Annotated in this window: 107 protein-coding genes and 1 pseudogene (2 of these 108 cut by a window edge); 43 read left to right on the top strand and 65 right to left on the bottom strand. The window is 57.4% G+C overall.

Translation table 11 applies throughout. The features are described 5' to 3' along the window. From tilS to rpsB, 17 genes are all read right to left on the bottom strand, one after another. A protein-coding gene (gene tilS / locus ABIE61_RS03460) for a tRNA lysidine(34) synthetase TilS (protein ID WP_354406761.1) crosses the window boundary here: on the bottom strand, positions 1-269 show its 5' end (the start). 1,015 nt of this gene lie to the left of the window's left edge; only the first 269 of its 1,284 coding nucleotides appear in the window; the start codon lies at positions 267-269; its stop codon lies off the left edge, out of view. 19 nt (positions 270-288) lie between these two features. After that, entirely contained in the window at positions 289-1,248 is a 960-nt protein-coding gene (gene accA / locus ABIE61_RS03455) for an acetyl-CoA carboxylase carboxyl transferase subunit alpha (RefSeq protein ID WP_091826890.1), read from the bottom strand. An 89-nt stretch (positions 1,249-1,337) separates the two neighbouring features. After that, positions 1,338-4,835, bottom strand: a complete 3,498-nt coding sequence (gene dnaE, locus ABIE61_RS03450; protein WP_091826889.1) for a DNA polymerase III subunit alpha — start codon at positions 4,833-4,835, stop codon at positions 1,338-1,340. Next, the gene (gene rnhB, locus ABIE61_RS03445) at positions 4,828-5,436 is read right to left on the bottom strand and encodes a ribonuclease HII (RefSeq protein ID WP_354406758.1); all 609 of its coding nucleotides are present in this window, start codon (positions 5,434-5,436) and stop codon (positions 4,828-4,830) included. Before rnhB ends, dnaE begins: the two co-directional genes overlap by 8 nt. Beyond that, the gene (lpxB, locus tag ABIE61_RS03440) at positions 5,423-6,583 is read right to left on the bottom strand and encodes a lipid-A-disaccharide synthase (RefSeq protein ID WP_354406756.1); all 1,161 of its coding nucleotides are present in this window, start codon (positions 6,581-6,583) and stop codon (positions 5,423-5,425) included. Before lpxB ends, rnhB begins: the two co-directional genes overlap by 14 nt. Before the next feature lie 8 nt (positions 6,584-6,591). After that, a complete protein-coding gene (gene lpxA, locus ABIE61_RS03435) occupies positions 6,592-7,362 on the bottom strand; it encodes an acyl-ACP--UDP-N-acetylglucosamine O-acyltransferase (RefSeq protein WP_175527647.1) in 771 nt (256 codons plus the stop codon). A 2-nt stretch (positions 7,363-7,364) separates the two neighbouring features. Further along, complete coding sequence (gene fabZ, locus ABIE61_RS03430; protein WP_091826885.1) at positions 7,365-7,802, bottom strand: 3-hydroxyacyl-ACP dehydratase FabZ; 438 nt, start codon at positions 7,800-7,802, stop codon at positions 7,365-7,367. After that, positions 7,789-8,853, bottom strand: coding sequence for a UDP-3-O-(3-hydroxymyristoyl)glucosamine N-acyltransferase (lpxD, locus tag ABIE61_RS03425; RefSeq protein WP_091826884.1), 1,065 nt, complete (start codon positions 8,851-8,853; stop codon positions 7,789-7,791). Before lpxD ends, fabZ begins: the two co-directional genes overlap by 14 nt. 9 nt (positions 8,854-8,862) lie before the next feature. Further along, positions 8,863-9,357 carry an OmpH/Skp family outer membrane protein gene (locus ABIE61_RS03420; protein WP_354406752.1) on the bottom strand — a complete coding sequence of 165 codons (495 nt, stop codon included), beginning with the start codon at positions 9,355-9,357 and terminating at the stop codon, positions 8,863-8,865. A 9-nt stretch (positions 9,358-9,366) separates the two neighbouring features. Beyond that, a complete protein-coding gene (gene bamA, locus ABIE61_RS03415) occupies positions 9,367-11,655 on the bottom strand; it encodes an outer membrane protein assembly factor BamA (protein ID WP_354406749.1) in 2,289 nt (762 codons plus the stop codon). Between the two features lie 50 nt (positions 11,656-11,705). After that, a complete protein-coding gene (gene rseP / locus ABIE61_RS03410; protein ID WP_354406746.1) occupies positions 11,706-13,064 on the bottom strand; it encodes a sigma E protease regulator RseP in 1,359 nt (452 codons plus the stop codon). Between the two features lie 10 nt (positions 13,065-13,074). Beyond that, the gene (locus ABIE61_RS03405; protein ID WP_354406744.1) at positions 13,075-13,878 is read right to left on the bottom strand and encodes a phosphatidate cytidylyltransferase; all 804 of its coding nucleotides are present in this window, start codon (positions 13,876-13,878) and stop codon (positions 13,075-13,077) included. Continuing rightward, positions 13,872-14,636, bottom strand: coding sequence for a polyprenyl diphosphate synthase (gene uppS / locus ABIE61_RS03400; RefSeq protein WP_091826879.1), 765 nt, complete (start codon positions 14,634-14,636; stop codon positions 13,872-13,874). The genes ABIE61_RS03405 and uppS overlap by 7 nt, the downstream gene beginning before the upstream one ends. A 36-nt stretch (positions 14,637-14,672) precedes the next feature. Next, complete coding sequence (gene frr / locus ABIE61_RS03395) at positions 14,673-15,230, bottom strand: ribosome recycling factor (RefSeq protein WP_091826878.1); 558 nt, start codon at positions 15,228-15,230, stop codon at positions 14,673-14,675. Beyond that, a complete protein-coding gene (gene pyrH / locus ABIE61_RS03390; RefSeq protein ID WP_091826877.1) occupies positions 15,223-15,978 on the bottom strand; it encodes a UMP kinase in 756 nt (251 codons plus the stop codon). The genes frr and pyrH overlap by 8 nt, the downstream gene beginning before the upstream one ends. Before the next feature lie 96 nt (positions 15,979-16,074). Next, positions 16,075-16,935 (bottom strand): translation elongation factor Ts, encoded by an 861-nt coding sequence (tsf, locus tag ABIE61_RS03385; RefSeq protein ID WP_206836354.1) that lies wholly within the window; start codon positions 16,933-16,935, stop codon positions 16,075-16,077. Between the two features lie 105 nt (positions 16,936-17,040). After that, on the bottom strand, positions 17,041-17,775 hold the full coding sequence (gene rpsB, locus ABIE61_RS03380; RefSeq protein ID WP_091826875.1) for a 30S ribosomal protein S2: 735 nt from the start codon (positions 17,773-17,775) through the stop codon (positions 17,041-17,043). 290 nt (positions 17,776-18,065) lie between these two features. On the opposite strand from rpsB, the gene map reads away from it, so the two are divergent. After that, complete coding sequence (gene map / locus ABIE61_RS03375) at positions 18,066-18,839, top strand: type I methionyl aminopeptidase (RefSeq protein WP_206836356.1); 774 nt, start codon at positions 18,066-18,068, stop codon at positions 18,837-18,839. 24 nt (positions 18,840-18,863) lie between these two features. After that, a complete protein-coding gene (locus ABIE61_RS03370; RefSeq protein ID WP_354406739.1) occupies positions 18,864-21,563 on the top strand; it encodes a [protein-PII] uridylyltransferase in 2,700 nt (899 codons plus the stop codon). An 11-nt stretch (positions 21,564-21,574) separates the two neighbouring features. On the opposite strand, the gene ABIE61_RS03365 is transcribed toward ABIE61_RS03370, so the two are convergent. Together ABIE61_RS03365 and ABIE61_RS03360 are read right to left on the bottom strand one after the other, a co-directional pair. Beyond that, positions 21,575-22,036 carry an LPP20 family lipoprotein gene (locus ABIE61_RS03365; RefSeq protein ID WP_354406737.1) on the bottom strand — a complete coding sequence of 154 codons (462 nt, stop codon included), beginning with the start codon at positions 22,034-22,036 and terminating at the stop codon, positions 21,575-21,577. Further along, positions 22,036-22,731 carry a FlgO family outer membrane protein gene (locus ABIE61_RS03360; RefSeq protein ID WP_354406734.1) on the bottom strand — a complete coding sequence of 232 codons (696 nt, stop codon included), beginning with the start codon at positions 22,729-22,731 and terminating at the stop codon, positions 22,036-22,038. Before ABIE61_RS03360 ends, ABIE61_RS03365 begins: the two co-directional genes overlap by 1 nt. A 139-nt stretch (positions 22,732-22,870) precedes the next feature. Here ABIE61_RS03360 and ABIE61_RS03355 point away from each other — a divergent pair, with 139 nt between their 5' ends. After that, the gene (locus tag ABIE61_RS03355; RefSeq protein WP_354406731.1) at positions 22,871-24,079 is read left to right on the top strand and encodes a flagellar assembly protein T N-terminal domain-containing protein; all 1,209 of its coding nucleotides are present in this window, start codon (positions 22,871-22,873) and stop codon (positions 24,077-24,079) included. Between the two features lie 55 nt (positions 24,080-24,134). Then, positions 24,135-24,329, top strand: a complete 195-nt coding sequence (gene zapB, locus ABIE61_RS03350; RefSeq protein WP_354406728.1) for a cell division protein ZapB — start codon at positions 24,135-24,137, stop codon at positions 24,327-24,329. A gap of 47 nt (positions 24,330-24,376) precedes the next feature. On the opposite strand, the gene ABIE61_RS03345 is transcribed toward zapB, so the two are convergent. Then, positions 24,377-25,036: a YiaD family glycine zipper/OmpA-like lipoprotein gene (locus ABIE61_RS03345; protein WP_354406725.1), complete on the bottom strand. Its 660-nt coding sequence runs from the start codon at positions 25,034-25,036 to the stop codon at positions 24,377-24,379. 206 nt (positions 25,037-25,242) lie between these two features. Here ABIE61_RS03345 and ABIE61_RS03340 point away from each other — a divergent pair, with 206 nt between their 5' ends. After that, positions 25,243-27,159, top strand: a complete 1,917-nt coding sequence (locus ABIE61_RS03340; protein ID WP_354406722.1) for a beta-ketoacyl synthase — start codon at positions 25,243-25,245, stop codon at positions 27,157-27,159. A gap of 26 nt (positions 27,160-27,185) precedes the next feature. After that, the gene (locus ABIE61_RS03335) at positions 27,186-27,584 is read left to right on the top strand and encodes a hypothetical protein (protein WP_354406720.1); all 399 of its coding nucleotides are present in this window, start codon (positions 27,186-27,188) and stop codon (positions 27,582-27,584) included. On the opposite strand, the gene ABIE61_RS03330 is transcribed toward ABIE61_RS03335, so the two are convergent. From ABIE61_RS03330 to ABIE61_RS03310, 5 genes are all read right to left on the bottom strand, one after another. After that, a complete protein-coding gene (locus ABIE61_RS03330; RefSeq protein WP_354406718.1) occupies positions 27,578-28,363 on the bottom strand; it encodes a TatD family hydrolase in 786 nt (261 codons plus the stop codon). The two genes, ABIE61_RS03335 and ABIE61_RS03330, sit on opposite strands and share 7 nt — an antisense overlap. Continuing rightward, positions 28,364-29,941: a peptide chain release factor 3 gene (locus tag ABIE61_RS03325; protein ID WP_354406716.1), complete on the bottom strand. Its 1,578-nt coding sequence runs from the start codon at positions 29,939-29,941 to the stop codon at positions 28,364-28,366. Between the two features lie 112 nt (positions 29,942-30,053). Beyond that, positions 30,054-30,944 (bottom strand): GTP cyclohydrolase FolE2, encoded by an 891-nt coding sequence (gene folE2 / locus ABIE61_RS03320; protein ID WP_354406715.1) that lies wholly within the window; start codon positions 30,942-30,944, stop codon positions 30,054-30,056. Positions 30,945-31,079: 135 nt separating this feature from the next. Beyond that, positions 31,080-34,160 carry an efflux RND transporter permease subunit gene (locus tag ABIE61_RS03315; protein ID WP_354406713.1) on the bottom strand — a complete coding sequence of 1,027 codons (3,081 nt, stop codon included), beginning with the start codon at positions 34,158-34,160 and terminating at the stop codon, positions 31,080-31,082. Continuing rightward, positions 34,160-35,233: an efflux RND transporter periplasmic adaptor subunit gene (locus ABIE61_RS03310; protein WP_354406711.1), complete on the bottom strand. Its 1,074-nt coding sequence runs from the start codon at positions 35,231-35,233 to the stop codon at positions 34,160-34,162. The genes ABIE61_RS03315 and ABIE61_RS03310 overlap by 1 nt, the downstream gene beginning before the upstream one ends. Before the next feature lie 153 nt (positions 35,234-35,386). Here ABIE61_RS03310 and ABIE61_RS03305 point away from each other — a divergent pair, with 153 nt between their 5' ends. From ABIE61_RS03305 to ABIE61_RS03295, 3 genes are all read left to right on the top strand, one after another. Continuing rightward, complete coding sequence (locus tag ABIE61_RS03305; protein ID WP_354406709.1) at positions 35,387-37,018, top strand: methyl-accepting chemotaxis protein; 1,632 nt, start codon at positions 35,387-35,389, stop codon at positions 37,016-37,018. A 322-nt stretch (positions 37,019-37,340) separates the two neighbouring features. Next, positions 37,341-38,192 carry a formate/nitrite transporter family protein gene (locus tag ABIE61_RS03300; RefSeq protein ID WP_354406707.1) on the top strand — a complete coding sequence of 284 codons (852 nt, stop codon included), beginning with the start codon at positions 37,341-37,343 and terminating at the stop codon, positions 38,190-38,192. Positions 38,193-38,260: 68 nt separating this feature from the next. Then, complete coding sequence (locus ABIE61_RS03295; protein ID WP_354406705.1) at positions 38,261-39,988, top strand: bifunctional protein-serine/threonine kinase/phosphatase; 1,728 nt, start codon at positions 38,261-38,263, stop codon at positions 39,986-39,988. An 89-nt stretch (positions 39,989-40,077) separates the two neighbouring features. On the opposite strand, the gene nirD is transcribed toward ABIE61_RS03295, so the two are convergent. The 3 genes from nirD to ABIE61_RS03280 form a co-directional block, all read right to left on the bottom strand. Continuing rightward, positions 40,078-40,416 (bottom strand): nitrite reductase small subunit NirD, encoded by a 339-nt coding sequence (gene nirD, locus ABIE61_RS03290; protein ID WP_354406703.1) that lies wholly within the window; start codon positions 40,414-40,416, stop codon positions 40,078-40,080. After that, entirely contained in the window at positions 40,416-42,962 is a 2,547-nt protein-coding gene (gene nirB / locus ABIE61_RS03285; RefSeq protein ID WP_354406700.1) for a nitrite reductase large subunit NirB, read from the bottom strand. The genes nirD and nirB overlap by 1 nt, the downstream gene beginning before the upstream one ends. Positions 42,963-43,225: 263 nt before the next feature. Continuing rightward, the gene (locus ABIE61_RS03280; RefSeq protein ID WP_354406698.1) at positions 43,226-44,497 is read right to left on the bottom strand and encodes a nitrate- and nitrite sensing domain-containing protein; all 1,272 of its coding nucleotides are present in this window, start codon (positions 44,495-44,497) and stop codon (positions 43,226-43,228) included. A 184-nt stretch (positions 44,498-44,681) separates the two neighbouring features. On the opposite strand from ABIE61_RS03280, the gene cobA reads away from it, so the two are divergent. After that, the gene (gene cobA / locus ABIE61_RS03275) at positions 44,682-45,539 is read left to right on the top strand and encodes a uroporphyrinogen-III C-methyltransferase (RefSeq protein ID WP_354406696.1); all 858 of its coding nucleotides are present in this window, start codon (positions 44,682-44,684) and stop codon (positions 45,537-45,539) included. Here the strand turns inward: cobA and ABIE61_RS03270 are convergent. From ABIE61_RS03270 to ABIE61_RS03260, 3 genes and pseudogenes are all read right to left on the bottom strand, one after another. Further along, on the bottom strand, positions 45,485-46,240 hold the full coding sequence (locus ABIE61_RS03270) for a 3'-5' exonuclease (protein ID WP_354406693.1): 756 nt from the start codon (positions 46,238-46,240) through the stop codon (positions 45,485-45,487). The genes cobA and ABIE61_RS03270 overlap by 55 nt on opposite strands. Continuing rightward, positions 46,240-48,129, bottom strand: a complete 1,890-nt coding sequence (locus ABIE61_RS03265; RefSeq protein ID WP_354406691.1) for a DUF294 nucleotidyltransferase-like domain-containing protein — start codon at positions 48,127-48,129, stop codon at positions 46,240-46,242. The genes ABIE61_RS03270 and ABIE61_RS03265 overlap by 1 nt, the downstream gene beginning before the upstream one ends. A 5-nt stretch (positions 48,130-48,134) precedes the next feature. Continuing rightward, positions 48,135-49,762, bottom strand: a pseudogene (locus tag ABIE61_RS03260) (BCCT family transporter). A 195-nt stretch (positions 49,763-49,957) separates the two neighbouring features. On the opposite strand from ABIE61_RS03260, the gene ABIE61_RS03255 reads away from it, so the two are divergent. Next, complete coding sequence (locus ABIE61_RS03255; RefSeq protein ID WP_354406689.1) at positions 49,958-51,232, top strand: ATP-binding protein; 1,275 nt, start codon at positions 49,958-49,960, stop codon at positions 51,230-51,232. Further along, the gene (locus tag ABIE61_RS03250) at positions 51,229-51,765 is read left to right on the top strand and encodes a response regulator transcription factor (protein ID WP_091826856.1); all 537 of its coding nucleotides are present in this window, start codon (positions 51,229-51,231) and stop codon (positions 51,763-51,765) included. The genes ABIE61_RS03255 and ABIE61_RS03250 overlap by 4 nt, the downstream gene beginning before the upstream one ends. A gap of 11 nt (positions 51,766-51,776) precedes the next feature. Here the strand turns inward: ABIE61_RS03250 and ABIE61_RS03245 are convergent, their stop codons facing one another. From ABIE61_RS03245 to ABIE61_RS03230, 4 genes are read right to left on the bottom strand one after another with little or no spacing between them, the layout of a single operon-like run. Next, complete coding sequence (locus ABIE61_RS03245; RefSeq protein WP_354406686.1) at positions 51,777-52,445, bottom strand: energy-coupling factor ABC transporter permease; 669 nt, start codon at positions 52,443-52,445, stop codon at positions 51,777-51,779. A 17-nt stretch (positions 52,446-52,462) separates the two neighbouring features. Then, positions 52,463-52,915: a ribosomal protein S18-alanine N-acetyltransferase gene (gene rimI / locus ABIE61_RS03240; RefSeq protein ID WP_206836417.1), complete on the bottom strand. Its 453-nt coding sequence runs from the start codon at positions 52,913-52,915 to the stop codon at positions 52,463-52,465. Continuing rightward, positions 52,908-53,738: a uracil-DNA glycosylase family protein gene (locus ABIE61_RS03235; RefSeq protein ID WP_354406684.1), complete on the bottom strand. Its 831-nt coding sequence runs from the start codon at positions 53,736-53,738 to the stop codon at positions 52,908-52,910. Before ABIE61_RS03235 ends, rimI begins: the two co-directional genes overlap by 8 nt. 7 nt (positions 53,739-53,745) lie before the next feature. Beyond that, on the bottom strand, positions 53,746-55,287 hold the full coding sequence (locus ABIE61_RS03230; RefSeq protein WP_354406682.1) for a 2-isopropylmalate synthase: 1,542 nt from the start codon (positions 55,285-55,287) through the stop codon (positions 53,746-53,748). 171 nt (positions 55,288-55,458) lie between these two features. On the opposite strand from ABIE61_RS03230, the gene ABIE61_RS03225 reads away from it, so the two are divergent. Next, a complete protein-coding gene (locus tag ABIE61_RS03225; RefSeq protein WP_354406679.1) occupies positions 55,459-56,616 on the top strand; it encodes a MalY/PatB family protein in 1,158 nt (385 codons plus the stop codon). Positions 56,617-56,622: 6 nt separating this feature from the next. Here ABIE61_RS03225 and epmA read toward each other — a convergent pair whose 3' ends face one another. Next, complete coding sequence (gene epmA, locus ABIE61_RS03220; protein WP_354406676.1) at positions 56,623-57,591, bottom strand: EF-P lysine aminoacylase EpmA; 969 nt, start codon at positions 57,589-57,591, stop codon at positions 56,623-56,625. A gap of 169 nt (positions 57,592-57,760) precedes the next feature. Next, positions 57,761-58,327 (bottom strand): elongation factor P, encoded by a 567-nt coding sequence (gene efp, locus ABIE61_RS03215; RefSeq protein ID WP_091826850.1) that lies wholly within the window; start codon positions 58,325-58,327, stop codon positions 57,761-57,763. Between the two features lie 136 nt (positions 58,328-58,463). Between efp and epmB the strand changes: the two genes are divergently transcribed. Then, the gene (gene epmB / locus ABIE61_RS03210; protein ID WP_354406673.1) at positions 58,464-59,486 is read left to right on the top strand and encodes an EF-P beta-lysylation protein EpmB; all 1,023 of its coding nucleotides are present in this window, start codon (positions 58,464-58,466) and stop codon (positions 59,484-59,486) included. Between the two features lie 88 nt (positions 59,487-59,574). Beyond that, positions 59,575-60,105: a hypothetical protein gene (locus ABIE61_RS03205; RefSeq protein WP_091826848.1), complete on the top strand. Its 531-nt coding sequence runs from the start codon at positions 59,575-59,577 to the stop codon at positions 60,103-60,105. Positions 60,106-60,122: 17 nt separating this feature from the next. On the opposite strand, the gene ABIE61_RS03200 is transcribed toward ABIE61_RS03205, so the two are convergent. Further along, on the bottom strand, positions 60,123-60,446 hold the full coding sequence (locus ABIE61_RS03200; protein WP_354406670.1) for a DUF1820 family protein: 324 nt from the start codon (positions 60,444-60,446) through the stop codon (positions 60,123-60,125). Between the two features lie 175 nt (positions 60,447-60,621). Between ABIE61_RS03200 and miaB the strand changes: the two genes are divergently transcribed. The 5 genes from miaB to lnt are packed head-to-tail and all read left to right on the top strand — an operon-like array spanning position 60,622 to position 65,798. Next, a complete protein-coding gene (gene miaB, locus ABIE61_RS03195) occupies positions 60,622-61,965 on the top strand; it encodes a tRNA (N6-isopentenyl adenosine(37)-C2)-methylthiotransferase MiaB (RefSeq protein WP_354406668.1) in 1,344 nt (447 codons plus the stop codon). Positions 61,966-61,985: 20 nt separating this feature from the next. Next, positions 61,986-62,975: a PhoH family protein gene (locus ABIE61_RS03190; protein WP_354406665.1), complete on the top strand. Its 990-nt coding sequence runs from the start codon at positions 61,986-61,988 to the stop codon at positions 62,973-62,975. Further along, a complete protein-coding gene (gene ybeY / locus ABIE61_RS03185) occupies positions 62,972-63,436 on the top strand; it encodes an rRNA maturation RNase YbeY (RefSeq protein ID WP_354406662.1) in 465 nt (154 codons plus the stop codon). Before ABIE61_RS03190 ends, ybeY begins: the two co-directional genes overlap by 4 nt. Further along, positions 63,433-64,269: a CorC family transporter gene (locus tag ABIE61_RS03180; RefSeq protein WP_354406660.1), complete on the top strand. Its 837-nt coding sequence runs from the start codon at positions 63,433-63,435 to the stop codon at positions 64,267-64,269. Before ybeY ends, ABIE61_RS03180 begins: the two co-directional genes overlap by 4 nt. A 17-nt stretch (positions 64,270-64,286) precedes the next feature. Continuing rightward, positions 64,287-65,798 (top strand): apolipoprotein N-acyltransferase, encoded by a 1,512-nt coding sequence (lnt, locus tag ABIE61_RS03175; RefSeq protein WP_354406657.1) that lies wholly within the window; start codon positions 64,287-64,289, stop codon positions 65,796-65,798. Here the strand turns inward: lnt and ABIE61_RS03170 are convergent. Continuing rightward, positions 65,733-66,287 carry a zinc ribbon-containing protein gene (locus tag ABIE61_RS03170; protein WP_091826842.1) on the bottom strand — a complete coding sequence of 185 codons (555 nt, stop codon included), beginning with the start codon at positions 66,285-66,287 and terminating at the stop codon, positions 65,733-65,735. The genes lnt and ABIE61_RS03170 overlap by 66 nt on opposite strands. Before the next feature lie 249 nt (positions 66,288-66,536). Here ABIE61_RS03170 and leuS point away from each other — a divergent pair, with 249 nt between their 5' ends. From leuS to ABIE61_RS03150, 4 genes are read left to right on the top strand one after another with little or no spacing between them, the layout of a single operon-like run. Continuing rightward, entirely contained in the window at positions 66,537-69,125 is a 2,589-nt protein-coding gene (leuS, locus tag ABIE61_RS03165) for a leucine--tRNA ligase (protein WP_354406654.1), read from the top strand. Between the two features lie 12 nt (positions 69,126-69,137). Continuing rightward, positions 69,138-69,641, top strand: a complete 504-nt coding sequence (locus tag ABIE61_RS03160) for an LPS-assembly lipoprotein LptE (protein WP_354406652.1) — start codon at positions 69,138-69,140, stop codon at positions 69,639-69,641. Next, positions 69,638-70,675, top strand: coding sequence for a DNA polymerase III subunit delta (gene holA / locus ABIE61_RS03155; protein WP_354406649.1), 1,038 nt, complete (start codon positions 69,638-69,640; stop codon positions 70,673-70,675). The genes ABIE61_RS03160 and holA overlap by 4 nt, the downstream gene beginning before the upstream one ends. Positions 70,676-70,734: 59 nt before the next feature. Then, on the top strand, positions 70,735-71,079 hold the full coding sequence (locus ABIE61_RS03150; RefSeq protein WP_354406647.1) for a c-type cytochrome: 345 nt from the start codon (positions 70,735-70,737) through the stop codon (positions 71,077-71,079). On the opposite strand, the gene trmL is transcribed toward ABIE61_RS03150, so the two are convergent. The 4 genes from trmL to glnA all read right to left on the bottom strand — a co-directional run bounded on the left by trmL (position 71,049) and on the right by glnA (position 75,713). Continuing rightward, positions 71,049-71,507: a tRNA (uridine(34)/cytosine(34)/5-carboxymethylaminomethyluridine(34)-2'-O)-methyltransferase TrmL gene (gene trmL, locus ABIE61_RS03145; protein ID WP_354406644.1), complete on the bottom strand. Its 459-nt coding sequence runs from the start codon at positions 71,505-71,507 to the stop codon at positions 71,049-71,051. The genes ABIE61_RS03150 and trmL overlap by 31 nt on opposite strands. Before the next feature lie 42 nt (positions 71,508-71,549). Beyond that, positions 71,550-72,995 carry a nitrogen regulation protein NR(I) gene (gene ntrC / locus ABIE61_RS03140; protein WP_206836467.1) on the bottom strand — a complete coding sequence of 482 codons (1,446 nt, stop codon included), beginning with the start codon at positions 72,993-72,995 and terminating at the stop codon, positions 71,550-71,552. Then, positions 72,964-74,052, bottom strand: coding sequence for a nitrogen regulation protein NR(II) (glnL, locus tag ABIE61_RS03135; protein ID WP_206836470.1), 1,089 nt, complete (start codon positions 74,050-74,052; stop codon positions 72,964-72,966). Before glnL ends, ntrC begins: the two co-directional genes overlap by 32 nt. Before the next feature lie 254 nt (positions 74,053-74,306). Next, complete coding sequence (glnA, locus tag ABIE61_RS03130) at positions 74,307-75,713, bottom strand: glutamate--ammonia ligase (protein WP_206836473.1); 1,407 nt, start codon at positions 75,711-75,713, stop codon at positions 74,307-74,309. Between the two features lie 355 nt (positions 75,714-76,068). On the opposite strand from glnA, the gene ABIE61_RS03125 reads away from it, so the two are divergent. The 5 genes from ABIE61_RS03125 (at position 76,069) to ABIE61_RS03105 (ending at position 79,744) form a co-directional block, all read left to right on the top strand. Next, positions 76,069-76,425, top strand: a complete 357-nt coding sequence (locus ABIE61_RS03125; RefSeq protein WP_354406639.1) for a hypothetical protein — start codon at positions 76,069-76,071, stop codon at positions 76,423-76,425. A gap of 94 nt (positions 76,426-76,519) precedes the next feature. After that, complete coding sequence (gene typA / locus ABIE61_RS03120; protein ID WP_354406637.1) at positions 76,520-78,328, top strand: translational GTPase TypA; 1,809 nt, start codon at positions 76,520-76,522, stop codon at positions 78,326-78,328. A 108-nt stretch (positions 78,329-78,436) separates the two neighbouring features. Beyond that, positions 78,437-78,928 (top strand): YehS family protein, encoded by a 492-nt coding sequence (locus ABIE61_RS03115; protein WP_354406635.1) that lies wholly within the window; start codon positions 78,437-78,439, stop codon positions 78,926-78,928. A 181-nt stretch (positions 78,929-79,109) separates the two neighbouring features. Next, positions 79,110-79,301, top strand: coding sequence for a glutathionylspermidine synthase family protein (locus ABIE61_RS03110; protein ID WP_502915027.1), 192 nt, complete (start codon positions 79,110-79,112; stop codon positions 79,299-79,301). A 17-nt stretch (positions 79,302-79,318) separates the two neighbouring features. Next, the gene (locus tag ABIE61_RS03105) at positions 79,319-79,744 is read left to right on the top strand and encodes a glutathionylspermidine synthase family protein (protein WP_354406630.1); all 426 of its coding nucleotides are present in this window, start codon (positions 79,319-79,321) and stop codon (positions 79,742-79,744) included. A 41-nt stretch (positions 79,745-79,785) separates the two neighbouring features. Here the strand turns inward: ABIE61_RS03105 and ABIE61_RS03100 are convergent, their stop codons facing one another. From ABIE61_RS03100 to ABIE61_RS03090, 3 genes are all read right to left on the bottom strand, one after another. Beyond that, on the bottom strand, positions 79,786-81,294 hold the full coding sequence (locus ABIE61_RS03100; protein ID WP_354406629.1) for a surface lipoprotein assembly modifier: 1,509 nt from the start codon (positions 81,292-81,294) through the stop codon (positions 79,786-79,788). A 151-nt stretch (positions 81,295-81,445) separates the two neighbouring features. Beyond that, entirely contained in the window at positions 81,446-82,360 is a 915-nt protein-coding gene (locus ABIE61_RS03095; RefSeq protein ID WP_354406627.1) for a Slam-dependent surface lipoprotein, read from the bottom strand. A 59-nt stretch (positions 82,361-82,419) separates the two neighbouring features. Continuing rightward, a complete protein-coding gene (locus ABIE61_RS03090) occupies positions 82,420-85,683 on the bottom strand; it encodes a TonB-dependent receptor domain-containing protein (protein ID WP_354406624.1) in 3,264 nt (1,087 codons plus the stop codon). Positions 85,684-85,936: 253 nt separating this feature from the next. Here ABIE61_RS03090 and ABIE61_RS03085 point away from each other — a divergent pair, with 253 nt between their 5' ends. Further along, positions 85,937-86,752 carry a Crp/Fnr family transcriptional regulator gene (locus tag ABIE61_RS03085; RefSeq protein ID WP_354406621.1) on the top strand — a complete coding sequence of 272 codons (816 nt, stop codon included), beginning with the start codon at positions 85,937-85,939 and terminating at the stop codon, positions 86,750-86,752. Between the two features lie 10 nt (positions 86,753-86,762). On the opposite strand, the gene ABIE61_RS03080 is transcribed toward ABIE61_RS03085, so the two are convergent. Genes ABIE61_RS03080 through ABIE61_RS03065 form a run of 4 tightly spaced genes read right to left on the bottom strand, consistent with a single transcriptional unit; the run spans position 86,763 to position 90,629 of the window. Then, positions 86,763-87,998: an NnrS family protein gene (locus ABIE61_RS03080; RefSeq protein ID WP_354406618.1), complete on the bottom strand. Its 1,236-nt coding sequence runs from the start codon at positions 87,996-87,998 to the stop codon at positions 86,763-86,765. A 56-nt stretch (positions 87,999-88,054) separates the two neighbouring features. Then, complete coding sequence (locus ABIE61_RS03075; protein WP_354406616.1) at positions 88,055-88,840, bottom strand: ABC transporter ATP-binding protein; 786 nt, start codon at positions 88,838-88,840, stop codon at positions 88,055-88,057. Then, a complete protein-coding gene (locus tag ABIE61_RS03070; protein ID WP_354406614.1) occupies positions 88,840-89,634 on the bottom strand; it encodes an ABC transporter permease in 795 nt (264 codons plus the stop codon). Before ABIE61_RS03070 ends, ABIE61_RS03075 begins: the two co-directional genes overlap by 1 nt. Continuing rightward, positions 89,634-90,629 carry an ABC transporter substrate-binding protein gene (locus ABIE61_RS03065; RefSeq protein WP_354406611.1) on the bottom strand — a complete coding sequence of 332 codons (996 nt, stop codon included), beginning with the start codon at positions 90,627-90,629 and terminating at the stop codon, positions 89,634-89,636. The genes ABIE61_RS03070 and ABIE61_RS03065 overlap by 1 nt, the downstream gene beginning before the upstream one ends. 207 nt (positions 90,630-90,836) lie before the next feature. On the opposite strand from ABIE61_RS03065, the gene pip reads away from it, so the two are divergent. Next, a complete protein-coding gene (pip, locus tag ABIE61_RS03060) occupies positions 90,837-91,787 on the top strand; it encodes a prolyl aminopeptidase (RefSeq protein WP_354406609.1) in 951 nt (316 codons plus the stop codon). Positions 91,788-91,798: 11 nt separating this feature from the next. Then, positions 91,799-92,248: a D-aminoacyl-tRNA deacylase gene (gene dtd, locus ABIE61_RS03055; protein WP_354406606.1), complete on the top strand. Its 450-nt coding sequence runs from the start codon at positions 91,799-91,801 to the stop codon at positions 92,246-92,248. 8 nt (positions 92,249-92,256) lie between these two features. Here dtd and ABIE61_RS03050 read toward each other — a convergent pair whose 3' ends face one another. From ABIE61_RS03050 to pomA, 3 genes are all read right to left on the bottom strand, one after another. Further along, entirely contained in the window at positions 92,257-92,712 is a 456-nt protein-coding gene (locus tag ABIE61_RS03050; RefSeq protein WP_206836492.1) for an OsmC family protein, read from the bottom strand. 113 nt (positions 92,713-92,825) lie between these two features. Further along, positions 92,826-93,758 (bottom strand): flagellar motor protein MotB, encoded by a 933-nt coding sequence (locus ABIE61_RS03045; RefSeq protein ID WP_354406603.1) that lies wholly within the window; start codon positions 93,756-93,758, stop codon positions 92,826-92,828. 11 nt (positions 93,759-93,769) lie between these two features. After that, the gene (gene pomA, locus ABIE61_RS03040; protein WP_354406601.1) at positions 93,770-94,528 is read right to left on the bottom strand and encodes a flagellar motor protein PomA; all 759 of its coding nucleotides are present in this window, start codon (positions 94,526-94,528) and stop codon (positions 93,770-93,772) included. Between the two features lie 182 nt (positions 94,529-94,710). On the opposite strand from pomA, the gene ABIE61_RS03035 reads away from it, so the two are divergent. The 3 genes from ABIE61_RS03035 to dxs are packed head-to-tail and all read left to right on the top strand — an operon-like array spanning position 94,711 to position 97,630. Next, positions 94,711-94,950, top strand: a complete 240-nt coding sequence (locus ABIE61_RS03035; RefSeq protein WP_354406599.1) for an exodeoxyribonuclease VII small subunit — start codon at positions 94,711-94,713, stop codon at positions 94,948-94,950. Positions 94,951-94,952: 2 nt separating this feature from the next. Next, the gene (locus ABIE61_RS03030) at positions 94,953-95,849 is read left to right on the top strand and encodes a polyprenyl synthetase family protein (protein WP_354406598.1); all 897 of its coding nucleotides are present in this window, start codon (positions 94,953-94,955) and stop codon (positions 95,847-95,849) included. A gap of 2 nt (positions 95,850-95,851) precedes the next feature. After that, positions 95,852-97,630, top strand: a complete 1,779-nt coding sequence (gene dxs / locus ABIE61_RS03025) for a 1-deoxy-D-xylulose-5-phosphate synthase (RefSeq protein WP_354406595.1) — start codon at positions 95,852-95,854, stop codon at positions 97,628-97,630. Here dxs and ribA read toward each other — a convergent pair whose 3' ends face one another. The 10 genes from ribA to glyA form a co-directional block, all read right to left on the bottom strand. Beyond that, entirely contained in the window at positions 97,631-98,239 is a 609-nt protein-coding gene (ribA, locus tag ABIE61_RS03020; protein WP_091826822.1) for a GTP cyclohydrolase II, read from the bottom strand. It lies immediately after the preceding gene. Positions 98,240-98,285: 46 nt separating this feature from the next. After that, positions 98,286-98,759, bottom strand: coding sequence for a phosphatidylglycerophosphatase A family protein (locus ABIE61_RS03015; protein WP_091826821.1), 474 nt, complete (start codon positions 98,757-98,759; stop codon positions 98,286-98,288). Further along, positions 98,752-99,729, bottom strand: a complete 978-nt coding sequence (thiL, locus tag ABIE61_RS03010; RefSeq protein WP_354406591.1) for a thiamine-phosphate kinase — start codon at positions 99,727-99,729, stop codon at positions 98,752-98,754. The genes ABIE61_RS03015 and thiL overlap by 8 nt, the downstream gene beginning before the upstream one ends. A 16-nt stretch (positions 99,730-99,745) precedes the next feature. Further along, complete coding sequence (nusB, locus tag ABIE61_RS03005; RefSeq protein WP_091826819.1) at positions 99,746-100,222, bottom strand: transcription antitermination factor NusB; 477 nt, start codon at positions 100,220-100,222, stop codon at positions 99,746-99,748. 2 nt (positions 100,223-100,224) lie between these two features. Then, positions 100,225-100,698, bottom strand: coding sequence for a 6,7-dimethyl-8-ribityllumazine synthase (gene ribH, locus ABIE61_RS03000; RefSeq protein WP_091826900.1), 474 nt, complete (start codon positions 100,696-100,698; stop codon positions 100,225-100,227). An 11-nt stretch (positions 100,699-100,709) separates the two neighbouring features. Next, a complete protein-coding gene (gene ribBA / locus ABIE61_RS02995; protein ID WP_091826818.1) occupies positions 100,710-101,828 on the bottom strand; it encodes a bifunctional 3,4-dihydroxy-2-butanone-4-phosphate synthase/GTP cyclohydrolase II in 1,119 nt (372 codons plus the stop codon). 17 nt (positions 101,829-101,845) lie between these two features. Beyond that, positions 101,846-102,514 carry a riboflavin synthase gene (locus ABIE61_RS02990; protein WP_354406587.1) on the bottom strand — a complete coding sequence of 223 codons (669 nt, stop codon included), beginning with the start codon at positions 102,512-102,514 and terminating at the stop codon, positions 101,846-101,848. Next, positions 102,514-103,659, bottom strand: a complete 1,146-nt coding sequence (gene ribD, locus ABIE61_RS02985) for a bifunctional diaminohydroxyphosphoribosylaminopyrimidine deaminase/5-amino-6-(5-phosphoribosylamino)uracil reductase RibD (RefSeq protein WP_354406585.1) — start codon at positions 103,657-103,659, stop codon at positions 102,514-102,516. The genes ABIE61_RS02990 and ribD overlap by 1 nt, the downstream gene beginning before the upstream one ends. After that, positions 103,652-104,113 (bottom strand): transcriptional regulator NrdR, encoded by a 462-nt coding sequence (gene nrdR, locus ABIE61_RS02980; RefSeq protein ID WP_354406583.1) that lies wholly within the window; start codon positions 104,111-104,113, stop codon positions 103,652-103,654. Before nrdR ends, ribD begins: the two co-directional genes overlap by 8 nt. Positions 104,114-104,211: 98 nt before the next feature. After that, on the bottom strand, positions 104,212-105,468 hold the full coding sequence (gene glyA / locus ABIE61_RS02975) for a serine hydroxymethyltransferase (protein WP_354406581.1): 1,257 nt from the start codon (positions 105,466-105,468) through the stop codon (positions 104,212-104,214). Between the two features lie 243 nt (positions 105,469-105,711). Here glyA and ettA point away from each other — a divergent pair, with 243 nt between their 5' ends. Then, positions 105,712-107,370 (top strand): energy-dependent translational throttle protein EttA, encoded by a 1,659-nt coding sequence (gene ettA / locus ABIE61_RS02970; RefSeq protein ID WP_354406579.1) that lies wholly within the window; start codon positions 105,712-105,714, stop codon positions 107,368-107,370. 88 nt (positions 107,371-107,458) lie between these two features. Here ettA and ABIE61_RS02965 read toward each other — a convergent pair whose 3' ends face one another. Next, on the bottom strand, positions 107,459-108,568 hold the full coding sequence (locus tag ABIE61_RS02965; protein WP_354406578.1) for a GGDEF domain-containing protein: 1,110 nt from the start codon (positions 108,566-108,568) through the stop codon (positions 107,459-107,461). A 160-nt stretch (positions 108,569-108,728) separates the two neighbouring features. On the opposite strand from ABIE61_RS02965, the gene ABIE61_RS02960 reads away from it, so the two are divergent. After that, positions 108,729-109,112 carry a PilZ domain-containing protein gene (locus tag ABIE61_RS02960; protein ID WP_354406575.1) on the top strand — a complete coding sequence of 128 codons (384 nt, stop codon included), beginning with the start codon at positions 108,729-108,731 and terminating at the stop codon, positions 109,110-109,112. Here the strand turns inward: ABIE61_RS02960 and radA are convergent, their stop codons facing one another. Beyond that, positions 109,113-110,486, bottom strand: a complete 1,374-nt coding sequence (gene radA / locus ABIE61_RS02955; protein ID WP_354406573.1) for a DNA repair protein RadA — start codon at positions 110,484-110,486, stop codon at positions 109,113-109,115. Positions 110,487-110,624: 138 nt separating this feature from the next. Here radA and ABIE61_RS02950 point away from each other — a divergent pair, with 138 nt between their 5' ends. From ABIE61_RS02950 to ABIE61_RS02925, 6 genes are all read left to right on the top strand, one after another. After that, complete coding sequence (locus ABIE61_RS02950) at positions 110,625-111,902, top strand: O-acetylhomoserine aminocarboxypropyltransferase/cysteine synthase family protein (RefSeq protein ID WP_354406570.1); 1,278 nt, start codon at positions 110,625-110,627, stop codon at positions 111,900-111,902. Between the two features lie 58 nt (positions 111,903-111,960). Further along, a complete protein-coding gene (locus ABIE61_RS02945) occupies positions 111,961-112,503 on the top strand; it encodes a glutathione peroxidase (RefSeq protein ID WP_354406567.1) in 543 nt (180 codons plus the stop codon). 98 nt (positions 112,504-112,601) lie between these two features. Continuing rightward, positions 112,602-112,835, top strand: a complete 234-nt coding sequence (locus tag ABIE61_RS02940) for a type II toxin-antitoxin system Phd/YefM family antitoxin (RefSeq protein ID WP_354406564.1) — start codon at positions 112,602-112,604, stop codon at positions 112,833-112,835. Further along, complete coding sequence (locus tag ABIE61_RS02935; RefSeq protein ID WP_354406562.1) at positions 112,832-113,233, top strand: type II toxin-antitoxin system VapC family toxin; 402 nt, start codon at positions 112,832-112,834, stop codon at positions 113,231-113,233. The genes ABIE61_RS02940 and ABIE61_RS02935 overlap by 4 nt, the downstream gene beginning before the upstream one ends. A gap of 73 nt (positions 113,234-113,306) precedes the next feature. Continuing rightward, the gene (locus ABIE61_RS02930) at positions 113,307-114,752 is read left to right on the top strand and encodes a DUF3375 domain-containing protein (RefSeq protein ID WP_354406561.1); all 1,446 of its coding nucleotides are present in this window, start codon (positions 113,307-113,309) and stop codon (positions 114,750-114,752) included. 16 nt (positions 114,753-114,768) lie between these two features. Next, positions 114,769-115,343: the 5' portion of a DUF4194 domain-containing protein gene (locus ABIE61_RS02925; RefSeq protein WP_354406559.1), read on the top strand. It continues 25 nt past the right edge of the window; 575 of the gene's 600 nt are visible here — the first part of the coding sequence; its start codon is at positions 114,769-114,771; the stop codon falls past the right edge of the window.

Genomic DNA, 115,343 nt, shown 5'->3' with positions numbered 1-115,343 from the left:
TCCGAATCGGAGTCAGGTGTCACCCGGATCAGATTGAAAGGGATATTCAGCCGGCCACACTGCTCACGACAGTGTTCGGCCCAAAGCGCCGAACCGGCCTGCAGCTGATGATCGATATACAGAGCTATAACCGATTGCGACGGTGCAAGCCGTTGCAGCAGGAAAAGTAACAGGGAGGAGTCCAGCCCACCGCTGAGTGCAACCACCCAGCGGCGGACTTTTGGGCAGGTATCAAGCTGCTGCCTGAGCCCAACAAGCAGGTCAGACACAACGCCCGACCCGGTGCTATCAATCTTCGAACACACCGTAGGACATCAGACGCTGATAGCGGCGCTCCAGCAGTTCTTCAGCGGGCAGGTCCGCCAGACGATCCAGAGTTTCCAGCAGGTGTTTTTTCAAATTTGCCGCCATCAACTCGGGGTTGCGATGCGCACCTCCCAGTGGCTCGCTGATGACTTGATCCACCAGACCCAGCTCGTGCAGGCGCCCGGAGGTGATGCCCATCGCCTTGGCGGCATCAGAGGCACGCTCTGCACTTTTCCAAAGGATGGACGCGCAGCCCTCCGGTGAAATCACGGAGTAGGTACCATATTGCAGCATCAGCAGTTCGTCACAGACACCGATTGCCAGTGCACCGCCAGACCCCCCCTCACCGATTACGGTGGAGATGATCGGGGTGTTCAACTGTGACATCTTCGCCAGGTTGAATGCGATCGCTTCCGACTGACCACGTTCTTCGGCGTCGATCCCCGGATAGGCGCCCGGGGTGTCGATGAAGGTCAGTACCGGCAGTTTGAAGCGCTCTGCCATCTCCATCATGCGCAGCGCCTTGCGGTAACCTTCGGGGCGCGGCATGCCGAAGTTGCGGCGTACCTTTTCCTTCACTTCGCGGCCTTTCTGATGACCAATCACCATCACCGGGCGACCATCAAGACGGGCCAAACCACCGACAATCGCCTGATCATCGGCAAAGTGACGATCGCCATGGATTTCGTCAAAGTCGTCGAAGACATGTTGGACGTAGTCCAGCGTATAGGGGCGCTGCGGGTGGCGCGCCAGCTGGGAGATCTGCCAGGCCGAGAGATCCTTGAAGATCGATTCGGTCAGACTGCGGCTCTTGTCCTGCAGTTTTTCCAGCTCATCACCCAGATTCAGACCGTCAGTACCTTCGTTGACGTGACGCAATTCACTGATCTTGGCTTCAAGTTCTGCGATCGGCTGTTCGAAATCCAGATAATTGGGGTTCATGCGGGTCTGCTTCTGTTCTGTAACATGGGGCCCGGGGGCACTGAATAATTGCACGATTTTAACGGTTGCGCGGGTGGATCACCACCCCATCAGTCATAACACAGGCGCACAGCCTTGTTACCGAACTGTTCCTTCAACTGCAACAGCAGCTCATCAGTCGGCGAGACGGACCACTCACTGCCCAGCCAGACCCGTGCCTCGGCGTCTTCACGACGGTACCTCAGCGCCACGGACAGGCTGATCAGCGGGCTACGCCCCTTCGCCAGAGTATCAGCCAGCTGTCGTAACTGGCGCGGCCCAAGCTGGCGGGTATCGCACTGCACTTCAACACAGCGCGCCTGTGCCGCACGTATCTGAGCCATGCTTTGCACTCGATTACAGCGTACCTTGAGCCCACCATTGTAGTCATCCTGTACCACTTCGCCTTCTACTACCAGAACCGCGTCCTTGTTGATGACGGTGCGGGCTTCTTCATAGGTATCACCAAACAGAGTGACTTCAAGCCGCGCACTGCGATCGTCCAGGGTCAGGAAACAGAGGTTATCGCCCTTTTTGGTCTTCTTCAGCCGCATGTCGACAACAAGACCGGCCATCTTCTGGCTGCGACCACGATCTGGCTGAATCTCCACCAGCTTACGACTGACCAGATGTTTCAGCTCCGCTTCATACTCATCGATCGGATGACCAGTAACGTAGAGCCCCAGCGTATCCTTTTCGCCCTGCAGGCGCTCCTTGTCGGTCCAGTCACGCGCCTTGTGAAACTCGGCATAGGGGTCCGAGGGCGCTTCAGCCTCCACCGCGCCGAACAGGTCCATCATGCCGGCATCTTCGTTGCGCGCACTCTGATCGGCCGCCTTCAATGCGGCCGGAATCGCATCCCAAAGAACTGCACGCGAAGGGCCCACACTGTCCAGTGCGCCGCACCTCACCAGCGCCTCCAGCACTCGCTTGTTGAGTTTGCCTGCCCCCACCCGCTCACAGAAGTCAAACAGGTCACGGAAGGCACCCCCTTCCTGACGGGCACGCACGATGGCTTCCACCGGGCCTTCACCCACCCCCTTAACGGCCCCGAGGCCATACACCACTTCATCGGCGTCGTTGACGGTGAACATGTATTCACTGTCATTCACGTCCGGCAGACGTACCGTCAGTTTCATCTGACGACACTCTTCGATGAAGATCACCACCTTGTCGGTGTTCTGCATATCGGACGAGAGCACGGCGGCCATGAAGGCAGCAGGGTAGTGCTGCTTCAGCCAGGCAGTCTGGTAGGACACCAGCGCATAGGCCGCCGAGTGGGACTTGTTGAAGCCGTAACCGGCGAATTTTTCCACCAGATCGAAGATATTGCCCGCCAGGTCCTTGTCGATTCCCTGATTGGCACACCCTTCCAGGAAGATGCTGCGCTGCTTGGCCATCTCTTCGGGCTTTTTCTTGCCCATGGCACGTCGCAGCATGTCGGCGCCGCCAAGGGTGTAACCCGCCATCACCTGGGCGATCTGCATCACCTGTTCCTGATACAGGATGATGCCGTAGGTAGGCTCCAGTACAGGCTGCAAGCTGTCGAGTTGGTAATCAGGGTGCGGCCAGGCCAGTGGAGCACGGCCGTGCTTTCGGTTGATGAAGTCGTCCACCATCCCTGATTGCAGCGGCCCCGGACGGAACAGGGCCACCAACGCGATGATATCCTCAAACCGGTTTGGCAAAAGACGGCGAATCAGATCCTTCATGCCGCTGGATTCCAGCTGGAACACCGCAGTAGTCTGGGCACTCTGCAGCAGCTTAAACGTATCAGGATCTTCCAGATCGATGGTTTCGATCTCAAGCGCGGCTTCACCGGTTTTCCTGCGCTTGCGATTGATGGTGTCTAACGCCCAGTCGATGATGGTCAGTGTACGCAGGCCCAGAAAGTCGAACTTCACCAGACCCGCTTCTTCCACATCGTTCTTGTCAAACTGGGTCACCAAACCCTGACCGTATTCGTCACAGTAGGTGGCGGAGAAGTCGGTCAGTTTGGTGGGCGCAATCACGACACCGCCGGCATGTTTGCCGACGTTGCGGGTGACGCCTTCCAGCTTGTAGGCCATCTCCATGATTTCCTGCGCTTCTTCGCTGCCATTCACGAAGTCGCGCAGAGTTTCCTCCTGCTCCCAGGCCTTGTTCAGAGTCATCCCCACTTCAAACGGGATCAGCTTGGAGAGGCGGTCAGCCAGACCGAAGGGTTTGCCCTGTACTCGTGCGACGTCACGTACCACCGCCTTGGCGGCCATGGTGCCATAGGTGATGATCTGCGATACCGCGTCGCGACCATAGGTGCGCGCCACGTAGTCAATCACCTTGTCACGGTTATCCATGCAGAAATCGATATCGAAGTCAGGCATGGACACACGTTCCGGGTTCAGGAAGCGTTCGAACAGCAGGTCATATTCCAGCGGGTCCAGATCGGTAATCTTCTGCACATAGGCCACCAGAGAACCGGCACCAGAGCCGCGCCCCGGCCCTACCGGAATGCCGTTTTCCTTGGCCCACTTGATGAAGTCCATCACTATGAGGAAGTAGCCGGGAAAACCCATCTGAATGATGATATCCAGCTCAAACTCCAACCGCTCTTCGTAGGGCCTGCGCCGCTCCTGATAGTCCGGCGCATCCTTGTCGAGCAGAAATGCCAGTCGTTCCTCCAAACCTTCCCAAGACACCTGACGGAAGTAGTCATCCATCAACATCCCTTCCGGCACGGGGTAGCGCGGCAGGTAGTACGTTCCCAGTTCCAGCTCGATGTTGCAGCGCCGAGCGATCTCGACCGTGTTTTCCAGTGCACTGGGAATGTCACTGAACAACTCGGCCATCTCATCAGCGGAACGGAAGTATTGCTGATCGGAGTAATTGTGCGGTCGTTGCGGATCATCCAAAGTGCGACCCAGGTTGATACACACCCGAGCCTCATGGGCCTCAAAGTCATCCTGCTTAAGGAACATCACTTCATTGGTGGCCACCAGCGGGCAGCCCGTTCTTGCCGCCAGTTCAACACTGGCATGCACCAGCGCCTCATCACCTGAGCGTCCGGTACGCTGAACTTCAAGGTAAAAACTGTCCGGAAAGACCTTACGCCAGCTGTCGAGGATTGCTTCGGCATTGCCGCTTTCGGATAGCAGCGCCCGGCCTATCTCGCCCTGACGCGCACCGGACAGGGCAATCAGGCCTTCAGCCTTTTCCCGTATCCACTCCACCTTGACCAGCGCACGCTCAGGGTCAATATTCTGCCCTTCGGCATAGGCGCGGGATACCAGCTCCATCAAGTTGCGATAACCCTTGCCTGTACGTACCAGCAGGGTCAGCCGAAAGGGCTCACCCTCGGGCTCAATCGGGTTTTGTACCCATAGATCAACACCGCAGATCGGTTTGACGCCAGCGCCCAATGCCGCCTTGTAGAATTTGATTAAGGCAAACAGGTTGGTCTGATCAGTGACAGCAACGGCCGGCATTTTCTGCGCCGCTGCGGCGGCCACTAACGGTTTGATTCTGACCAGACCGTCGAACAGTGAATATTCGGTATGTACCCGAAGATGGACAAAGCGTGGATCAGACATGGGGCTCTCGGTTCAATTGTTCTCGCACCGGGCGAAAACTGCGTCGATGCTCAGGCAGCGCACCCAGCCGGGACAGCGCTTCAAGGTGTTCGGGCGTCGGGTACCCCTTGTGTCGTGCAAAGCCGTATTCAGGGAATTGCAGATGCAGCTGTTGCATCTGACGATCCCGTTCAACCTTCGCCAGAATCGAGGCTGCGCTGATTTCGGCCACACGGGCATCACCCTTTACAACAGGCTCCGCCGGGCAAGACAGCACAGGGCAGCGGTTACCGTCAATCAATGCATAATCGGGAGCGACCTGGAGTCCGGCCACGGCGCGTTGCATCGCCAACAGGGTGGCATGCAGAATATTCAATTCATCGATTTCAGCTGGGCTGGCTTTGGCAACACACCAGGCCAGGGCACGCTCGCGGATCAATTCGTACAGATGCTCCCGACGTTTTTCGCTGAGTTTCTTGGAGTCGGCCAGCCCGTCAATGGGACGTTCCGGATCCAGAATTACGGCCGCTGCCACCACATCCCCCACCAGCGGGCCGCGACCGACCTCATCCACACCCGCGATCAAACCGCTGGGGCGAAATATAATCTCAGTGTTGTGCATGGCGGGTCTCCAACAGTTCCAGCACGGCATCAGCGGCACGCTCACTGGCATTGCAGCGCAGCTCAGTGCCGATAGCGGCAAAAGTTTGCTCAACGCGGTTTCGATAGGCCTGATCTTCCAGCGCACGCAGCAGCAGCGGTCCAAGCACCTCAGGCGTCACCCTGCCCTGCAACACCTCCGGTACCATCTCCTCCTGTGCCAGCACATTGGGCAGCGAGATCCAGCGGCTCTTGATCATGCGCGAATAGATTGAGTAGGTCAGGCCGGCCATTTTGTACGCCACCACCATTGGCTTCTGCAGCAGACAGGCCTCAAGTGTGGCCGTACCGGAAGCGATCAGAATCGCATCGGCCAGCGCCATCACTTCACGAGAGCCTTGCAGTACCAGTTTCAGATTCAGCTCGGGATATTGCTGTACCTGCTGCGCCAATTGTTCATAGCGGCGCTGATTGGCCGCCGGCAGAATAAACTCCACCTCCGGACGCTGCCGTGCCAGCCAACGCGCCGTTTCAAGGAAGGGTTCGGCCAGATATTTCAACTCCGAGCCGCGACTGCCGGGCAGCAGAGCGATCAATGGCCCCTGATCGGCACGGTCACGGCCATAGCGCTGACGGGCACGTTCAAGATCCAGGTCAGCCGGTATTTGATCAGCCAACGGATGGCCGACAAAGCGCAGATTCTGTCCGGTGGGTGCGTACACCTCTGCCTCAAACGGGAACAGGGTCAGCAACAGGTCCGTGCTCTGCTTGATCTTGAAGATCCGCTTGCGCTTCCAGGCCCAGACTGACGGGCTGACATAATGCACCGTTGGAATCCCCGCCTGCTTCAATGCCTTTTCCATACCAAAGGTGAAATCGGGTGCATCGATACCAATGAACAGATCGGGCGGGTTATCGATAAAATGACGAATCAGACGCTTGCGCGCACGCAAAAGCTCCGGCAGCCGACCTAATACCTCAACCAGACCCATCACCGAAAGGCGTTCAAGCGGAAACAGCTCGGCGCAGCCCTGCTGCTGCATCAATTCGCCGGGGATACCTTCAAACTGGATGTCGGGATTACGCTGATGCAGGGCCGAGATCAAGGCAGCACCCAGAATATCCCCGGATGCTTCACCTGCAACGATGCCGATCCGCAAGGGGTGCATCGATAACCTCAGCGGATAATGCCGCGACTGGACGTCTGCAGCGAATCGATCAGAGCACGTACTGAAGGTTCTTCAGATGCCATGGCTTCAAGCGTCTCAAGCGCCTGATCAACAGTCAGCCCCTGACGATAGATTGCCTTGTAGGCGCGCCGCAAAATGGCCAGCGCCTCGGTTGAGAAACCACGCCTGCGCAGTCCTTCAAGGTTGATTCCGTGGGGACGCGCACTGTTGCCACTGGCCATTACATAGGCCGGTATATCCTTAAGCACTACCGTCCCGGCACCGCACATTACATGCGGACCTATATGACAAAACTGATGCACAGCCGTGAAGCCGCCCAAAATGGCATGGTCACCCACGTGCACATGCCCGGCCAATGCCGCATTATTGGCCAGAATCACGTGATCACCCACGATGCAGTCATGGGCTACATGGGCATAGGCCATCAACAGGTTGTGGCTGCCGATGCGGGTAATACCCGCATCCTGAATTGTACCTCGGTGGATCGTGACACCTTCACGTATCACGTTGTGATCACCAATCTCCAGCCGAGTTGGCTCACCCCGGTATTTTTTGTCCTGGCAGTCCTCACCCACAGTCGAGAACTGGAAAATCCGGTTGCCTTCACCAATACGGGTTGGCCCCTTGATCACCACATGTGAGGCGATGCGCGTGCCGGCACCAATCTCCACATCCGGACCAATCAATGTCCAGGGGCCGACTTCAACATCACTGGCCAGACGGGCCGATGGGTCGACAATGGCTTGCGGGTGAATCAATGTCACACCTTTCTGTCTGCACAAAGAATGGTGGCGCTGCTGACGGTTTCGCCATCGACGCTGGCGCGCACATCGAACTTCCAGATACCGCGACGCTCGGAAACCACCTTCGCTTCCAGCTGCAGCTGGTCCCCTGGCACCACCGGGCGCTTAAAGCGCAGGTTATCGGCACCGACGAAGTAATAGATCGACCCGTCTTCCGGCCCCTTGTTCATGGTCTTGAAACCCAGAATACCGGCGGCCTGCGCCATCGCTTCCACAATCAGTACACCCGGCATCACCGGATGATCGGGAAAGTGGCCGTTAAAGAAGGGCTCGTTTACTGTTACATTCTTGATAGCGGTGATTGACTCACCTGGCTCAAGAGCCAAGACCCGGTCCACCAGCAGAAAGGGGTAACGGTGGGGCAGGTATTTCCGGATCTCTTTAACGTCCATCATTATTTTGACCTTCAGTAGAAATTTGTTCGACAGCCTGTTCGATTCTGCGCACACGTCGTGCCAGATCATCCAGCTGACGGAAACGGACCACATTGCGCTTCCACTGCTGATGCGGTTCAAGCCCTGTACCAGAGGAGTAGGCCCCCGGCCGGGTAATGGACTTGCTGACCAATGACATGGCAGTCACATGGGTGTCATCAGCAATTTCAAGATGACCGGTGATACCGGTCATTCCGGCGATGGTACAGCGCTCGCCAATTTTAGTGCTTCCGGCTACGGCGGTACAGCCTGCAATGGCGCTATCCCGACCAACAATCACGTTGTGGGCTATCTGGATCTGATTATCGAGCTTCACACCCGCTTCAATCCGGGTGTCATCCAGCGCACCACGATCAATCGTGACACCTGCACCGATTTCGACTCTATCACCAATCACCACTCCGCCAAGCTGGCAAATTTTCTCCCAGCCCTGCTGGTTGCGCGCAAAACCGAAACCATCACTGCCCAGAACGGCTCCACTGTGAATCAGAACCTGCTCACCCAGGGTCACGTTGGGATAAAGCGTGACATGCGCCTCAAGCCGACAACCCGTCCCAATCTGACAGTCGCGTCCGATCACTGTACCAGCACCCACACTGACACCGGATGCAATCTCCACATTCTCGCCAATCACCACGTAGGGACCAATTTCCACACCGGAGGCCAGTCGGGCCGAGTCAGCAATAACGGCAGTACTGTCAACACCCGGGGATACTGGAGAGCGCCAGTCAAACAACTGACTGGCCTTGGCAAAGGTAAAATAGGGATCATCAACGATCAGCGCGGCTACCGGGCAGTGGCCGACCTGCTCGGGCCGCACCAGCACAGCCTCGGCGGAAGTGTGCTGTAATTGCCTCAGGTAGCGGGGATTGGCAAAGAACGACAGCTCACCTGGGCCAGCCGAATTCAGGGTTGCCAGAGTCACAATGCCCGCTTTGGGGTCCCCACCCTGCAGCGTTGCGCCCAATCGCTGCGCAAGATCTCCCAGAGTATAGCGGGCAGTCGATACCATAGGTGCGTATTACTTGTTCAGCAATTCGATAACTCTTGGCGTGAGATCTACACTATTGGCACTGTAAACAGTCGCCTGCTTGGAGATCACCACTTCAAAATTCTCGCCTTCTATCAGTTCTCGAATCGCTTTATCCAGGCGCGGGCGCATCTCGGCAATAAATGCCTGCTCGCGCTCTCCACGCTTCTGCTGCAATTCCTGGCCACGACGCTGGTACTCGGCAAATGCCTTTTGGAACTGCATCCGCATCTGCTTGATATCGTCTTCAGAGGCAAGGCCTGCGTTTTTCTGCAGTTTTTCTCTTAGTTCGCGGGCCTGTTTCTCGAGTGCGACAAGCTGCTTCTCGTCATCCGCGAATTCCTTTTTCAGCTCTTCGCGGAAGTTTTTTGCGGCATTGGAGCTAAGCAAGGCTTCTTCCACACCCAGTACAGCCACTTTCTCGGCCATGGCATGGCTACTGAACGCCAATAAGACAGCAGTAAACAGTTGTGCAGCAAACTTCATGATATCTCCTTAGAAAGTCTGACCGAGTGCAAACTGGAACACTTCGGTATCGTCATTTTCCTTGTCATTCAGTGGCATGCCCAGTGACACGGACAGAGGACCAATTGGCGTCAGCCAGCTGACGCCCACACCGACAGAATAACGCAGGTCACCCAAGTCCACATCCGCACCACTGCCGGTAGAGTAGACGTTACCGGCATCCATGAATACCAGACTGCGCCAGGCACTCTTATCGTCCAGGAATGGCATCGGGAAAATAAACTCGGCACTGCCGGCGAGCATCAGGTTGCCGCCAAAGGGATCTTCATTGGAATCCTGTGGACCCAGCGAGTTGTTGGAATAGCCTCGCACGCTTTTAAGACCGCCGGCATAGAAATTTTTGAAGAACGGATACTGGTTATCTCCCCAACTGTCGCCATAGCCAGCACGCCCGCGCAGAGCGAAGATCCAGGTCTCATCCTCATCCAGCGGTTTGTAAAAACGGTTGTTGTAGTTGGCACGAAAATAGGTCAAATCGCTGCCCGGCACGGCCACCTCGAAGCTGGCACCCTGAGAATAGCCGCGGCTTGGGAAAAAGCCACGGTTAAGACGGTTATCACTCCAGCCAGCGGTCAGCTTCCAGTTAAAGAAGGAGTCACCCTCATCGTCAATGAAGTCCTTAACCTCAGTTGCGGTCTGGGGGTAAGTGTTGAGCTGGATGAATTCGAGATCACCGCTGAAGCTCAAACGCTGGAAATCATCGATGGGATAGCCAAAGGTAATACCACCTCCCGCTTCATCCGCCGTATAGGAGCTGATATCGTCTTCTTCGTAGTCGCGCTCACGGTAGTAAACGTTAAAGCCGCGGCTCACCCCATCCAACGTATAATAGGGATCCAGGTAGTTGAAGCTGTACTCGGTACGAGTCGAACTGTTGGAAACGTTGAAGCCGATTTTCTTGCCACTGCCCAGGAAATTGTCCTGCTGCACGCCGAGATCAATAATGATGCCGTCATTCTGAGAGAAGCCGATACTGGCCGAGAACTGACCCGACTGCTGCTCTTCGACACTGTACTCAATATCAACCTGGTCATCCGTACCGGGCACCGGACGCGTTTCAACATTGACGGTCTTGAAGTAACCGGTCTTGTCCAAACGGGTACGAGAGCGCTCGATATCCCGAGTAGAGGCGATACCGGCTTCCATCTGCTCCAGCTCCCGCCGGATAACCTCATCCGCCGTGCGGGTATTGCCCTTGATCGCGATACGACGAACATAGGTACGCTTGCCGGGCTCAATAAAGTAACGAATGGATACGGTGTTGTCTTCATGCAGCTCCGGCACGGGGCTTACATTGGCAAACATGTAGCCCTCATCACCAAGCAGGCGAACCAGACGCTCCTGGCTTTGAGTCATATCCTTGCGAGAAAAAACCTCTCCCGACTTAACACTCAGCTCACCCAGCATCACATCCTGAGGTACCACCATTTCGCCGGCCACACTCACATCACGCACTGAGTACTGCTCACCTTCGGTGATGGCAACACTGATATAGACGTGCTTCTTGTCCGGTGTAATGGAAACCTGTGCCGAATCGATCTCAAAGTTGATATAGCCGCGATCCAGATACCAGGAACGCAAACGCTCAAGGTCGCCGGTCAGTTTTTCCCGGGCATAGCGATCATCTTTTTTGTAGAAGGACCAGAAGTTGGGCAACTTTAATGAGAACAGGTCAGTCAGTTCTTCATCACTGAAAACTGTATTACCCACTATGTTGATATGCTGAATCGAGGCAACCTGGCCTTCGCGAATATTGATATTCAACTGTACCCGGTTGCCTGAAAGAGGCTCAACCTCGGTTTGAATATCGGCACCGTAGCGCCCCTGAGAAGTATACACACGCAACAGATCCTGGCTGATCTGATCCAGCGCAGCGCGACGGAACACGTCGCCCTCCTGCAGCCCTGATTGCTTAAGGCCGTTCAGGAGATCCTCTTTTTTAATGACCTTATTGCCATCAATATTAATCAGCGCAACAGATGGCCGCTCCTGCAGGCGTACAACCAGCACACCACCATCACGCTCGACCTGCACATCTGCAAAGTAGCCCGACCGAAACAATGCCTTGACCGCATCCGACAACTGGGAGCGTGTCAGCTCATCACCGGCTGTAACAGGAAAATTACGGAATACGATGCCGGGCTCAACCCTTTGCAACCCTTCCAGACGAATATCGTTCACTTCGAAGGGGAATGCAGCCGCCTGCGCCTGCACCATCCATAGCATCGATACGAAAAACAGACCCAGTTTGCGTTTCATGCACTACTTCTTACGTTAGGTTATCGACTGATAGGAAAAACTGGCGCAGATCAGAACAGCCGTGCCAGATCATTGAGTATCGCCAGTGCCATCAAGCTGAACAGCAACACCATGCCGATTCTCAGACCCAGCATCTGAACCCGCTCACTGACCGGTCGCCCTCGAATCAGCTCGACCGCGTAATAGAGCAGGTGTCCACCATCAAGCATAGGTATCGGCAACAAATTGAGCACGCCGAGACTGATACTCAGATAGGCCAGAAAACTGACAAACGACTCCAGACCTGACGCAGCCGAAGTCCCCGCCACTTTAGCAATGGTTATCGGACCACTCAAGTTTTTTACCGAGATCACCCCAGCAATCATCTTGCCGATGGCATCCAGAGTCAGACCGATCATTTGGCCCGTTTTTTCGACACCCGCCACAAGTGCCTCAATTGGACCATAACTCAGGGTGCGCTGCATTGACTCGGGATATTCAACAGGAGACACGCCAGCACCGATATAGCCTTGCGATCGTCCATCAGGCAGTGCCCGGGTGGCAGGTACCACAGTCAACGTGACGATACGCCTTTCGCGCTCAAGCATGAGTTCAAGCGGCTGCTCAGGCGCTGCCTGAACCTTGTGCACAAGCTCGATCCAGTCCGCCACCGGCTCACCGTCAACTTTCAGCACACGGTCCCCGACCTGAATGCCGGCAGCCCCGGCACGACCGTCTTCAGTCAGCAAGCCGATCACGGCCGGTATTTCCGGTTGCCACGGCATAAGCCCAAGAGCGGTGACCGGTGACTCGCGCTCAAGATCAACATCCCAGCGCTCTATTGGCACCGAATAGCTTCGAGCATAGCCACGTGCAGGCTCGCCCAGCATCAACTCAACACGACCGGTTTCACCCACCCGCGCCGCCAGCCTGAGGTTCACCTCACTCCATGAGCGAACGCTATTGCCATCAACCTCCAGTACCTCATAACCGGACTCCACATTTGCGGAAGCGGCTGGTGAGTCTGGACGTACATCACCCACCACCGGTACGACCGATGAAACTCCGTAAATAAACAAAAACCAGTAGGCAAGGACCGCAAACAACAAGTTAACCAGCGGCCCGGCTGCGACAATGGCGATGCGCTGTAGTACAGGTTTGTTATTGAAGGCCTGAGCACGCAATGACTCTGGAACATCCCCTTCGCGCTCATCCAGCATGCGGACATATCCGCCCAGAGGAATGGCTGCAATGGTGTACTCAGTGCCGTCACGCCCCACACGCATCCAGAGGGGCTTGCCGAAGCCGACCGAGAATCTCAGCACCTTGACACCACAGCGGCGCGCCACCCAGAAATGCCCCCATTCATGTATGGTGACCAACAACCCAAGTGTCACAAGAGTAGCCAGAATCGTCTGCAGCAAGCTCATGATGTCGTTTTCAGACCCCTGTCACAAAATAAAGACCCGCAAAAAATACGGGTGCCGCGGCCGTCAGGCTGTCGATACGATCAAGCACACCGCCATGCCCCGGCAGAAGCTGACCGCTGTCCTTGATGCCGCGCTCACGCTTGAGCATGCTTTCCAGTAGATCACCCAGCACTGACACCATACCCGTCAACAATGACAGCAACATCAGAGTGACCGATGCAATCAGGCTTAGTTCCAGCCAAACGGCAAAGCCAAAACCCGTCAGGACACAAGCCACAAGACCTCCAGCAGCTCCCTCAAGGGTTTTGCCTGGACTGACTGCGGGCAGCAATTTGCGACGCCCCCAGGTCTTGCCAGCCACGTAGGCTCCAATATCAGCCCCCCACACCAGAACAAGAAGCATCAGCAGCAGCGTCAGGCCGTTTTCACCCGCACGCAGAGCAGAAATGGCGTACCAGGCCGGCACCAGCACCAGCAATCCCATCATCAACCTGAACGGTACTCGGCTGTAGCCTGCCGTTGCCGGATATCCTTTCACCAACAGCAGCGCTACCGACCAAAACAGCAGGGCAAGCACGATAGCCACCGACTGACTGCCCGGAACGAATGCCACAACAGTCAGTACCACGGCATGCAAGGCAAGATAAACAAACCGAGAAAACAGAGACAGCCGACACAGGTTGCCCCATTCCCAGCTGCCATACAGGAAAACCACAGCCAGCACGATTTCAAAGGCCGCCTGCGGTAACAGAAAAACAGCCGCCAATGCCAGAGGAGCCAGCACCAGCGCCGTCAAAACACGCTGTTTCAACACTGATTATCAGCCCCCACCTGCTCACTGGTTCTACCAAAACGACGCTCACGAGTGAGATAGGACTGCAGCGCCGCCAGCATCTCCCGCTTATCAAAGTCAGGCCAGAAGCAGTCGGTAAAATAGAGTTCAGTGTAGGCCAGCTGCCAGATCAGGAAATTACTGATGCGCTGCTCTCCACCGGTGCGTATGCACAGGTCCGGCGGCGGCAACTCTGCCAATGAAAGCTGACGAGTAAACAATTCCTCATCGATCTGCTCAGGTGACAACGCCCCCTCAAGACAGCGCTGTGCCAGAGAACGGGCGGCCGATACAATATCCCAACGACCACCGTAATTGGCGGCAATATTGAGCGCAAGCCCAGTATTGGAAGCGGTTTCGGCTTCAGCCTTGCGAATCAGGGCCTGCAGTTCCGGACTGAAGCGCGAAAGATCACCGATAACCCGCAGTCGGATATTGTGACGGGCCAGCTTGCGCACCTCATTTTTGAGCGCAAGCATGAAGAGCTGCATCAACCCACTGACCTCAACGGCAGGCCGCTTCCAGTTCTCGCTACTGAACGCAAACAGCGTCAGCGCTTCCACACCCTGTTCGGCACAGCACTCAATGACAGCACGCACACTGTCCACACCAGCCTTGTGCCCTGCCAATCCCGGCAGTCGCCGCTCTTTGGCCCAACGGTTATTGCCATCCATAATGATGGCGATGTGACGGGGCAGTGAGCGCCCCGGAGGTATCGTCAATTGGTGCTCAACAGCCATGCAGATCCGCGGCGGGGCGTACCCCGCTCCGTTGGTTCAGATTTCCATCAGGTCCGATTCTTTTTGTGCCAGCAGGCTATCCACCTCGGCCACATACTTGTCGGTCAGCTTCTGCACCTGATCTTCGCCACGACGGCTGTCATCTTCAGTGATCTCTTTTTCTTTCAGCAGATCTTTCAGATCACCGTTGGCATCGCGACGGATATTACGGATGGCAACGCGGGCGTTTTCCGCTTCGGTGCGTGCCTGGCGAATATAGCCCTTACGGGTCTCTTCGGTCAGTGCGGGCATGGGCACGCGAATCACATCTCCGTTGGTGCTCGGATTCAAGCCCAGATCAGACTTGTGAATCGCTCTTTCGATATCGCTGACGACCTTTTTTTCCCAGGGAATAATGGTCAGGGTACGGGCATCTTCTACCGAAACGTTGGCAACCTGCTGAATCGGCACATCCGAGCCGTAGTAGGACACCGTAATGCTGTCGAGAATGCTCGGATGGGCACGCCCGGTACGGATTTTCTTGAAGTTTTCAACCAGCGCCTCAGCGCTTTTTTTCATGCGCGCTTCAGCATCTTGAACAATTTCATTAATCATCGTTTTCTCCAGCAACAGAGCCGCTATCAATCAGGGTACCTTCATCGCCACCGAACACCAGATTCACCAGCGCACCGGGCTTGTTCATATTAAACACCCGCACCGGCATATCATGGTCCCGCGTCAGGCAGATGGCGGTCATATCCATCACCCCAAGCTGCTTTTCCAGCACTTCATCGAAACTCAAACGGGTATACCTGCGCGCATCCGGATCTTTCATCGGATCTGCCGTGTACACACCATCAACCTTGGTCGCTTTCAGGACCACGTCCGCTTCAATTTCGATGCCTCGCAGGCAGGCAGCAGAATCGGTTGTAAAGAAGGGATTGCCGGTACCGGCTGCAAAGATTACCACATCGCCCTGATTCAGGTAGCGCATTGCGTTACGGCGATCATACTGATCAACCACACCGCTCATTGGAATGGCGGACATAACACGGGTTGCAATATTGCAGCGCTCAAGCGCATCACGCATGGCCAGCGCATTCATCACTGTTGCCAACATACCCATGTGATCACCGGTAACTCGATCCAGGCCTGCCGCACTCAGCGCAGCGCCACGGAACAGGTTGCCACCACCAATTACCATTCCAACCTGAACACCTATACCTACCAGCTGACCGATTTCCAGCGCCATGCGGTTGAGCACCTTGGGATCGATCCCGAAGTTCTCTTCTCCCATCAGCGCTTCGCCGCTGAGCTTCAGCAGCAGTCGTTTGTATCTGGATTGTTTATCTTTGGCAGGCATGATCTGTCTCCGCGCGGACGAAATGGCGTAAAGTGTAGCAGGAAAGCATGCGGCTGGGCATAAGAGCTACACCCAGCCGGAAAGCGCAGCAGCTGTTTACTTTTTCAGCTGTTCTGCAACCTCAGCAGCGAAGTCCTTGTGCTCGACCTCGATACCTTCGCCAACGGCAACGCGAACGAAGGATACAACTTCAGCACCGGCAGCCTTGGCTACCTGACCTACGGTCTGCTCAGGATTCTTGACGAACGGCTGCTCAACCAAGCTGTTTTCAGCCAGGAATTTCTTGATACGACCACCAGCCATCTTTTCCTTGATTTCCTGCGGCTTACCTTCCATATCCGGCTGTGCCATGATGATCTCTTTCTCACGAACCAGCTCTTCTTCCGGCATATCTTCCGGACGTGCAACACGCGGGTTGACTGCGGTTACGTGCATCGCAATATCGCGTGCCACATCAGCGTTACCGCCATTCAGTGCCACGATGGCAGCCAGACGGTTAGTGCTGTGCACGTAGGCATCAACCTTGTCGCCTTCAACCAGCATCAGACGGCGCACGCTGATGTTTTCACCGATTTTCTGTACCAGCGCTTCACGTGCAGACTCCAGCTCACCTGACATCAGCGCAGCCACGTCTGTTTCCTTGGCAGTAAAGGCCTTTTCCAGCACGGTGTTAACAAAGCCCAGGAAATTGTCGTCACGCGCAACAAAGTCGGTTTCAGAGTTGACTTCAACCGCAATCGCATAGCTGTTGTCATCAGCAACCTTGACCGCTACTACACCATCAGCTGCAGTACGACCGGCCTTTTTAGCCGCTTTCATACCGGAGGACTTGCGCAGATCGTCGATCGCCTTTTCGATGTCGCCTTCCGATTCAACCAGTGCCTTTTTGCATTCCATCATGCCCAGGCCGGTACGTTCGCGCAGTTCCTTGACCATCGCTGCAGAGATATTCGCCATGTCGCGTTCCTCTTTATTAATCGCTTCAATTCAAATTCAAAAAAGGGGAGCCAGGCCCCCCTTTGCACATCCAGACACGTTTACACGCGTCAGTTGTCAACTCTATTACTGAGCAGCTTCTTCAGCGTCGACTTCAACGAACTCGCCTTTGCCAGCATTGGCAGCAGCGCCTTCGATGCAGGCATCGGCAACTGACTTGACGTAAATCTGGATGGCACGCAGAGCATCGTCGTTACCCGGGATAACATGATCGATGCCATCCGGGTTGCTGTTGGTATCAACCACGCCAATAACCGGGATACCCAGCTTGTTAGCTTCGTTGATGGCAATACGCTCGTGGTCAACGTCGATCACGAACAGCGCGTCAGGCAGACCGCCCATTTCCTTGATACCACCGATGGAAAGCTCAAGCTTATCCATTTCACGGCTACGCATCAGCGCTTCTTTCTTGGTCAGCTTGTCAAAGGTACCGTCCTGAGACTGGGCTTCCAGCTCACGCAGGCGACGGATTGACTGACGAATGGTCTTGTAGTTGGTCAGCATGCCACCGAGCCAGCGGTGGTTAACGTAAGGCATACCGGCACGCGCGGCTTCCTCTTTGATCACCTTAGCCGCTGCACGCTTGGTGCCGACAAACATGATCTTGTTCTTGTTGCTGGCCATATTCTGAACCACATCCAGGGCGTTGTTCAGCGCCGGCAGGGTGTGCTCCAGGTTAATGATATGGATCTTGTTACGCGCACCAAAGATGAACTTGGACATCTTCGGGTTCCAGTAACGGGTCTGGTGACCGAAGTGAACACCTGCCTTCAGCAGATCGCGCATTGAAACTTTAGCCATTGTGGTATTTCCTCTAACGGGTTATAACCTCCACATATCCCATCGCCCAACCGCTTGGCGGCACCCTGAACGCATGTGACGATATGTGTGTGTTTTCAGTTGATGTATTTAAAAGCCCCGATCGATGCCTGAGCATCCCTTTCGGGAGCGCGATTTATACCATAGCCGATACACTTTTTGAAGCGCCCTTTGGCTGAACGCGTCTTGTTCGCTACAATAGACGCCAGTTCACGCCCGGCTTCTCGCCCTACAGCCACGGGCATCCCTTCAAGCGCCAAGACCGAGTATTTATGACTATCAAAATCAAGACCCCGGAAGAGATTGAAAAGATGCGTACCGCCTGCCGACTGGCAGCGGAAGTTCTCGAAATGATTGAGCCATATGTAAAGCCGGGCGTGACAACCGATGAACTGAACCAAATCTGCCACGAACACATCGTCAACAAGCAGCAGGCCATTCCTGCCCCGCTCAACTACCACGGCTTCCCCAAGTCGATCTGCACCTCTGTAAATCAGGTGGTTTGTCACGGCATCCCCAATGATAAAAAACTCAAGAATGGCGACATCATCAATATTGATATCACCGTGATCAAGGATGGATACCATGGCGACACCAGCAAGATGTTCTACGTGGGCGATGTTGCCCCACATGCCCAACGTCTCTGTGAAATCACGCGCGAATGCATGCAGAAAGGCATCGAACTGGTTCGTCCTGGCGCACACCTGGGTGATATTGGCGAAGTGATCCAGAAGCACGCCGAGAGCAATCATTACTCAGTGGTCCGTGAGTACTGCGGCCACGGCATCGGCGCTGAGTTCCATGAAGACCCACAGGTACTTCACTACGGCAAAGCGGGCACCGGCGACGAACTCAAGGAAGGCATGATTTTCACCATCGAACCGATGATCAACGCCGGCAAGCGCCACGTAAAACTTAACAAGCGCGACGGCTGGACCGTTGAAACCACTGACCGACGCCTGTCCGCACAATGGGAACATACAGTTCTGGTAACCGCTGACGGTTACGAGATTCTGACCCTGCGCAAGGAAGAGATGGTCGCCTGATTTCACTCTGAACGAGCCCTTTCCATGACCCGTACCGCTCAGCCACTAGAAGCCGCACCGGAGCTGCTGGACCCCAGCCAGCTCCACACCAGCCTGTCCAATCGTGACAGACCGGTCATGAAAGTGCTCAAGGAATCGTTGCGTGAAGCACAACAACGCATGGATGATGCGTTCCGGCAGGGTGAAGACATTCGCCGCCTGATCTATGGCCGCGCCTGGGTACTGGACCAGATCCTTGATGCTGCCTGGTCCCAGTTTGCCTGGCCACCGGCACATCAGGCCGCCCTCATAGCCGTGGGCGGTTATGGCCGCGGAGAACTACACCCCTTCTCTGATATCGACATCCTGCTGCTGTTCGACCAGATCGATCCCAACGAGTGCCAGGACAGCATCAGTGGCTTCCTGACTCTACTGTGGGATATAGGCCTGGACCTGGGGTCCAGTGTGCGCACCATTGACCAGTGTTATGACGAAGCGCGCAACGACATCACCATCGCCACCAACCTGATCGAGTCGCGCACGCTCTGCGGCGATCCTGCCCTGCAGAACGAGATGTATGATCGAGTGACCTCTGAGGGCGCCTGGACCGACAAGGAGTTTTTCAAGGCCAAGCTGGCCGAACAGAAAGAGCGCCACGAAAAAACCAACAACACCGAATACAATCTTGAGCCCAACCTGAAAAACTCGCCCGGAGGCCTGCGAGACCTTCAGACCGTAGGCTGGGTAGCCAAGCGCCACTTTGGCGCCACCTACATCCGCGATCTGGTGGACCACGGCTTCCTGACCGAGCCCGAGCTGGACACCCTGAACAAGGGCGAACTCTATCTTTGGACCGTCCGCTACGCCCTGCATATGCTATGCAAGCGCCGCGAGGATCGACTGCTGTTCGATCATCAGCGTGCACTCGCCACATACTTCGGCTACGAAGACCAGGAAGGCGCTCTGGCGGTTGAGCAGTTCATGAGCAAGTATTACCGCGTCGCCATGGCCATGTCGGAATTCAACGACATGCTGCTGCAACACTTCGACGAGGCGATCCTGCGCATTGACGATGAGCAGAGCATCCAGCCACTGAACAATCGCTTTCAGATTCGCAACAACTACCTGGAAGCAGTCTATGACAAGGTATTCGAGCATCACCCCTTTGCCATCATGGAGCTGTTCGTACTGATGGCCCAGCACCCTGACATTCAGGGGGTTCGCGCCTCAACCATTCGACTGGTGCGCAACCATCGCCATCTGATCGACAACGACTTTCGCAAGGATATTCGCAACACCTCCCTGTTTATGGAGCTGCTGCGCTCACCGGAACGCGTGTCGACTGAACTTAAGCGCATGAACCGCTACGGCATTCTGGGGCTTTACCTTCCCGAGTTCGGCAAAATCGTGGGCCAGATGCAGCATGACCTGTTCCATATATACACCGTGGATGCACATACCCTGAAAGTGATTCAGAAGATGCGTCAGTTCCGTCATCGCGAATACCGCGAACAGTTTTCCATTGCCCACCGTATCGTCAACCAGCTGCCCAAAATTGAGCTGCTGTACATTGCGGGCCTTTATCACGACATTGCCAAGGGCCGTGGCGGTGACCACTCGGAGCTGGGTTCTGACGATGTAATAGCCTTCTGTCGACGCCATCATCTTGGCAAATGGGACACCCACCTGGTGGCCTGGCTGGTACGCAACCACCTGAAGATGTCCATGACGGCGCAGCGACGCGACATTTCAGACCCGGAGGTGATTCACGCTTTCGCCATGGAGGTGCGCGACTTGGTACATCTGGACTACCTGTACGTCCTGACCGTCGCGGATATCAACGCCACCAATCACACCCTGTGGAACAGCTGGCGCGCCACCTTGCTGCGCCAGCTCTATATGGACACCAAACGCTCACTGCGCCGCGGATTGGAAAACCCCATCAACAAGGAAGACCGTATCGAGCAGGTACAGCATGAAGCGATGCTGCTGCTGGCCCGCCAGGGTATTCGAGAGCAGGACATATTCGACCACTGGGCATTGCTGGGGGATGACTACTTCCTGCGAGAAGATGCGCACAACATCGCCTGGCATACACAGGCGATTCTGGAACACGGTGACAGCCCGCTACCGCTGGTCCTGATTCGCAAGACTTCTTACCGCGTCTTTGAAGGTGCTACCGAGATATTCATCTACAGTGAAGATCTGCCTACCCTGTTCCCGGCGACGGTTGCCGCCATGGACCAGCTACACCTTAACATTCAGGATGCCCGTATCATCCTCACCGACCATGGCCGCACTCTCAACACCTACACGGTACTGACGGATGACAACCAGCCACTGTCGGAAAACCCTGAATATCTGGCCAACATCCAGCGCCACCTGACCGAAGAGCTGGACGACCCGGAAGACTACCCCGAGATCATTCAGCGCCGAGTGCCGCGCCAGCTCAAGCTGTTTGCCACACCCACGCGCCTGACTCTGAGCAACGACCCCTCATCTCAGCAAACCATTCTGGAGGTGATCACTCCGGATCGCCCCGGCCTGTTGGCACGCATCGGCCGCATTTTTGTGGAGTTCGGCATTTCAGTGCGCAAGGCAAAGATTTCGAGCATTGGCGAGCGGGTTGAGGACTTTTTCTTCATCACCGACAGCAACAATCAGCCGATCAGTGATCCCGAGCTGTGCCGCCAGCTGCAGCAGGCGATCTGCCAGCAGCTGGATGAGCATGTGCAGAAACAGTAGCAGATCTCGACTCAGCGTGCCGCCTCATGCACCCAGGCGCGCTGAACCTGATTCAGGTCCACCTCCAGCACTGTTGCATAGGTATCGTCCTGTACCGGGTAGCTTTTGACCACCCGTGCGCCACGCACGATACCGGCAACGGCCGTTTTGAAGCTATCGCTCTGCACCACCATGTCCTCGACCCGTGTAGTGCCATACAGATACTGTCCATGTATGATACCGGCCAGCTCCTGATAGGCTCGCAGCTTGGACGCACGCATCGCCATCAACATCCTCTGTTGTTCGGTCTGCCCCGGCTGCAAACTGATCGGCGCATAGCCGGTCGCACTGACCCAGTTCGGCTCTACAGGCGCCTCAATTCGAGGGCTCGCGTGCACGTCCGGCAACGCTTCCGCCACCGTCTTGGCCGAATGCACCACAGTTTCACAACCGGTCAGTACCAACGCCAGCATCATCAGAACCACTGATCTCATCACTGAGAACCTCCAGCCGGACCTTGCCGGTTTTCGATGATCATGCCACGCTCTCGCGCTTCCAGCAGATCGTAGCCGGGCCAGCGTTGCTCCAGGCGGGACAGAGGAATGTGGCTCTGGCCGGAGGCCAGCACCTGACGTGTTGTGGTATCGAGCAATCGAGCGTTAATCACAACACCATCAGGGTGCAGCGCATAGGTACCGGTAAGCACAAAGTAGATTCGATGACGGGTACGCAGGGCCGACATGTTATAGGGCTCGATATCCGGCTTTACACTGGTCACCAGGCTCTGTGCGCGGTAATCAACCAGATTGTAACCCCGCTGCTCCAGCTGAAAAACAAAACTGTCACCCAGCCGTTCGCCCAGTTCGCCCACCTGGCCCGGTTGCAGCAGGTTGCGGAAAGCCAGCACAGCCAGCGGCAGCCGACTGATATTGCTTTTGTCCATGCCTGTTTCCAGCTGATGTGCCATCTGCACAACCGCCTCACTGACAGGGTCCAGTCCATTGCGATCACCCCCTGTCTGTTTCAGCTCGGTTCTGCCGTACGACCACTCTGACCGGGCATCTTCTATTTGCGCAAGCACCTGAGGATGCATGCTGACTACATGAGCCTGGACCGGGCCGGGCCCCTGCTGGGCGCAGCCGGCCAACAGCATCAGCAGACTGCAGGCTGTAAGCACTGCCACTCTCATCAGTTTTGCTCTCTGTCGGGTGTGATTTTTCTGAATGTACCACAAAATGGAGCGATGACAGGAGAGTACCGCCGTCAGCGTTTGCATCGCACTCGCAAATTGCATACCTTTTGGCCAATACCTGAGGACACTGACCATCATGCTGACCCGACTTTGCCGTCTGCTACTGCTCTGCCTGACACTGGCCATCCCCCATGTTGCAGCCATCACCATCGAGGCCGAGGGCTCGGCACCGATTATAAATAATGACCTTGATCAGGCCCGAGAGCTGGCGGTCAGTCGTGCCCGAGAACAGGCCTCCCTTCAGGGCAGCGCCTGGATTTCCACCACACAGGAAGTACGTGACGGCATACTTGAAATTGACAATATGCGCATTAACAGCCTAACCCAGCTCAACAACATCCGCATCATCGATGAATACATCCGTGGCAGCCAGCTGACTGTGCGTATCCTGGCCGAGGTGGAAGCTGAGACCGGCTGCGCCAACGGCCAGCCTCCCCTGGCCTATCGCAAAACGATTGCCATCGGCGGATTCAGTCTCGCCCGTCCCGCTGACGCCAGCCATGGCAATCTGCAGGGCATTCAACAGGGACTGGCCACGATAATCAGTCAGTCTTTGCAACAGAGCACACTTAATGTCATTGACCGTGGCAATCTGCAGTTGGTGGACAACCAGGATCAGCCCCCCCAGCAACTGTCCGAGGGCGCTCTTTCCCGCCACTTGAATCACGCACAACAGCAACAAACCCAGTTCCTGATAACCGGCATTATCCGGGACCTGAGTCTGCACAACCCGGCGGGCCCTCGTCCACCCAACATCCTGCTCGACACCTACCGCAGGCTGGACTTCGCCAGCTCAAAACATCTGCGCAACTTTGTATTGGACCTCTATATTTTTGACACTTTCACAGGCCAGATGATGTGGCAACAATCCTTCGCCACAGCAGGTCGCTGGAACCGCCCGGCACATGAAAAAACAGGCTTCGGGAGCCCCCTGTTCTGGCAGCAGGACTTTGGCCAGAAGGTGGAGACTACCCTGCAGGATATCAGTCGCTATATTGATGAAACACTGATGTGTGAACCGTTCCGCAGCAGCATCACACATACGGAAGGCAATGAGGCATGGATCGGCGCTGGCTCGCTGGCAGGCCTGAAACCGGGTGATCGGCTGAGCGTGTATAGACTCTACACCCATTATGATGCCAATCAGATGCCGATGAGCGAGCTGCGCAACACTCGCCAGACGCTGACTCTGGAAGACGTACAACCCACCATGTCACGGGGCCGACTGCCTGCTGACAGCAACACCCTCAACATCCAGCAGGATGATATTGTAATCGCCCATTGAGCAGCTTAGTCTTGCGACCTTGAATCATCCACACCCATACAGGAGCACCACCAAAATGCAGAGCGGACTCTTTACCGAACTGGAAAAAAAGATTGAGGGATTAATCGAAGAGGTCGAACTGCTGCGACTGGAAGTCAGCGAGCTGCGTGAGAGCAAGACAACACTGGAAGCCGAACGCGAAGGTACTGAGCAGAGTCTGCAGCGACTGCTGGGCAAGTTTGACCGACTTCGGGAAAGCGAAAACCTTTGACAGATATTTGCAGCCGTGCGGAACCAGCGCCCGCACGGCCAGCAGACTCAGCGCTGAGTGCCGCGAATCTTGATCTCGACGCGACGGTTCATCGCCCGCCCCGCTTCAGTGTCATTATTGGCAATCGGGTAACGCTCACCCAGACCGCGCGCATCCAGTCTCAAGTGGCTGACCCCAGCCGAATTCAGGTAGCGTGCAACACTGGTGGCGCGACGCTCCGACAACTGCTGATTGTATTCAAATGAACCGGTTGAATCGGTATAGCCTTCCACTGCAACCTGACTCTTCTCGAACTTGATCAACACACGAGCAACCGAGTCGAGCACCGAGTAAAAAGAAGGATCAACCCGATCACTGTCGGTGGCAAAGGTAATATTGCCCGGCATAATCAGCCGGATGTCATCCCCGACACGCTCCACTCGAACACCGGTACCTTCAAGCTGCTGACGCAGCTGCATTTCCTGCTGATCCATGTAATAACCGATACCACCACCAACAGCACCGCCAATAACAGCCCCTGCCAGTGCGCCCTCATTTCGATCGCCCTTGCCAGCCACGGCTGCACCCAGTACGGCGCCACCCAGAGCACCCAGACCTGCGCCCTTGGTTGCCTGCGACGTTTTAGACTCCTGAGTGTAGGGGTCCAGCGTTGTACACCCACCCAGCAACAATACTGACGCAAGTGAGGTGATCATCAGCTTTTTCATGGTTTCCTCCTGAATACGGTCTCCCGCTCCTCCATATGAAAGAGCAGGCCTGATACCTTTTAGCTCAGAATAGCTTAATAAGAAATGAAAACCAGTATCGCTTTTACACCGGAGTGCATATGGATGCTGGCCAGCGCCAGGATCAGACGATAAAATGCGCTGTTATCCTTCTTTGTCATCCGCGTCACCACTCCGAGGAGTATCTTTTGTCTCAGCTGCCTGTCATTGTCGGTTTTGGTGGTATCAGCCCCGCTGGTCGCTCTTCCTTTCACCAGGGCTATCGTCGCCTGATACTGGATCAGCTGGATGCATCCAGTCGACAGGATACGCTGGTTGATCTGGCAACACTGACCGGGCTTGCGCAGTATGATGCCGGCAGCTACCAGCTGCAGGGTGACACCAGCCAGCACTTCACGGCTGCAGAGCTGGCCAACCGCATTGAACAGCAGGTACGAAACAACACCCTGATTCGCCGCATCCACCCCGATTGGTTCGATGTTAATGCCGTCATGTTCAACCGCCCGGCCAGCATCAAAGGCAGCGATCAAGGCCTGAGTTTCCGCCTGCGCAGCCGCCAGCTGCCGCAGCAAATCCCGGCAAACTGGCAGGTAGAAGAGATAAGTGGCGGTCAGGTTGAGGTACGGATCGACGGCAGTTGCGAACTGATTTTCCCGGATTCCAAACCAGCCCTGGTACAAAGTGCCGGCATGCTGCCGACCGGGTTCGAGCCCGGCAAACTGTACCAGTCACGCAACCATCCCCGCGGCCTGCAGATGGCGGTTTATGCTGCCTCCGATGCACTGCGCTCGATGGGGATCGAGTATCAGACTATTCTGGATCTGCTCTCTCCGGATCAGATCGCAGTGTTCGCCAGCAACTCAATTGGCCAGCTGGATGATCTTGGCTTCGGCGGCCTGACCAAGTTCCCGGCGCTGGGCAAACGCACCACCTCCAAACAGATGCCACTGGGTTATGCCCAGATGCCGGCTGACTTCATCAACGCCTACCTGCTCGGTAACGTCGGCACGACCGGCGGCGCGCTGGGCGCCTGCGCCACCTTTCTGTACAACCTGAAAAGCGGCGTCGAGGCGATACGTACCGGCCGCAGCAAGCTGGTACTGGTCGGTGGCAGTGATGCCCCGGTAACGCAGGAGATCATTGAAGGCTTCCGTGCCATGGGCGCCCTGGCCGAAGACAAACAGCTGATGGCGCTGGATGGTCTTGCCGAGATGGCTGAGGAGCACTACCGCAAAGCCTGTCGTCCATTCGGCAACAACTGTGGCTTTACCATGGGTGAATCCAGCCAGTTCCTGGTGCTGATGAGTGACGATCTCGCACTGGAGCTTGGCGCTGACATCCACGGTGCGGTAGCCGATGTTTTTGTCCATGCCGACGGGCACAAAAAGTCGATTTCGGCACCGGGCATCGGCAACTACATGACCCTTGGCAAGGCGGCATCGCTGATCGGCACACTGTTGGGTGAAGAGTCACTCAAGCAGCGCAGCTTTGTACAGGCACACGGCACCAGCACCCCGCAAAACCGCGTAACCGAATCTCATGTCATCAACGAGACCGCCAAGGCGTTTGATATCCCTGACTGGACCGTCAGTGCCATAAAAGCCTATCTTGGGCACTCACAGGGCACTGCAGGAGGGGATCAGCTATTTGCGTCACTGGGCGTCTGGAAACACGGCATCGTGCCGGGTCTGACCACCACAACCGAAATTGCAGAAGATGTGCACAGCTCCAACCTGCATTTCCCGCTGACCCATAAGAAAACCGGCGCTACAGGGATGGACTCGGTATTGATTAACGCCAAGGGGTTTGGCGGCAACAACGCCAGCGCCGCAGTAATGGCACCCCATGTGGTCGAGCAGCTGCTGACAAGGCGCCACGGCGAAGCCGCCATGAATGCCTGGCGCAAGCGACGCGAGCAGGTACGCGAACAGGCCGAAAGCTATAACCAGTCTGCTATCATGGGTCAGGCAAAACCCATCTATCTGTACGACCACAACGTGCTGACGGGGGATGACCTGCAGATCAGTGCCGATGAAATTCGCCTGCCCGGTTATGCCAACCCGATCTCACTGCAGGTCGAAAACCCATACAAAGACCTGTGCTGAAACGACCATAACAAGGAGGAATCGGGATGAAACAACTGCTGTTACCGGCCGCTGCAGCCCTGCTGCTCGGTGGCTGTGTCAACCTGTCAGGGGCTCTGAAGGAAGACCTGACCGCTGATCAGTTCTATGTCCTGGACACCCGTTACTTCCAGTTTTGCAAGGGCGAAACCCGGCGCTGCCAGGAACTGACGTCCATCGTATCGGTACGTTACAAACTGGGGCCGATTGAAGAAACCTATGGTGAACAGATCAAGGGCCCGAACTACCCCGCCAGCCTGGCAAAGCTGATCCTCACCCCGCCGGATGGCAGCTACAGCAGTGAAGCGGTTGATGCAGAGAAGCGTTACTATCGTGTTCCCGTGAACAGCAAGACCAACACTGTCTGGAACACGCTGGAAGCCGCCTACCGCAGCATTTATCAATAAGGCAGCCGCAACAGACCGGAAGCCGTAGCAGTGGTTACGGCTGAAACTTCTGCATCGTCCATCCCTCGCAGTTGGGCAATGAACGCGGCCACTTCCGCCACACGGCAGGGCTCATTTCGCTTACCCCTGTGCCCCTGCAGTGGCATATCCGGCGCATCGGTTTCCAGCACCAGCCACTCCAGCGGCAGCTCAGCTGCCAGTCTTCTCAATTTACGCGCACGCTCGTAGGTGACAGCCCCACCAAAACCCAGCTTGAAGCCCAGTTTTGCATACTCCCGCGCCTGTTGTTCGCTGCCGGAGAACGCATGCACGATACCCGCCCGGGGCAGATGCTGACGACGCAACAACTTCAAAACCCGGTCGTGTGCTTTCACCGCATGCAGCAATACCGGCAGGTCGTGAGTCTTTGCCAGTTTCAGCTGCGCTTCCAGCAGCTGCTCCTGCTGTGCTGCCCCCTCTTGTCCGGAACGCAACTGTGCAGGGCGAAAGTCCAGGCCGATCTCGCCCACCGCCACTACGGCTCCTGCCGCCAGCGAAAGCATCTCATCCAGCCGTGCCAGATCGTGCTCAATATCATGACTGAAACAGGGATGCAGACCCAAAGCAGGATACAGGCTTGGATCTGAAGCACACAGATCCAGAACCCGCTCAAAGTTATCCACCGTGATCGACGGCACCACAATCTGCTCAACACCCGCAACGTGCGCGCACTCAATTACCGCTGCTCGGTCAGGATCAAAATCAGCAAAATCAAGGTGGCAGATGGTGTCGATCAGCAATCAGTGCTCCCGCGTTGCGCGGAACTGGATATCCGGCCAGCGCTCTTCGGTCAGTGACAGATTTACCCGGGTTGGCGCCAGGTAGGTCAGCAGGCCGGAGCCATCCACCGCCAGATTGTCGTAGCCCTTGCGGCGGAAATCTTCCAACATCTTGTTATCACTGCACTCCACCCAGCGTGCAGTCTGTACGCTGATCGGTTCGTACACGCACTCGACCTTGTACTCGTCCTTGAGACGGAACACCACCACTTCAAACTGCAGCTGTCCGACAGCACCAAGGATCAGGTCGTTGTTCTTCAAAGGCTGGAATAGCTGAACCGCGCCTTCTTCCGACAGTTGCTGCAAACCCTTCTGCAGCTGTTTCATTTTCAGCGGATCGGTCGGGCGTACACGGCGAAACATTTCCGGTGCGAAGTGCGGAATACCGGTGAACTTTAGGCTCTCGCCAGCGGTAAAGGTATCACCGATCTGGATGGTGCCGTGGTTGTGCAGACCGATGATGTCACCAGACCAGGCTTCTTCCACGTTTTCACGATCGCCGGCGATAAAGGTTACGGCATCAGCAATGCGGATATCCTTGCCGATACGCACATGTTTCATCTTCATGCCCCGAGTATAGGAGCCGGAGCAGATGCGCATGAAAGCGATACGGTCACGGTGCTTCGGATCCATATTAGCCTGGATCTTGAAAACAAAACCGCTGAATGCTTCCTCACTGGCCGCTACTTCACGGCTTTCGGTCGGACGCGCCGGCGGTGCGGGTGACCACTGGACAAAATCATCCAGCATCTCTTTCACGCCGAAATTGCCCAGTGCCGTACCGAAAAACACCGGCGTCATTTTACCTTCCAGATAGGCCTGTTGATCCCACTCATGACAGGCGCCCTTGACCAGTTCGAGCTCGTCAACCAGCTCGTCATAGTCATCTTCCAGCAGCGCGCGGGTCTCTTCCGAATCGAGCCCCTGAATGCGCTTGTCTTCCGGCAGCTTGTGGCCCTGACCCGGAGTGAACAGGTGGATGGTATCGGTGTAGAGGTTATACACGCCCTTGAACCACTTGCCGGAGCCAATTGGCCAGTTGATCGGGGCCGCCTGAATCTTCAGCACCTCCTCAATCTCGTCAAGCAACTCGATCGGGTCACGAATATCACGGTCCATCTTGTTAACGAAGGAGAAGATCGGCGTATCGCGCAAGCGACACACATCCATCAGCTTGATGGTGCGCTCCTCAACGCCCTTGGCACCGTCCACCACCATCAGTGCCGAGTCCACAGCGGTAAGAGTACGGTAGGTATCCTCGGAAAAGTCTTCGTGCCCCGGTGTATCCAGCAGGTTGACGGTACGGCCGTTGTACGGAAACTGCATCACGGAGGAGGTGATGGAAATACCGCGCTCCTGCTCCATGCTCATCCAGTCAGATGTGGCATGCCGGTCGCTGCCACGCCCCTTGACGGTACCCGCCACCTGAATCAGCTGACCAAGCAGCAGCAGTTTTTCGGTGATAGTGGTCTTACCGGCATCCGGATGCGAGATAATGGCAAAGGTGCGGCGTTTGGAAACTTCCTGAGCGATGGACATGAATTCGGGTCTTCTGTTCTGGACAGGGACAGGGCATTGCGCCCCGTGTGTGCGGTTGATCGTCAATGGCGGGTATTTTCGCTGATCACACCGGGTTAAACAATGTCCGTTTTCACTCAGCCCAGGCAACAGCATCGTGTGGGTGAAGGCTCTCAAGATGCTTGACCTGAGTACGTGGCGCCCTGAAGTGGGATTGCAGGGCATCCTGTATACGCCGGGCCGCATCCTCCACAAACATCAAATTGGCGCCATTAAGCGCCGCAAACGCCTGCTCATCCGCCCGTTTCACTGCGGTTTGCACCGGTGTCGCAACGGCAGCCTCAATGGTATCAATCAATGCAAGCAGCGCCAGCGAAGGGTCGGTTGCCTTCAGGCCCACGCTGACACGCGCTTCACTGCGCTGGCTGTGCGGCGTTGCCAGTGTAGCGTTGCGGCGAAGCCAACTGGCCATTTCTTCACGATTAAGGGGCTGATCTCCGGGAAAATCGTCAAGAAAGCGACGTTCCACAAGCTGTCGTGCCAGCGCCGCCGAACAGGGACAGGTTGAGGAGTACTCCACAACCACTTCGGCACGCAGACTGAAGCGGCCCTGTACCAGTTGGGCATTCAGCCTGACAGGGTATGATTTCCAGCCCGCCAGAGCCTCAGATACCAGCGCCGCCCGGCGCACCAACAGATTAAACGAAAGACCGATACGCGCACTGCTGCTGTTGCAGTCCCGGTGACTGTCGATCATCGCCTGCAGTACCTGCTGTATGCGCTCAGGTGTCAGCGCATCCTCACCCAGACCATCCAGCAAACGGTAAAGACGCGACATGTGAATACCCTTGATATGCGCAGCCGGCAGATCCACCTGAGCATCGGCACACGCATGCAGACTACGCCGGTAACCCGGCTCTGTCAGCGTAATGGGCAGATCAATGTCCTGCATCCCAACCCACTGCAAAGGGGTCATAAATGGGGCGTCGTCGGTCAAGGACACATCGGGCAGTACTGCATTCATAGGTATGTCGCTCTCAAAAAACTGCGGGTATTCAGCCGACCCACGGGGGTTTTGCCCACAGGCGACCATCAAATTAATGTTATGATATAACACATAATAAGACTTTGAATACCGTTACGCCCCCCCCTCAGTGTATCAACCCTGACTGGACTCGCGCTTGAAACGGGCAAACATCCGCTCTCCCAGCACCAGCATGCAAGGGGTGAGCAATAAAGTCAGCAGGGTGGCAAAGGTCAACCCACCGGCAATGGCGCTGGACAGCTGCGTCCACCACTGGGTCGAGGGCGCACCAAAACCCAGGCTGGGTTCAAGCAGATTGACGTTTACGCCGATCACCATCGGCATCAATCCCAGCACTGTGGTAATGGCGGTGAGCAGTACCGGACGCATGCGCAGACAACCGGTTTCCAATGCTGCATCTACAGGCGACATGCCCTCACTGCGCAACTGGTTGTAAGTGTCGATCAGGACGATATTGTTGTTCACCACAATACCTGCCAGCGCAATGATGCCCATACCCACCATGACAATGCCAAACGACTGGCCATTGACCAGCAGCCCGATCAGAACACCCGCGGTCGAAAACACGATGGCCGACAGCACCAGAAGAGTCTGGTAAAAGCTGTTGAACTGGATCACAAGAATCAGCATCATCAACAGGATTGCAGTGATGAAGGCACTGATCAGGAAGCTGGCCGACTGCTGCTGATCCTCACCCTCGCCCCCAACACTGAGGCTTACACCCTCAGGCAAATTACTGTCACTGGCCTCCAGCAGCGCTTGCAGCCGCTCCGCCACTTGATAGCCTGGCGCAACATCGGCCTGCAGTGTAATGGTCCGCTGACCGTCCACGCGGCGCAGGGTGCCAGTCTTATGAGACGGCTGCAGCGTCACGAAATGACTCAGTGGCATTTGTCCACCATTGCCAGTCAATGTCATGCGCTGCAGCTGATCCAGGCTGCGCCACGACTCGGGCAGGCGCACACGAATATCAACTTCATCCAGCGCGTCTTCAGGCCGCCAGGTAGCCAGCAACAAACCATTACTGACCATTTGCACGGCATTACCGACGGATAGCACATCCGCACCGAAGCGAGCGGCCTCCTCCCTGTCCACCTGCAGCTGCCACTCGATGCCCGGTAGGGCACGGTCATCCTCGATATCCACCAGGCCGCCCAGCTCAACCATGGCACTGCGCACCCGGCTTACCGCCTGATCCAGTGCTGTGCTGTCCTGTGAACTGAGTTTCAACACCACCGGCTTACCGGCGCTGGGGCCCTCCTCCTGTTTGCGAAATTCAAGCTTCAACCCGGGAAGATCAGCGGTTCTATCACGCATGTCATCCAGGATGGTGGCCGCCGGACGGCGCTGATACCAGTCGATCAGCTGAAACTGCAGTATTCCAATCACGTCTTCAGCCATTTGCCCGTCGGCCATGGCAAAACTGCGCGCGTACAGCACCTCGACCTCAGGCATGCCAAGCAAACGCTGCTCTACCCCCTTGACCAGCGTGTCCCGCTCATACACGGACAGATCACCACGGGCGTGAATCAAAACCTGGGCGGACTCCGGCTCCACATCCGGAAAAAACTCAACGCCATGGTTAAAACGACCATAAAAAGCGTAAACCAGAAGCATGGCCAACAGCATCGCCGTCAACGTTTGTCCGGGCCTTGCCAGCAAAAATGCCAGCGTGCGGCGATAGCCACGGCCCAGCCTGCTATTGCGGCTTTTCTGTGGCGACAGGCGCCCACCTCCGCTGACCTGTCCCATAACCGGCAGAAACACCAGTGCCATCGCCAGTGACGCCAGCAGGCAAAGGATCACGGTAGCTGGCAGGTATTTCATGAACTCACCCACGATACCCGGCCAGAACAGCAAGGGCAGGAACACCATAACAGTTGTGGCAACGGAGGCGATCACCGGCCAGGCCATGCGACTGGCAGCACCAGCCCAGGCCTCAGCCGGGTTCATCCCCTGCTGGCGGTTACGATCAGCCAGTTCAGATACCACGATTGCACCGTCCACCAGCATTCCGGCCACCAGTATCAGCGAGAACAGCACAATGATGTTCAGCGTGAATCCCAGCATGTAGATCAGCAGAATACCGGTCAAAAAGGCGCCGGGGATGGTCAGCCCCACCAGTAACGATGAGCGCAGCCCAAGCGCCGCCAGCATTACGATCAACACCAGCACTACCGCCGTCAACACGTTATTGAGCAGATCGGTAAGCAGTTCCTGCACCTCTTCCGACTGATCCATCACGTAGTGCACCTGCACCCCCTCGGGCAGCAGTGGGCGCGCCTGCTCGATCAACGCCTTGATCTGATCAATGGTGTCGATGATGTTGGAGCCGGCACGCTTGGACACTTCCAGCACCACACCCAGTTGACCATTGATACGCGCAAAGCCGGTGGGGTCCTTGAAGGTTCGACGCAGCACCGCCACATCGGAGAAAGTGACGACCCGATCATCTTCCACCTTGACCGGCATGTTGAGCAGATCTTCGATATTTTCGATCACGCCGGGCACTTTCAGCGGCAACCGCCCCGAACCGGTATCAAGGCTGCCGGCGGCGACCAGCCGGTTATTGTTGCTAACCAGCTGGTAGAGGGCGGCATAGTCCACGTTGTAGCTGTCCAGTACCTGAGGATCGACTATGATCTCAAGCAGGTCTTCACGATCACCGCCGATATCCACTTCAAGCACATCGGCAATACCTTCTATTTCCTGCTTGAGCCGACGCGCGGTTCCAACCAGTTCAGCTTCACTCACCGGGCCGGAAAGGGCTATGGACAGCACCGGAAAGAGGGCGATATTGATCTCGTTCACGCTGGGTTCGTCGGCCTCAGCCGGCAGTTCGGTGCGGGCGGTATCAACCTTCTCACGCACATCCGCCAACGCGGTTTTGGGGTCAAAACCGGCATCGAACTCCAGCATCACCGACGCGTGTCCTTCCGCGGCGATGGAAGTCATCTCCTTCACTCCTTCGAGCGATCGCAACTCCTGCTCCATCGGCCGCACCAACAGCCGCTCTGCATCCTCGGGGCTGATCCCTTCAAGGCGCATGGAAACATAGATATAGGGAATGGTGACATCCGGGTTTGCCTCCTTGGGAATTGTCACCCATGAAGCAAACCCAGCCGCAAGCAGGATCAGCAACAACAGCAGAGTGGCTCTGCTGCGGTTCATTGCGGCCCGAATCAGCGCATCCATCAACGCGACTCCGACGCTTGATCAACCTTGACCTGCTGACCCGGCGAGACAAAGCCGCCGCCCAGCGTGATCAACCGAATTTCTTCCGGCAACCCACTCACCCAGCTGCCTTCGGTTCCGGTACTGATAAGCTGCACCGGCGCGAACTGTACCCGGTCGTCCGGCTCCAGATACAACACACCCAACTGACCGCCTTCACCCAGCGTCAGCAGGGCTGTGGAGATCCGGTGAGCATCCACGCTGCCGATATCGATCCGAACCGTGGCACTGGCGCCGGCGATTCTGAGACCTTCAGGGTTTTCCAGCCGTATCTCCACTGTAAAACTTCGGGTGGCGCTATCCGCCTCCCTTGAGATGTGACTGACAACACCGCTGAAAGTACGTTGATCCAGCAAAACCACTTCTGCTCGTTGCCCCAGCTCGAGCCCGGCCACCTGTTGCTGCGGCACCTGCGCTCGCACTCGCAGCACTGCCGTATCGAGCAACCTCCCCCACACTTGACCGGCAACCAGATAATCCCCCAGGTCCACATCGAGACTGTCAAGTACGCCTGCGAAAGGTGCGACCGGACGTGTGTGTTCAAGTTCAAGTTCTGCACTGCGTACTGCCTGCTCAGCAGCGGCCAGCTCACTTTGTAATCGCAACAGGTCGGTTTGTGCATTCAGTCCCTGCCGACGCAAACTCTGTCCTGCTTCCAGCTGACTGCGGCTATAGGCCAGCTGGGCACGCGCCTGCGACAGGCAGCTGCGGCGGTCGTCTTCCGACAGTTGCAACAGAAGATCGCCCCTGGCAACCTGAGCACCCCGCCCTACCGGCAGAACATCGACTGTAGCACTGATCTGTGCACGCAAATCCACACTTTGCCAGGGCTCTACCTGCCCCTGCAGCACAATTTGTCGACGATAGGGCTGAGCCGCACTCAGCCTGGCAGCGACCGTAATCGGCTGTGCTACGGGAGCAGCCGCTTCAGGTGCATTGTCGCGACTGCTGAGCAGTTCTCCGCTGAACAGCCACACCAGCAACGCCAGCGTGAGCAGCAAGGCTAGATGACCAAAACCGGGTTTGAATTTCATGGCCTGACAAGACTCCGTTTCGGGCCTGAATCGGGGGATAAAAACTGGCTTAAGACTACCATTGCCATGGTGCAGGGTCATCCGGTTTCAGCTTTAACCCTGCCGTTTCTACTGCTACTCTTTGAGCAAACTTCAGGAAGGAAACCACCTCCCATGACCGCAAAAACCGGATTTCGTACCCGCATCGCGCTCCCCTTTGTTATTACGGCTGCAGCACTGGTCTTTGTCGGGCTGTTCAGCGTCAACACCAGCCGCAACCTGGTAGCCGACACCGATGACATTTCCGGCAACTATCTTCCCGCCATCAGCGAAGTGCTCAACGGTGACCGCGATCTTTATCAGGCACTGGTAGCACAAATGGCGGCCGTCGATGCGGGCACCAACCTGCAGGAAGCCGACGCACAAGTCGCAAGCTTTGACGAAAATACTCAGCAGGCGCATGACCGTTTCAATCAGGCTGTTGCGCGCCTTCGCGGTACCGGTATCTCGAGTTCGTCCGAGGGATTTGAGCAGGCCTTCCAGCAGTGGGAGAGTTCAGCTCGTCAAGTGATGGAACTGGCGCGAAGCGGTAACCCTGAACGTGCACGTGCCTTGTCACATCAGGTCACACAGCCGCTGTTCAGCCAGCTGCGCGACTATTTCGACCGGGTAGGCTCCCATACCGAGCAGCTGGCTCAGGAGAAAGCCGCCGAGGCATCCTCGGAAGGCGTCAGCAGTTCGGTCACCACGTTGATCATTACCTTGCTGGCGCTTTTGCTCAGCCTGACCCTGTTCTTTATTTTCATGCGTCTGATTCTGCGCTCCATCACCGCTCTGCGTGAGCAGCTTGACAACATTGCCAAGGGCGAAGGCGACCTCACCCAGCGTATTCCGGTTGAAAGCAACGACGACCTGGGTCGACTGGCCAGCAGCTTCAACCTGGTATTGAGTAATCTGCAGCAGATGATTGGCAGTATTCAGAGCCTGAGCCGTGACTTGGGACAGGAGTCAGGTCGCCTGGCCTCGGCAGCTCAGGATAACGATGCAGGTGTCAGCCGCCAGACTGATGCCATCTCCATGGTGGCAACGGCCATCAATGAGATGCAAAGCGCCATCGAAGAGGTGGCAGGCAACGCTTCACGAGCCGCGGACATAACCCGTGAAGCGGATCAGACCGGCCAGCGCAGCTCCGAGATTATTCACCAGTCTTCGGCGCAGGTGCGACGACTGGCCGAACAGACCGAGAAGGCGGTGACCTCAATCCGAACGCTCGCCGACAATTCCAACGAGATCAGCAGTGTGCTGGATGTGATCCGTGATGTGGCTGAGCAGACCAACCTGCTGGCGCTCAACGCGGCCATCGAAGCCGCCCGCGCAGGCGAACAGGGACGCGGTTTTGCAGTGGTGGCCGACGAAGTGCGTACCCTCGCCAGACGTACTCAGGAGTCCACTGAAAACATACAGAACATGATCAGTCGACTGCAGGGTGGCGTTTCTGAAGTCGTCACCGTAATGGAAACCGGCAGCAAAGAAGCCAGTGCCACCGAATCTCTCTCCAGCAGCGCCGAAGCCGAGTTACAGACCATCTTGCAGGCGATCTCTCATATTACCGACGTCAATACCAGCGTAGCCTCCGCTACCGAACAGCAGACTCAGGTCGTGGATGAGATCAACCGCAGCATCACCGAAATCAATGATTTGGCCACACAGGGGGCCGACCGCTCACGAGACATCGGCAGCATCAGCCGCTCACTGGATGGGTATGCCCAGCAATTGCAACAGCAAACCGGTCGTTTCAAGGTGTAATGCCGCACCGCAACTGAGCAGGCCTGCACCAGTGTACAGCACAGCGGCGGTACCCATTACCGCCGCATCACCCCACTTAACATAAAAACTCCTTTAAAAACATAAAGTTGATAAAACCGGCCCCTCTTTTGCTGTAACCATATCAACCTTCGGGCCCCGGCGGCCCTGACAAACTGACTGTATTCGGATAATGGCGTCCGTCACCTCTCTGCCCCACCGGCAGAGCTGGTGCGGGCGCTTTTTTTATGTCCCGTCGCCAGTTTTTCTCGACCGCCAGATAACACAGACCGGCATACAACTGACCTATCTCTGAGGTGACACCATGGCTTATCTGATCCCATCCGAATTCGTGACCAAAATGGTCGACGCAGGCGAATCCAAAATTCACATGTCCACCCGCGATACCCTGATCCGCGCCTATATGGCCGGCGCAATACTGGCGCTGGCCGCTGTATTTGCCGTGACCGTGGCGGTACAGACCGGTGTTTTCCTGATCGGGGCACTGCTGTTTCCGGTCGGCTTCATCATGCTCTACCTGATGGGGTTTGACCTGCTGACCGGCGTATTCATGCTGACCCCATTGGCCTGGCTCGACCGACGCCCTGGCGTAACCTGGCCGCAGATTCTGCGCAACTGGGGACTGGTTTTTGTGGGCAACTTTGCTGGTGCACTGACCGTCGCATTCATGATGTCCTACATCTTCACCATGGGTTACAACACCGATGGCGGCGCCATTGCCGAGAAGGTAGCCCATATTGGTGAGTCACGCACCCTGGGCTATGCCGCCTACGGTTTCGATGGCTGGATGACAATCTTCATCCGCGGCATGCTGTGCAACTGGATGGTATCAATGGGCGTTGTCGGCGCCATGATCTCCACCCATGTCAGCGGCAAGGTTCTGGCAATGTGGATGCCGATCATGCTGTTCTTCTTTATGGGCTTCGAGCATTCGGTAGTGAACATGTTCCTGTTCCCGTTTGGCCTGATCATGGGCGGCGACTTTTCGGTGATGGACTACATGATCTGGAATGAGATCCCCACAGCACTGGGCAACCTGGTCGGTGGTCTGGCCTTCACCGGACTCACCCTGTACACCACCCATGTGCGTACCGCGGCCAAACGCAAACTGGCGACCAACACTTCTGCTGCCAAACCGGCATCCGCGTCGGCCTGATTACGGCCATCCATCCGCGCAGCGCTTTTCCGGGAGCGCTGCGCTGTTGTATTCAGGGGAGAGAAACCATGCCGCCAGGACTCCAGCTCAGTCTGGGCCAGTATTCAGACGCAGGACGCAAGGACTGCAATCAGGACTTTTACGGTGCGCTTATCCCCACCGAACCTCAGCTCAGCCTCAAGGGCGCCGCTTTTGCCATCGCCGATGGCATCAGTTCCAGTGATGTCAGCCAGATCGCCAGTTCAGCGGCGGTCAGGGGCTTTCTTGATGACTACTTCTGTACCAGCGACACTTGGAGCGTTAAGACTGCCGCGGAAAAGGTGCTGTTCGCCACCAACTCATGGCTTTGCAGCCAGACCCGTCACAGCGAGCACCGTTTTGACAGGAACCGGGGGTATGTTTGCACCTTCAGCGGGTTGATTATCAAGGGCCACAGCGCACACCTTCTTCATGCCGGCGACAGCCGCATCTACCGGGTGCGCAACCGTTCGCTGGAACAGCTCACCAAGGATCATCGCTTGTGGATATCACGCGAGGAAAGCTATCTGAGCCGTGCACTGGGCATTGAAGACTGTCTTGAATTGGACTACGACTGCCTGTCGCTGCAGTGCGGCGATCTGTTTCTGCTTGCCACCGACGGGGTCTACGAGCATCTGGATGCACAGTATCTGCTCGATCTGCTGGAGCAACATGCCGAGGATCTGAACCAGGCTGCCCGATCAATTGTGGAGGCGGCGTTCGCACAGGGCAGCCCTGACAACCTGACCCTGCAGATTCTGCGTATTAACCGCCTGCCTTCTGCAGAGCATCAGGTGGTGCAGCAACAGGTTGAGCAGCTTCCCCTGCCACCAACACTGGAGCCCGGCATGGCGTTTGATGGCTACCGGATCCTGCGTGTGCTGCACGCCACCAGTCGCAGCCATGTGTTTCTTGCCCAGGACTTGACGTCAGAGGAGCAGGTTGTCATCAAGACACCCTCTATCGACCTGGGCGAAGACCCGGCCTACCTGGAGCGCTTCATGATGGAGGAATGGATTGCCAGACGCATCGACAGCCCACATGTATTGAAAGCGATAACGCCCGGGCGACCACGCCGGTTTCTCTATACCGTCACCGAATATATCGACGGCCAGACATTGGCTCAGTGGATCAATGACCACCCCCGCCATGAGCTGGAAAACGTGCGCAACATCATCGATCAGCTCGCTCGTGGTTTACAGGCATTTCATCGCCGCGAAATGGTGCATCAGGACCTCAAGCCCGACAACATTATGATCGACACCAGCGGAATAGTCCGCATCATCGACTTCGGTGCTACCCGCGTGGCCGGCATCGTTGAGTCGTCCCATGCACTGGAGCAGCCCCATCTGCAGGGTACTGCACTCTATTCGGCCCCTGAATATTTTTTGGGCGAATACGGTGACTGGCGTGCCGACCTCTACTCACTGGGCGTGATCACGTATCAGATGCTGTCCGGTCGGTTTCCTTATGGTAACAGGGTCGCACGCACCCGTACCCGCGCCGCTCAGCAACGCCTGAGTTATGACTCGGTGCTGGAGCGGGAACGCGAGATTCCCACCTGGATCGATGACACCCTGGAACGGGCGCTAAAGCCTGACCCGAACAGGCGTTACGAGAGTCTTTCAGAGTTCGTCTACGATCTGCGCCATCCCAACCAGCGCTTTCTCAACCGTACACGCGCGCCACTGCTGGAGCGCAATCCGGTATTGTTCTGGCAAGGTGTTTCTCTGGTGCTGGTGCTGTTGGTGATCCATTTGCTGCTGCGCCCCAACTGAAAGGACGCCGGCTGCTTGACAGGGTATCGGTGCATCAACACTCGATACCCCATGAAGCCAACAACGGTGATGCCGTCGATGGCGGCCATTCACTCAATGCCGACTTCAACCCTGTCACCGTTGAATCTGGCCGGCCAGCGAGGCAGAACGACATCCGGTTGTTCCAGGCAAACGCCGTCATGCAACCGGAAATGCTGCTTGTAAAGCGGCGCAGCCACTGACCATTCACCCTCCAATTCACACAATATCCCCCAGGCCAACACCTCCGCCTGAGAGAAGGGGTCACGATGGCACAGCGCATAAAGTTGCTCTTTAGCAGGGTCTGGCCAGTACAATGCGGCGGCCTGATCACCAATTTTGACCGCCACACCCGACCCGGGTACCAGGTCATCACGGCTACACAGATCCTGCCATTGCAAGCTGTTCATTATACCTCCTCCACGGCCAGTTCGCGGGCCGGAATCAACTGTTCTCGCTCAACGACTTGTACAATCCGTGCTCGGCCCGGTTCATCCGAATTGACGAAGCTGCGGAAGCGCTTGCGCCGGTTGGGGTCATCTACTGCCTCTTTCCACTCACAGCGATAACTGTCGACGACATGCTGCATGCGGGATTCCAGCTCTGCCGCCAACCCCAGACTGTCGTCGATCACAACCTGCCGCAGGTAATCCAGACCACCTTCAAGGTTTTCCATCCACACTGAAGTACGCTGCAGGCGGTCCGCGGTGTAGATGTAGAACATCAGGATACGATCGATGTAACGCACCAGCGTTTCATCATCCAGGTCGGTCGCGAACAGGTCCGCATGGCGCGGCTTCATGCCGCCATTACCACAGACATAAAGATTCCAGCCGTTTTCAGTGGCAATCACGCCAATATCCTTGCTTTGGGCCTCGGCACATTCGCGGGTGCAGCCTGATACGGCCATCTTGATCTTGTGCGGCGCGCGCAGGCCCTTGTAGCGGTTCTCGATCTCGATCGCCATGCCAACGCTGTCCTGCACGCCAAAACGACACCAGGTACTGCCAACACAGGATTTCACCGTTCGCAGCGACTTGCCGTAGGCGTGACCGGTCTCAAAACCGGCCGCAATAAGCTCTTCCCAAATCAGTGGCAGTTCATCCAGCGCCGCACCGAAGAGGTCAATCCGCTGGCCACCGGTGATCTTGGTATAGAGTTGGTATTTCTGCCCTATTTCGCCCAGCACGATCAACATCTTCGGTGTAATCTCGCCGCCCGGAATGCGCGGCACCACCGAGTAGGTACCGTTTTTCTGCATATTGGCCATGAAGGTGTCGTTGGTGTCCTGCAAAGGCACTAGTTCGGGGCTGTGGATAGGTTCATTCCAGCAGCTGGCCAGCATGGAGCCGACGGCCGGTTTACAGATTTCACAACCGCCGCCATGTCCGTAACGCTGAATCAGCTCGTCAAAAGTCTTGATCCCATCTACACGGATCAGGTGGAACAGTTCCTGACGAGTATGGCTGAAATGCGCACAGAGCGAATGATCGACCTGTACGCCGCGCTTTTCCAGCTCCGCATCCAGCACGGTCTTCAGCATGGCGGCACAACCACCACAGCCGGTGGCGGCTCGGGTGCTGGCCTTAAGGTCGGCCACCGACACGGCACCATCATTCATCGCCTCGCAGATATCACCCTTGCTGACATTGTGACAGGAGCAGATGGTGGCCGTCAGTGGCAGCTCGGCACTGCCCGCACTCGGCAGTCCGCCCTGAGAGGCCGGCAGAATCAATGCTTCCGGCTGCTCCGGCAGCGGCATGTCATTCAGTGCCAGCTGCAGCAGTTGATCGTAGCCGCTGTTGTCCCCAATCAGGATGGCACCCAGCAGGCGCTTGCCATCCCCCGAGACCACCAATCGACGATAGACGCCGCTGCGCTCATCGCTGTAGCGGTAGTTCTGACACCCCGATGTATGGCCGTGAGCATCACCGATCGATCCCACATCCACACCCAGCAGTTTCAGTTTCGTCGACATGTCGGCACCCTGAAAATGTGCCTGGCCATCACCAACAAGATGCGACAGGGCCGCTCGTGCCATGGCATAACCCGGTGCAACCAGACCGAAATGGCGGCCGTTCCACACCGCACACTCGCCAATGGCATAGATGTCAGGATCGCTGCTGCGACAGTGCTGGTCCACCTCAATACCGCCACGCTCACCCAGCTGCAGGCCAGCCTCACGGCCCAGCATGTCCTGCGGCCGGATACCGGCGGAATACACGATCAGGTCGGTCTCCAGCTCGGTAGCGTCGGCAAAGCACATCTTCATCCTTGCACTGTCACCCCGAATAATCTGCTGCGTCGCCTTGTCGGTATGCACCGCAACCCCGAGCGCCTCGATCTTGTGGCGCAGCAAGGCTCCCGCTTCGTCATCCAGCTGAACCGGCATCAGCCGGGGGGCAAACTCGACCACATGTACCTCCAGCCCCAGCCGCTTGAGGGCGTTGGCGGCTTCCAGGCCGAGCAGTCCACCGCCGATCACCACGCCGACATTGGCACCCTCGGCACTGGCGCGAATCGCGTCCAGGTCATCCAGTGTTCGGTAGACCAGGCAGTGTGGCTGAGCCCCGCCGGGGATGGGTGGAACGAAGGGCCACGAGCCTGTCGCAAGCACCAGTTTGTCGTAGCTGTATTCCCCCCCCTGGGTGTGCAGGGTTTTGCATTGGGGATCAATGGACAGAACCGACTCACCCAGTTTGAGGCTCACGGCGGGGTGTTGATACAGCTCCGGTGACCCCAGCCTCAACGCGTCGGCACTGCCCGAATCAAAATAGTCTGACAGGTGTACCCGATCATAGGCGGGATAGCGTTCAGCCCCGAAAACCATCAGTTCACCCTGCTCAGCAGCTTCACTGGCCAACCACTGTTCCACAAAGTGATGCCCTACCATGCCGTTGCCAATCACGGCCACGCGCAAAGGGCGACGGGTACCGGTGCAGTCTGTCTGTTTCATACGGCACTCTCTTAGTTTCAGATAAAAAAAAACGGTGCCACTTCTGTGCTGCACATGCAGCAAGGAGTGGACACCGTTGTCCAAAAAACCACTTGATGAGCGTCTGACCTCAGGCCTGACCTGCAACTGGTATTGCAGGGTTTATGCCAATCGGTCAATAACAGGCAGGAGCGGGGCTTTTACCCGAACAACAACGACAAGGGCGCTTTAAAAAGGTGCAGACAGGGTCGAAACGACCCTTAACAGGGCACGGAAAAACATAATTACGTTTTCCCCAGGCCGTCACAGGCGGCTATCAGACGAGCCGCCAGATCGACCAGACGGATGTTGGCCTGCATCGCCTGCTGCCGCATCTGATGATAGGCCTGCTCTTCACTGAGGCCATGAAACTGCATCAGCAATCCCTTCGCCCGCTCTATCTGCTTGCGTTCATCCAGAGCCGAACGTGCTAACTCCAGCTCTTTCTGAACCTGTTCCAGATGGCGTGCCTGAGTCAGTAACAGGTCATATACCGTATCGTTCAACCCCCCGCCTTCATGTCCGGGACTGCTCAGCAGCTCAGCCATGGGTGTCAGGTTGACCGGAGCCGTACGCTGCGCAGCGGCTTCTATCAGGGTGTTAAGCTGTTGCCGGTGATGCCTCAGCTCCGCTTCAGCCGCTGCGGTCTTGTCACGGCTCTTTTGCAGCAGGCGCTGCTCCAGATGGGCTTCAAGCTGTTGCATGCGATCAATGCGGCAGGTGGCCAGCTCATACCAAAGCTCACTCAATGGCATCGGTACTTCGTCTTTAGGCTGCAGCCGGCTGAGCATGCCCCGCAGGCGTAACAGCTCGGCTTGCTCCGGCATCGCCTGCAGCTCGTGCCAGAGTGCCAGCGGCTCTGCCTCTGCATAACAGGTGAAGGTATCAAAACTGCGTTGCTGGGCATCCTGCAGGTTTATCAACCGCTCCAGCTGCTCGGCCTCGAACCGACCTGCCGCGAAGCCGATTGCTCCCCAGGCACGTTCCTGCCCTGCATACTCCTTCCCCTGTATGAAGTTGAATGTCGCGACCAGAGCCCGCGTCAACTCCGGGTCGCCACAGCTGTCCGCCAGTTCAAAAATGATCGCCAGCAAACGGGCAATCAGCTCACTCAGCCAACAGGTGAGCGTTGCCGCCTCCAGTTGTTGCTGCTGCACCTGAGCACGCAGCAGATCCAGCTCTTCCAGCTGCAGCAGTACCGCCGCGATGCAGTTGCACAGGCGCATTCCCGCCGGTGCACTGCCTGTGCCCGGCATCAGGGCTGCAACTCCCTGCCGAAAGGCCTGTTCGGCCACACGGCTACGCGCGACCTGCTCCGGGTGTTGACGGGCAAAGCACTCACCGCCGGAAGCCAGAAAGACATTTGAAATACCGCGTTCACGCTGCAGCTCATGGATTAACCTCCCGGTCAGAATCGCCTGTTGGCAACCCACGGCCAATTGTTTCAGTGCCTCAATCTCGGCCTCACGAGCAGCCAGCAGAAAGCGGTGGGTCAGCGGTGTACTTGAAGCTTGCATCGGCGGCCTCTCAGCAAAGAAGTTGCAGGGATACCATCGGGACAAGCAATTTATGTTCCAGCTCTCGCAACTGGCACCGGTTTTGCTTGTTTATTTCTGCTTAACATTTGAATTAAGGCAACGACGCCTGCTCCGTGATCGCCAAACCGGTCACGGGCAGGCGTTTTTTTATGAGGGCTAGAACATGTTTACGCTTTTGGTACGTTCGTTTGCTGAAATACGGTTAGCATTACCAAGCCGACAGACATTGTTCGGCAGCCGTTTATCCCACACCGACAACACCCCCCTCGGGCGCGTGGACTTGGTGGGTGCCGGCCCCGGTGATCCGGAGCTGATCACTCGCAAGGGCTGGCGCCTGATTGAGCAGTCCGAGGTAGTGCTGCATGACGCCTTGGTCAGCCCTGAGTTGATGGCTCAGATACCGCTGCATGTACAGCGCATATATGTCGGCAAGCTGAAGGGGCGACATTCACACTCTCAACGCGAAATTTGTGAGCTGCTGGTCAAGCTGGCTCGGCAAGGGCACCGAGTGGTAAGGCTCAAGGGAGGCGACCCGCTGATATTTGGTCGATTGGGAGAAGAGTTGAATGCACTGAGAGCCGCCGATATTCCGTTCAGTATTGTACCCGGCATCAGCGCTGCAGCCGGCTGTGCCGCCAGTTGCGGATTTCCGCTGACCGAGCGAGGACAATCTGCACGACTGAGGCTGATCACGGCCCATTCCTGTGATGACAGTGAAATCAATTGGCAGGATCTGGCGCGGGCGGATGAAACATTGGTTTTTTACATGGGGCTGTCGATGGCCGCTGCCATCAGTCACGGCCTGCAGACTGCCGGTCTGCCTCCGGACTGGCCTGCGCTGCTGGTCGAAAAGGGTACCCGAGAGGACCAGCGCATCCTGGCCTGCACGCTGGCGGACCTGCCACAGACGGTGCAACAGCACCGGTTACAGTCACCGACGTTGATCTATGTTGGGTCAGTGGTCAGTCAACACCACAGCTCCCCCACCGGCGTATCGACCGAGAACCGGTCTGCGACCTGAGCCTGCAGCAGTTCGGCACAGGCCAGCGCATCGGTCAGGGCATGATGTGGGCGATAGTGAGGCAGATGGTAGCGCTCACGGCTCTGTGCCAGACGGATCGACAGGGGCCTGCGCCCGCGCAGACGATCCCAGAGGCTCAGAGGTCTGCGACGGTGCAGACGGGCTTCAAGCTCCATGGTATCAATCACCGGAAACTCGATTCCTTCGCCAATTCGTGCCTGCAGCGCCGCATTGAGAAAGCTGCGTTCGATGCCGCGATGGTGCACGACCCCAACTCTGCCACGCAACTGTTCCAGCAACTGATCCAGGATCTGGGACAGATCAGGTGCTGCCGCTATCTCTGAATGGGTGATGCCATGCACCACCACCGATTCAGTGCTGAGCCGAGCACGGGGCTTGACCACCCAATGACGCGCACCGGCACAGTGAATACGGCTCAGACTCATCGGCATCAGTCCAATACTGACAATGCCGCCCTTGCGGGGGTCCAGCCCGGTGGTTTCGAAGTCGATCGCCACCAGCGGCACATCCTGCAGCGGTGTATCCGGCATCACGGCGCCGGCCTGATAAAAGTCCTTCAGCGCCGGATAGCGTGTCTGCCGAGCCAGTTCGGCAAAGCGGGCCGACCAGTCGTTCACCTGCGGATCCTGGGCATCCCGTGCCGGCTCATCCTGGAGTGCGTTTCGGTCCAGGTAGAACATCAGTTGGAACGCCCGGGTTGATAGCGATATTTCAGAAACTTCTGGGCATGACTCAGAATCTGGAAAGCATCCTTGAGATTCTTGCGCTCGAAGTCAGACAGGTTTTCAGGTTCAACGTTATTGTCCGGCTCCTGTCCCGCTTCAAGATCCAGTGCCTGATGCCGTATCCGCACCATGGAGATCAACTCCAGCGCATCGCGCAGGTCCGGCCCGCGCCCAGGTGGCATCACCGACGCATCGATCACATCACGCAGACGCTCAAAGGAGTTGCGTGCCCGTGAACCGACTGCCAGCGCGTGTACGCGGATCAGGTCCGCCACCGGCGCCGTTCCGCGCCGCTTCATGTTGATCGAATTGGTATGGCGGCCATCGGTCTCCATCACGAAATCCTTGAAGAATCCCAGTGGTGGTGTACGCAGCAGGGCGTTACGTGCCATGCAGGCCAGAAAACGCGGATTGCGCTGCGCCTTGCGCCGGATCAGGTCGTTCAGCATCTCGGCCCAACGGGTCCTGCCCCACACACCCTCCAGATCGAAGAAGATGGCGCTGTTGAGCAGAAATTCCGGCGTCGGTTTTTCGATCCACTCGGTAAAGTACTGCTCCCACACCCGCAGCGGCTGACGCCATTTCGGGTTGGTGGCCATGATTTTGCCGCTGCAATAGGTGTAGCCACAAGCATCCAGCCCGTCACAGACAAACTCCGCCAAGGCCTTGAAATAGCCTTCATGCTCTTTGGGGTCGTAACGATTGTCGAGAATCATGGCGTTGTCCTGATCGGTGACGATCAGCTGCTCCTCCCGCGCCATGGAGCCCAGCGCGAGAAAGCAATAAGGCACCGGAGGCGGTCCCAGCTCGGCTTCGCCCAACTCCAGCAGACGCTGCTTGAAGCTACGACCGATCACCGCCATGGCACCGCCAATCATGCGCGAGTTGGCGTCCTCGTTCACCATGCGGGTGAAACAGGCGCGTACATCCTGCTTCAGTGCCACCAGCTCTTCCACACTCTGTGCCCGGAAGATGCTGCTGACCACAAACAGGCTGTTCTGCGACTCGTAGCGGATGATGTCGGACAGGGCGATCACCCCGATCGGCTGCCGGTGTTTCAGAACCGGAAGGTGGTGCACATTGAAGCGCAGCATCAGCAGCATCGCTTCAAACACGAACTGGGAGTGCTCAACGTACCGAAGCTCGGAGGTCATAATCTCGGTGACCGGCGTATCGTAGTCCAGTCCCGGAGAGACCAAACGATTGCGAATATCCCTGTCGGTGATAATACCCGCCATGCGGCTGTCACGCTCGGGATCATCGTTCGCATCCAGAATCAGCAGAGACGACACACCCTCTTCCGTCATCCGAATGGCCGCCTCGCGCGCCGTGGCCGTAACCGGCAGACACACAGGCTCACGACTCACCAGGGTTTCAACCCTGGAGGTCATCAACTCATTGGCATCCTCACGCCGCGCCACCGCCTGGCGCAGACGGGTGCGGTCTTCCACCTCAACAATATCAGCAAAGCCTTCATTATTGTCGAACAGGTCGTTGAACAGGGGCTCGGCAATCAGATACACCAGCGTGTCTTCCAGCGCCACTACCGGAAATCGCACCCGCTTGTTGCGCAGCAGGCCGAACTCACCGAAGAAACCTCCTTCACTCAAACGGTTGTAAAGATCACCGTTACGTCGGAACACCTCAACGGCACCGCTGCGGATGATGTACCAGTCACTGATCTCTTCACCAAAGTTCAGTATCTGGCTGCCCGCCTTGAAATAGGCGACCTCAACCTGCCCCGCCACCTGCCCGAGGGTTTCCTCGGGCAGCTCCGTAAACGGAGCGGTACGGCGCAGGAAGTCGAGTATCTCGATATGTTCAGCCTGCTGCAGTTCAGCCATGCGTGTTATACCCGAGGCTCAGAGGCGAGTCCTTTCACCATCGAGAAGGCTGCGACCAGCAACACGATGGTAAACGGCAGACCGGTCGACACCGCCATTGCCTGCAGCGCGACCAGCCCCCCGCCAAGGATCAACGCAATGGCCACCAGCCCTTCAAACGTACACCAGAACACGCGCTGTGGCGTCGGCGCATCCACCTTGCCACCCGCCGCGATCACATCGATGACCAGCGAGCCGGAGTCGGATGAGGTGATAAAGAACACCACCACCAGAATGATCGCGATGAACGAGGTGATCTGCGCCAGCGGCAATACGTCCAGCATGGTGAACAACTGCAGCGGCAGCTCCGCGTCGGCCACGGCGTCGTAGCCCGCATTCACCACCTGGTCGATGGCGGTGGTACAAACACGGTCATCCACAACACGCAGGCCAGCGAGGGCACCAACAGTACCGAGATGATGAATTCGCGTACGGTACGCCCCCTGGACACGCGCGCGATAAACATGCCTACAAACGGACACCAAGAGATCCACCAGGCCCAGTAAAACGCGGTCCAGCCAGATGCAAAGTTGCTGTCCTCACGCCCAACGGGGTTAGCCAGCTCCGGCAGATAGGTCAGATACGCCATCAGGTTATCGAAGAAGCCGGTTGCAATGGCCAGCGTCGGCCCAACGATGATCACGAACGCCAGTAACAAGACCGCCAGCACCATGTTTATTTCAGACAGTCGCTTCACCCCGGCATCCAGACCGGCCAGTACTGAAACCAGCGCTATGGCGGTGATCCCGATCACCAGAACAATCTGTGTCGTGTTGCCCAGCGGAATACCGAACAGATAGTTCAAACCTGATGCAGCCTGAGAGGCACCGAAGCCCAGAGAAGTAGCCAGGCCGAACAGGGTCGCCAGCACGGCCAGAATATCAATGACATGTCCCGGCCAACCCCAGACTCGCTCACCCAGAATCGGATAGAACACCGAACGGATTGTCAGCGGCAGACCCTTGTTGAAGGAGAACAACGCCAGCCCCAGTGCCATGACGGCATAGATTGCCCAAGGGTGAAGCGCCCAGTGGTAGATGGTGGCGGCCATGCCCAAGCGCGCAGCCAATTCGGCATCCCCCCCAGCAGCCCCCAGTGGCGCCCAGTCGGTTCGAACGCCGTTCTCGATACTAATGCCACCAAAGGCCGAGCTGAAGTGGGACAGTGGCTCCGAAACGCCGAAGAACATCAAGCCGATACCCATACCAGCAGCAAACAGCATGGAAAACCAGCCGGCGTAGCTGTAATCCGGTGTGGCTTCGGTCCCGCCGAGGCGTACCCGGCCAAGTGGGGTGAAAATCAGCACCAGACAGATAATCACGAAAATGTTGGCTGCACTGATGAAAAACCAGTCCAGATTGGTAGTCAGCCAGCCACGAAGGCTGCTGAACAGCGGTTCCACCTGGCTTTGAAAAACCAGGGTAAGCAGTACGAACGCGATCACGGCAAGACCGGAGATCGCAAAGACGCGGTTGTGGATATCCAGGCCGAAAGGGCCTACGTTGACAACGATGTTATCCTGACCGATCTGGTAGTCGGTATCGATCGGATTCACATCACCATCGGGGATCATGGGGTCTTTATTGGCCACCATTTGGTTTGTCTCCCTCAGGTCAGATTTGAAACGTTTACCTTTTTAGTATGTTGGATCGGGTTATACTTTCGCAAGTCGCAGCCTGCCGGCTGTCACCGTTTGTGCGACGCTTTGTCGCACAAAGGCTGGACCACATACGTGCCGTTGGCAGGTATACTGCCCCATTAACCTTAGCGTAATTCCTCCGGGGCTGCTGTGCTGAGCGGATTTCATCACCACCTGCTGCAACTGACCTATATCCGTACTCTGGTGCTTTTTGCCCAGAGTGGCGCTCTGCTGTTCGCTCTGTTTGTACTGCATCTGACACTGGATGTATGGCTGCTTGGGTCCACTCTTGCAGCTCTGGCACTGCTGAATGTGATGACGTTTGCACGCCTGCACTCGCGCTGGCCGGTGACCGAACTGGAGTTTTTCAGCCAGCTCTGTGCCGATGTCGTGCTTTATGGCTGCCTGCTGTACCAAAGCGGTGGCGCCACCAATCCGTTCATCTTCATGCTGCTGATTCCGTTGCTTGTCAGCGCCGCCACCCTTGGCGCTCGATACACCCTGTTGATGGCCACCATGCTGGTAGTGCTCTATACCTCACTGCTGCGCCACTACATACCGGTACTGAAGTTGGAACAGGGTCACCAACACCGGATTTTCGATTTGTATGACCTTCACATCACCGGCATGTGGATCAATTTTCTGTTTACCGTCCTGCTGATCAGCTGGTTTATCGTGCGCATGCATCAGACCCTGCAGCGCGGTGAACAGCGCTTGCAGGCCGAACGTGAACAACATATTCGTGATCAGCAGCTGCTTGCGCTGGCCACACTGGCCGCCGGTACTGCGCACGAGCTGGGCACCCCGCTGTCCACCATGCAGGTTACCCTGCGTGAAATGGAGCTGGATCATCCTGGTGACGCGTTACTGCAGGATGATATCGCGCTGCTGCGCCAGCAGGTGGCCACCTGCTCGGCACGACTGCAGCAGATGAGTCGCAGCGTGCAGGAAGAACAGCAACGCAGCCATAGCCGTATCGCCGTTACCGAACTGCTTGAGCGCGTGATTGAAGAATGGACCCTGATGCGCCCCGAAGTCAGCTACCGCATACCCCCGTTTCCTTCTGGCCCGGCACCAAGGGTGAGCGCTTCTATAACACTGCAACAGGCATTGCTTAACCTGCTCAACAATGCGGCCGATGCCCACCCCGAGGATATCGAGATTGCGCTGAGCTGGGACAGTGAGCGTATCCTCCTGCAAGTGCATGACCAGGGTCCCGGGCTACCGCTGGAACAGGCCGATCAACTGGGCAAACCGTTTGTAACGACCAAGGGGCGAGGGCTGGGTATTGGCCTGTTTCTCACCTCTTCCACGCTGGCTCGACACCAGGGTGAAGTGCGCCTTTACAGCCACCCGAACGGGGGCACCCTGACTGAAGTTGAACTGCCGATCATACCCGAGCCATTCAAGGGAGCTGACGTATGACCCGACATTTTCTGATTGTGGACGATGACCCGGCCTTTACCCGTGTACTGGCCCGTGCCATGACCCGGAGAGGCTTCGAGGTTCAGGTCGCACGCGACGTAGCAACAGCCGTTGCGCTGGCCCATCAACAGGCGCCAGACCTGGCCACTGTGGATCTGAAAATGGAGGGCCCATCCGGCCTGTGCCTGATTCCTCAGCTCAAACAGCTGAATTCAGAGGTACGCATTCTTGTGCTGACCGGCTATGCCAGCATTGCCACTGCTGTCGAAGCAATCAAGTCGGGGGCACATAACTACCTGCCCAAGCCGGCTGATGCCGATCAGATCCTGCGGGCACTTGAAGGTGAAGCAGAGGCTTCAGAGCTGAACAGCGACATTCCAGACACACCGATGTCGGTCAACCGGCTGGAATGGGAACATATCCAGAAAGTTTTGCATGAGCACGAAGGCAATATCTCAGCCACGGCACGGGCACTGGGGATGCATCGCCGCACTCTGCAGCGCAAGCTTGCCAAGCATCCGGTGCGGCGCTGACGTCGGTAGAGCTATTGCTCATCAATGTAATGGTGGGCGTCGAATGTACGGATCCAGTCAGGATGAAACACCATCATGCCGGTCATGATAATGCCGTTCAGCAGTCCTTCGGGGAACATGATAAGCGGCAGAAAGCGCACATACTCCAGATAGATTTTGGCCCAGGGATACACACCATCGGCCCACAGCAGAAGTGCCATCGCCATGCCGCCAACAGCGGTTGCCACACCGGCACCAAAGAAGGCACACAGAAACAGATAGACAAAGAAGTTGCGCGGCAGTTTTGCTTCAACCAGGCGCAGTACCGCCATACTGGCAAGCGCCGGCAACACAACTGAACAGAGCACATTGACACTCAACGTGTCCCAGCTTTCCCGCCCGATCAGGGTCATGCCCAACAATGCCAACGTGCCAGACAGGATGGCCAGGTCCCAGCCAAACATCAGCGTCAGCGTGGTCATACCGAGAAAGTGAATGCCCAGCCCGGGCGAGATGCCGGCCCGCATGGTCCACATCAGCATCAGTACAACGGTTGCGCCAAACAGAAGATGCTGCAGCCGGCGCTGCTGCATCAGCACTGACCAGGGAGCAGTCTTCAGCGCCAGCAACAGCACCAGCAGCGCTGCCAGGCTTGCCGCCCAGAGCCAGCCCCCACTGATCAGTCCCTGTGTCAGACTCATTTCGGCTCACTCCCGCTTCAAGGTTCCCGGCTGAACAACAGCGCGTCTTCAAGCGCATCACCCAGAGGATAGTAGTTTTTACGGCGACCGCAGGGTTGCCAACCACAACGATGATAAAGGGCCTGTGCAGCACGGTTGGATGCACGCACCTCAAGGAAAAAGCGGGTTATCCCTCGCTCAATCAGTGCGTCCTGTACCTTGTGCAGCAGGTCGGTAGCCAAGCCCTTGCCACGTTGTTGCGGATCAACCGCTATACGTAGCAGCTCAGCTTCATCCATTATCTCGCTGAACAAACAATAGGCCACCGGTCGGTCCTTCCAGGACAAAATCCAGCTGCTGGCCCCGGCGCTGGTCAATGCCTTCTGCCACCAGACAGCAGCAAAAGGCTCGCTCTCGAAACAGATCTCATCAAGCTTGAGCACCGCATCCAGCTGAGCCTTCTCAAGCTGTTGCAGCTGCAGATCAGTCACTTGAACGGACCAGGCGCAGCGGCTGAATATCACGCCAGGCTTCAGCTTTACGCTCGGGCAGCCGCAGCAGTTCACTCAGACTCAAGGTTACCACCACCGGCAGCCCTGAAGGCAATTTGAAGCTGCGCCCCTGCAGCGTATCCAACGGTGCCGTTTCACCAAGTATCCAATGGGCAGCGGCCTCTCCCATCAGCAGCACCTGAGTGATACGGCGATGTGACTCCAGCGTACGCCGGAGCTTGTGCTGCACGGCGCGGCGCGCCTCCTCGGCGCCCTGATCCAGCGTGCGGCTGGCCAGCATCGGCCAGGGCAGCATCATGGCATCGCTCAGTTCAGTATCAGCTTCAGCCCCCAGCGCGGTGGTGATTCCGGTCAGCAGGGCACGATGATGTCGGCTGAACCCCTGCGGCTGGTGCGGCGGCAGTGAATCGACAATCAGCAGATCCTGCCGCAGCACAAAGGCCAGCTTGAAACGCGGCGCTTCAACCACTGTTGAGGTTGGCGTCGTGCGAACCGGTCGCTCAACCGGTGTCGCTTTCGGCACAGCGGCAGGCCGCTGATCCAGCAGGGTATCGGTGTCAATTCTGGCACGTGCAGTGACAGGTTTTGGAGCAGGGGTAGAAACAGGGATCGCCTGCTCCTCAACGCTTTCGGCAACATCTTCCAGCCAGGCATCGGCCTGAGCATCATCAGGATAGCAAAATGATTCCACCCAAGGCGCTATCTCGGCTGCACCGGGCAAATTTCCGCGCGGCAGCCAGCTGTCGACACCCAGTGCCTCCAGCCAGCGGTGGCGATTCTGTTCTTGTGCCGCCAGCGTCATACCGGCCTCACACCTGCGGATGAGCTTTCTGGATATTGGCATCCAGCAGATTCAGGGCGTGCAGATAGGCTTTAGCCGAGGCAATAATGATATCGGTATCGGCACCCAGACCGTTGACGATGCGACCAGCCTTTTCCAGCCTCACGGTGACTTCACCCTGAGAATCGGTGCCGCTGGTGATAGCATTGACCGAGTACAGCTGGAGATTGGCGCCGGAAGCCGCCACCTGCTCGATCGCCTTAAAGGCGGCATCGACGGGACCGCTGCCGGAGGCCTCGGCACTGTGTTCCTGAGCATCCACGGACACCACGAGGTTGGCCACCGGTACTTCACCGGTCTGGGAAGTGACATTCAGACTGCTCAGCTTGTACTTTTCATGACCGGCAGAAGCACGCGCATCGCTGACGAGCGCCACCAGATCATCATCAAAGATTTCGCTCTTTTTGTCCGCCAGCTCCTTGAAGCGGGCAAAAGCCGTATTCAGCTCGGCATCGGTGGCAAACACGGTGCCCAGCTCTTCCATGCGGGCGCGGAAGGCGGCACGACCGGACAGTTTGCCCAGCACCATGCGGTTTGTGTTCCAGCCCACATCTTCCGCGGTCATGATTTCATAGGTTTCACGGTGCTTGAGTACGCCATCCTGATGAATGCCTGACTCATGAGCAAAGGCATTGGCACCGACAATCGCCTTGTTGGGCTGTACCGGGAAGCCGGTAATGCTGGATACCAGACGCGACGCCGGCACGATCTGGGTAGTATCGATACGGGTTTCCAGACCGAAGGTATCCTTGCGGGTGCGCAGCGCCATAACGATCTCTTCCAGCGCCGCGTTACCGGCACGCTCGCCCAGACCATTGATGGTACATTCCACCTGACGCGCACCGGCATTGACCGCTGCCAGCGAGTTGGCCACTGCCAGTCCCAAGTCATTGTGGCAGTGAACCGAGAAGATCGCTTTGTCGGAGTTGGGGATACGCTCGATCAGCTGACGAATGGTGTTGCCGTATTCGTGTGGCACCGCGTAGCCCACGGTATCGGGGATATTGATGGTGTGGGCACCAGCTTCGATCACCTGTTCAATGATGCGGCACATGAAATCCAGCTCGGAGCGACTGGCGTCTTCCAGCGAAAACTCCACGTCACCGACCAGGTTGCGCGCCCGCTTGACCGCGCGCACAGCATTTTCCACCACTTGATCCGGCTCCATCTGCAACTTGTACTGCATATGGATCGGAGAGGTCGCAATAAAGGTATGAATGCGACCGGAGGCAGCATTTTTCAGGGCTTCACCGGCCCGGTCGATATCCGCGTCCAGCGCACGGGACAAAGAGCAGACGGTGCTCTCCTTGATGGTATCGGCGATCGATTTCACCGACTCGAAGTCGCCGGGGCTGGCGATGGCAAAGCCTGCTTCGATCACATCCACGCGCAGCTTTTCCAGCTGTTTGGCGATGCGCAGCTTTTCATCACGGGTCATGGAGGCACCGGGACTCTGCTCACCGTCACGCAAGGTGGTATCAAAAATAATGACGCGATCGTTGCTGCTCATGCTGGCTACTCCCTTCTATACAGGCTGACAACCGTCGCCTGCATGTAGATACTGAAGCTCTGATTGTAAGATCGGGCATTAACCCGAGTGAAAAACAGGATCAGGGCTGTGTTATGACTATTATTGTATCACCAGATTGTCGTTGACCGCAGACCCGATGAAGGAGTACCGATGAGCCCAACCCGTTTCGACCAGCTGATTGACCGCCGCGCCACCTCCAGCGAGAAGTGGGAAAAGTATGCCGACACGGAAATTCTGCCGATGTGGGTGGCTGATACCGACTTCATGGCGCCGGAAGCCGTGATTCAGGCGCTGCATCAACGCATTGATCACGGCGTGTTCGGTTACACCAGCACTCCGGCCGAGCTGAATCAACTGGTGATCGAGCGGATGCAGCGTCTGTATGACTGGTCGATCGAGGTCAACGATCTGGTCTGGTTGCCTGGATTGGTGTGCGGCCTTAACCTTGCCTGCCGCTCGGTGGGCGAATCAGGCTCTGCCGTACTCACTCCGGCACCGGTCTACCCACCGTTCATGTCGGCCCCGCGTCTGTCTGATCGCAGCCTGATCAAGGTACCGCTGACCCGTGGGGAGGATGGACGCAGTGTCATCGATCTGGACGCACTCGAAGCTGCCATTACACCGGACGCCAGGCTGCTGCTGTTCTGCAACCCGCACAATCCCGGCGGTACCCTGTATCGCCGTGAAGAACTGGAAGCCTTGTCCGAAATTATCATCCGCCACGACCTGATCATCTGCTCTGACGAAATCCACTGCGACCTGATTCTGCAACAGGGCCTGACGCATACCCCGATTGCATCGCTGAGCGACGAAATCGCCGCGCGGACCATCACCCTGATGGCGCCGAGCAAGACCTACAACATCGCGGGCCTTGGCTGCTCCTTTGCCGTCATCCAGAACCCGGAACTTCGCCAGCGCTTTCAGCGCGTGCGCAAGGGGATAGTGCCCGACGTCAACCTGCTTGGCTATACCGCCGCCCTGGCGGCCTACCGCGACGGCGATGAATGGAACCGTGCCCAGCTGGATTACCTGCGCGGCAACAGGGACTATCTGGTTGAAGCGATCAACGCCCTGCCCGGCCTCAGGCTTGATCCAATTGAAGCCACCTACCTGGCCTGGATCGATGTCTCCGCCGCCTGCCTGGATAACCCACCCCACTTTTTCGAGCAGGCCGGCGTTGGCCTGTCACCGGGACGGGACTTTGGCGATGAGCGCTTCATGCGGCTGAATTTCGGCTGCCCAAGGGCACTATTGGAAGAGGCAGTCGACAGAATGAGACGGGCGTTGTTGAAGGAGCTGCCGGCATGAGCAGGCTCACGCCCGCTCATGCATGAAGGATACCACCTGGTCCAACCCTTCGGTGCCCAGCGCCAGCATCACCAGCCGGTCGACGCCGAGGGCGACACCGGCGCAGTCCGGCAGCCCGGTTTCCAGCGCCTGTACCAGTCGCAGCTCCAGTGGTCGCTGTGGCAGCCCCAGCGCAGCACGCTGCTGTTGGTCAGCCTGCAGGCGTCGCGCCTGTTCGGCCGCATCAGTCAACTCATGGTAGCCGTTAGCCAGTTCGATGCCGTTGACGAACAACTCAAAGCGGGCAGCCACCCGGCGGCCCTGCTCATCCTCGCGCACCTGCGCCAGCGCCGCCATGGAAGCCGGATAGCTGTGGATAAACACGGCACCCTGCAACCGTGGCTCCAGCACATGGGACATCAGCAGGTTCAGCCAGGTATCGCGATCATCATCCACGAAAGGCGCATCTACGTGCTCACGGCAGATCCGCTGTAACTGCCCCAGACTGGCCGTGTGCGGATCAAACCCCAGCTCGGACTCGAACAATTGTGCATAGCTTAGATAGCTCACTTCAAGATCAGGTACCACCGAGCGCAGCAGAGCGTCCACTTCCGCCATCAGCTGGCGATCATCGAACCCCAGACGATACCATTCCAGCATGGTGAACTCGGGGTTGTGGCGCCGCCCAGACTCGCCGTTACGGAATACTTTGGCCATCGAATAGATATCACCACTGCCCGCGGCGAGCAGCCGCTTCATGGCGTATTCAGGCGAGGTTTGCAAATAAAGCCGTTCGTCCTCGATTCCCGGCTGAAAGCCGAAACTGACCTCAAGGCTGTCGATGAAAGGGTCACTGACCGCGCAATGAGACAGTACCGGAGTTTCAACTTCCAGTATGTTGCGCTCGGCAAAGAAATGACGAATCTGTGCCAACACTTTGGCTCGGGCACGCAGATTGTGAATCGGGGCGCCGGGGCGCCAGCATGACTCTTGCATCGGAATTGTGCTCAAAAACAAGAACGGCAGCCGAAGCTGCCATTTCATAACCGAGTGGATGCCGGTGAAGATTTACGGACACGCCATGAATACATCCCTGTAGGCTTGGCTGCGGCCATCCCTGGCCGCAGACAGTCCGCAAACCTCCTCCGGCTCCACTTCAGCAGAATCAGTTCGCGCGGCTGACGTACTCACCGGTGCGGGTATCGATGCGCAGCACTTCGCCACGTTCGATAAACAGCGGTACACGTACCACGGCGCCGGTGCTCAGGGTAGCAGGCTTGGAGCCACCCTGGGCGGTGTCGCCCTTCAGGCCCGGATCAGTCTCAACCACTTCCAGTTCAACAAAGTTCGGCGGTGTTACGCTGATCGGGTTGTTGTTCCACAGCGTGATGATGCTCTTGTCCTGTTCCTTCAGCCACTTGGCCGCATCGCCAACCGCATTCTGATCAGCCGCGAACTGCTCAAAAGAGCTTGGATCCATGAAATGCCACATTTCGCCATCGTTGTAGAGGTACTCCATATCCAGATCCATCACATCAGCACTTTCAACCGATTCGTTGGACTTGAAGGTACGCTCCCAGATACGGCCGGTCAGCAGGTTACGCAGACGCACGCGAGTAAACGCCTGCCCCTTGCCCGGCTTTACGAATTCGACATCGACCATGCTGCAGGGGTCGCCGTCGATCATCACTTTCATGCCGTTTTTGAACTGGTTGCTGGAGTAATTAGCCATAAATTGAAGGTTCCGCGTCTTGGATTCCAGAGCAGGCTACATCCTTCTGAAGGGCAGCCCGATAAATTGACAGCCATTCTACTGCAAAGGAGAATGCAGGCCAATTTATCCTGCTCACCCTGCACCGGCACTTTTGATGAATCTGCTCTACCCCACTGCCTCTGACTGGCAGACCGAACTGCGCCAGTGTATTGAAGACCCGGCTGAACTGCTGGAGTTGCTGGAACTGCCCGCAACCCTGCTTGAGGGTGCTCTGGCGGCCAACCGTGACTTTGCACTGCGCGTGCCTCGTCCCTGGCTAAGCCGCATCCGCAAGGGCGACCCGAACGATCCGTTATTGCGTCAGATTTTGCCGCTGGGGGATGAGCTGTTGCAGGTGCCCGGCTTCAACACCGATCCGCTGGCCGAGGCCGATGCCAACCACACCAGCGGTCTGATCCATAAATATACCGACCGGGTACTGCTGATCCTGTCCGGTGCCTGTGCCATTAATTGTCGTTACTGCTTCCGACGCCACTTCCCTTACGCCGACAACCAGCTGGGGCCGCGCCAGTGGCAGGCAGTGCTGGACTACCTGCATCAACACAACCAGGTCAGTGAAGTGATTTTTTCCGGTGGCGACCCGCTTGCCACACCGGACAATCGACTGCAGCGGATGCTAAGCGATTTGGGTGAAGTGCCCCATCTTCAGCGTGTACGCATCCACTCTCGCCTTCCGGTGGTCATCCCGCAGCGAGTGACAGACACCTTGATCAGCGCATTGACCTCCTCACGTCTGCAGCCGGTACTGGTACTACACGTCAATCATCCTCAGGAGATTGACGCAGATGTGATCAAGGCATGCGTGCGCCTGAAGCAGGCCGGCATCACGTTGCTTAATCAGGCGGTACTGCTGCGTGATATCAATGACAACAAATCTGTACAAAAAATACTCAGCGAGACATTGTTCTCCTGCGGGGTCCTGCCCTATTATCTGTTCGTACTGGACGCGGTCGCGGGTGCTGCACATTTTGACGTTGATGACCGACAGGCCCAGCGACTGGTAGGGGAATTGCAGTCGGAGCTGCCTGGTTACCTCGTGCCTCGGCTGGCGCGCGAGATTCCCGGGCGTCCATCCAAGACACTGCTGTTGCCATTACAGCCGGGGCAGGTTGACTGAACGCGTTGCTCAGCCGATGTTCAGATGTAAAGCTGCACTTTTGCCCACAGAATTAAAAATGAGGATCATCAACTCCATGGAGACCTGCATGACCATACCTTCAGCCCGTCAGGTGATTCGACTGGGCAGCCTGGCACTGACGGCAGCACTGCTCAGTGCCTGCGCCCAAAAGAAGCCTGAACCGGTTGCACAGCCCAAACCAGCCCCTGTGCTCAAGCCGGTATTGATGATCAGCGACCACCGTGCCGGTGGCAGCAGTGATGCACATATCAGCTTTATCAACGGTACGGACAAGACACTGCAGTACGTGATGTTCAAAACCACCGCCTTTACCCACAGCGGTCAACGTGTGAACTCGAAAAAAAGTGGTCGTCCCGACACATGGCTTCGTGTTGCCGGCCCCTTTGCGCCGGGCGAGCACAGTGGTGACAAAGTCTGGAAACAGGTCTGGCAGCACCGTGACCTGGGCTGTTTTCGGATTGAAGGTGCCGAGCTGATCTATGCCGAAGACCAGAGCGTGGAATACCATGCCACTGACCGTTTTGCCCTGCTCAACGGCAGCGAGCTGCGCAACAGCAACTGCGGCAACAACCTCACGGCCGAACGCACTGTACGCTAGGCACACTGACGCGACGATTATTTGTCACGTTTGGGAGGAGCCAAAGGGAAAGCCGCCACATTCCCTTTGGCCTCACTGATTCGCGCAACACCTTCGCTGCGAACCTCATCAATACGAATGATGGCCTGCATCGGCACATAGCAGGTATTTACGTCAGCAAACTCCTGCTTCAGTTTTTCTTCACTGGGATCGACCAGCAACTCTGAACGATTGCCGAAAACAAACTCTTCCAACTGAATGAACCCCCACATGTCGCTTTGATAGACATGTCGGACGTAAACCTCGTACACCTTGTCCTGATTGACGAAACTGACACGATAAAGACGTTCTTCACTGGCCATGGCCCGACTCACTCCGACATAAACTCCGTTGCTGCGGCGATTATGGGGGCAGCCCAAAGAAAAACAAGGCTGAGCATTTTTTGATCAGTTTGTAGCCGACAACGCCCCCCTTGGGTATAATTCGCGGTCCTCTTTCGAGGCCCTTTTTATTTTCACGACGCAACACAGGTGATTCATGGCCAAAAAGCTGTTTATCAAGACACATGGCTGTCAGATGAACGAATACGACTCCTCCCGCATGGCAGACTTGCTGGGCGAGAGCCACGCGCTGGAGTTGACGGACAATCCGGACGAAGCGGATGTCCTGCTGCTGAACACCTGCTCAATCCGTGAGAAGGCGCAGGACAAGGTGTTCCACCAGCTGGGGCGCTGGCGCAAACTGAAGCAGAACAAGCCTGACCTGATGATCGGTGTCGGTGGCTGTGTTGCATCTCAGGAAGGGTCCGCAATTCTGGAACGCGCGCCCTATGTCGACATGATTTTCGGACCGCAGACCCTGCACCGCCTGCCGGAAATGATTACCGAAAGCCGCAAGGGCAGTGTTGGTATCGTGGATGTCAGCTTCCCCGAGATCGAGAAATTTGACCACCTGCCTGCTCCCAAGGTGGAAGGCGCCGAAGCGTTTGTGTCCGTAATGGAAGGCTGCAGCAAGTACTGCACTTTCTGTGTGGTGCCTTACACCCGCGGCGAAGAGGTCAGTCGTCCGCTGGATGATGTCCTGGCTGAATGTGTCGAACTGGCGGAACAGGGCGTACGCGAAGTCAACCTGCTGGGTCAGAACGTGAACGCCTATCGCGGCGCTACCCATGACGGCGACAGCGCCGACCTGGCTGAGCTGATCCGCTGCGTGGCGGCCATCGACGGCATCGACCGCATCCGTTTCACCACCTCGCACCCGGTAGAGTTCAGCGACAGCCTGATCGATGTCTATGCTGAAGTACCCGAGCTGGTCAGTCACCTGCACCTGCCTGTACAGAGTGGCTCCGACCGTATTCTGATGGCCATGAAACGCGGTCACACGGTACTCGAGTACAAGTCCAAGCTGCGCCGCATCAAGAAATTGCGCCCGGACATCAGTTTCTCGTCCGACTTCATCATCGGCTTCCCCAACGAGACCGAGGCCGATTTTGAAGCCACCATGAACCTGATCGCCGAGATCGGCTTTGACGCCTCGTTCAGCTTTATCTACAGCCGACGCCCGGGCACTCCGGCCGCCGATCTGCCGGACAACGTGGACGAAGAAACCAAGAAGCAGCGTCTGAAGATCCTGCAGGACCGCATCACTGCGCAGGCGTTTCAGATCAGCCGACACATGGTGGGCACTACGCAACGCATTCTGGTCAACGGCTATTCCAAGAAAGACCCAGGGCAGTTGTCTGGCCGCACCGAGAACAACCGAGTGGTCAACTTCCGCTGTGACAACCCTGACCTGATCGGCCACTTTGCCGATGTACATATCGCTCAGGCCTACGCCAACTCCCTGCTGGGTGAGCTGGTCAGCTCCGAGCTTGATCACTGATTTTTCCCGAGGAGCATTTTTTGACCCCGACCCAATCCGTCACCCTGCTGCTGGAACCCAATAACCCGGCAGCCCTGCTGACCCTGTGTGGCCAGTTTGACGCTCACCTGAAACTGCTTGAAGAACGTACCGGTATCGAGATCCGCAACCGTGGCAACCGTTTTCAGCTGGTCGGTCAGCCGACACAGGTCAAGGCCCTTACCGCACTGTTGGAGCAGCTTTATCAACAGATTCTGGGCGGCGCCGATCTGTCTCCCGAACAGATCCATCTGCAACTGCAGGGCAGTGGCCTGGATCAGCCCAAGCGCGACAAGGCCGAAACTGAAGCGGAGAAACGCTACGCCATTCGTACCCGCAAGGTGTTGATCCGTCCGCGCGGTGGTAATCAGCAGGACTATGTGCAGCGCATCCGCACCCACGATATCAACTTCGGCATCGGCCCGGCCGGCACCGGCAAGACCTACCTGGCCGTGGCCTGTGCCGTGGAAGCACTGGAGCGTGAAGAAGTCAGTCGCATCCTGCTCGTGCGCCCGGCGGTCGAAGCCGGTGAAAAACTGGGTTTCCTGCCCGGCGACCTGAGCCAGAAGGTTGACCCCTATCTTCGACCGCTTTATGACGCGCTGTATGAGATGATGGGGTTCGAAAAGGTCGCCAAGCTGATCGAGCGCAACGTGATCGAGGTTGCACCACTGGCCTACATGCGCGGTCGTACCCTGAACGGTTCGTTCGTGATTCTGGACGAGGCTCAGAACACCACCCGGGAACAGATGAAAATGTTCCTGACCCGTATCGGCTTCGGTTCCACTGCGGTGATCACCGGCGACAAGACCCAGATCGACCTGCCCAAGGGCACCCGCTCGGGTCTGCTGCATGCGATGGAAGTACTGGATGGCGTAAAAGAGATCGGCTTTACCCATTTCGGTTCGAAGGATGTGGTACGCCATCCGCTGGTACAGCATATTGTTGAAGCCTATGAACGCTATGAGAGTGCACAGGAGCAGGACAATTGAGCACACAAGTTGATCTGCAAATTGCATGTGATGCACCCGACCTACCCTCCGAAGCCGACTTTGCACTCTGGGTGGAAACAGTTCTGAAGCAGCAGAAATCCGAAGGCGAAGTGTGCATTCGCGTGGTCAGCCCAGAGGAAAGTCGAGAGCTGAACCGTGACTACCGCGGCAAGGATGCGCCGACCAATGTCCTCTCGTTTCCGTTTGAAGTTCCACCCGGCATTCCGGTCACTCTACTGGGTGATTTGGTGATATGCGCCGAAGTGGTGGCCCAGGAGGCCGAAGAGCAACACAAGGCCCCGCAGGATCATTGGGCACACATGGTTGTGCACGGAACCTTGCATCTGCTCGGATTCGATCATATAAATGACGACGAAGCCGAGGAAATGGAGGCGCTGGAACGCGCCCTGCTGGCCCGGCTGGATATAGCCGACCCCTATGCATTCAGAGGACCCGTATGAGCGAAGACCGATCGAGCGGCACGTCAAAAAGCTGGCTGGAAAAACTGGCCCAGGCCTTTTCTGACGAGCCCCGCAGCCGAGAGGATGTCCGCGAAATCCTGCAGCAGGCCTGCGAATCCGGAATTCTGGACAACGATGCTCATGGCATCATCGAAGGTGCCATTCAGGTCACCGAAATGCAGGTGCGGGATGTGATGATTCCGCGCTCACAAATGACCATGGTGCAGGTCAACCAGACACCACGCGAGTTTTTGCCGGTGATCATCTCCAGCGCCCACTCCCGCTTTCCTGTCTGCGGCGAGAATCCCGACGAGGTGCTTGGCATTTTGCTGGCCAAAGACCTGCTGCCTTACATGCTTGAAGGGACGCTTGATCAGTTCGACATCCGCCAGTGCCTGCGCAAGGCCACATTCATCCCTGAAAGCAAGCGCCTCAATGTATTGCTCAACGAGTTCCGCGGCACCCGCAATCATATGGCGATCGTGGTGGACGAATATGGCGGCATTGCCGGGCTGATCACCATCGAGGATGTGCTGGAGCAGATTGTTGGCGAGATCGAAGACGAGCATGACGCCGAGGAAGATGACGGCAACATCAAACCGTTCGACGATAATGGCTACCTGGTCAAGGCACTGACGCCTATCGAGGATTTCAACGCCTATTTTGACGTCGGCTTCTCCGATGACGAATTTGACACCATTGGCGGCATAATCACTCAACACTTCGGACACCTGCCGGCCAAGGATGAAAGCATTGTCATCGAAGGTTTCAACTTCAAAGTGCTGTCGGCCGACAACCGACGCCTGCGCCTGTTGCAGGTTACCCGCACCTGAGCGTGAGCACTGACCGCATGGCTCGATCACTGACGACAGCCTTTACTGCACTGCTTGCAGGTGCCAGCATCACGCTGGCACTGGCGCCCTTTGACCTCAAACTGCTGGTCTTATTGGGTCCCGCCCTGCTTTACCTGATCCAGCGCCACCAGACACCCCGGCAATCCCTGTTCAGCGGCTACTGTTTTGGCCTGGGGTTCTGGGGTGCCGGAGTCTCCTGGGTCTATGTCAGCATCAACACCTACGGCAACGCTTCAGCCATACTGGCCACTGCGCTGACAGCGCTGTTCGTGATGGCACTGGCCCTGCTGTTTGCACTGCAGGGTTGGCTGTTTGCCCATTTGGCCCGAAACGCCGGACAGCGCTGGCTAATATTCACGGTTGTCTGGGTGGGATTCGAGTGGCTGCGCAGCTGGCTGCTGACGGGCTTCCCGTGGCTGTATCTGGGCTATGCCGTGCTGGACACCCCACTGGAGCGATGGGCACCCCTGTTTGGTATCTGGTGGCTGTCATTGATTCTGGTACTGCTGGCCACCGCCAGTGCCCGCGCTCTGGCAGATCGCAAATGGCTGCCACTGTTGCCGGGCGTGCTGCTGGCGGTCGGTTCCCTGCTGCTGCCTCAAAACTGGACCCAGCCAGCCGACTCTCCCGCACTGAAAGTCGTGCTGGTGCAACCCAACATACCGCAGTTGCAGAAATGGCAGCCGGACCAGCTGAGACGGATTCTGCAGCAACAGATGCAGCTCAGTCGCCAGCACCCTGATGCAGACCTGCTGATCTGGCCCGAGACTGCCATTCCTTCCACCTTCAATCGAGCAGCCCCCATACTGGGCCCGTTTCTGGATCAGCTTGATCACAATGGCGTCACCCTGATCAGCGGCTTTCCCTATGCCGAAGCCGACCCGAATAGCCCTTTCGGCCAGCGCTTTCACAACAGTCTGGGTATTTTCAGTAACGGCAGCGATCTATATCACAAGCAGCGGCTGGTCCCCTTTGGCGAATATGTACCGCTGGAGAAGCAGCTGCGTGGTGTGATCGATTTTTTCAACCTGCCCATGTCCAGCTTCAGCCTGCCTGAAGACAATACCGATACGCTGCAGCTGGATAACCTGCGCATTGCGCCGGCGATCTGCTATGAGATCGCCTACCCGCAACTGGTCAACCGCCTGGCCCGTGACAGCAGCCTGATGCTGACCGTATCCAACGACACCTGGTTTGGGCGCTCCATCGCGCCGGAACAACACCTGCAGATCGCCCGCATGCGGGCACTGGAAAACGGTCGCTGGCTGCTGCGCGGCACCAACAACGGCTATACAGCACTGATCGACCCCAGAGGCAAGGTCAGTGGACAGGCTCCGCTTGACAGCTCGACCACTCTCACCGGCGAGGTGCAACCGATGCAGGGCAATACGCCCTGGCAGCATTTTGGCCTCTGGCCTTTGCTGGCAGGGCTTGCAGGCCTGCTACTGCTGGGTTACTGGCGCCCAGGGCAGCGACACCCGCTCAAACACCACCGCACCACAGTGTGAACAGGCGGCAATTTTGTCGGTTGCCTTGAGCTGCTGAGACTCACCGCACTGCAGGCAGCGCAAAGTGCCCGGCGCACTGACTTCGCCTGCCAGATACTGATCTTCATCATGAGCCAGCTGTTCACGCAGCAGCTCATGCTGAACGCGAGTCTTGTCGGCCAGATCCAGCAGCGCCTGGCGCACCTTCTCTTCCAGCACCCCCAGATCGAAGTTCAGCCAAGCCGCAAGGCCATCACCGGTTTCATGCGCATAGTAACCAAGCTGCTTCAGATCACGCCGCAAATAGGCCTTCATCAGCTCGACTTCATCCCGGGTCATCTCTTCAGCAGCCAACTCCAGCTCTGCCGCTTCTTCGATCTGATCCTGCAGATAGTCCCAACTTACCTCACCGGCCTCATCAAGCCGCTGGCGCAAACGTTCCAGCACCCGATCATAGGCACGCGGTGCCTGATCCGAATGCTTTGGGGTTTTCTGTTCATGCTCGCTCATGGGCAACTCCTGTGTCAGCGGGCGGGGCCCGATTCTCGTGCCCCTTTTGCGTTCAGTATATCCCCGATTGCGGAAAAGCTCAGCGCTGCAGGTCAATCTCTGTGCTACAGCTCGCTGCCGACTTCTCCCCTGTTGACGACGAGGGGAATATTGTATGCTATGCCCCATTCAGCCTTTTGCGGCGCAGGCCCGGTGACGACCGGCCACACAGCGCAAATTCCCGTTATCAGTGAGTTGCAGCCAAGCATAATGAACGAACAATATACCCCCCAGGATATCGAGCCCAAGGTACAGCAGCATTGGGAACAACAGGACAGCTTCAAGGCGGACGAAAGTGCGCCGGGAGAGCCCTTCTACTGCCTTTCCATGTTCCCCTACCCCAGCGGCCGCCTGCACATGGGGCACGTTCGCAACTACACAATCGGTGATGTGGTTTCCCGCTACCAGCGCATGCAGGGACGCAACGTACTGCAGCCAATGGGCTGGGATGCGTTTGGTCTGCCGGCTGAGAATGCGGCAATGAAAAACAACGTACCACCGGCCAAGTGGACCTACGAAAACATCGACTACATGCGCCATCAGCTCAAGCAAATGGGCTTTGGCTATGACTGGTCACGCGAGCTGGCCACCTGCCATCCTGAATATTACCGTTGGGAGCAATGGTTCTTTACCCGACTGATGAAAAAGGGGCTGGTCTACAAGAAGGAAGCAGAGGTCAACTGGGATCCGGTTGATCAGACAGTTCTGGCCAATGAACAGGTAATCGATGGTCGTGGCTGGCGCTCCGGCGCGCTTGTCGAGCGGAAGAAGATCCCACAGTGGTTTCTGAAAATCACCGACTATGCTGACCAGTTGTTGGACGACCTGGACAAGCTCGATGGTTGGCCGGAACAGGTCAAGACCATGCAGCGCAACTGGATCGGCCGCTCGGAAGGGGTCGAACTCAGCTTCCAGGTGGACGGCTACGGCGAACTTGAAGTGTTCACCACCCGCCCAGACACCCTGATGGGCGTAACCTACGTAGCAGTTGCGGCCCAGCATCCATTGGCGTTGCAGGCCGCTGAAAACAATGCCGAGCTGGCTGCATTCGTCGAAGAGTGTCGCCACACCAAGGTTGCCGAAGCCGACATGGCAACCATGGAAAAGAAAGGCATGGCACTGGGAATTGAAGCAGTACACCCGCTGACCGGTGAAAAACTGCCGGTCTGGACAGCCAACTTCGTACTGATGGATTATGGTTCTGGTGCGGTGATGTCAGTACCAGGCCACGACCAGCGCGACTGGGAGTTTGCCCGTAAGTACGATCTGCCAATCAAGCAGGTCGTCGCACCGCTGAATGGCGATGTGATCGTAGACCTCGAAAAAGAAGCCTTTACCGACAAGGGCGTACTGGTTAACTCCGGCGATTTTGACGACCTGGAATTTGATGTTGCCTTCAAAGCGATCGCCCGAGAGCTGGAACGCAAAAACAAGGGCCGCACCACCATCAACTACCGCCTGCGTGACTGGGGTGTTTCACGCCAGCGTTACTGGGGTGCACCGATTCCCGTGATCAACTGCGACAGCTGCGGCGCCGTAGCGGTTCCGGAAAACCAGCTGCCGGTGCGCTTGCCGGAAGAGGTAGAATTCGATGGCACAGGCTCACCGATCAAGAAGATGCGCGACTTCATCGACACGACCTGCCCCAAGTGCGGCGGTCCTGCTGAACGTGAAACCGACACCTTCGATACCTTCATGGAGTCCAGCTGGTACTACGCCCGTTACGCCAGCATGAATCCTGATGCCATGCTTGACCCCAAGCAGGCCAATCATTGGCTGCCGGTGGATCAGTACATCGGCGGTATCGAACATGCCATTCTGCACCTGCTCTACTCGCGCTTCTTCCACAAACTGATGCGTGACGAAGGTCTGGTCGACTCAGACGAGCCATTCAAACGCCTGCTGTGTCAGGGCATGGTACTGGCCGACAGCTTCTACTATGAAAACGAAAAAGGCGGTCAGGTGTGGGTCTCCCCGGCTGACGTTACCACCGAGAAAGACGAAAAGGGCCGCGTGATTCGTGCCACCGACGCCGCAGGTCGAGAGCTTAACCATGACGGCATGTCGAAGATGTCCAAGTCCAAGAACAACGGCATCGATCCGCAGATCATGATCGACCGCTACGGTGCCGATACCGTGCGTCTGTTCATGATGTTTGCCGCGCCGCCGGAGCAATCGCTGGAATGGCTCGACTCGGGAGTAGAAGGGGCACACCGCTTTCTGCGCCGCCTCTGGAAGCAGGTGTATGACCATCTGCAGCAGGGTATCGCATGCCCGGCACTGGACATTGAAGCACTTGACGAAACGCAGCGCGACCTGCGTCGCAAGGTGCACGAAACCATCGCCAAGGTGAGCGATGACATGGAGCGACGCCAAACCTTCAACACGGCGATCGCCGCCGTTATGGAGTTGTCCAACGCCATCGGTCGCTTTGTGGATGTCAGCGAGCAGGGCCGCGCCGTGACCCGAGAGGCACTGGAAGCCGCCATCCGCCTGCTGTCGCCCATTGTGCCTCACATTACGCACCAGCTCTGGCTTGAACTGGGCCACACGGATGACCTGCTGCACACTCCTTGGCCCCAGGTGGATGCATCGGCGCTGACCCGCGCCAGCGTTGAACTGGTTGTGCAGGTCAACGGCAAGGTTCGCGCCAAGATTACCGTATCCGCCGATGCGGACGAAGACGTGATCCTGCACACCGCCCTGGCCAGCGAAAACGTACAGAAGCACCTTGAAGGCAAAACGATTCGCAAAAAAATCGTTGTGCCCGGCAAGCTGCTCAATATTGTTGTGGGCTGAACGGAGACTGCCATGACCATGCGCCTGACCCTGCCCCTGTTTGCTGTACTGATGAGCCTGACACTGAGTGCCTGCGGCTTCAAGTTGCGCGGCCTCTATGATGTACCGGAGGTACTGCGTCAGGTGCATCTGGTAACCGAGTCCACACCCAGTCAGATTGAGCCGGAACTGCGCTCGGCACTGGAGGTGAACCGGATTAGCCTTACGGAGTCGGGCCGCTACCAACTGGAAATACTGTCGGAACGGCATACTCGCCGTATCGCCACATTGACCGGTAACGCCGATGCGGCTGAATATGAACTGCGCTCGGAAATCCGTTTCCGGGTACTGGATCGTCAGCATGACAATGCGGTCGTAATGCCCGAACGCAGAATCATGAACGAACGTGTTTATCGCAACGAGCGCGACAACATTACTGCCAGCGGCTCACAGGAAATACTGATCAGACAGCAGATGCTGCAGGATCTTGCCCAGCAAGTGGTACGTCAGTATCTGCGCGTCAACACCGCGCAATGAAAACCCGTGCGGAACAGCTGAACGCTCAGCTGCAGCGACTTACATCCTCTCTACCGGTATTTATGGTCACCGGGGACGAGCCGCTGCAGCATGCTGAAAGCTGCGATGCCATTCGCGCCTGGCTGCGTCAGGCAGGCTTTACCGAACGTGACGTGATGCATGTGGATGCAGGCTTTTCCTGGGAGCGCCTGCTGGAAAGCGCCAACGCCCTTTCCCTGTTTGCCGACCGCAAGATCATCGAACTGCGCCTGGGTAGCCAGAAACTGGACAAACAGGCCAGTGCACTGCTGCAACGCTATCTTGATAATCCCGCCCCCGACAATGTGCTCTTGATTCAGGCCGACCGACTCGATGCCGGTGCAAAAAAAAGTGCCTGGTTCAAGCAGGTCGAAAAATCTGGGCTGGTAGTAGAGATCTGGCCAGTTGAGCCTGAACAGCTGCCGCAGTGGATGTCACAGCGAGCTGCCGCTCAAGGACTCCAGCTCAGTGGCGATGCACTGCAACTGTTGTGTGCACGAATAGAGGGCAATCTGCTGGCAGCCAAACAGGAACTGGACAAGCTCAACCTGCTTTACCCCAGCCAAACCATCGATGCCGAGCAAGTGGTTGAAGCCGTCGCTGACAGCTCCCGTTACGACATTTTTGCGCTCAGTGATGCTGTACTGATGCGCGACCCCGCACGCTGCCAGAAAATCCTGCAGGTCCTGCGTCAGGAAGGTATCGAGGCCACTCTGGTACTCTGGGCGCTTACCCGAGAAATTCGGACCCTGCTCAACCTGCAGCGCGGACTGGCCTCAGGCGTACCCTATGACACCCTGTGCCAGCGAGAGAAAATTTGGGGCAAGCGCAAGCCACTGATGCGCAAGGCCTGTCAACAGACGCCAGCGGCAAGACTGGAAGGCCTGCTGGTACTGAGCCATGATATTGATTTGGCGATCAAGGGCCAGCTCAACAGTTGCCCCTGGTTGCTGCTGTCCAGCCTCACACTCGAGCTTTCCGGCTGCCAGCTGGGCCTTCCACACCCGGTACACTGAACTGACAGACTCAGGCACGCCTGTTAGTATTCAACGACAGACTGGGTTGAGGAACTGGCATGAAGCTGTTGCGATACTTTGTATTACCGATCATTCCCCTGCTACTGACCGCCTGTGGAGAGACACCACCCGAGCGGATGAAGCAAGGGGATAAGCTCTATGCCTACTACTGCCAAAACTGTCACCAGAAAACCGGACTTGGCCCTTTTCTGGAACAGGTCCCACTCACTGAACGCTCATTGCAGAGACACGAGATTGTCCTGATGATCAAGCATGGCTACGATCAGGGGCACACTCACATGCCCACCTTCAGCCAACTCAGCGACCTGCAGGCCGATGCACTGGCAGAGTTTGTCATCGAGCGACGCAGGGCTCAGGCAAGAGCCCCCTCAAACCCCAACTGACGCCAGGCTTCGTACACCACGACAGCGCAGGCGTTGGACAGGTTCAGACTGCGACTGTCAGCCAGCATCGGCAGACGCAGGCCCGAGTACTGCTGAAGGACTTCGGCGGGAAGACCTCGGGTTTCAGGGCCGAACAACAGCAGATCACCGGGAGCAAAGTCGGCATCGGCATAACCACGCTTTGCCTTGGTCGTCAGCGCCCAAACTCGCCGAGGCCGAAGCACCTCCAGGCAGGACTGCAGATCATCATGCACCTGTACCCGGGCCCACTCATGGTAATCCAGCCCTGCCCGACGCAAACGTTTGTCGTCAAGATCAAACCCCAGTGGCCGGATCAAGTGAAGACGAAAGCCGGTGTTGGCACACAGGCGGATGATGTTCCCGGTATTCGGTGGAATTTCGGGTTGGTAAAGGGCCAGATCAAGCATCAGAGTCTCCGGTGGATCGGCCCACATTATACCGGCCAGCAGTTAATCGTCACCCTCTTCATCATTAAGACCGGAGGTATCCATCTGCAGCTCCTTGATCTTGCGCGTCAAGGTGTTGCGCCCCCAGCCCAGCAGACGAGCGGCATCACGTCGGCGACCAGCAGTGGCTCCCAACGCGGCGGTAATCATGACGTGCTCAAAGGCCGGCACAGCCTCCTGCAGGATACCTTCTGAGCCTCGTGCCAACTGCTGTTCGGCCCAGAGCCTCAATCCTTCCTGCCAGCTGCAACTGGTACCGGCCACCTTGGGATCATGTTGCTGCTGCTCCAGCAGCTCTGGCGGCAGATCAGAGACCAGCACCTCACGCCCGGATGCCATCACCGTCAGCCAGCGACAGGTATTTTCCAGCTGACGCACATTGCCGGGCCATGACAGATCACACATGAACTCGGCCGTTTCCGGTTTCAGTACCTTGGGTTCTACCGCCAGCTCTTCGGCCGAACTGGCCAGAAAGTGCCGTGCCAGGCGCGGAATGTCTTCGCGCCGCTCCGCCAGCCGCGGGATATGGATGCGGATAACATTGAGGCGGTGAAACAGGTCCTCACGGAAACGCCCGTCCCGTACCAGCTTCTCCAGATTCTGGTGGGTTGCAGCAATGATCCTGACATCCACTCGCACCGGTGTATGACCGCCAACCCGATAGAACTCGCCATCGGCCAGTACACGCAGCAGTCGAGTCTGGGTATCCGCCGGCATATCACCAATTTCGTCCAGAAACAGGGTGCCACCATCCGCCTGCTCAAAACGGCCGCGACGGCTCGCGGCGGCTCCGGTGAAGGCACCTTTCTCATGCCCGAACAGTTCGGACTCAATCAGGTCTCGCGGAATCGCCGCCATATTCAGTGGAATGAACGGCTTCTCTGCTCGCGGGCTGTGCTTATGCAGGGCATGAGCAACCAGCTCCTTGCCGGTGCCCGACTCACCGTTGATCAGCACCGTAATGTTTGAGTGCGCCAACCGCCCAATGGCACGGAACACCTCCTGCATGGCAGGCGCTTCACCGATAATTTCAGCCGCCTGCTCAGGCTGGGGTTGTGCCGTCTGCTCGCGCTGTTCCTGGGCATGTGCAACCGCACGTCGCACCAGTGAAAGTGCCTCATCCACGTCAAATGGTTTGGGCAGATACTCAAAGGCACCGCCCTGATAGGAGGCCACGGCACTGTCGAGATCCGAATGGGCTGTCATGATGATGATCGGCAGCTGCGGCATCACCTCGTGCAGATGCTGCAACAGCTTCAGCCCATCCATGCCCGGCATGCGCACGTCACTCAGAATGGCATCCGGGTGCTCGTCTTCCAGTCGCGCCAGCAGTGGCTGCGCCGAATCGAAGGCTTCGGTTTCGAAGCCAGCCGATGTCAGCGCCTTGTCGAGAACCCAGCGGATCGAGCGGTCGTCATCAACGATCCAGACCTTGGCTGCTTGTGTCATGACTCAACTCCAGTGGTATAAACAGGTTGAAGCGGGTCTGCCCCGGCTCCGACGTAAATTCGATCAGCCCCTTGTGCTGATTCATGATCGACTGGGCGATGGACAGGCCCAGACCAGACCCCTGCGCCCGGCTGCTGACCATGGGGTAAAAAATGGTATCGGCAATTTCGTCGGGTATTCCCGGACCGTTGTCGATTATCTCAAGTGAGCACACCAGCCGATGCCGCTCTGTGCCCAATGTAATCTGGCGCAGAGCTCGTGTACGCAGCATGACCTGAGGCGCCGTTGTGCCGGCTTCCTCCATCGCCTGTACCGCATTGCGGATGATATTCAGAACCGCTTGAATTAATTGGCCCCGAGCACCATCAAACTCGGGAATACTCGGATCATAGTCGCGCATCAGTTTGACGCGATTACCGGTTTCGGCCTTTACCAGACTGCAGACATGCTCAAGAATGGCGTGAATGTTCACCCGTTCAATCACCGGCAGTTTATGCGGCCCCAACAGGCGATCCACCAGGTGGCGCAGCCGATCCGCTTCTTCAATAATGATCTGGGTGTATTCATGCAACTCTTCCCGATCAAGCTCGCGGTCCAGCAACTGGGCAGCTCCACGGATGCCGCCAAGCGGATTCTTGATCTCATGCGCGAGCCCTCGTACCAATATCCGTGCACTGGCATGACGGGTGAGCAGTTCCTCTTCCCGTTCAATTCGCATCAATCGGTCACGGGCCTGTATCTCAAGCAGAATCCCTCCATCCGGTATCGGGTTGACGCTGTAATCAACGGTCAATTCCTGCCCGGTCTGAGTCACCAGCCGTGCTTCCCGCTTGCTGTAGGGGTGGCCGCTGCACAATGACTGGCGCAGGACATCCAGCTCCGCTTCACTGGACGATAGCCACTCTTCGATGGGACGATTCTTGAGCCGTCGTGCACTGGCTTCCAGCAACATTTCAGCGGCCGGATTCATGTACTGGATGCAAAGGGACTCGTTCAGTACCAATACCGAACTGGTCAGGTTATCCAGTATCTGCTTGTGTGACTGTGAACGGGACATCGGCTGCTCTCCTTCCTGACCCTTCCCATGCAAGAAAAGCGCCAGTTTTTTCTGAAATCCCAATCGCCCGGCATATGGGGCTTGAGGCCAAACCAAGGCCCTGCAGGTCAGCTATTGAAAATGGTATTACGCACCATAATAGTGCAAAGATTTAATCCGGTGCACTCTTGCACCGGAAATGCACAAGCCTGAATGCCGGAGACAAAAAAGGCCTCCCGAGGGAAGCCTTTTCAGTTTTACAACTCAGTGTCTAATTACACGGAGTAGTACAGGTCGAACTCGACCGGGTGAGTGGTCATGTTCACTTTAGCCACTTCTTCACGCTTCAGCTTGATGTACGCATCCAGCATGTCGTCGGTGAATACGCCGCCACGTGTCAGGAACTCACGGTCTTCTTCCAGAGCATCCAGCGCTTCGGTCAGAGAAGCGACAACAGTCGGGATCTCTTTTGCCTCTTCCGGCGGCAGGTCGTACAGATCCTTGTCAGCCGGATCGCCCGGGTGGATCTTGTTCTGGATACCGTCAAGGCCGGCCATCAGCAGCGCTGCAAAGCAGAGGTACGGGTTGGCAGCCGGATCAGGGAAGCGCGCTTCAACTCGACGCCCTTTCGGACTGGTGGTGTACGGAATACGCAGGGAAGCGGAACGGTTGCGGGCGGAGTAAGCCAGCATAACCGGTGCTTCGAAGCCCGGGACCAGACGCTTGTAGGAGTTGGTAGACGGGTTGCAGATAGCATTCAGCGCTTTAGCGTGCTTAACGATACCACCAATGTAGTACAGAGCGGTTTCGCTCAGACCACCGTAACCGTCACCTGCGAAGATGTTGGCACCGTCCTTGGACATGGACAGGTGAACATGCATGCCGGAACCGTTATCACCAACCAGCGGCTTGGGCATGAAGGTAGCGGTTTTGCCGTATGCATGCGCAACGTTGTGTACACAGTACTTCAGGATCTGAACTTCGTCTGCCTTGGCGACCAGGGTGTTGCCACGCACACCGATTTCACACTGACCGGCAGTCGCCACTTCGTGGTGGTGTACTTCGATGGTCAGGCCCATGGCTTCCATGGCATCGCACATCGCTGCACGCAGATCATGCAGGGAATCAATCGGCGGAACCGGGAAGTAACCGCCTTTGACGCGCGGACGGTGACCGGTGTTACCACCCTCGATCTTGTGGTTGGATGCCCATGATGCTTCTTCAGACTGGATGCTGTAACCGCAGCCACTGATGTCGGCGTGCCACTCAACACCGTCAAACACGAAGAATTCGGGTTCTGGGCCCAACATAGCGGAGTCGGCAATACCGGTAGACTTCAGATACTCTTCAGCGCGCTTGGCAACAGAACGCGGATCACGCTCATAACCCTGGCCAGTAGCCGGCTCGATGATGTCACAGCGTACGATAACGGTTGCATCTTCGGTAAAGGGATCCAGAACGGAAGCACTGTCATCCGGACGCAGGATCATGTCGGATTCCTGAATACCCTTCCAGCCGGCAATGGAAGAACCATCAAACATTTTGCCGTCTTCAAAGAAGTCATCACCCATGTCTGTGACAGGGATGGTCACGTGCTGTTCCTTGCCTTTGAAATCGGTGAAGCGCATGTCGATCCATTTTGCGCCGCTTTCTTTGATCAGATTCAGAGTCTTCTCTGACATTTGGCTATCCCCACTCGTTATTAAGTATTGCCAAAACAATACTTCTGTCATTACGGATCCGGAAACCGGTTTGCTATTACATAAGCAAAGGCTGTGCCATCTTGAAAATCATGCTAACCCACTGATTTTCTGTTTATCTCACATCCTTTGATAATACAGAAGGCACCAAAATCGTGCATGCCGGGAAATAATGACCCATTAAGGTGCATTAATGGTCGATTTTGGGGCCGTACTGGTAATCGGTAATCCATGATAGTGCAATCAGACCAGAAATGCTGTGCCTGAGGCAGGCTTCCCGACAGCTTTTTTTACCAGTAACCTGTGACGACGAGATGCTCAACCAACGGAGAGGAACATGGCTGCCAGGGAATTGATGATTGCCACACTGATGACCGCATTATTGAGCATCAGCACCGCTGCGACAGCCTCCACCGCCTCAGAGGAAAGCTACCGCAAGCGCTTCCCGGCCCAGTGGCTGGAACGTAACGGTGAGATCAGACTGGAAACAATCTGCTACAACTACCCCGATAGCAGCTATATGTATCGACTCTGCCGCGAGCAGGCCGCCCACACACTTCGAGCCCGCTGCAGTCGTTACCGTGCACTGACGGATACCTATAGCGGCGATACCCGATCGCACTATCTGCACATGGCTCAGAAATACTGCACCGCAAGCGAGCAGTATCAGTCTGAGGTCAATGGAAAAAAATAGACTGCTGTCACAGAATAATGATCACTCAGTGATCGCTTGTTTAACCTCCCTTCCGTATAATGTCGCGCTTTACACCATCACAGGGTACACACGCGTGATTGAAAACCTCCGAAATATTGCCATTATCGCCCACGTTGACCACGGCAAAACCACACTGGTCGACAAGCTGCTGCAGCAGTCAGGCACTCTGAACCGCCGCGATGAAAGCGCTGAGCGCATCATGGATTCCAATGACCAGGAGCGTGAGCGCGGTATCACCATTCTGGCCAAGAACACGGCCATTCGCTGGAACGACTATCGTATCAACATCGTTGACACCCCGGGACATGCGGACTTTGGTGGTGAGGTTGAACGTGTACTCTCCATGGTGGACTCGGTTCTGCTGCTGGTGGATGCGGTTGACGGCCCGATGCCGCAGACCCGCTTCGTAACTCAGAAAGCCTTTGCTCAGGGCCTGCACCCGATCGTGGTCATCAACAAGATCGACCGCCCGGGCGCACGTCCGGACTGGGTTATGGACCAGGTATTTGACCTGTTCGACAACCTGGGTGCCACCGACGAACAGCTCGACTTCCCGATCGTCTACGCTTCTGCCCTGAACGGCATTGCCGGCAATGACCCCGAAGAAATGGCCGACGACATGACGCCGCTGTTCGAAGCGATCGTCAAGCACGTGCACGCACCGCGTGTCGATGCCGACGGCCCGTTCCAGATGCAGATCTCCGCACTGGACTACAACAGCTATGTGGGTGTTATCGGTGTCGGCCGCGTGTCCCGTGGCCGGATCAAAACCAACACTCAGGTGAAGGTAATCGACAGCCACGCCAAGGTGCGAAACGGTCGTGTGCTCAAGATCATGGGCTACCATGGTCTGGAGCGTATTGAAGTTGATACGGCTCAGGCAGGTGACATCATCTGCGTGACCGGTCTGGATGAGCTGAACATCTCCGATACCCTCTGCGACCCGGAAGTGGTCGAAGCACTGCCGGCACTGTCGGTAGACGAGCCCACCGTATCCATGACCTTCCAGGTTAACGACTCTCCGTTTGCAGGCCAGGAAGGCAAGTTCGTCACCAGCCGTAACATCAAGGAGCGTCTGGATCGTGAACTGATTCATAACGTGGCCCTGCGTGTTGAGCCCGGTGATACCCCGGAAAAATTCCGTGTATCCGGTCGTGGTGAACTGCACCTGTCGGTACTGATCGAATCCATGCGCCGCGAAGGCTTCGAGCTGGGTGTATCACGCCCCGAAGTTATTCAGAAAGAAGTGAACGGCGAAATCCACGAGCCTTACGAAGTCGTGATGATCGACGTGGAAGAAGAGCACCAGGGCTCCATCATCGAAGAACTGGGCAAGCGTCGCGCCGACATGACCAACATGGAAGTGGACGGCAAGGGTCGTGTACGCCTGACCTTCATGATGCCGTCCCGCGGCCTGATCGGCTTCCGCAGCCAGTTCATGACCATGACTTCCGGCACCGGTATCATGACATCGGTCTTCGACCATTACGGCCCGGTCAAGGCCGGTGACGTGATCTCTCGTCACAACGGTGTACTGGTGTCCATGGTCACCGGCAAGGCACTGGGCTACGCCCTGTTCAACCTGCAGGAACGCGGCCGCCTGTTCATAGACCCGAACGTTGAGGTTTATGAAGGCATGGTGCTGGGTATCCACAGCCGCAACAATGACCTGGTGATCAACCCCACCAAGGGCAAGCAGCTGACCAACGTACGTGCGTCCGGTACCGATGAAAACATCGTTCTGACCCCGCCGATCAAATACTCACTGGAACAGGCTCTTGATTTCATCGAAGATGATGAGCTGGTCGAAGTGACTCCAGCAGCCATCCGCATCCGCAAGAAGCTGCTGAAAGAGAACGAGCGCAAGCGCAACAAGAAGTAACCACTTGACTGCGTAACATATGGAAAGGCCGGCGGAGCAATCCCCGGCCTTTTTGTTTGTCTGGCCCCATCTGCAAATCGATGATGGGGTACCCACAAAGGAATACCCGTGAACAACAACGATATAATGCGCCGCCTGCGCTACACTTTTGATCTCAAGGATTCGGCCATGGTCGAGATCTTTGCAGCTGCCGACCACCCCGTTACTCAGGAGCAGATCGTCAACTGGTTGCGAAAAGAGGATGACTCCGCGTACTGCGCAGCGACGGATACCGAACTGGCCATTTTCCTTAACGGCCTGATCAATATCCGCCGTGGTCGTCGCGAAGGCGAACAGCCTCAACCGGAAAAACGCCTGAGCAACAACATGGTATTCATGAAGCTGAAAATTGCCCTGAACATGACCTCGGATGATGTGCTGGATACCCTGCGGAGCGTTGAATTCCCTCTGAGCAAGCACGAACTGAGTGCTTTTTTCCGCAAACCTGACAACAAGCACTACCGGGAATGCAAGGACCAGATTCTGCGCAACTTTCTGATGGGCATACAGCGCAATGTCCATCCCGGCACGCGGTCTGGCGCACCAACACCGGCCCGCTAAGGTCTGCCGAACTGACACGCCAACAGGCGCCCAGGTCTTTACCCCTTTGCCTCGCGGTTTTATCATGGGCGCCCAAAACTTCTCCATCTCCTCAAGGGGTAGGGGTCCGGCCAGGCTGCTGGAAAACAATGCCGATACTCCTACCAGCCTGTAAGAGACCGGCTTCTAGCAATGGCTCTGGCTGGAACAGCAGGTGGATCGAGGCCTGGTCAACCATCGTGCCGACCAGTTCAACGCCCTGCAGGAACTGCTGATCGCCCGCTTCGCCGCACTCGGAGCCGCCTATCCCGACATGGACCTGCATGTCAGCTGCTGCCGCGATACGGTGGAAGACAGAGGCACGGTGCAATACGCGCCGAACAGGCCGGCCTGACCACCCGCTTCCTCCATGTGGATGACATCGGGCTGACCGCGAGCGGCGGTTTTGCCGACCTAGAGCACAGGCCGATCCAGTGGCTGTTCAAGCTCTACCCCTGGGAGTTCATGCAGCGTGAAGAGTATGGCCGCTTCGCTGCAGCCAGCGGTACCCGCTTCCTGGAGCCGCTGTGGAAAAGCATTCTGTCCAACAAGGCACTGCTGCCGCTGCTGTGGCAGCTGTTTCCCGGCCACCCCAACCTGCTGCCGGCCTTTTTTGAAGACGACCCGGCGGCCGCCGTGCTGAGCCATTACGTGCGCAAGCCGATCTTTTCCCGTGAAGGCGCCAATATCCAGATTATCCGCGATGGCCGGATAGAAGCGTCTGCCGCAGGGCCCTATGGCGCCGAAGGCTATATCCTGCAGCAGCATCACCCCTTGCCCCATATCATTCTGGATTGAACCGACTGTCCTGAGTCAGTCAGCCAGAGCCACTCTAAAGCTCAAAACCGCTTACGCAGCATCAGGCCGACTTCGCTTTGCTCAAAGTCGAAAGCCCAGTCCAGGTTGCTGCGGTTGATGCTATGGCGCAGCCGCAATTCCGGTGTCATTCCGGCCAGTTTCCAGCCGTTCAGACCGGCACTCAGGATATACACCTGCTGGCGGTCATGCCGGCGGTCACCCAAAAAGAAATCATGGGCATCATATCGGCTGACACGGTAAATGCCCATCGCGTTGATAAACGCCCCGGCAGCACCGGGAAAGGCATGGTAGATACCGCCACGCACCGCCCAGGCCTGACTGCTGGCCGCTTCCATGTCGTATTTCTGCCGCGTCAGGGTCAGGCCACCATAAAGACTGGTCGTGGCTTGGGGCATATAACTGGCGGTCAGGCCCCACTCATACTGGTCGTAATCGTCACCTGTCAATTGCCCCCTGGAGGTGTAAGCATAGCGCTTGGCATCCAGCCGGGTGCTGAGCTGCCAGCGCGGATTCAACGTGTGCCGCCATTCCAGCTCCATGCCTTTGGCCAGATACTGGGTATGGCGGTTGCGATAGCTGTGCTCAAGATAGGGCGTCAACGACAGGCGGTCGTTGGCATCCAGATATTCATACCCCGCCTGCAACAGAAGCAGGTTTTGGCTGTAGTCTTGGAGGCTGGCCGTCTGCGAAGGGTTGGTGCGACGGTAATAGTTACCATAGCTGACCGGACTAAGGTGCAAGTTATGATTGCCGAAAAGATTGTACCGCCGCTGTGCCGAGAGTTCGTATTTGAGCACGCTTGAGCCTACGGCTTCCGGCATTCTACGCTCAAACAGACACAAGCCGGCAAAAGCACTCAAGCAGGAATAATGGCCGTTGCCCTGGTTGATATTGTCGTTATAGCCCGCTCCCAGGGCCAGGCTACCGTGCCAGTCAGCCCGAATATCCAGCGCCTGCTGATATTGCTGCACCAGCATACGGGCATGCTCGGGCAGGCCTGCCCCCAGTATCTCGGTAAAACCTTCGCGCGCTCTTGCATCCTGATAGTCTTCAAACCAGAGCCGCGCCAGCTCCAGGCGAATACGGGGGTCCCGGGGTTCCAGCGCCTGGGCGCTTTCCATTTGTTGCAGAGCTTCAGGGTAATCGCCTTGATAGCGTGCCAGCAGGCTGTTGGCCATGGCGACCAGTGCCGCACGGTGTCCCGGCAAGCGCTGATAGCGGGCAATAAAATCGGGCAGCAGTGTCCACTGGTTGCTGTTGATGGCCATGTAAATGGCCGGTTGCAGCGCCTGCAGACTGTCATCAACCCTATAGCTGCGGCCCTCATACATCAGGGTGCCCGGAGGTGGTGCCAGCACCGTTTCGGCCTGTGCGCGCTGTTCGGCGGCACGCTGGCCCTGGTCACGCAAAAAGCGGGTATCGTCGCTATCGGCCCGGGCCGCCGGAATAGCCAATCCCGCCAATAACAGCCAGCCAACTGTGCGACGCCAGCCCCCGCGGGGGCGATGACGAAAAATACACCTGTGCATAGAACTCTTCCGAAGTGCGTTAACGCTGAAGTAGAATGGGGCCAGCGAGCCGGCCCCATGTTGGTGCGGTTGGTCAACCGAGCGAGGGCTCACCCGGTATCGCCGCCTTGACGCTCTTCACTGGTGGCACCCAGTGAAGAGTGGTCAGGCATTAAGGCGTGATGGTGCCGCCGGTTTTGCTGCCGCCAAAGGCAACGTGATCGGCTTTACTGCTGCCGCCGGTGTAAATACCCGCCAGGGCCTCGGCGCCGTTGTAGAACTGACCTTTAATATTGTTGGCACCAGTTTGATTATCAAAAGTGCCGTCATTCTTGATCGTAGTACCGGCAAAACTTACCGAATCACTGCCACGAGTAATAGAGCCGGTCAGGGAATTTGTACCTGAACCAAAGTTCGCCGTCAGGGTACCGGTATACAGCTCATGAGCACCCGGCAGGTTGGTGCCTTCGCCGGTTTGCTGGATGCCGATTACGCCATAGGTCACATTCAGCATGTCCGGTGTATCGGTAACGGCATTATCTCCCACATACCAGACGGTACGGTCGATGCTGGCCATATTCAGGTCGGTGCTGTCCAGCGGCGGTGTGCCGGCTGCGCGGGGTGCCCACTCGCCAAAATAAACACCACTGCCCACCGCCAGCGGAGTGCCTGTGCTATCGGCCACCTGGCCGATAACCAAACCGCCAAACTGGGGTGCAAAGGACAGGGTGGTGATCTGACGCACGCTATTAATGGCAAAATCGGCACCCGTGCTTGAGTCGGTGTCACTCCACACCTGGGCCACATTGATCGGCAGATTGGGCATACCCATATCACCCGGTGTCATAATGGCACCGTTACCATGGTCGGCAATGGCATTGTTAGAGCCATAAACAGGGCCACCGGCAATATCAATAGCACTGCCATAATTGTTGAGTTCCAGGCCCGAGTAGCCATCACCAAACTTCGCATGGTCAGATGCATACGTCTTAACCAGGGTGGAAGAACTGTCTCCATCAACGGCAGCCATTACAGCATTGCTACCCACTACAGCCATTACGGCCAAAGCCAACATCGACTTTTTCATTTCATTTGCCTCTTTTCAGGTTGGTTAATGCGCCTGTTTTTACAAAAACAGGCAAAAAATCAGAATTTCACTTTCAGCCCTGCGCTCAGGGTGCGGCCCGGCCCCGGCAGCAGGGTTTTGGCCATGGGGTCCAGGTAGTATTCATCGGTGACGTTGGTCACGCCCAGGTTAAAGGCTACCGCCGGGTTCACTTCATAGTTGGCGTATAGGTCATGCAACATGACCGACTCCCAGTAGAAGGTATAGAAACTCGTATCACCACCGGCCCGGTCCCACATGTCCCGCGGCACGTATCGGGTAATCGACGCCCCCTCTTCAGAGGCCAGCAGGCGATCCAGCTCTTTGTTCTCGGCCCCGGCGTGATAGGTGCCGCGCCAGCCCAGCTCCAGCCGGTTGTTGAGCAAACGGGTTCCCAGCGCCATATCGATGGACAGCTTGGGCTGCAGACTGCTGCCGCTGTAGGTGCCGGGGAAGCCGCCGGTCATACACTCGGGAATACGGTTGAAGAAAGGATCCAGGCTAGAGGCGTAGTCCTGGTCACACAGTTTCTGGTTCAGCCGGTAAGTGGCCCCCAGGCTGCCGAAGTAACGGCCGGTATCAAAACGGGATTGCAGTTCAATACCGCTGGTTTTTTTCTGGTCGAACTGAATGATTTCCATGCCTCTGGAGCGGTCGATATAGTCCTCGATTTCGGTATTGAAATAGCTGAGGCGCACATCGGCGGCACGCAGGCCGGGCATGAACTGGGTTATATCATGGCTGTAGCCCAGCTCCCAGTTGGTGCTGCGCTCCGGTTTGCTGGCTCCCGTGGCCAGCGTCCCGACCGTGCCCGCACCAGCCACAATGGCGCTGGAGGTCAGCTCTTGAATGCTGGGAAAACGCGTGGTCTGGGCGTAACGCACAAAGGCGGTGCCGTAGGGGGTAATTCTGGCGGTGGCACTCAGTACCGGGCTGAACGCATCACCGGATTGCTCTTCAGGGGCTTCCCAGGCCTGGCCGGCAGCCAGGGTTTCGTAAACGGCTGTCCCGGTTGCGTCTAACGGCATTATCCGGGGCACGCTGTTCCCGGTTGGATTACCCATTTTGTCTACAGCATTGTCTACAACCTCATAGAGCAGGGAATTATCCACTTCGCCATTGGCAAAGGGATTTTGTGATGAATCAAGCTTGCCATCCACCAGGGGAACAACCGTGCTTTTCTCCCAGTAAGGGTATCTCGACCCGATATCCATCGTACGCCCATCCAGCCAGGCTTCAAATTCATCCCTAACGGCTAACCATGAGTCTATTTCAGGTGTTTTAACTCCAGTCGTGTTCCAAGTATCAAAAAATGGTTCAGCCGCAAAATAAGCATCGTCGTGACGCTGGACCAACTGTAGCCTTGTTTCCATCTCTTCAGCTGTGAGCAACTCCCCCCATTCCAGCTCCACTCCGGTTTTTCGGCGCTTCGCCTCAAAAAAACCTTCCTGCTGACGGCGGCGCTCGGCGGTGCCGGTGTCCTTGCCCTTATAGTGCAGATAGCGGGTACCGGCGGTCAGGGTCAGCCAGTTGGTGGGCTGCCAGGCCAGGTTGAACATGGCCGAGGTTTCCTTGCGCGTACCCGAACGGGGGCCGAGGCGATCGGTGCTAATGTGCAGATCTGCGCCTCCCATTCCACCAAATAAGGCACTGGCTGCGCTGGCTTGAAGTTGCTCATCGAGCTGTTCTTTTTGATATCCGCCCCCGATTGTCAGCTGAAGCCTATCCGTCAGCCGCATCTGATTACTGAAGTCAAAGCCGGTGCGGTCATGCTGGGTCCATTGTCGCCCCTGCCGCAGAATGGTGCCGTCATGCTCGGGCTCGGTAAACCAGTCGGCATATTCCGGAAAAGACTCCACCATAAAGTCATAGTCCTTAAGTGCCTGATGCGTGTCTGCGTCCACGGAATAGCCAAAGGGGTTTACACCGCTCTGATATCGCACACCCTCGGTTTTGGTATGCCAAAGACTGGTTTCCAGGTTCAGCCATTTCGAGCCTTCCGGCTTGATGTCATAGCTGAGCTTGTAGCTGTCAACCCTCAGCTCCGAATGGGGTTTTTCATATACAAACTGGTATTCCGACCAGTCAACATCGGGCTGGCTTTGTTCGGCACCTTCCCGATACCCCCAGTACAGCACGCTATCGCCGGGTACGGTTTCACCAAAAGTCATATCGGTGCGCATGAATTGCAGCCCCAGGCGCTGCTCATTGGGCAGGTACCAGTTGTTCTTGACCAGCGTGGTATCCACCTCACTGGCGGTATTGAAGACTTCACTGCCGGCCGTGTACATTTTGGTCAGGTTGGGGATGTACTGGTCCGTACTGCTGTTGTCCCATACATCATGCCCCTCGTACTTGTCGGCATTCCGCTCGCCGGCATAGTAGTTGCCCGTGGTGCGCTGGCTGTGGGCCAACAGAATGTCGGCCACCTCGTTCCGCGCCGCAATGGCCAGCATTTCCGAGTGGTCTTCGAAATTCAGGGTAGAGGCACTGCCCTTTTGACGAGCGTCAGGATAGGGCACTTCGATACCCATTTGGCCCAGTCGCTGCGCCCCAGGAATATCTCGGTAGTCCTTGCCATAAAACTCTTCAGCGTTAAAGCGTGAAGCACTGGTATTGCCCGAGGTTCTCAGGTTGGTTTCAATGCCCCAGTTATCCCCTTCGGGGATGATGTCCGCCGGGTCGATGGTACGGATCTTCACCCCGCCGCCAACACCGCTCTTCAAGCCGCGGCTCAGTGAGGGGCCTTTTTCCACTTCGATGCTGCGGAACAGCGCCGGATCCACATAGCTGCGGTTACCGGCACCAAACATGTGCTGCCAGACATTGGTGGACTGTTCGGTGCCATCGATGGTCAGCGGTACTCGGCCTTCGCCGCTGATGCCGCGTATGTTCGGGGTAATCGACTGGCTGCTGCGGGTGTCCATGCTATACACCCCGTTCATGCCCTTGAACACATCGCCGGGGTTGGTTGCCTTGAAGCGCTCCAGATATTCACGATCGGCGTAAAGGTTGGTTACGTTCTGGTCGTAGATGTTGTTGTAGCCCTGGGTGTCCACATCCACTTCAGTGCCGGTAATCACCACCGTATCCTGCGCACTGGCCTCAGTGGGATTGTTCTGCTCGGCATTTTGTGCGGCGGCTTCCGCCTGCTGCCCCGCGCCCTGAGTGTCTGCCGCCCACGCCGGTTTCACCATCAGGCTCATGCCTGCCACCGCCACCGCGACGGCCAGGCCGCTGAGTGTAAACGTGCCGGGGGGGGGCAGATAAACCGCCCTGTTGGGCCGGATGGGGTGTCGCTTCATGACGCGTATCTCCATAATTGTCAGGTTCACTTGACGGCTGACCAAACGCCTTGGGGTGTTCTGGTCCTTGTTGAGCAGGAGACTTTAGCGAGCAGGCCTTCTAAATAAGAATGATAATTATAAATTTTTGAAAATTATTATTAATAACGAAACAGATTTAGACAATGCGACCGGAATATCAGTTGTCACTGTACCGAGACAACTCTGAATTGGATGTGATAATCATTATCATGTAGTATCGAGTGGTTCTTGCATGCTTAACCGAGGCATAGCACCCGGAATGGAAGCAGAGGTACAGATCATCATGGCCGTATTAGCGCAGTTGCTGAACCAGTCCCCTATTTTGTCTCGCTTACCCGAGGCCGAACGCCAGCCGTTGATCGAAAACGCCAGCTTGGTTCAACTAGAAGCTAAAGAGCACCTGTTCCACATGGGTGACGAAGCCCAGTATTTTTTTCTGATCAACTCGGGCACCCTTGATCTGTACCGCCCCAGCTACAGTGGCGATCACAAGTTGTTTCGGACCCTGAGCAGCGGCGACCTGCTGGTGGAAACGGTGATGTTTCTCAAATCCCCAGAATACCCTCTCTCGGCCCGAGCAACGACCAAAGCCAGCTGTTACCGCCTTTCTCGCGACAGCCTGCTGCAGGTCTGCCAGGCTGTGCCGGTGTTCAGCCTGGAACTGATGTCGAGCATGGCACTGAGCATTTCCCAGTCACTCAATCGCATCGATCTGCTCACTACCGGCAATGCCGCCCAGCGGCTGGTGCTTTATCTAATGGATCTGTATATGCAGCAAAGGCGCGCCTGGTTGACACTGCCCGGCAGCAAGCATGTGGTGGCACGCCAGCTCAACATTACGCCGGAAACCCTGTCACGCCAGCTGGCCGGCTTCAAGCGCGCCGGTCTGATTGGCACACAAGGTTCCAAACAGCTGGTCATTCTGGATGCCGACAGCCTATGTGCAAGGGTGGACCTGCCGCCGCCCCAGTTGGAGCCCGGATATTTTTCCCCCAGCCGTCAACTGGGCAAGAGCCTGTTCGACTGCTGCAACGTACACCAAAGCTGATCGCTTACACCTATCCACAGCCGCCGTGCGCCGTATTCCCCTGGCGCAGTGGCTCGGCACAGCCTGTCTGGCCATCCGTGCGAGGCCCGGACAGCACCGTCCAACTGAGCAGCAGATAAATCCCGAAGCAACCGGCCCAGATCAAACCGGACAGCGTCAGCAGCGGTTGCATCCAGACCATGAATGGACCCACTCCGGCCAATACCCGCACGACGGCAGCCAGTACCAGACCCAACGCAGCCAGGATCAACCAGGGTCGCCGATCCAGCCAGCGCCCGGTGTGAATACGCCCCACCAGCGCCATGATGGCAAAGATCGACAGTCCCATGGCACCTGCCATCAACAGGTGCCGACCTGCCGAAGGCAAGAGCCCGGCCCCCAGCCAGGCGGCGCCCAGCAAGCCATAGCCCAGCGCAATCAGCCAATAACTGGCGTACAGCATGAGTGCCCAGCGGGTGAAAAGTGCCCGGCCGACATGCCAGTCATTGAGCAGGTTGAGCATGGCGGCGGCGGCGGCCAGTGCGGTCCAGCCGGTGATAACGTCCTGACCCAGGCCAAATTCGGTGACACTGCACACGCCGATGGCAAAAATAGCCAGGTTGCGCCGCGGCGGCCGGGCCAGGTAGCCCACCTCGTCGATTTCGGGTTCGCCCGGCCGTCCCTGTTCGATCAGACCATTTACCACCGCCATGGATACCCGGCTGGTCGCCACGATGATCAGCATCATGATCGCTCCGGTGGCAAGCCGGAGCCAGGCGAGTGGGTCCTGCTGCAACCAAATGGCACTGAAAAAGCCGATTTGCAAGCTGGCCAGGATAGCCATGATCAGGAAAAAGCTGATGTGCTGACGCTGTGGGTCATGCCATAACGATGGTGTCAGTTGCCACAATAAACCCAGCCAGAGCGCCAGGTTGCATATGGCTGCAGGCCAAAGTCCCGGCAATGACGGCCAAATGCCGGCCAGGGCATAACAGGCACGCGCCAGCAGCCACAACACGACCAGCACCAGCAGGCGACGGCGATTGATCGGCTCGGTGTGGGTGAATTCGGGAATTGCGGTCAGGGCAAAACCGGCAATGGCGGCCGTGACCAGACCGAAGATGAGTTCATGGCCATGCCAGGCCAGGGCACCACCCGGCATAATCAGCGGCAGCCAGCCGTGCCAAGCCAGCAGCCACAAGACCATCAGCGGGGGCGCACTGGCCGCAGCGAGCAGAAAAAAAGGCCGGAAACCGCACATTAGCATAGGCCAGCGTTCCAGCCTTGTGGGAGAAAGTAGCTTGGCAATGAGAGATGACAACATTAAACCGGGCAGCCCTGATCATGAGAGTGAAAAACAGGTTCGGGCAAGGGGCCTGATGCCAGGCCAAAGCCGACACGGACGGTCTCCACCTGCATCAGCTCGGCCAGGGTGCCATAAACCCAAGCGGTGTCGCGCCGATCATGCGGTTGCAGCAGTGGAAATTCGTGCAGGATGCGCCCGGGGTTGGGTACCATCATCAGAATGCGGTCAGCCAGGCGCACCGCTTCCATCAGGTCATGGGTAATCAGCAGTACAGCCGTGCCCTGCTGACTGATCTGCTGATCCAGCAGGGCATAAAGTTCCTCCTTCAAGCCGACATCCAGTGCCGAGAAGGGTTCATCCAGCAGCAGCAGATCAGGGTTGATGGCCAGCGCCCGGGCCAGGGATACGCGACTCTGCATACCACCGGACAGGGCGTGAGGGTACTTGTCCAGATCGTCTGCCGACAGCCCCAGGCGTCGGCCCAGCTCTTCCGCCAGTCGCCGCCGCGCCTTGGCCGGCACTCCCAGTGCTTTGAGACCCAGCGCAATATTGTCACGCGCGCTCTTCCAGGGCATCAGCCGGGGTTCCTGAAACACCGTCGCAACGCCCTGAAAGCTCGATTGCAGGATGCCTTCCGCAGGGGTCAGCAGACCTGCGACCAGATGCAGCAGGGTGGATTTGCCGCAACCGGAAGGCCCCACCAGCGCAAGGGTCTCGGCGGCATGCAGGTCCAGGCTGATATTGTTCAGCACTTCGGTAAGGGCGTATTTGTGGCTCAGGTGACGTATATGCAGGCTGCTCATCAGGCCGACTCCGTTCGCCAGCGTTCAACATGGCGCTTGATCGGCTCCAGCACCAGGTACTCCAGTGCCAGCAGCAGACCCAGCAAGGCCAGAATCCAGCCCAGAGATGTGGCCGTATCCAGTTGGGAGCGGGAAACGGCCAGTGCAGCGCCGACGCCGTCAACGGTGGTCAGCAGTTCTGCCATCACCACTACCTTCCAGGCCGTACCCAGCGCCGTAATCCAGACCGGAAACAGATAGGACATGACCTGAGGCAGAAACGTATCGGTCAGCACCATGCGCAGTGGCAAGCGGTAAGCCCGGGCAACGTCCCGTAGCCGGTTGTCGAGCATGCGACTGCCCTGCATGGCACCGGCGAACACCAGCGGAAAACAGGCCACGAACACCGTGAATACAGGAGTGGCATCTCCCATGCCAAACCAGAGCATGGCCAGTACCAGCCAGGCGATGGGCGGCATGCCCAGCAATAGCGTGACCAGCGGTCGCGCGGCCATGGCCATGGTCATCGAACGCCCCGCAACCAGGCCCAGCAGGGTTCCGACCGACAGCGCCAACCCCAGACCATAGAGTGCCCGCCGTGCGGAAATGGCCAATTCGGGCCAGGCCAAGCCAGAGGCAAACATGGTCGACAACTGCTGCAGCGTCGCCAGGGGGCCGGGCAATACCAGATCGCCGTACAGCCGACCGCCGGCTTCCCAGGCGGCACAAAATAACAACAGACTGGTTATGGCACCCCAGCCGCTCCACAGGTAGGCCAATGCCCGTGCCATTCCCCTTAATACGCTGTTCAACATCAGGGCGTCAGACCATAAAATCCGTGGTCAGGCAGCTTACCGCCAACATTGGCCGGCTCGCGATCCAGTAATAACTGTAGAAAGTCCTGCAATTGGGGCTTGGCTTCGGCTGCCGTGGCGTAGTGACGCGGCCAGCTGTGGATGGCATCAGTAGCCGCCTCGGCGGTGAGCAGGTCGATCTGTTGAGCCGCCGCTGTGCCGCAGGCCTCGGCGTTATCAACACACCACTGCCAAGAACGGGCGTAGGCTTGCTCCAGCCGCGCTACCCAGGCCTCATCGGTATGCTGCTTGCCCAGCACCACCATACCCGCCTGGGGTACCAGCGGTTCAGTGTGCAACAGGCGGCCCCACTCTTGCTGCAGATCGATGCTGCGATAAAGATCCGGCGCCACCACCGACAGCGGGAAGGAACGGGTTTTACGCAAAGCCATGGAAACGGCGGGTTCGGCCAGCAGAGCATGATCCACCTTGCGCATGATCAACAGCTGCATGGCGTCCAGTGGCGTTGCCGTGTAGCGCACCTTGAAGTCGGTGCGTGGGTCCAGGCCAGCCTGTTCGGCCAGGTAGGTGAACATGATATCCGGCATATCCGCCCGAAAAGGTACGGCAATCTCTTCACCCCGAAAATCTGCCAGGGTTTTCAGTTCGGGGTTACGCGACAGCATCCAGAGGATGCCCCAGACCGAAACGTTGGTCAGCCGCAGAGCGACACCCCGGTTATACAGATTCGCCGCCACATTGGTGGGCATGGCAACAAAGTCGGCGCTGCCGTCCATGGCGATGGCCCGCAGTTGATCAGGGTTGGTCCAAGTGCGAAACTCGACCTTGTCGGCCAGATCCGAGAGTTCGCCACTGGTGGCCATATGGATCAGCGGATAGGAGACAACGGCCGGAGGACCGGACAACACCAGTTTTTCCTGACGCACGGGAGTGTTGGCCGCTGGCACCTGGGCAACAGCGGCGGCACTGAAGCAACAGCCTAACAGTGGCGCCAACCAGCTACGAACGCGCCCGCATCGAGGCCTGGCAGGACATAACTTGATAATAGAGATGATAATCGTTTTCATGCGCTTAAGTGTACGTGGATTTGCGCACGGGAAGAAATGACAATTATCAATTTTGGCAAATCCGCCGGATCCGGTTCACCTCCCTACGACGGGTCGATATACTGCCGATTCACAGCGACCAGCAGGAGAGACGCTATGCGCACACTCTATCCGGAGATCGGCCACAACCACGAGTACTATCTGGACATGGACAGGGGCCACAAGCTGTTCGTGGAGGAAAGCGGCAACCCCAACGGCATCCCGGTCCTGTTCGTGCATGGCGGCCCCGGCGGCGGCTGCAGCCCCGAGCACCGACGCTTTTTCAATCCTGAACGTTACCGTATTATCCTGTTCGACCAGCGCGGCTGTGGTCGCTCAACGCCGCATGCAGAGCTCGAAGCCAATACCACTCAGGCACTGGTGGCGGACATGGAGCGGATCAGGGAATTCCTCAGCATTGAGCAATGGCTGCTGTTTGGTGGCAGCTGGGGCTCGACGCTGAGCCTGGTCTATGCCGAGACGCACCCTGAACGCGTCGCCGGCATGATTCTGCGCGGCATTTTTCTCTGCCGCGACCAGGATATACAGTGGTTCTACCAGCAGGGTGCCAGCGCCCTCTTCCCCGACTACTGGCAGGATTACTTGCAGCCCATTCCCGCTACAGAGCGAAGCGACCTGCTCAGTGCCTACCATCAGCGCCTGACCGGAAACAACGACTTGGTACGGATGCAAGCAGCCAAGGCCTGGTCCGTGTGGGAGGGGCGCTGTTCAACACTGGACCCGAACCCGGATGTCGTTGAACACTTTGCCGATCCCCATTTTGCCCTTGCGATGGCACGGATCGAGGCGCACTACTTTATCCACAAGGCGTTTCTGGAGTCGGATCAGATCCTGAATGACGCCCACCGGCTTGCGGATATCCCGATCACCATCGTGCACGGCCGCTACGATGTGGTTTGCCCGCTAGAGCAGGCCTTTGCCCTGCAACAGGCGGCACCGCATGCGCATCTACATATCGTTCGAGATGCCGGCCACTCGGCCTTTGAACCCGGCATTATCGACAATCTGGTCCACGCTACCGACGAATTTGCCCAGCGCAGCGCCTGAGGAGCAATATTGTGAAGGGACTGATTCAACGTGTCAGCCATGCCTGCGTAAAAGTGAATAACGAGATTACCGGTGCCATTGATGGTGGCATTCTGCTATTGCTGGGAGTGGAACAGGGTGACAACGAAACAACAGCTGACAAGCTGCTGCAAAAGGTCCTGAACTACCGCATTTTTCCGGATGTCGATGGCAAAATGAATCGAAGCCTGACCGATGTAGGGGGCGGGCTGCTGGTGGTATCGCAGTTCACACTGGTTGCCGACACGCGCAAGGGGCTCAGGCCCGGCTTTTCCCGCGGTGCTACACCCGCTGAAGGTGAGCGACTGTATGACCTGTTTGTTCAGCGAGCGCGGGCCATGCATGGGTCAGTCGAAACCGGTCGCTTTGGTGCGGATATGAAGGTAGAGCTATTGAATGACGGGCCGGTCACCTTTCTGCTGGAGGTGCCGCCCGTCGACTGACAGCGGCATCAAGCGATGCAGCTGGGCTCAACCAGGTGGTGGGTCACCCGTGTTTCCAGTTTGATATTGTCATGCAGTGGGCAACGTTCACAGACCGCATCCAGAAACACCTGCTTCTCTTCATCAGTCATGTCGGCATCGATTTCGGCTGATACCTGGATCTGCTGGAAGCCAGTGCGGTCATCACTGGGCTTGCCCAGCAAACCGGCAGGGTTGTAGTCACCCTCGACACTGACTTTCATGCCACGCAGCTCAATCTTCTGCTGCATCGCCGCGATACGGCCGATAGTGCAGATACAACCACCGAGCGAGAACAAAAAATACTCCAGCGGGGTTGGCCCCTGGTTTTGTCCACGGGCAGCCTCCGGCTGGTCAATCACCACTTGATGGCCACGGATATCCGCGCGAACGGCAAAACCTTCCGTCATTTGGGCGTTAACACTGACTCGCTTGTCGGCGCTCATGCACGACTCCTCACATATTAGTTAAGAATAAACTAATATTATTGATTCCCGCCGTCAGATGCAAACGCTCCCTGAACGCGAAGAAGAGAATGACTCAATACCAGACCCGGCCCTCAGAACAGGCCGATCGGGTCAATCGGCGCTCCTTCCGTATCGCCGTCAGGACGTGATTGCAGTCGATCCAGTGCCTCTTCTGCGTCACCCTTCTGAATGACAATCTCCACACGGCGGTTGCGAGCGCGAAGCTCCGCCGTGCTGTTGGGTGCCAGCGCACGGGTATCGGCATAGCCGGTAATATTGAAGCGGGACTGATCTATACGGCGGTCAGCAAAAAGTTCATGCGCCACCGCCAGCGCTCGTGCAGCTGAAAGATCCCAGTTGGACTCGAAGCGCCGCCCTGAATAGGGGATATTGTCGGTGTGCCCCTCAATGGCTACCTTGCCACTGATATCCAGCAGCAGGTCACGAATTTTGGCGATCACCGGAATATACTGAAACTTCAACTCGGCCGAGCCGGAATCAAATGATCCACGCTCCTTTACTCGGATGATGATGCGAGTGCCATCAGTTTCAACCTCAATACTACCTTCGCCGATTTCAGCCGCAAGCGCCTGAGCAACGGCGACCGCCTCCTGCTGAGCCTGCTCTTCCTGCTGCCGCCGCAGCTCTTCAAGCCCCTTCAATTCGTCTTCGATTTGGGCCTCGCCCTCACGCGAGCGCACATCCAGACTATTGAGGTCATTGTTGACCGTCATCTGACGCACTTCATTCAAGGGCGTCGGCTCAGGGCGGCCAGGGCTGAACTCCTGCGCAATGATGGAGGTGCCCTTCGGGATATCTTCCACCTTGATCTGGTTCTGAACGCCAAATGCTTCACGCATGGAGCCGGCCAACTGCTTGAATTTGAGCACGTCCATTTCCGAGAAGGAGAGCAGCAGCACGAAAAAACACATCAGCAGCGACATCAGGTCGGCAAAGGTCGCCATCCACAAGGGTGACCCCGCCGGCGGACATTTACATTTTTTGTCTTCGCTGTCGTCACTCATGGCCGGCTCCCTCAGCTTTCAGCAACGGCACGCTTGCGCTCGGGCAGGTAGTTGCGCAGCATCTGATCGATTACACGCGGGTTCTGACCCGCCTGAATCGCCAGCAGGCCGTCGATGATCAGGGCCTGATTCAGCGCCTCCTCATCCTTGCGTACCTCCAGCTTGTCCGCCACCGGAATGGCAAACATGTTGGCTATCATCGCACCGTACAGTGTCGTCAACAGTGCAACCGCCATGGCCGGACCAATCGATTTTGGGTCGGACATGTTGGACAGCATCTGTACCAAGCCCACCAGGGTGCCGATCATGCCCATTGCCGGTGCCACATCGCCCATGGCTCGGAATATCTTGGAACCGAAGTCATGTCGCTCGTATGTAAGACCGGCCTCTTTCTTCAACAGCTGCTTGACCACCTCAGGGTCATGCCCGTCCACCAACAACTGAATACCACGTTGCATGAACTCGGAGGAAACCTCTTTATCCTCAAGTGACAGCAGCCCTCCCTTGCGTGCAGCATCTGCCAGATCAACCGTTTCGGCAATGATGTCCTCAGGGTTAACCGACTTGAACATGAACGCTTTTGCCATGATTTTTCCGGCACCGAGAAACTGCCCGAGGGTGAATTTCATCAACACCACCAGCAGTGTTCCGCCGACAACAATCAGTATGGATGGTGGGTTAACAAAAATACCGATATCACCGCCCAGTACCATCGCGGCAACGATGATAGCAAAAGCCCCTAAGAGACCAACGAGGGTAGCCAGATCCACTGATCGCTCCTGAAAATATGTACCGATGCTAATAAAAGGCAAGAACGCTGACTTTGCCAGCAGCAGATCATACCAGAATTAAACATACGTTCACGCTTTGATCAGCTTTTTCCATAGCTCTGATTGACCCCTGTCGGCAGGTTGGTTAACGTGAACGCCTTAACCGATCAGATGAAATCCGCATGACCCGCAAAGCCGATAAACCCGACTTCGAACACGCCCTGTCAGAGCTTGAAAGCCTCGTGGTACGTCTTGAGCAGGGTGACCTGCCCATTGAAGAGGCCCTTGCTTCATTCGAGCAAGGAGTACGTCTGACGCGTGAATGTCAGACCATTCTGCAACAGGCCGAGCAGAAAGTGCAGCTGCTGACTGAGCAGGATGGCGAAATTCACGCCAACGACTTCCCCAACCGGGAAGAGTAGGCATGGACATTCAGCAGGTACTGGCTCAGTACCGCTCTCGCACTGAGCTGCAGCTTGAGCAAATTTTTCAGGAAACGGCCTCACTTGAGCCCCGACTGCCCGAAGCAATGCGTTACGGCCTGCTTAACGGCGGCAAACGCCTGCGACCGGCACTGGTCTACCTTAGCCACCAGCTGTGCAGTCCCGACCAGCCTCCTCACGCCCTGACTGACCGGGCAGCGGTTGCCATTGAGTGCATCCACAGCTATTCGCTGATCCATGATGACCTGCCGGCGATGGATGACGACGACCTGCGTCGCGGCAAGCCCACCTGTCATATTGTCTTTGATGAGGCGACAGCCATCCTGGCCGGTGATGCCCTGCAGTGCCTGGCGTTTGAGCAACTGAGCGAAATCATCGACCCAACACTGGCACTGCGTCAGCTGAAGATGATGCAGGTGCTGGCACGCGCCAGCGGTCGGCAGGGCATGGTAGCAGGGCAGGCGTTTGACCTTGGTCATGTAGGCCAGCCTCTGACACTGGAGCAGCTGCAAGCAATGCACGCCTGCAAGACCGGAGCACTGATTACCTGTGCCGTAGAGCTGGGCGCACTTTCAGCCGGTGAGCCGGAAGGCGAGCGTCTGGACCAACTGCGTCGTTTTGGCGACCTGGTCGGGCTGGCATTTCAGGTTCAGGACGATCTGCTGGATATCGAAGGCGACACCGCCACGCTGGGCAAACCCCAGGGGTCTGATCAAGCGCAGAACAAGCCCACCTATCCCGCTCTACTGGGCATTGAAGGTGCACGGTCAAAACTGAACCAACTGCACCAGGAAGCCGTAGCCATACTCACAGGCTTTGGCCCTGATGCCGAAGCGCTGATTGCCCTGACCGACTACATTGTTGCGCGTGACCATTGAGCATGTTCAATCGGATTCCTGACCAGCGACCCGATACCCCCTTGCTGGACCTCGTCCAATCACCGAGCGATTTGCGTCGATTAAGTCGTGCCGATCTGCCTGAGCTGGCTCGGCAACTGCGTGCCTTTTTGCTCTGGTCCGTGGGCCAGACCGGAGGACATTTCGGCGCAGGCCTGGGCGTGGTCGATCTGACCATTGCACTGCATTACCTGCTCAATACCCCTGATGACAGCCTTATCTGGGATGTGGGCCACCAGAGTTATCCACACAAGATTCTGACCGGTCGGCGCGACTCCATGGCCAGCATGCGTCAGAAAGGGGGTCTTTCCCCCTTTCCAAAACGCACCGAAAGCCCCTATGACAGTTTTGGTACAGGCCACTCCAGTACCTCGATCAGTGCCGCACTGGGCATGGCGCTGGGCTACCGGCTACAGGGTGAAAACCGCCATACCGTAGCTGTGATCGGTGATGGTGCCATGACCGCAGGCATGGCGTTCGAAGCGTTGAATCATGCCGCCCACACCGGCGCCGACCTGCTTGTGATCCTCAACGACAACGACATGTCGATCTCACGTAACGAAGGCGGCCTGGCGAGCTATCTGGCACGCAATCTGAAACAGAAAATGGATGGCCCCGTCACCGCCGCTCTGTTCAAGGCACTTGAGTTCAATTATTCCGGCCCTGTGGACGGACACGACTTCAGCCTGCTGCTGCCGGCACTGGAGCGGTCATTGCAATGCCCCGGCCCACAGTTGCTGCATGTCATCACCCGCAAGGGCAAAGGTTTCGCACCGGCCGAAGCGGACCCGGTTGGCTACCATGCTCTGACCAAAATCGAGCCGCTGGCCGCAGTCGACAACGCTGCCAAACGGCCCAAGTACTGCAATGTATTCGGCCGCTGGCTCGCCGAGACTGCCACTCGGGACTCACGTCTGATCGGGATTACACCAGCGATGCGCGAAGGCTCGGATCTGATCGAGTTCTCCGAGCGCTTTCCCGAGCGATATTTTGACGTTGCCATCGCCGAGCAGCACGCCGCGACTCTGGCCGCGGGCTTCGCCTGCAGCGGCATGAAACCGGTGCTGGCGATCTATTCCACCTTTTTGCAGCGTGCCTGGGATCAGATCGTACATGATGTGGCGATTCAGGATCTCGATCTGCTGCTGGCGATTGATCGGGCAGGGCTGGTGGGTGAAGATGGCGCTACCCACGCCGGCAGCTTCGACATCGCGGCGTTGCGATGCCTGCCCGGTCTGCTGCTGATGACACCAGCCGATGAGACCGAGCTGGAAGCGATGCTGACACTGGGCTATCAGTACCCGGGGCCTGCCGCCGTTCGCTACCCCCGTGGCAGTGCTGCCCTGCCACAGACAGACGATGCAGCTACACTGGATATTGGCAAAAGCCGAGTACTGCGCAGAGGAAAACAGGTGGCACTGCTCAATTTTGGCCCGTTGCTGGACAGTGCGCGCCAAGTAGCCGACACGAATGGCTATACATTGGTGGACATGCGCTTTGTGAAACCGCTGGACAGTTGCATGGTCGAGCAACTGGCAGGTGAACATGAACTACTGGTCACGCTGGAAGATCATGCCATTCAAGGTGGGGCAGGCTCAGCGGTAGCCGAGTTCTGCACTCAGGCGGCCCTGGATACAGAACTGCTGCTGTTGGGGATACCGGATCGCTGGATAGGTCACGCCAGTCGCAGCGAGCAGCTGGCCGAGTGCGGCCTGGATACTGCCGGTATCGAAACCGCGATCCGGCAGCGCTTGCAGGGTTAGTTATTCATCCTTGAAGTGGTGTTCGGTCATCATGTGGCCGAGCTTACCCATCTTGGTTTGCAGATAGCTTTCGTTGTGGCGGTTCTTACCCACCTGGAGCGGTACACGCTCTGACACGTTGACGCCGTATTTCTCCAGTGCTGACACCTTGCGCGGGTTATTGGTCATCAACTTCACGGCCTTGATGCCCAGATGCTCAAGCATCGGCTCACACATGCTGTAGTCACGCATGTCGGCGGCAAAACCCAGCTGCTCGTTGGCTTCCACTGTATCGGCACCGCCATCCTGCAGGTGATACGCCTTGATCTTGTTCAGCAAGCCAATTCCCCGGCCCTCCTGACGCAGATACAGCAGTACCCCCCTGCCCTCTTCCGCGATGCGCTTCAGTGCTTCCTGCAGCTGGAAACCACAATCACAGCGCAGGCTGAACAGCGCATCGCCGGTCAGACACTCGGAGTGAATACGGGCCAGTACCGGCTCGTCACCGGCCACTTCGCCGAACACCAGCGCGACGTGCTCTTTCCCGGTGGCGGGGTCTTCAAACCCCACCATGGTAAACACCCCCCAGGGGGTTGGCAGCCGCGAATCGGCTACATACTGAACTGACACCTTGGTTGTTTCCTCTGCAAATTCTTTTTCAATTCAGGCTGTCGGCTCAAAACAGCCAGATCAGCCCGTGCAGTACTGCGGCGGCCATAACGCCCGCAAGCACATCATCCAGCATGATACCCAGCCCGCCGTGTACCCGCTTGTCCACAGGGCCAATGGGCCAGGGTTTGAGAATATCGAACAGGCGGAACAGGATAAAACCCGCCAGCGCCCAGACCCAGTCCACCGGTACCGCGATCATGGTGATCCAATAGCCGACAAACTCATCCCAGACAATGCCGCCGTGGTCATGAACACCCAAATCCCGGGATGTACGCCCACACAACCAGATCCCGATCACAAAGGCGAGCAATACCAGCAGCAGGTACATCGCCAGCGGTGTCTGTGACAGCAGATACCAAAGCGGTACCGCCGCCAGAGTTCCTGCCGTACCCGGCGCCTTCGGCGAGGCACCGCTGCCCAGACCAAAGGCCAGAAAATGGATCGGATTGCGCCACACAGAGGCGGGGGCTTTATTCATCTTCACTCCTGAAATGATCCCAACTGCCAGGCAAGTCACCCAGCACCGTTGTCCCCGCTTGCAGAACCTGAAGCCCAGTGTCGGCGGTTATTTCACCGACATCGGTCAGGCGAATGCCGAGCGCTTGTGCCGTGTCCAGACATGCCGACAACTGTGCGACAGGTACTGTCAAACACAGCTCAAAGTCTTCGCCACCAGCCAGCGCCCAGTCTTGCGCCTGCTGTGGATAAAGCTGCTGCAGGGCGAATGAGACAGGCAATTGATCGGCCTGCAGCCGCGCTCCCACTCCAGAGGCTTCGAGGATATGGCCCAGATCACCCAGCAGGCCATCCGAGATATCAATGGCCGCATGTACATGTTCACGCAGGCTTTGAGCCAGCTCAAGCCGCGGTTCCGGGCGGTAAAAGCGCTGCTTCAACTGTTCAACCGCTTCTGGCTCTGCACTCACGGGCAGCGGCTGCAGCAGCGTTTCCAGGCCGCCACGGCTGTCCCCAAGGGAGCCAGTCACCAGAATGCGATCTCCGGGAACTGCACCACTGCGAAGCCACGCCTGGCCATTGGGCACCAGCCCATGCACCTGAGCACTGAGAACGCAGACCGGGCCACGGGTGGTATCCCCTCCCACCAAGGCAATACCCAGCTCACTGCAACGTTGAGACAGTGTGCGCGAGAAGGCCAGCAGCCAGGTTTCATCCGCCTGCGGCAATGTTACAGCCAGCGTAAGCCAGGCGGGGGCTGCGGCCATGGCCGCCAGATCACTGACCGCGGCTCCCACAAGTCGCTCGGCCAGTTGTGCGGGCGAGGTACCGGGCAAAAAGTGCACGCCCTCCACCAGGGTATCGATCGACACCACCAACTGCTGGCCAGCAGGCACCTCCAGTACGGCGCAGTCATCACCAATGCCGTTGATGACACCGGCACCGGTTTGCTCCTGCATGAAGCAGCGCCGGATCAGCTCGAACTCACCCACGCGGATCAGTCATCGTTCAGTCGGCAGCACGCCGAGCACGAATTTCAGCCGCACGCACGCGCTGGGCCAGCTTGTCGAGAATGCCGTTGACATACTTGTGGCTTTCTGTGGCACCGAATATCTTGGCCAGATCAACACTTTCGTTGATCGCCACACGATAGGGCACCTGCAAACGGTGAATCAGTTCGTAGGCACCTATGCGAAGCACGCTCAGTTCAACCGGGTCCAGGTCGGTCAGCGGCCGGTCAAGGAAGGGACGGTAGGCTTCATCCAGATCCTTGCTGCCTGCCGTAACCCCGCGCAGCAGCTCAGAGAACAGCTGTACATCGGTGGTGCTCATGTCGTTATCGACCCGAAACTGCGCCTCAATCTCATTAGCGCTCTGACCTGCCACGGACCACTGGTACAGTGCCTGCAACGCAAAGCTGCGGGCGCTGCGGCGCATTTCAGTCAGATTGGGCTTGCCTTTTTTACGCGGCGTGGACTCGCTCATGCTCAAACCTCAAGCTGACGCATCAGGCTGACCATTTCCAGCGCTGACAATGCGGCTTCCGCCCCCTTGTTACCGGCCTTGGTACCGGAACGCTCAATCGCCTGTTCAATGGAATTCACAGTCAGGATGCCATTGGCCACGGGGATATCGTAGTCCATGGACACCTGCGCCACGCCCTTGGAGCTTTCGGACGAAACATATTCAAAATGCGGTGTACCACCACGGATTACGGCGCCCAACGCGATAATGGCGTCATCCTGCTTCTGTTGTGCCACTCGCTTGACCGCCAACGGAATCTCGAATGCACCCGGCACACGGATGACACGAATATTCTCTTCAGATACGCCGTGGCGCACCAGCGCATCGATGGCGCCGTCCAACAGGCTTTCAACCACAAACGCGTTGAAGCGACCCACCACAATGGCATATTTGCCGTCGGCGCTCACGAAGTCGCCTTCAAATACTTGTACTGTCATAGACTTGTCCATCAATCCTCGTAGGGGATGTACTCTTCGATTTCCAGATCAAAACCGGAGATCGCGTTGAATTTCATTGGCGAGCTGAGCAGGCGCATTTTATGCACCCCCAGATCCCGCAGAATCTGTGAGCCGGTACCTACGGTCATGTAGGCACCAGATGCACTGACGTTCACTTTGGAACGGGTACGGTCAGCATTAAGCAGACTTTCGATCGCCTCACCCAGATCGACACGGGTGCCCTTATCGATCAACAGCACCACACCCTTGCCTTCGTTGGCCACTCGCTCCAGCGCACGGCGCATGGTCCATTTCACTTCCGGGCCGCGGCGTACGCCGACCACATCACGCAACACTTCAGTACGGACATGGACGCGCACCAGCGTGGGTTCGTTCGGGTCGATATCACCCTTCACCAGCGCCAGATGGGTGCAGTTCTGAATTTCGTCACGATAGCTGACATAACGAAACTCGCCAAACTCGGTCGGCAATACACCCTCGCCCACACGCTCAACTGTGTGCTCATTGCGGGTACGGTAGTGGATCAGATCCGCAATGGTGCCGATCTTGATGCCGTGCTTGGCAGCAAACTTTTCCAGATCAGGACGGCGTGCCATGCTGCCATCTTCGTTGATGATCTCAACAATAACCGACGCCGGCGCAAAGCCGGCCAAACGCGCCATGTCGCAACCGGCTTCCGTATGACCGGCACGGCTGAGCACGCCACCGGGCTGGGCCATCAACGGGAAAATATGCCCCGGCTGAACGATATCCTCCGGCTGAGCATCACTCTTGACAGCAGCATGTACGGTGACCGCACGATCAGCTGCCGAGATACCGGTGGTGACACCCTTGGCGGCTTCGATCGACAGGGTAAAATTGGTCGAGAAAGCGGCGCCGTTGTTTTGCACCATCAGCGGCAACTTGAGCTGCTCGCAGCGCTCACGGGTCAGTGTCAGGCAGACAAGACCGCGGGCATGGGTGATCATGAAATTGATGTCTTCGGGACGCACGCACTGGGCGGCAATCACCAGGTCGCCTTCATTTTCACGATCTTCGTCATCCATCAGGATAACCATCCTGCCCTGACGGATATCTTCGATCAGTTCTTCAGTTGTATTCAGCTGCATAGTTCTCTCCCGCCGCATCAGCGACGCATGAATCCGTGTTGAGCCAGCATCGCCAGTGTCAGGCCGCCTGCTGTCTCGTCCTCGGCCTGTGGAGCCGCAGCTCCGATCAGGCGTTCAAGATAGCGGGCAATGATATCCACCTCCAGGTGGACCCGACGACCGGCGCTGTAGCGGTCGATAATCGTTTCCTGTGCCGTGTGCGGCACGATATTGAGCCAGAAGCAGTCGCCATCGAGGCTGTTGACTGTCAGACTGACCCCATCCACTGTGATCGAGCCCTTGGCTGCAACATAACGCTGAATGGATACCGGCATACGAATTTTCAGTTGCACCGAGCGGGCATCATCCGCCCGCTCGACCACGGTACCCACCGCATCCACATGACCGGTGACAATATGCCCGCCCAATCGGCTGTCCGGACGCAACGCCTTTTCCAGGTTGACCGCCTCACCTGGCTCCAGTTCCTCAAAGCGGGAATGAGCAAGGGTTTCAAGCGACACATCGGCAATAAAGCCATCGCCCGGCAGTTCCACGGCGGTCAGGCAGACGCCATTGGTAGCGATGCTGTCACCCAGTTTCACATCGGACAGATCAAGGCCACCGGTGCGCACATACAGCCGCATGTCTCCACCGATCATGCGTTTGTCGGCAATTTCACCGATCGCTTCGATGATTCCGGTAAACATCAGTTAATTTCTCCGTCGCAGCTCAGGGTCAGACGCAGGTCTTCACCCAGCATACGACTGTCGGTCAGTTTAAGCCGTTGCTGCTGTGCCATGCGCTCCAATGGCAACTCCAGTAACGGACGCGCCGAACTGCCCAGCAGCGTAGTGGCCATATACAGTACCAGTTCGTCCACCAGGCCCGCCTGCAGCGCCGCACCGGCGAGGGTCGCACCACATTCCAGCAACAGCTCGTTGCACTGGTACTCTTCAGCCAACAGCACCAGCAGCGCACCCAGATCAACTCGCCCCTCGGTGCCTGGCAGGCTCAGTATACGCGCCCCGGACTGTATCAGAGCCGCGGCGCGAGGATGATCCTGCGACAGTGCGGCGGCAATCAAAATTTCGCCGGGCAGGCTCAGAAGTTTCGCCCCTGCCGGCAGACGCAGCTGGCTGTCCAGTACCACTCGCAACGGCTGACGGATTGCCGCCTGCTCTGCCAGCTCGGGCGACAGCCCCAGCTCGGGGGCACGCACAGTCAGTGAGGCGTTATCATGCAAGACGGTTTCAACGCCGGTGACAACGGCGGAGCTGCGTGCGCGCAGTCGCTGCACATCAGCACGAGCGGCTGCGCCTGTGATCCATTGTGACTCGCCGCTGCGCATGGCCGTACGTCCATCCAGACTAGCCGCCAGTTTCAATCGAACAAAGGGACGCCCCCGCTCCATCCGGCTAATAAAGCCGGGGTTGAGCCTGCGTGCCTCTGCCTCCAGCAGCCCCGAGGCCGTGGTGATCCCTGCGGCGGCAATACGCGACAGCCCCTGCCCGGCCACCAGTGGATTGGGATCCTGCATGGCCGCGACAACCCGGGCCACACCTGCCTTGACCAGCGCATCCGCACAGGGTGGCGTACGGCCATGATGACTGCAGGGCTCCAGTGTGACATAGGCGGTAGCACCCACAGCCTGCTCACCGGCCATACGCAGGGCATGAACTTCGGCATGGGGTTCGCCTGCCTTAAGGTGAGCGCCTTCACCGACCACAACACCATCACGCACCAGCACACAGCCGACACGCGGGTTGGGGTCGGTGGTGTATAGCCCCTGCTCGGCCAGTTGCAGCGCATGCGCCATGTAACGGTGGTCGTCGCCACTGAAATGATCAGTCATGCTCCGCTCCAGACAGGCGCTCGATCTCTACACGGAATTCGTTGATATCCTGGAAGCTGCGATAGACCGAAGCAAAACGCACATAGGCGACTTGATCCAGCTTGCGCAACTCAGCCATAACCGCTTCACCCACCTCCCGCGAAGGCAACTCACGTTCACCCGTGGCACGGAGGCGTTGTTTGATGCGGGTGATGCAGGCTTCGATCTCTTCGATGCTGACCGGACGCTTTTCCAGCGCCCGCTGGATACCGGCGCGCAGTTTTTCTTCGTCAAAGGGCTGGCGCGAGCCATCGGTCTTGATGACACGAGGCATCAGCAGTTCGGCGGTCTCGTAGGTGGTAAAACGCTCATGGCAGCTGATGCATTCGCGCCGCCGTCGGATCTGCTGCCCCTCGGCCACCAGCCGGGAGTCGACAACTTTGGTTTCATGGGTGCCACAAAACGGACAGTGCATGGGTTGCCTCAGCGAAAGAGCGTTTCCCCGAAGGGTCAAGGAGGGGACAGGCCCCAAACAAAAAGGGCGGCCGCAGCCGCCCCTGCTATTCTACCGGCTTACTTGTAAACCGGGAAGCGGGCACAGATTTCCTGTACCTGGCCCTTCACGCGCGCAATGGTATCGTCGTTACTGATGTCGTCGAGGATATCGCAGATCCAGTTCGCCAGCTGCGCCACTTCCTCTTCCTTGAAGCCCCGACGAGTCACAGCCGGAGTGCCGATACGCAGACCAGAGGTCACGAACGGAGAACGCGGATCGTTCGGCACGGAGTTCTTGTTCACGGTGATGTTGGCACGGCCCAGCGCCGCGTCTGCATCCTTACCGGTGATATCCTTGTTGATCAGGTCAACCAGGAACAGGTGATCTTCAGTACCGCCGGAGACGATATTGATGCCACGATCCAGGAACACCTTGGCCATGGCCTGAGCATTCTTGACGACCTGAGCCTGATAGGCTTTCCACTCGGGCTCCATTGCTTCCTTGAAGCATACAGCCTTGGCCGCGATGACGTGCATCAGCGGGCCGCCCTGAGATTCCGGGAATACCGCGAAGTTCAGCTTCTTCTGCAGGTCTTCATCCGCGTTGGAGGACAGGATCAGGCCGCCACGCGGGCCGCCCAGTGTCTTGTGGGTGGTGGTGGTAACAACATCTGCGAAGGGCAGCGGCGTCGGGTATACGCCTGCAGCCACGAGGCCTGCGATGTGGGCCATATCGACGAACAGATAAGCGCCAACCTTGTCAGCGATCTCGCGGAAACGTGCCCAGTCCACGATCTGTGAGTAGGCAGAGAAGCCGGCCACGATCATCTTCGGCTTGTTCTCAACCGCCAGACGCTCGACCTCATCGTAATCGATGGAGCCGGTTTCCGGGTTCAGACCGTACTGAACGGCCTTGTAGATACGACCGGAGAAAGATACGGCAGCACCGTGAGTCAGGTGACCACCGTGAGCCAGACTCATGCCCAGCACGGTATCGCCCGGCTGGCACAGCGCCATGTACACGGCAGCATTGGCCTGGGAGCCGGAGTGCGGCTGGACGTTGGCGTAGGTAGCGCCAAACAGTTCCTTGGCACGTTCAATCGCCAGCTCTTCAACTACGTCGACGTATTCGCAACCGCCGTAGTAACGCTTGTGGGGGTAGCCTTCAGCATACTTGTTGGTCAGGACCGAGCCCTGAGCTTCCATCACACGCGGGCTGGTGTAGTTCTCGGAAGCGATCAGTTCGATGTGCTCTTCCTGACGCGTCGCTTCGGACTGCATCGCAGCGAACAGATCCGGATCAAAACTGGCGATAGACATATCTTTGCTAAACATTGCTGTCCCCTGAAGTGGCAAAAGTAGCGGCAAAGTCGGCGCAGGTAGTGATGGACTGACCTGTAGCTGCCTCGAAAAAGATGCGCATTATAGTCTAAAAATCATACGGAAGGCACATGAAAAGGGGTCAGTCCATTGCGCAAATGATTCATTCAGCTCATCGTGCCCTGCAGCAAATGGCATTCGCTTTCGGCCACAGGTAGAATCTTGGCTGTTTTTTAACCCCAATCTACAGGCATATTGATGGCTCAGTACGTATTTACGATGAACCGAGTGGGCAAAGTGGTACCGCCCAAGCGTGAAATCCTCAAGGATATCTCTCTGTCCTTCTTCCCCGGCGCCAAGATCGGTGTGCTTGGCCTGAACGGTGCCGGTAAATCCACCCTGCTGCGGATCATGGCGGGTGTCGACAAGGACTACACCGGCGAAGCGCGGCCCATGCCCAACATGAAAGTGGGCTACCTGCCACAGGAACCGGAGCTGGACGACAGCAAGACCGTACGCGAAGTAATCGAGGAAGCGGTCTCCGACGTGAAGAACGCCCTGACTGAACTGGATCAGGTTTATGCCGCCTACGCCGATCCGGATGCAGACTTCGACGAATTGGCCAAGAAGCAGGCCGAGCTGGAAAACCTGATCACCGCGAAAGACGGTCACAACCTGGATCAGGCACTGGAGCGCGCCGCCGACGCCATGCGCCTGCCCTCTTGGGACGCCAAGATCGAGCACCTGTCCGGCGGCGAACGCCGCCGTGTGGCCCTGTGCCGCCTGCTGCTGGATCATCCGGACATGCTGCTGCTGGACGAGCCGACCAACCACCTGGACGCCGAGTCGATCGCCTGGATCGAACGCTTCCTGCAGGAATACACCGGTACCGTGGTGGCGATCACCCACGACCGTTACTTCCTCGACAACGCCGCCGGCTGGATTCTGGAACTGGACCGTGGCCACGGCATCCCCTGGGAAGGCAACTACTCCAGCTGGCTGGAGCAGAAAGAGGCCCGTCTGGAACAAGAGGCCAAGTCTGAAGCGTCTCACCGCAAGGCGATGAAAGCCGAACTGGAGTGGGTACGCCAGGGAGCCAAAGGCCGTCAGACCAAGTCCAAGGCGCGTCTGAAAGCGTTCGAAGAGATGAATTCGCGCGAGTTCCAGCAGCGTAACGAAACCCAGGAGATCTACATTCCGCCGGGTCCACGCCTCGGTGACAAAGTGATAGAGTTGCACAACGTCACCAAGTCCTACGGCGACAAGCTGCTGTTCGAGAACCTGAACCTGGCCATCCCGCCGGGTGCCATTGTCGGTATTATCGGTCCCAACGGTGCCGGTAAATCAACTCTGTTCCGCATGCTGACCGGGGAAGAGAAACCGGATTCCGGCGAGATCGAGATCGGCTCCACCGTGCAGCTGTCCTACGTTAACCAGTCGCGTGAACTGAACGGCAACAACACCGTGTTCCAGGAGATCTCCGACGGTCAGGACATCATCACCGTGGGTAACTACCAGACGCCGGCCCGTGCCTACTGCGGTCGCTTCAACTTCAAGGGTTCCGATCAGCAGAAGTTCGTCAAGGATCTGTCCGGCGGTGAGCGCAACCGTCTGCACATGGCCAAGCTGTTGAAAGAAGGCGGCAACGTGCTGCTGCTTGACGAGCCAACCAACGACCTGGACATCGAGACCCTGCGCGCACTGGAAGAAGCGTTGCTGGCGTTCCCGGGCTGCGCCGTGGTGATCTCGCACGACCGCTGGTTCCTCGACCGTATCTGTACGCACATCATTGCCTATGAGGGTGACTCCAACGTGGAGTTCTTCGAAGGCAACTACAGCGAATACGCCGAGGACTACAAGCGCCGTTACGGCAAGGATCATCAGCCAGAGCGGATCAAGTACCGCCGCATGAGCTGATCCGCGTCTGATACAAAAAGGGCCACTGTCAGAAAATCTGTCAGCGGCCCTTTTTCGTTATGGCAACGCTTCGATTCAGCTCCGAAGATCAGTCAGCCTGACTGGAGGCGGCTGCCTCACCCGCCAAACAATACCGGTCTCGCCCCGAGTCCTTGGCCTGATACAGGGCTTCATCCGCCCGCTGCAGCAGACCCGAGCGATCCTCCCCGTCGATAAGGGTGGCGATACCAATACTGGTGGTAAAACTGACCTCTTCACCGGTAGGCACTTTCAACCGGGTCTGATGACAGGCAGTGCGAATCTGCTCTGCCAGCGATATTGCCTGATTCTGATCAGTCTCTGGCAGCGTCAACAGAAACTCCTCACCGCCAAAACGCCCGGCCAGATCCGTCTTGCGCTTGGCGTGATCCTTCAAAATACGGGCAAATTGCTTTAACACAATGTCCCCGGCAGCATGGCCGTGGTTGTCGTTAAAGCTCTTGAACTTGTCCAGGTCAAACAGCATCACCGTCAGAGGCGTACGATGTGTATGTGCCTCTTCAATGTCGCCGTCCAACTGATCCATTACCTGACGTCGGTTGGCCAGCCCGGTAAGGGGGTCACGTGTAGCCTGCCGGTACAGGATCAGCAACATGCTGAGCTGGTTCACAGAAGCCCAACCGGCAATCAGCCCCAGCACCGCCAGCAGCCACAGATCGTTGAGCCCCGGCACCAGTCCGAACTTACCGGTCCAGAGCTGGGTTACCAGTTCCACTAACAGCACAAAGATGGCAAACCCGGCCACCTCGAACATGGTCAGCGGGAATATCGCCAGCATGGTCATGATCATGAAGGGGAAAAAGGCGTATCCGGCCAAGACCTCAGACGCAAACCCTTGCTGCAGCAGCACCATATTGCTCCAGGTCTGAAACACCGTCAGTACAAGTACCAGCAGTAAAAGACGAATGAGCGATATTTCGAGTCTATATGGATGAGAGAACCAGAGGCCCAACAGAAGGCAGCACGCGCTGGCAGCAAGACGGCCATAGGCGATGGTGCTACTGACCGCTTCAGGCAGGAGCAGCCAGTCGATCAAAATCCAGCCGCTTTGCAGCACCATTAACATCCAGGCGATCAGCCTTACACGCGTGAACAGATGATGACTGCGTGTGTGGTTGAAGTAGCGCGAGTGTCGGCCCGCTCTCAGCAGATCATTCATGACTTCGAACATACCTCGCCTCGGTAACTGTCGGTTACAGGATACGCCAGACTAGCGGAAGCTGTCACAGGTCATATTGATCTGGGGCAGCCGGGCTCCACAATGTCGACAGAGTGTAATACCATGCCTGAAGTAACTTCGATCAGCGAGGATTTCGAGCGTGAATACCAACAACGAACGCCGCCGCTTTACCCGCATCCCCTTTGACGCCGAGTGTGAACTGCACAGCGACAAGGGTTCGGCCGTGGTGCAGCTGGTCGACATCTCCCTTCGTGGCGCGCTGGTAGAATCAAGCCACCCTCTTCCTGTCGGCATGAATGACCACGTCAAGCTGCATCTGTATCTTGCCAATGACATCCTGATCGAAATTCCGGCCATACTCACCCACTCTCAGCCCCCCCAATACGGTTTCACCGCCGGCGAGATGGAGATCGACAGCATCACCCACCTTCGCCGCCTGGTTGAATTGAACCTGGGGGACGAAGCACTGCTGGAACGTGAGCTGGAACAGCTGCTGTCGGATGACGAGGACGCTCAGGCCTGATCAGATCGCATCCAGCGCTTCCGACAGGGTTTTGACTCCCACCACTTCCATACCACTGAGCGGCTCACGCGGCACATTCGCCAACGGCACGATTGCTCGCTTGAAACCATGCTTGGCCGCTTCACGAATTCGCTCCTGACCATTGGGCACAGGCCGAATCTCGCCGGACAGCCCCACTTCACCAAACACCATCAACTCCTGTGACAGCGGCCGATCACGGAAACTGGACACAATCGCCAGCAACAGCGCCAGGTCAGCACTGGTCTCCAGCACTTTGACCCCACCCACCACATTGACGAATACATCCTGATCGCCGGTCATCAAACCACCATGCCGGTTGAGCACCGCCAGCAACATCGCCAGCCGGTTCTGCTCAAGGCCTACCGCTACACGGCGCGGGTTGGACAGGTGCGAAGTATCCACCAGCGCCTGCAGCTCTACCAGGAGCGGGCGAGTTCCTTCCCACACCACCATCACCACACTGCCGGGACTGGGCTCGCTGCCACGGCTAAGAAAAATGGAACTGGGGTTTTTCACTTCCTTGAGACCGTTTTCCAGCATGGCGAACACGCCCAGCTCGTTGACGGCGCCGAAACGGTTCTTGTGGCTGCGAAGCGTACGGAAGCGGCTATCGGATGAGCCCTCCAGCTGCAACGAACAGTCGATCATGTGCTCCAGTACCTTGGGGCCAGCCAGCGAGCCGTCTTTGGTCACATGACCGACCAGGAACAGTACGGTACCGGTTTGCTTAGCGTAGCGGGTCAGAAACGCAGCGCTTTCGCGTACCTGTGATACCGAGCCCGGTGCCGACTGTACATCGGTCACATGCATCACCTGAATGGAGTCGATCACCATCACCTTTGGCTGCAATTCATTGGCCAGGTCACAGATGGTTTCTACCGAGGTTTCCGACAGCATCTGCAGCTGGTCTGCTTTCAACCCGAGTCGTGCCGCGCGCATCGCCACCTGTTGCAACGACTCCTCACCGGTGATGTACAGCGCGGGCATCTGCGCCACCAGATGGCACATGGTCTGCAGCAGCAGGGTACTCTTGCCCGCACCGGGGTGGCCCCCGATCAACACTGCCGAGCCCGGCACCAGGCCACCCCCCAGCACCCGATCCAGTTCACTGCTGCCACTGGAAAAACGCGGCATCTCTTCCAGCGCCACCTCACTGAGGCTGACCACCTTTTTCTGCTTGCCGGCGCCTCCGGCATACCCCTCAAACCGATTGCTGCGGGCACCACCGGCATCAGAGCCCAAACGCACTTCCGTAATGGTGTTCCAGGCCCCGCAGGCGTTGCACTGCCCCTGCCACTTGCGGTAGTCGGCGCCGCAATCATTGCAGACAAAGGCGGTTTTCGGTTTGGCCATCGGGGTGTCTCCTGAAGCGTTAGGGTTTACACTGAGCATCTGTTCACGTGGACTCGATTGTAGCAAGCGGCGGTGTCTCGGGTCAGCCTCGGTCCCCGGACACCACCGCCGGATCAAAACAACAAGGAATCAATCCCAATGAAACTGGAAACACTCGCTCTGCATGCAGGTTATGAGACTGACCCGACCACCAAGTCAGCTGCCGTACCCATCTACCAGACCACCTCCTATGCATTCGATGATGCCCAGCACGGTGCAGACCTGTTCGACCTTAAGGTGCCAGGTAACATCTACACCCGCATCATGAACCCCACCAACGATGTGCTGGAAAAGCGTGTCGCTGCACTGGAAGGCGGAATCGCGGGGCTGGCTGTTGCATCCGGCATGGCGGCCATCACCTACACGGTGCAGACGCTGGCCGAAGTGGGTGACAACATCGTATCGACCAGCGAACTGTACGGCGGCACCTACAACCTGTTCGCGCACACACTGCCGCGTCAAGGTATCGAAGTGCGCTTCGTCAACAAGGATGATTTCGACGGACTGGAAAGCAAGATCGATGCCCGCACCAAGGCGATCTACTGCGAATCGGTCGGCAACCCTTCCGGCGGCATCGCCGACATCGAAAAGATGGCCGAAATCGCTCACCGTCACGGTGTACCGCTGGTGGTGGACAACACCGTCCCCAGCCCGTCACTGTGGCGCCCAATTGAACAGGGTGCCGACATCATCGTGACCGCGGCCACCAAATATATCGGTGGCCACGGTACCACCATCGGCGGCGTGATTGTCGATTCCGGCAAATTCCCCTGGGCCGAGAACAAGGAACGCTTCCCGCTGCTGAACCAGCCGGATGTGTCCTACCATGGCGTGGTCTACACCGAAGCATTCGGCCCGGCTGCCTTTATCGGCCGCGCTCGCGTAGTACCGCTGCGCAACATGGGCGCGGCGCTGTCACCGATGAACGCCTTTATGCTGCTGCAGGGTCTGGAAACCCTTTCCCTGCGCATGGAGCGCATCTGTGAGAACACACAGAAGGTGGCCGAATACCTTGAGAACCATCCAGACGTCACTTGGGTGAACTATGCTGGCCTGCCCAGCCACAAGGATTACGCCCTGGCGCAGAAATACATGGGCGGCAAGGCATCCGGTATTCTCAGCTTTGGTCTCAACTCTGGCCGCGAAGGCACGCGCAAGTTCTATGACGCGCTGCAGATTTTCCTGCGCCTGGTGAACATCGGTGACTGCAAGTCGCTGGCCTCCATTCCGGCCGAGACTACGCACCGCCAGCTAAATGACGAGGAACTGAAATCCGCCGGCGTTTCACCGGAAATGGTGCGCCTGTCGATCGGCATCGAGCACGTTGATGACCTGATCGCCGACCTGGATCAGGCACTGGCTCAGGCCCACAACTGATCTGACACTCTGAACCGGACAGCCGGCGCACACGTAACAGTCGAAAACGGAGAACAAAATGAAACGTTTACTGACAACCCTGTGTGCCCTGCTGTTCGGACATTCCGCTTCGGCTTCAGAGCCCAACACCGATGCGCTCTATCACCACCAACTTAAACGACTGCATTCAGCCGAAGTAGTCGACCTGCGCGAACGCTTTGCCGGAAAACCCATGCTGGTGATCAACACTGCCAGTTTCTGCGGCTTTACCGGCCAGTTTGAAGGACTGGAAGCGCTGCATCAGCGCTACAAGGATCAGGGATTGATGGTGGTTGGCTTTCCGTCGGATGATTTCAATCAGGAAGCCAAAAGCGAGGAAAAAAGCGCCGAGGTCTGTTTCGTCAACTTCGGCGTGACCTTCGACATGTTCAGCCCGATTCACGTCAAGGGCGACAATGCTCACCCCATCTTTCGTGAAATTGCCCGCCAGAGTGGCACCCCGCCGCGCTGGAACTTCTACAAGTACGTGATCGATCGTGATGGAAAGGTTACGGCGGCGTTCTCCAGCATGACATCACCGAGCAGCGATAAGCTTAGAAAGGCGATTGAAGCTGTGCTGTAAGGCCGGTACCTGCATGCCCATTTACGAAATGACCACTTGATATAGTCACATATTGTTTCTATGCTGCAGCAAAAAGCCCTTCAATAACGGTTATCCCTATGCAGCACGAAGCCACCAAATCCGAATTCAAGGCCAAGGCACTTGAGTTCTTTCGCCAAGTGGAATCCTCTGGAGAAGTACTGGTCATTACCGACCGCGGTCACCCCACGATAGAAGTGCGACGTTTCCGCTCGGACAAACGCACGCCACTGGAAAAACTGCGCGGCAGTATCGTCGAATATCATGACCCCGAAGAACCCATTGCCAGTGACGACTGGGAACTGTTGTCATGATTGTGCTCGACACCCACGTTTTGATCTGGTGGGTCAGTGGAGATCAGCGGCTGTCAGAAACTGCCAAAACAGCCATCGAGCAGGAATTGAAGCACAGTGACGGGCTTGTTGTGGTGTCCGCCATATCGGCGTGGGAAATAGCCATGCTGGTTTCGCTGGATCGTCTGGTACTGACCATGAGTGTGGATGACTGGCTGGCGACGGCGCAAGAAATTGACGGCCTGCGCTTTGAGCCGATTGATATTGCGGTCAGCATAGAGTCAACGCGTTTGCCCGGAGCATTTCACAAGGATCCGGCCGATCGCATGATTGTGGCCCTGGCACGTCACCTGAATGCTCCACTGGTGACCGCCGATGGCAAGATTCAGGCGTACAAACACGTGGCTACGATTTGGTAGTGCTCCCCATGGATCCCGCTGAACAAATTTCCCATAATGTCGGCTCTCTGTTTCCAACCGCACAGGATTCCGTGTGAGCCTCGACTTTGCCACTCTGTCACAACTGCGCAGAACCCACCCCGGCTGGCGGCTGCTGGTGGCCGACCATGCCCCGCTGGTGGTCAGCTTTCTGCAGCAGACGTTTATCGAACCCAATGTGCGGGTGATGGCGCAACCCGAGCTGGAATCCCGGCTTGAAGACCTGCTGTTCCAGCTGCGTGAGCGCGAAGGCGACAAGCTGTTTCCGCGTAGCGCCCGAGAATATCTGGATGACTGGGCGCAGCACGACAAGGGCTGGCTGCGCAAGTTCTACCCGCCGGCGTCCGATGAGGCCCACTTTGACCTGACCCCCGCCACCGAAAAAGCGATCGCCTGGCTGGAATCACTGACCCAGCGCGAATTCGTCGGCACCGAATCGCGCCTGTTGACCGTGTTCGAGCTGCTGCGACAGATGATATCGGGCACTGAGGCCGATCCGGATACCCGCATCCGTGAGTTGCAGGCGCAGCGAGACGAGATCGACCGCGAGATCGAACGAGTGCAGGCCGGTGATTTCAAACTCTTGGATGACACCGCCCTGCGCGACCGCTTCCAACAGGTCAGCAGTACCGCACGTGAACTGCTCAGCGACTTCCGCGAAGTGGAGCAGAATTTCCGTCAGCTGGATCTTCAGGTGCGTGAGCAGATCGCCACCTGGGAGGGGCGCAAGGGGGAGCTGCTGTCTCGCATTTTCGGCGAACGTGACGCCATCTCCGATTCAGACCAGGGGCGCAGCTTCCGTGCCTTCTGGGACTTCCTCATGTCACCGGCCAGTCAGGACGAACTGACCGAACTGCTGGAAAAAGTGTTCGAACTCGACGCCGTGAGCAGTTTCGAGCAGGACCGGCGGCTCAAGCGCATCCACTATGACTGGCTGGATGCCGGTGAGCACACCCAGCGCACCGTGGCACGGCTATCACAGCAGCTGCGGCGCTATCTGGATGACCAGGCCTATCTTGAGAACAAGCGCATCATGCAGATGCTGGATGGGATCTCGGCCCGCGCCATGGCGGTGCGCGAGCAGATGCCGACAGGGGATTTCTTCAGTATCGAGATGCCAAGCGCCGACATCCAGCTGCCGATGGAGCGTCCGCTGCACAACCTGCCGCTCAAACCGATGCTGGATACCGAGATCGAAGTGGCCGACAGCAGCGAGATCAGCACCGAGGCGCTCTACAACCAGATCAATATCGACAAGCAACGCCTCAAGGCACAGATCCGCCAGTGCCTGCAAACCCAGCAGCAGGTCAGCCTTACCGATGTGATTGGGCAGCATCCGCTGCAGCACGGTCTGGCCGAGCTGGTGGCCTACCTGTCCATTGCCGGCAGTGACCGTCATGCCCTGTTCGATGACAGCCATCAGGACCGGATCCGTTGGCAGGACGAAGATGGACTCTGGCGTCAGGCGCAACTCCCCCGCATCATTTTCATCAGGCCTTGAGTAGAGAATTAAAGCGATGACCGACACCGAACCGAACAACGCACTCTCCCTGGTACTGATCAACCTGCTCAAGGGGGTGCTGTATCAGGAGCAGGACCCCAAAACCTGGCAGCAGCTGATGAACCTGCAGGCGCAGGTCCGCGATTACGTCAGCGTACTGGGGCTGGAGCTGATGCTGGATGAGGCCGAAGGCTTTGCCTGGTTGCGCACCCGCAACACCGATGAGGGCGATGCCGAACTGCCTCGGCTGGTCGGCAGGCGCCAGCTGTCCTATCCGGTCAGCCTGCTGATCGCCCTGCTGCGGCGCAAGCTGGCCGAATTTGACGCCGGTGGCGGCGATACCCGTCTGATTCTGTCACGCGATGAGATTGTTGAGCTGATGCGAACCTTCATGCCGCCCGGCTCTACCGAAACCCGTCTGGTGGATCAGATCGATGCACACCTGAACAAGGTGATCGACCTGGGCTTCGCTCGCCGCCTGCGCGGGCAGGAACAGATGATCGAAGTACGCCGTATCATCAAGGCCTTTGTCGATGCCCAATGGCTGGAAGATTTTGACCAGCGTCTACAGGCCTATCAGCAACACATCAG

This window comes from Marinobacterium sp. MBR-111 (assembly GCF_040547585.1).
Taxonomy (GTDB): Bacteria; Pseudomonadota; Gammaproteobacteria; order Pseudomonadales; family Balneatricaceae; genus Marinobacterium; species Marinobacterium iners.
The sequence above is the reverse complement of the archived record's forward strand: the minus strand, read 5'-3'. Positions and strand labels throughout refer to the sequence as shown.

Bases quoted from the DNA above. Each gene is read 5' to 3' on its own strand.
- accA (WP_091826890.1), bottom strand. From the start codon at position 1,248: ATGAACCCCAATTATCTGGATTTCGAACAGCCGATCGCAGAACTTGAA.
- dnaE (WP_091826889.1), bottom strand. From the start codon at position 4,835: ATGTCTGATCCACGCTTTGTCCATCTTCGGGTACATACCGAATATTCA.
- rnhB (WP_354406758.1), bottom strand. From the start codon at position 5,436: ATGCACAACACTGAGATTATATTTCGCCCCAGCGGTTTGATCGCGGGT.
- lpxB (WP_354406756.1), bottom strand. From the start codon at position 6,583: ATGCACCCCTTGCGGATCGGCATCGTTGCAGGTGAAGCATCCGGGGAT.
- fabZ (WP_091826885.1), bottom strand. From the start codon at position 7,802: ATGATGGACGTTAAAGAGATCCGGAAATACCTGCCCCACCGTTACCCC.
- lpxD (WP_091826884.1), bottom strand. From the start codon at position 8,853: ATGGTATCGACTGCCCGCTATACTCTGGGAGATCTTGCGCAGCGATTG.
- ABIE61_RS03420 (WP_354406752.1), bottom strand. From the start codon at position 9,357: ATGAAGTTTGCTGCACAACTGTTTACTGCTGTCTTATTGGCGTTCAGT.
- bamA (WP_354406749.1), bottom strand. From the start codon at position 11,655: ATGAAACGCAAACTGGGTCTGTTTTTCGTATCGATGCTATGGATGGTG.
- rseP (WP_354406746.1), bottom strand. From the start codon at position 13,064: ATGAGCTTGCTGCAGACGATTCTGGCTACTCTTGTGACACTTGGGTTG.
- uppS (WP_091826879.1), bottom strand. From the start codon at position 14,636: ATGGCTGTTGAGCACCAATTGACGATACCTCCGGGGCGCTCACTGCCC.
- frr (WP_091826878.1), bottom strand. From the start codon at position 15,230: ATGATTAATGAAATTGTTCAAGATGCTGAAGCGCGCATGAAAAAAAGC.
- pyrH (WP_091826877.1), bottom strand. From the start codon at position 15,978: ATGCCTGCCAAAGATAAACAATCCAGATACAAACGACTGCTGCTGAAG.
- tsf (WP_206836354.1), bottom strand. From the start codon at position 16,935: ATGGCGAATATCTCTGCAGCGATGGTCAAGGAACTGCGCGAACGTACC.
- rpsB (WP_091826875.1), bottom strand. From the start codon at position 17,775: ATGGCTAAAGTTTCAATGCGCGATCTGCTGAAGGCAGGTGTTCACTTC.
- map (WP_206836356.1), top strand. From the start codon at position 18,066: ATGACTATCAAAATCAAGACCCCGGAAGAGATTGAAAAGATGCGTACC.
- ABIE61_RS03370 (WP_354406739.1), top strand. From the start codon at position 18,864: ATGACCCGTACCGCTCAGCCACTAGAAGCCGCACCGGAGCTGCTGGAC.
- ABIE61_RS03365 (WP_354406737.1), bottom strand. From the start codon at position 22,036: ATGAGATCAGTGGTTCTGATGATGCTGGCGTTGGTACTGACCGGTTGT.
- ABIE61_RS03360 (WP_354406734.1), bottom strand. From the start codon at position 22,731: ATGAGAGTGGCAGTGCTTACAGCCTGCAGTCTGCTGATGCTGTTGGCC.
- ABIE61_RS03355 (WP_354406731.1), top strand. From the start codon at position 22,871: ATGCTGACCCGACTTTGCCGTCTGCTACTGCTCTGCCTGACACTGGCC.
- zapB (WP_354406728.1), top strand. From the start codon at position 24,135: ATGCAGAGCGGACTCTTTACCGAACTGGAAAAAAAGATTGAGGGATTA.
- ABIE61_RS03345 (WP_354406725.1), bottom strand. From the start codon at position 25,036: ATGAAAAAGCTGATGATCACCTCACTTGCGTCAGTATTGTTGCTGGGT.
- ABIE61_RS03335 (WP_354406720.1), top strand. From the start codon at position 27,186: ATGAAACAACTGCTGTTACCGGCCGCTGCAGCCCTGCTGCTCGGTGGC.
- ABIE61_RS03325 (WP_354406716.1), bottom strand. From the start codon at position 29,941: ATGTCCATCGCTCAGGAAGTTTCCAAACGCCGCACCTTTGCCATTATC.
- folE2 (WP_354406715.1), bottom strand. From the start codon at position 30,944: ATGAATGCAGTACTGCCCGATGTGTCCTTGACCGACGACGCCCCATTT.
- ABIE61_RS03315 (WP_354406713.1), bottom strand. From the start codon at position 34,160: ATGGATGCGCTGATTCGGGCCGCAATGAACCGCAGCAGAGCCACTCTG.
- ABIE61_RS03310 (WP_354406711.1), bottom strand. From the start codon at position 35,233: ATGAAATTCAAACCCGGTTTTGGTCATCTAGCCTTGCTGCTCACGCTG.
- ABIE61_RS03305 (WP_354406709.1), top strand. From the start codon at position 35,387: ATGACCGCAAAAACCGGATTTCGTACCCGCATCGCGCTCCCCTTTGTT.
- ABIE61_RS03300 (WP_354406707.1), top strand. From the start codon at position 37,341: ATGGCTTATCTGATCCCATCCGAATTCGTGACCAAAATGGTCGACGCA.
- ABIE61_RS03295 (WP_354406705.1), top strand. From the start codon at position 38,261: ATGCCGCCAGGACTCCAGCTCAGTCTGGGCCAGTATTCAGACGCAGGA.
- nirD (WP_354406703.1), bottom strand. From the start codon at position 40,416: ATGAACAGCTTGCAATGGCAGGATCTGTGTAGCCGTGATGACCTGGTA.
- nirB (WP_354406700.1), bottom strand. From the start codon at position 42,962: ATGAAACAGACAGACTGCACCGGTACCCGTCGCCCTTTGCGCGTGGCC.
- ABIE61_RS03280 (WP_354406698.1), bottom strand. From the start codon at position 44,497: ATGCAAGCTTCAAGTACACCGCTGACCCACCGCTTTCTGCTGGCTGCT.
- cobA (WP_354406696.1), top strand. From the start codon at position 44,682: ATGTTTACGCTTTTGGTACGTTCGTTTGCTGAAATACGGTTAGCATTA.
- ABIE61_RS03270 (WP_354406693.1), bottom strand. From the start codon at position 46,240: ATGTTCTACCTGGACCGAAACGCACTCCAGGATGAGCCGGCACGGGAT.
- ABIE61_RS03265 (WP_354406691.1), bottom strand. From the start codon at position 48,129: ATGGCTGAACTGCAGCAGGCTGAACATATCGAGATACTCGACTTCCTG.
- ABIE61_RS03250 (WP_091826856.1), top strand. From the start codon at position 51,229: ATGACCCGACATTTTCTGATTGTGGACGATGACCCGGCCTTTACCCGT.
- ABIE61_RS03245 (WP_354406686.1), bottom strand. From the start codon at position 52,445: ATGAGTCTGACACAGGGACTGATCAGTGGGGGCTGGCTCTGGGCGGCA.
- ABIE61_RS03235 (WP_354406684.1), bottom strand. From the start codon at position 53,738: ATGACGCTGGCGGCACAAGAACAGAATCGCCACCGCTGGCTGGAGGCA.
- ABIE61_RS03230 (WP_354406682.1), bottom strand. From the start codon at position 55,287: ATGAGCAGCAACGATCGCGTCATTATTTTTGATACCACCTTGCGTGAC.
- ABIE61_RS03225 (WP_354406679.1), top strand. From the start codon at position 55,459: ATGAGCCCAACCCGTTTCGACCAGCTGATTGACCGCCGCGCCACCTCC.
- epmA (WP_354406676.1), bottom strand. From the start codon at position 57,591: ATGCAAGAGTCATGCTGGCGCCCCGGCGCCCCGATTCACAATCTGCGT.
- efp (WP_091826850.1), bottom strand. From the start codon at position 58,327: ATGGCTAATTACTCCAGCAACCAGTTCAAAAACGGCATGAAAGTGATG.
- epmB (WP_354406673.1), top strand. From the start codon at position 58,464: ATGAATCTGCTCTACCCCACTGCCTCTGACTGGCAGACCGAACTGCGC.
- ABIE61_RS03205 (WP_091826848.1), top strand. From the start codon at position 59,575: ATGACCATACCTTCAGCCCGTCAGGTGATTCGACTGGGCAGCCTGGCA.
- ABIE61_RS03200 (WP_354406670.1), bottom strand. From the start codon at position 60,446: ATGGCCAGTGAAGAACGTCTTTATCGTGTCAGTTTCGTCAATCAGGAC.
- miaB (WP_354406668.1), top strand. From the start codon at position 60,622: ATGGCCAAAAAGCTGTTTATCAAGACACATGGCTGTCAGATGAACGAA.
- ABIE61_RS03180 (WP_354406660.1), top strand. From the start codon at position 63,433: ATGAGCGAAGACCGATCGAGCGGCACGTCAAAAAGCTGGCTGGAAAAA.
- lnt (WP_354406657.1), top strand. From the start codon at position 64,287: ATGGCTCGATCACTGACGACAGCCTTTACTGCACTGCTTGCAGGTGCC.
- ABIE61_RS03170 (WP_091826842.1), bottom strand. From the start codon at position 66,287: ATGAGCGAGCATGAACAGAAAACCCCAAAGCATTCGGATCAGGCACCG.
- leuS (WP_354406654.1), top strand. From the start codon at position 66,537: ATGAACGAACAATATACCCCCCAGGATATCGAGCCCAAGGTACAGCAG.
- ABIE61_RS03160 (WP_354406652.1), top strand. From the start codon at position 69,138: ATGACCATGCGCCTGACCCTGCCCCTGTTTGCTGTACTGATGAGCCTG.
- holA (WP_354406649.1), top strand. From the start codon at position 69,638: ATGAAAACCCGTGCGGAACAGCTGAACGCTCAGCTGCAGCGACTTACA.
- ABIE61_RS03150 (WP_354406647.1), top strand. From the start codon at position 70,735: ATGAAGCTGTTGCGATACTTTGTATTACCGATCATTCCCCTGCTACTG.
- trmL (WP_354406644.1), bottom strand. From the start codon at position 71,507: ATGCTTGATCTGGCCCTTTACCAACCCGAAATTCCACCGAATACCGGG.
- ntrC (WP_206836467.1), bottom strand. From the start codon at position 72,995: ATGACACAAGCAGCCAAGGTCTGGATCGTTGATGACGACCGCTCGATC.
- glnL (WP_206836470.1), bottom strand. From the start codon at position 74,052: ATGTCCCGTTCACAGTCACACAAGCAGATACTGGATAACCTGACCAGT.
- glnA (WP_206836473.1), bottom strand. From the start codon at position 75,713: ATGTCAGAGAAGACTCTGAATCTGATCAAAGAAAGCGGCGCAAAATGG.
- ABIE61_RS03125 (WP_354406639.1), top strand. From the start codon at position 76,069: ATGGCTGCCAGGGAATTGATGATTGCCACACTGATGACCGCATTATTG.
- ABIE61_RS03100 (WP_354406629.1), bottom strand. From the start codon at position 81,294: ATGCACAGGTGTATTTTTCGTCATCGCCCCCGCGGGGGCTGGCGTCGC.
- ABIE61_RS03095 (WP_354406627.1), bottom strand. From the start codon at position 82,360: ATGAAAAAGTCGATGTTGGCTTTGGCCGTAATGGCTGTAGTGGGTAGC.
- ABIE61_RS03090 (WP_354406624.1), bottom strand. From the start codon at position 85,683: ATGAAGCGACACCCCATCCGGCCCAACAGGGCGGTTTATCTGCCCCCC.
- ABIE61_RS03085 (WP_354406621.1), top strand. From the start codon at position 85,937: ATGCTTAACCGAGGCATAGCACCCGGAATGGAAGCAGAGGTACAGATC.
- ABIE61_RS03080 (WP_354406618.1), bottom strand. From the start codon at position 87,998: ATGCTAATGTGCGGTTTCCGGCCTTTTTTTCTGCTCGCTGCGGCCAGT.
- ABIE61_RS03075 (WP_354406616.1), bottom strand. From the start codon at position 88,840: ATGAGCAGCCTGCATATACGTCACCTGAGCCACAAATACGCCCTTACC.
- ABIE61_RS03070 (WP_354406614.1), bottom strand. From the start codon at position 89,634: ATGTTGAACAGCGTATTAAGGGGAATGGCACGGGCATTGGCCTACCTG.
- pip (WP_354406609.1), top strand. From the start codon at position 90,837: ATGCGCACACTCTATCCGGAGATCGGCCACAACCACGAGTACTATCTG.
- ABIE61_RS03050 (WP_206836492.1), bottom strand. From the start codon at position 92,712: ATGAGCGCCGACAAGCGAGTCAGTGTTAACGCCCAAATGACGGAAGGT.
- ABIE61_RS03045 (WP_354406603.1), bottom strand. From the start codon at position 93,758: ATGAGTGACGACAGCGAAGACAAAAAATGTAAATGTCCGCCGGCGGGG.
- ABIE61_RS03035 (WP_354406599.1), top strand. From the start codon at position 94,711: ATGACCCGCAAAGCCGATAAACCCGACTTCGAACACGCCCTGTCAGAG.
- ABIE61_RS03030 (WP_354406598.1), top strand. From the start codon at position 94,953: ATGGACATTCAGCAGGTACTGGCTCAGTACCGCTCTCGCACTGAGCTG.
- dxs (WP_354406595.1), top strand. From the start codon at position 95,852: ATGTTCAATCGGATTCCTGACCAGCGACCCGATACCCCCTTGCTGGAC.
- ABIE61_RS03015 (WP_091826821.1), bottom strand. From the start codon at position 98,759: ATGAATAAAGCCCCCGCCTCTGTGTGGCGCAATCCGATCCATTTTCTG.
- nusB (WP_091826819.1), bottom strand. From the start codon at position 100,222: ATGAGCGAGTCCACGCCGCGTAAAAAAGGCAAGCCCAATCTGACTGAA.
- ribH (WP_091826900.1), bottom strand. From the start codon at position 100,698: ATGACAGTACAAGTATTTGAAGGCGACTTCGTGAGCGCCGACGGCAAA.
- ribBA (WP_091826818.1), bottom strand. From the start codon at position 101,828: ATGCAGCTGAATACAACTGAAGAACTGATCGAAGATATCCGTCAGGGC.
- ABIE61_RS02990 (WP_354406587.1), bottom strand. From the start codon at position 102,514: ATGTTTACCGGAATCATCGAAGCGATCGGTGAAATTGCCGACAAACGC.
- ribD (WP_354406585.1), bottom strand. From the start codon at position 103,659: ATGACTGATCATTTCAGTGGCGACGACCACCGTTACATGGCGCATGCG.
- nrdR (WP_354406583.1), bottom strand. From the start codon at position 104,113: ATGCACTGTCCGTTTTGTGGCACCCATGAAACCAAAGTTGTCGACTCC.
- glyA (WP_354406581.1), bottom strand. From the start codon at position 105,468: ATGTTTAGCAAAGATATGTCTATCGCCAGTTTTGATCCGGATCTGTTC.
- ettA (WP_354406579.1), top strand. From the start codon at position 105,712: ATGGCTCAGTACGTATTTACGATGAACCGAGTGGGCAAAGTGGTACCG.
- ABIE61_RS02965 (WP_354406578.1), bottom strand. From the start codon at position 108,568: ATGAATGATCTGCTGAGAGCGGGCCGACACTCGCGCTACTTCAACCAC.
- radA (WP_354406573.1), bottom strand. From the start codon at position 110,486: ATGGCCAAACCGAAAACCGCCTTTGTCTGCAATGATTGCGGCGCCGAC.
- ABIE61_RS02950 (WP_354406570.1), top strand. From the start codon at position 110,625: ATGAAACTGGAAACACTCGCTCTGCATGCAGGTTATGAGACTGACCCG.
- ABIE61_RS02945 (WP_354406567.1), top strand. From the start codon at position 111,961: ATGAAACGTTTACTGACAACCCTGTGTGCCCTGCTGTTCGGACATTCC.
- ABIE61_RS02940 (WP_354406564.1), top strand. From the start codon at position 112,602: ATGCAGCACGAAGCCACCAAATCCGAATTCAAGGCCAAGGCACTTGAG.
- ABIE61_RS02935 (WP_354406562.1), top strand. From the start codon at position 112,832: ATGATTGTGCTCGACACCCACGTTTTGATCTGGTGGGTCAGTGGAGAT.